General features: G+C 37.6%; 102 protein-coding genes, 2 pseudogenes, 1 riboswitch and 1 other annotated feature (2 of these 106 running past the window's edge). Of the genes and pseudogenes, 16 read left to right on the top strand and 88 right to left on the bottom strand.

Features of this window, described 5'->3' with window-relative positions; translation table 11 throughout:
* From ACSVDH_RS09210 to ACSVDH_RS09185, 6 genes are all read right to left on the bottom strand, one after another.
* Positions 1–366 carry the 5' portion of a TetR/AcrR family transcriptional regulator gene (locus tag ACSVDH_RS09210; RefSeq protein ID WP_439249190.1) on the bottom strand. It extends 141 nt beyond the left edge of the window, so the window shows 366 of its 507 coding nt (coding positions 1–366); its start codon is at positions 364–366; its stop codon lies beyond the left edge, outside the window.
* Positions 367–472: 106 nt separating this feature from the next.
* The gene (locus tag ACSVDH_RS09205; protein WP_439249189.1) at positions 473–622 is read right to left on the bottom strand and encodes a hypothetical protein; all 150 of its coding nucleotides are present in this window, start codon (positions 620–622) and stop codon (positions 473–475) included.
* A 112-nt stretch (positions 623–734) separates the two neighbouring features.
* Positions 735–2,015 (bottom strand): S8 family peptidase, encoded by a 1,281-nt coding sequence (locus tag ACSVDH_RS09200; protein WP_439249188.1) that lies wholly within the window; start codon positions 2,013–2,015, stop codon positions 735–737.
* 134 nt (positions 2,016–2,149) lie between these two features.
* The gene (locus ACSVDH_RS09195; protein WP_439249187.1) at positions 2,150–2,704 is read right to left on the bottom strand and encodes a GNAT family N-acetyltransferase; all 555 of its coding nucleotides are present in this window, start codon (positions 2,702–2,704) and stop codon (positions 2,150–2,152) included.
* A 173-nt stretch (positions 2,705–2,877) separates the two neighbouring features.
* Positions 2,878–3,369, bottom strand: a complete 492-nt coding sequence (locus ACSVDH_RS09190) for a PCYCGC motif-containing (lipo)protein (protein ID WP_439249186.1) — start codon at positions 3,367–3,369, stop codon at positions 2,878–2,880.
* A gap of 46 nt (positions 3,370–3,415) precedes the next feature.
* Positions 3,416–3,613 carry a hypothetical protein gene (locus ACSVDH_RS09185; RefSeq protein WP_439249185.1) on the bottom strand — a complete coding sequence of 66 codons (198 nt, stop codon included), beginning with the start codon at positions 3,611–3,613 and terminating at the stop codon, positions 3,416–3,418.
* Positions 3,614–3,827: 214 nt separating this feature from the next.
* On the opposite strand from ACSVDH_RS09185, the gene ACSVDH_RS09180 reads away from it, so the two are divergent.
* Both ACSVDH_RS09180 and ACSVDH_RS09175 read left to right on the top strand, forming a co-directional pair.
* A complete protein-coding gene (locus ACSVDH_RS09180) occupies positions 3,828–4,019 on the top strand; it encodes a hypothetical protein (protein ID WP_299089131.1) in 192 nt (63 codons plus the stop codon).
* Between the two features lie 403 nt (positions 4,020–4,422).
* Entirely contained in the window at positions 4,423–5,361 is a 939-nt protein-coding gene (locus tag ACSVDH_RS09175; RefSeq protein ID WP_439249184.1) for a magnesium transporter CorA family protein, read from the top strand.
* A 45-nt stretch (positions 5,362–5,406) separates the two neighbouring features.
* On the opposite strand, the gene corA is transcribed toward ACSVDH_RS09175, so the two are convergent.
* Positions 5,407–6,357, bottom strand: a complete 951-nt coding sequence (corA, locus tag ACSVDH_RS09170) for a magnesium/cobalt transporter CorA (RefSeq protein WP_439249183.1) — start codon at positions 6,355–6,357, stop codon at positions 5,407–5,409.
* A gap of 207 nt (positions 6,358–6,564) precedes the next feature.
* Between corA and ACSVDH_RS09165 the strand changes: the two genes are divergently transcribed.
* Positions 6,565–7,500 (top strand): 3'-5' exonuclease, encoded by a 936-nt coding sequence (locus tag ACSVDH_RS09165; RefSeq protein WP_439249182.1) that lies wholly within the window; start codon positions 6,565–6,567, stop codon positions 7,498–7,500.
* Positions 7,501–7,588: 88 nt separating this feature from the next.
* Here the strand turns inward: ACSVDH_RS09165 and hxlB are convergent, their stop codons facing one another.
* The 19 genes from hxlB to ACSVDH_RS09070 form a co-directional block, all read right to left on the bottom strand.
* Positions 7,589–8,137, bottom strand: coding sequence for a 6-phospho-3-hexuloisomerase (hxlB, locus tag ACSVDH_RS09160; protein WP_439249181.1), 549 nt, complete (start codon positions 8,135–8,137; stop codon positions 7,589–7,591).
* Positions 8,134–8,766 carry a 3-hexulose-6-phosphate synthase gene (gene hxlA, locus ACSVDH_RS09155; RefSeq protein ID WP_439249180.1) on the bottom strand — a complete coding sequence of 211 codons (633 nt, stop codon included), beginning with the start codon at positions 8,764–8,766 and terminating at the stop codon, positions 8,134–8,136. Before hxlA ends, hxlB begins: the two co-directional genes overlap by 4 nt.
* Before the next feature lie 234 nt (positions 8,767–9,000).
* Complete coding sequence (locus ACSVDH_RS09150) at positions 9,001–9,636, bottom strand: FMN-dependent NADH-azoreductase (RefSeq protein WP_299089120.1); 636 nt, start codon at positions 9,634–9,636, stop codon at positions 9,001–9,003.
* Between the two features lie 193 nt (positions 9,637–9,829).
* Positions 9,830–9,976, bottom strand: a complete 147-nt coding sequence (locus tag ACSVDH_RS09145; protein ID WP_299089118.1) for a hypothetical protein — start codon at positions 9,974–9,976, stop codon at positions 9,830–9,832.
* A 303-nt stretch (positions 9,977–10,279) separates the two neighbouring features.
* Positions 10,280–11,290 carry a LacI family DNA-binding transcriptional regulator gene (locus tag ACSVDH_RS09140; RefSeq protein ID WP_439249179.1) on the bottom strand — a complete coding sequence of 337 codons (1,011 nt, stop codon included), beginning with the start codon at positions 11,288–11,290 and terminating at the stop codon, positions 10,280–10,282.
* 126 nt (positions 11,291–11,416) lie between these two features.
* Positions 11,417–12,700 carry an MFS transporter gene (locus tag ACSVDH_RS09135; protein WP_439249178.1) on the bottom strand — a complete coding sequence of 428 codons (1,284 nt, stop codon included), beginning with the start codon at positions 12,698–12,700 and terminating at the stop codon, positions 11,417–11,419.
* Position 12,701: 1 nt separating this feature from the next.
* Positions 12,702–13,661 (bottom strand): sugar kinase, encoded by a 960-nt coding sequence (locus ACSVDH_RS09130; RefSeq protein ID WP_439249177.1) that lies wholly within the window; start codon positions 13,659–13,661, stop codon positions 12,702–12,704.
* Positions 13,658–14,428, bottom strand: coding sequence for a sugar phosphate isomerase/epimerase family protein (locus ACSVDH_RS09125; RefSeq protein WP_439249176.1), 771 nt, complete (start codon positions 14,426–14,428; stop codon positions 13,658–13,660). Before ACSVDH_RS09125 ends, ACSVDH_RS09130 begins: the two co-directional genes overlap by 4 nt.
* A gap of 162 nt (positions 14,429–14,590) precedes the next feature.
* Entirely contained in the window at positions 14,591–15,337 is a 747-nt protein-coding gene (locus ACSVDH_RS09120) for a T7SS effector LXG polymorphic toxin (RefSeq protein ID WP_439249175.1), read from the bottom strand.
* 306 nt (positions 15,338–15,643) lie between these two features.
* Positions 15,644–16,948 carry a peptidase gene (locus tag ACSVDH_RS09115; RefSeq protein ID WP_439249779.1) on the bottom strand — a complete coding sequence of 435 codons (1,305 nt, stop codon included), beginning with the start codon at positions 16,946–16,948 and terminating at the stop codon, positions 15,644–15,646.
* Between the two features lie 52 nt (positions 16,949–17,000).
* Complete coding sequence (locus ACSVDH_RS09110; protein ID WP_299089106.1) at positions 17,001–17,663, bottom strand: 3-oxoacid CoA-transferase subunit B; 663 nt, start codon at positions 17,661–17,663, stop codon at positions 17,001–17,003.
* Between the two features lie 40 nt (positions 17,664–17,703).
* Entirely contained in the window at positions 17,704–18,402 is a 699-nt protein-coding gene (locus ACSVDH_RS09105) for a CoA transferase subunit A (RefSeq protein ID WP_439249174.1), read from the bottom strand.
* A 12-nt stretch (positions 18,403–18,414) separates the two neighbouring features.
* Positions 18,415–19,755 carry an aspartate aminotransferase family protein gene (locus ACSVDH_RS09100; protein ID WP_439249173.1) on the bottom strand — a complete coding sequence of 447 codons (1,341 nt, stop codon included), beginning with the start codon at positions 19,753–19,755 and terminating at the stop codon, positions 18,415–18,417.
* A gap of 48 nt (positions 19,756–19,803) precedes the next feature.
* Positions 19,804–20,076 (bottom strand): YokU family protein, encoded by a 273-nt coding sequence (locus ACSVDH_RS09095; RefSeq protein ID WP_439249172.1) that lies wholly within the window; start codon positions 20,074–20,076, stop codon positions 19,804–19,806.
* A gap of 24 nt (positions 20,077–20,100) precedes the next feature.
* A complete protein-coding gene (gene kamA, locus ACSVDH_RS09090; protein ID WP_439249171.1) occupies positions 20,101–21,498 on the bottom strand; it encodes a lysine 2,3-aminomutase in 1,398 nt (465 codons plus the stop codon).
* A gap of 239 nt (positions 21,499–21,737) precedes the next feature.
* Complete coding sequence (gene ablB / locus ACSVDH_RS09085) at positions 21,738–22,589, bottom strand: putative beta-lysine N-acetyltransferase (RefSeq protein WP_439249170.1); 852 nt, start codon at positions 22,587–22,589, stop codon at positions 21,738–21,740.
* Positions 22,590–22,602: 13 nt separating this feature from the next.
* Positions 22,603–24,003 (bottom strand): sigma-54 interaction domain-containing protein, encoded by a 1,401-nt coding sequence (locus ACSVDH_RS09080; protein ID WP_439249169.1) that lies wholly within the window; start codon positions 24,001–24,003, stop codon positions 22,603–22,605.
* Between the two features lie 226 nt (positions 24,004–24,229).
* Positions 24,230–27,964, bottom strand: a complete 3,735-nt coding sequence (locus ACSVDH_RS09075) for a DUF6359 domain-containing protein (RefSeq protein WP_439249168.1) — start codon at positions 27,962–27,964, stop codon at positions 24,230–24,232.
* A gap of 338 nt (positions 27,965–28,302) precedes the next feature.
* Entirely contained in the window at positions 28,303–29,508 is a 1,206-nt protein-coding gene (locus ACSVDH_RS09070) for an MFS transporter (RefSeq protein WP_439249167.1), read from the bottom strand.
* 229 nt (positions 29,509–29,737) lie between these two features.
* Here ACSVDH_RS09070 and ACSVDH_RS09065 point away from each other — a divergent pair, with 229 nt between their 5' ends.
* Complete coding sequence (locus tag ACSVDH_RS09065) at positions 29,738–30,793, top strand: SLAC1 family transporter (RefSeq protein WP_439249166.1); 1,056 nt, start codon at positions 29,738–29,740, stop codon at positions 30,791–30,793.
* Between the two features lie 77 nt (positions 30,794–30,870).
* On the opposite strand, the gene ACSVDH_RS09060 is transcribed toward ACSVDH_RS09065, so the two are convergent.
* From ACSVDH_RS09060 to ACSVDH_RS08975, 18 genes are all read right to left on the bottom strand, one after another.
* A complete protein-coding gene (locus ACSVDH_RS09060; RefSeq protein ID WP_439249165.1) occupies positions 30,871–31,107 on the bottom strand; it encodes a hypothetical protein in 237 nt (78 codons plus the stop codon).
* 119 nt (positions 31,108–31,226) lie between these two features.
* A complete protein-coding gene (locus tag ACSVDH_RS09055) occupies positions 31,227–32,093 on the bottom strand; it encodes a cation diffusion facilitator family transporter (RefSeq protein WP_299089085.1) in 867 nt (288 codons plus the stop codon).
* Positions 32,094–32,298: 205 nt separating this feature from the next.
* A complete protein-coding gene (locus ACSVDH_RS09050) occupies positions 32,299–33,330 on the bottom strand; it encodes a phosphotransferase (RefSeq protein ID WP_518617861.1) in 1,032 nt (343 codons plus the stop codon).
* A gap of 470 nt (positions 33,331–33,800) precedes the next feature.
* Positions 33,801–34,460, bottom strand: a complete 660-nt coding sequence (thiE, locus tag ACSVDH_RS09045; protein WP_439253588.1) for a thiamine phosphate synthase — start codon at positions 34,458–34,460, stop codon at positions 33,801–33,803.
* A gap of 14 nt (positions 34,461–34,474) precedes the next feature.
* Positions 34,475–35,290 carry a bifunctional hydroxymethylpyrimidine kinase/phosphomethylpyrimidine kinase gene (thiD, locus tag ACSVDH_RS09040; protein ID WP_439253586.1) on the bottom strand — a complete coding sequence of 272 codons (816 nt, stop codon included), beginning with the start codon at positions 35,288–35,290 and terminating at the stop codon, positions 34,475–34,477.
* 24 nt (positions 35,291–35,314) lie between these two features.
* On the bottom strand, positions 35,315–36,121 hold the full coding sequence (gene thiM / locus ACSVDH_RS09035) for a hydroxyethylthiazole kinase (RefSeq protein ID WP_299089074.1): 807 nt from the start codon (positions 36,119–36,121) through the stop codon (positions 35,315–35,317).
* A gap of 73 nt (positions 36,122–36,194) precedes the next feature.
* Positions 36,195–36,304: riboswitch (TPP riboswitch) on the bottom strand.
* A 78-nt stretch (positions 36,305–36,382) separates the two neighbouring features.
* Positions 36,383–37,357 (bottom strand): agmatinase family protein, encoded by a 975-nt coding sequence (locus ACSVDH_RS09030; RefSeq protein WP_439253584.1) that lies wholly within the window; start codon positions 37,355–37,357, stop codon positions 36,383–36,385.
* A gap of 4 nt (positions 37,358–37,361) precedes the next feature.
* A complete protein-coding gene (hutI, locus tag ACSVDH_RS09025; RefSeq protein WP_439253583.1) occupies positions 37,362–38,618 on the bottom strand; it encodes an imidazolonepropionase in 1,257 nt (418 codons plus the stop codon).
* Positions 38,615–40,294, bottom strand: coding sequence for a urocanate hydratase (gene hutU, locus ACSVDH_RS09020; RefSeq protein ID WP_439253582.1), 1,680 nt, complete (start codon positions 40,292–40,294; stop codon positions 38,615–38,617). The genes hutI and hutU overlap by 4 nt, the downstream gene beginning before the upstream one ends.
* 205 nt (positions 40,295–40,499) lie before the next feature.
* Positions 40,500–41,126 (bottom strand): arylformamidase, encoded by a 627-nt coding sequence (gene kynB, locus ACSVDH_RS09015; protein ID WP_439253581.1) that lies wholly within the window; start codon positions 41,124–41,126, stop codon positions 40,500–40,502.
* A gap of 20 nt (positions 41,127–41,146) precedes the next feature.
* A complete protein-coding gene (gene kynA, locus ACSVDH_RS09010) occupies positions 41,147–42,001 on the bottom strand; it encodes a tryptophan 2,3-dioxygenase (protein ID WP_299089064.1) in 855 nt (284 codons plus the stop codon).
* Between the two features lie 103 nt (positions 42,002–42,104).
* Complete coding sequence (gene kynU / locus ACSVDH_RS09005) at positions 42,105–43,391, bottom strand: kynureninase (RefSeq protein ID WP_439253579.1); 1,287 nt, start codon at positions 43,389–43,391, stop codon at positions 42,105–42,107.
* Between the two features lie 233 nt (positions 43,392–43,624).
* Positions 43,625–44,935 carry a Na+/H+ antiporter family protein gene (locus ACSVDH_RS09000; protein ID WP_439253577.1) on the bottom strand — a complete coding sequence of 437 codons (1,311 nt, stop codon included), beginning with the start codon at positions 44,933–44,935 and terminating at the stop codon, positions 43,625–43,627.
* A 122-nt stretch (positions 44,936–45,057) separates the two neighbouring features.
* Positions 45,058–46,584, bottom strand: coding sequence for a histidine ammonia-lyase (gene hutH / locus ACSVDH_RS08995; RefSeq protein ID WP_439253575.1), 1,527 nt, complete (start codon positions 46,582–46,584; stop codon positions 45,058–45,060).
* A 123-nt stretch (positions 46,585–46,707) separates the two neighbouring features.
* Entirely contained in the window at positions 46,708–47,151 is a 444-nt protein-coding gene (gene hutP, locus ACSVDH_RS08990) for a histidine utilization transcription antiterminator HutP (protein ID WP_439253574.1), read from the bottom strand.
* A gap of 317 nt (positions 47,152–47,468) precedes the next feature.
* A complete protein-coding gene (locus ACSVDH_RS08985; protein ID WP_439253573.1) occupies positions 47,469–48,941 on the bottom strand; it encodes a helix-turn-helix domain-containing protein in 1,473 nt (490 codons plus the stop codon).
* A 23-nt stretch (positions 48,942–48,964) separates the two neighbouring features.
* Positions 48,965–49,741 (bottom strand): ABC transporter ATP-binding protein, encoded by a 777-nt coding sequence (locus tag ACSVDH_RS08980; RefSeq protein ID WP_439253593.1) that lies wholly within the window; start codon positions 49,739–49,741, stop codon positions 48,965–48,967.
* Positions 49,742–49,864: 123 nt separating this feature from the next.
* Complete coding sequence (locus tag ACSVDH_RS08975) at positions 49,865–50,200, bottom strand: hypothetical protein (RefSeq protein ID WP_439253572.1); 336 nt, start codon at positions 50,198–50,200, stop codon at positions 49,865–49,867.
* A 351-nt stretch (positions 50,201–50,551) separates the two neighbouring features.
* Positions 50,552–50,762, top strand: a binding site (T-box leader).
* A 46-nt stretch (positions 50,763–50,808) separates the two neighbouring features.
* On the opposite strand from ACSVDH_RS08975, the gene argS reads away from it, so the two are divergent.
* The 6 genes from argS (at position 50,809) to ACSVDH_RS08945 (ending at position 56,453) form a co-directional block, all read left to right on the top strand.
* Positions 50,809–52,497, top strand: coding sequence for an arginine--tRNA ligase (gene argS / locus ACSVDH_RS08970; RefSeq protein ID WP_439253571.1), 1,689 nt, complete (start codon positions 50,809–50,811; stop codon positions 52,495–52,497).
* A 108-nt stretch (positions 52,498–52,605) separates the two neighbouring features.
* Entirely contained in the window at positions 52,606–52,893 is a 288-nt protein-coding gene (locus ACSVDH_RS08965; RefSeq protein WP_299089048.1) for a hypothetical protein, read from the top strand.
* Positions 52,894–53,223: 330 nt separating this feature from the next.
* Complete coding sequence (locus ACSVDH_RS08960) at positions 53,224–53,508, top strand: CD3324 family protein (RefSeq protein WP_299089046.1); 285 nt, start codon at positions 53,224–53,226, stop codon at positions 53,506–53,508.
* 120 nt (positions 53,509–53,628) lie between these two features.
* Positions 53,629–54,267: a FusB/FusC family EF-G-binding protein gene (locus ACSVDH_RS08955; protein ID WP_439253570.1), complete on the top strand. Its 639-nt coding sequence runs from the start codon at positions 53,629–53,631 to the stop codon at positions 54,265–54,267.
* Positions 54,268–54,479: 212 nt separating this feature from the next.
* Complete coding sequence (gene gvpU / locus ACSVDH_RS08950; RefSeq protein ID WP_439253568.1) at positions 54,480–54,893, top strand: gas vesicle accessory protein GvpU; 414 nt, start codon at positions 54,480–54,482, stop codon at positions 54,891–54,893.
* Between the two features lie 171 nt (positions 54,894–55,064).
* On the top strand, positions 55,065–56,453 hold the full coding sequence (locus ACSVDH_RS08945; protein ID WP_439253567.1) for an amino acid permease: 1,389 nt from the start codon (positions 55,065–55,067) through the stop codon (positions 56,451–56,453).
* Positions 56,454–56,540: 87 nt separating this feature from the next.
* On the opposite strand, the gene ACSVDH_RS08940 is transcribed toward ACSVDH_RS08945, so the two are convergent.
* From ACSVDH_RS08940 to ACSVDH_RS08875, 14 genes are all read right to left on the bottom strand, one after another.
* A complete protein-coding gene (locus ACSVDH_RS08940) occupies positions 56,541–57,704 on the bottom strand; it encodes a stage II sporulation protein P (protein ID WP_439253566.1) in 1,164 nt (387 codons plus the stop codon).
* A 103-nt stretch (positions 57,705–57,807) separates the two neighbouring features.
* Entirely contained in the window at positions 57,808–58,356 is a 549-nt protein-coding gene (locus ACSVDH_RS08935; protein ID WP_439253564.1) for a GNAT family N-acetyltransferase, read from the bottom strand.
* Positions 58,357–58,589: 233 nt separating this feature from the next.
* Entirely contained in the window at positions 58,590–59,237 is a 648-nt protein-coding gene (locus ACSVDH_RS08930; protein ID WP_439253563.1) for a GntR family transcriptional regulator, read from the bottom strand.
* A 251-nt stretch (positions 59,238–59,488) separates the two neighbouring features.
* Positions 59,489–60,238: a tyrosine-protein phosphatase gene (locus tag ACSVDH_RS08925; RefSeq protein WP_439253562.1), complete on the bottom strand. Its 750-nt coding sequence runs from the start codon at positions 60,236–60,238 to the stop codon at positions 59,489–59,491.
* Positions 60,239–60,256: 18 nt separating this feature from the next.
* On the bottom strand, positions 60,257–61,051 hold the full coding sequence (locus tag ACSVDH_RS08920) for a PhnE/PtxC family ABC transporter permease (protein WP_439253561.1): 795 nt from the start codon (positions 61,049–61,051) through the stop codon (positions 60,257–60,259).
* A gap of 25 nt (positions 61,052–61,076) precedes the next feature.
* Positions 61,077–61,877, bottom strand: coding sequence for a phosphonate ABC transporter, permease protein PhnE (gene phnE / locus ACSVDH_RS08915; protein ID WP_439253559.1), 801 nt, complete (start codon positions 61,875–61,877; stop codon positions 61,077–61,079).
* On the bottom strand, positions 61,867–62,685 hold the full coding sequence (gene phnC / locus ACSVDH_RS08910; protein WP_439253557.1) for a phosphonate ABC transporter ATP-binding protein: 819 nt from the start codon (positions 62,683–62,685) through the stop codon (positions 61,867–61,869). The genes phnE and phnC overlap by 11 nt, the downstream gene beginning before the upstream one ends.
* The gene (locus ACSVDH_RS08905) at positions 62,682–63,617 is read right to left on the bottom strand and encodes a phosphate/phosphite/phosphonate ABC transporter substrate-binding protein (protein WP_439253556.1); all 936 of its coding nucleotides are present in this window, start codon (positions 63,615–63,617) and stop codon (positions 62,682–62,684) included. Before ACSVDH_RS08905 ends, phnC begins: the two co-directional genes overlap by 4 nt.
* 468 nt (positions 63,618–64,085) lie before the next feature.
* Complete coding sequence (gene map, locus ACSVDH_RS08900; protein WP_439253554.1) at positions 64,086–64,826, bottom strand: type I methionyl aminopeptidase; 741 nt, start codon at positions 64,824–64,826, stop codon at positions 64,086–64,088.
* A gap of 186 nt (positions 64,827–65,012) precedes the next feature.
* Positions 65,013–65,243: a hypothetical protein gene (locus ACSVDH_RS08895; RefSeq protein WP_299089032.1), complete on the bottom strand. Its 231-nt coding sequence runs from the start codon at positions 65,241–65,243 to the stop codon at positions 65,013–65,015.
* A gap of 94 nt (positions 65,244–65,337) precedes the next feature.
* Positions 65,338–65,871, bottom strand: coding sequence for a DinB family protein (locus ACSVDH_RS08890; protein ID WP_299089031.1), 534 nt, complete (start codon positions 65,869–65,871; stop codon positions 65,338–65,340).
* A 356-nt stretch (positions 65,872–66,227) separates the two neighbouring features.
* Entirely contained in the window at positions 66,228–66,485 is a 258-nt protein-coding gene (locus tag ACSVDH_RS08885) for a GlsB/YeaQ/YmgE family stress response membrane protein (protein ID WP_299089030.1), read from the bottom strand.
* Positions 66,486–66,593: 108 nt separating this feature from the next.
* Entirely contained in the window at positions 66,594–67,265 is a 672-nt protein-coding gene (locus tag ACSVDH_RS08880; protein WP_439253553.1) for a TrkA C-terminal domain-containing protein, read from the bottom strand.
* A gap of 73 nt (positions 67,266–67,338) precedes the next feature.
* On the bottom strand, positions 67,339–67,599 hold the full coding sequence (locus ACSVDH_RS08875; protein WP_439253591.1) for a YbyB family protein: 261 nt from the start codon (positions 67,597–67,599) through the stop codon (positions 67,339–67,341).
* A gap of 189 nt (positions 67,600–67,788) precedes the next feature.
* Here ACSVDH_RS08875 and ACSVDH_RS08870 point away from each other — a divergent pair, with 189 nt between their 5' ends.
* On the top strand, positions 67,789–68,718 hold the full coding sequence (locus ACSVDH_RS08870; protein ID WP_439253552.1) for a magnesium transporter CorA family protein: 930 nt from the start codon (positions 67,789–67,791) through the stop codon (positions 68,716–68,718).
* Between the two features lie 67 nt (positions 68,719–68,785).
* Here ACSVDH_RS08870 and ACSVDH_RS08865 read toward each other — a convergent pair whose 3' ends face one another.
* The 10 genes and pseudogenes from ACSVDH_RS08865 to uxaC form a co-directional block, all read right to left on the bottom strand.
* On the bottom strand, positions 68,786–69,151 hold the full coding sequence (locus ACSVDH_RS08865; RefSeq protein ID WP_439253551.1) for a hypothetical protein: 366 nt from the start codon (positions 69,149–69,151) through the stop codon (positions 68,786–68,788).
* Between the two features lie 87 nt (positions 69,152–69,238).
* Positions 69,239–69,745, bottom strand: a complete 507-nt coding sequence (locus ACSVDH_RS08860; protein ID WP_439253549.1) for a DinB family protein — start codon at positions 69,743–69,745, stop codon at positions 69,239–69,241.
* Between the two features lie 253 nt (positions 69,746–69,998).
* Positions 69,999–70,400, bottom strand: a complete 402-nt coding sequence (locus tag ACSVDH_RS08855; RefSeq protein ID WP_439253547.1) for a hypothetical protein — start codon at positions 70,398–70,400, stop codon at positions 69,999–70,001.
* Between the two features lie 222 nt (positions 70,401–70,622).
* Positions 70,623–71,996: pseudogene (gene larC / locus ACSVDH_RS08850) on the bottom strand (nickel pincer cofactor biosynthesis protein LarC).
* Positions 71,997–72,037: 41 nt separating this feature from the next.
* On the bottom strand, positions 72,038–72,796 hold the full coding sequence (larB, locus tag ACSVDH_RS08845; protein ID WP_439253546.1) for a nickel pincer cofactor biosynthesis protein LarB: 759 nt from the start codon (positions 72,794–72,796) through the stop codon (positions 72,038–72,040).
* Positions 72,797–72,848: 52 nt separating this feature from the next.
* Positions 72,849–74,321 (bottom strand): gluconokinase, encoded by a 1,473-nt coding sequence (locus ACSVDH_RS08840; RefSeq protein ID WP_439253544.1) that lies wholly within the window; start codon positions 74,319–74,321, stop codon positions 72,849–72,851.
* An 86-nt stretch (positions 74,322–74,407) separates the two neighbouring features.
* Entirely contained in the window at positions 74,408–75,208 is an 801-nt protein-coding gene (gene larE / locus ACSVDH_RS08835; RefSeq protein ID WP_439253543.1) for an ATP-dependent sacrificial sulfur transferase LarE, read from the bottom strand.
* Positions 75,209–75,279: 71 nt separating this feature from the next.
* A complete protein-coding gene (locus ACSVDH_RS08830) occupies positions 75,280–76,050 on the bottom strand; it encodes an SDR family oxidoreductase (RefSeq protein WP_439253542.1) in 771 nt (256 codons plus the stop codon).
* A gap of 54 nt (positions 76,051–76,104) precedes the next feature.
* Complete coding sequence (locus ACSVDH_RS08825) at positions 76,105–77,373, bottom strand: nickel pincer cofactor-dependent isomerase, group 22 (protein WP_439253540.1); 1,269 nt, start codon at positions 77,371–77,373, stop codon at positions 76,105–76,107.
* A 27-nt stretch (positions 77,374–77,400) separates the two neighbouring features.
* On the bottom strand, positions 77,401–78,804 hold the full coding sequence (uxaC, locus tag ACSVDH_RS08820) for a glucuronate isomerase (RefSeq protein ID WP_439253538.1): 1,404 nt from the start codon (positions 78,802–78,804) through the stop codon (positions 77,401–77,403).
* A gap of 272 nt (positions 78,805–79,076) precedes the next feature.
* On the opposite strand from uxaC, the gene ACSVDH_RS08815 reads away from it, so the two are divergent.
* On the top strand, positions 79,077–80,240 hold the full coding sequence (locus ACSVDH_RS08815; RefSeq protein ID WP_439253537.1) for an ROK family protein: 1,164 nt from the start codon (positions 79,077–79,079) through the stop codon (positions 80,238–80,240).
* Between the two features lie 60 nt (positions 80,241–80,300).
* On the opposite strand, the pseudogene ACSVDH_RS08810 reads toward ACSVDH_RS08815, so the two are convergent.
* A pseudogene (locus ACSVDH_RS08810) lies at positions 80,301–81,655 on the bottom strand (IS3 family transposase).
* 215 nt (positions 81,656–81,870) lie between these two features.
* Between ACSVDH_RS08810 and ACSVDH_RS08805 the strand changes: the two are divergent.
* Positions 81,871–82,170, top strand: coding sequence for an HPr family phosphocarrier protein (locus ACSVDH_RS08805; RefSeq protein ID WP_439252351.1), 300 nt, complete (start codon positions 81,871–81,873; stop codon positions 82,168–82,170).
* A 264-nt stretch (positions 82,171–82,434) separates the two neighbouring features.
* On the opposite strand, the gene ACSVDH_RS08800 is transcribed toward ACSVDH_RS08805, so the two are convergent.
* The 11 genes from ACSVDH_RS08800 to ACSVDH_RS08750 all read right to left on the bottom strand — a co-directional run bounded on the left by ACSVDH_RS08800 (position 82,435) and on the right by ACSVDH_RS08750 (position 95,517).
* Positions 82,435–84,813: a glycoside hydrolase family 31 protein gene (locus tag ACSVDH_RS08800; protein ID WP_439252356.1), complete on the bottom strand. Its 2,379-nt coding sequence runs from the start codon at positions 84,811–84,813 to the stop codon at positions 82,435–82,437.
* A gap of 89 nt (positions 84,814–84,902) precedes the next feature.
* Positions 84,903–86,204 (bottom strand): TRAP transporter large permease, encoded by a 1,302-nt coding sequence (locus ACSVDH_RS08795; protein WP_439252350.1) that lies wholly within the window; start codon positions 86,202–86,204, stop codon positions 84,903–84,905.
* A 21-nt stretch (positions 86,205–86,225) separates the two neighbouring features.
* Complete coding sequence (locus tag ACSVDH_RS08790) at positions 86,226–86,705, bottom strand: TRAP transporter small permease (protein ID WP_439252349.1); 480 nt, start codon at positions 86,703–86,705, stop codon at positions 86,226–86,228.
* A gap of 154 nt (positions 86,706–86,859) precedes the next feature.
* Complete coding sequence (locus tag ACSVDH_RS08785) at positions 86,860–87,885, bottom strand: TRAP transporter substrate-binding protein (protein ID WP_439252348.1); 1,026 nt, start codon at positions 87,883–87,885, stop codon at positions 86,860–86,862.
* A gap of 577 nt (positions 87,886–88,462) precedes the next feature.
* A complete protein-coding gene (locus ACSVDH_RS08780; RefSeq protein ID WP_439252347.1) occupies positions 88,463–89,392 on the bottom strand; it encodes an FkbM family methyltransferase in 930 nt (309 codons plus the stop codon).
* A gap of 202 nt (positions 89,393–89,594) precedes the next feature.
* Positions 89,595–90,329 (bottom strand): response regulator transcription factor, encoded by a 735-nt coding sequence (locus ACSVDH_RS08775; RefSeq protein ID WP_439252346.1) that lies wholly within the window; start codon positions 90,327–90,329, stop codon positions 89,595–89,597.
* On the bottom strand, positions 90,304–92,154 hold the full coding sequence (locus ACSVDH_RS08770) for a sensor histidine kinase (protein ID WP_439252345.1): 1,851 nt from the start codon (positions 92,152–92,154) through the stop codon (positions 90,304–90,306). The genes ACSVDH_RS08775 and ACSVDH_RS08770 overlap by 26 nt, the downstream gene beginning before the upstream one ends.
* A 90-nt stretch (positions 92,155–92,244) precedes the next feature.
* On the bottom strand, positions 92,245–93,267 hold the full coding sequence (locus ACSVDH_RS08765) for a TRAP transporter substrate-binding protein (protein WP_439252344.1): 1,023 nt from the start codon (positions 93,265–93,267) through the stop codon (positions 92,245–92,247).
* Between the two features lie 52 nt (positions 93,268–93,319).
* A complete protein-coding gene (locus ACSVDH_RS08760; protein ID WP_439252343.1) occupies positions 93,320–94,615 on the bottom strand; it encodes a TRAP transporter large permease in 1,296 nt (431 codons plus the stop codon).
* Positions 94,605–95,114, bottom strand: a complete 510-nt coding sequence (locus tag ACSVDH_RS08755; RefSeq protein WP_439252342.1) for a TRAP transporter small permease — start codon at positions 95,112–95,114, stop codon at positions 94,605–94,607. The genes ACSVDH_RS08760 and ACSVDH_RS08755 overlap by 11 nt, the downstream gene beginning before the upstream one ends.
* Before the next feature lie 202 nt (positions 95,115–95,316).
* A complete protein-coding gene (locus ACSVDH_RS08750) occupies positions 95,317–95,517 on the bottom strand; it encodes a cold-shock protein (protein ID WP_046510818.1) in 201 nt (66 codons plus the stop codon).
* Positions 95,518–95,783: 266 nt separating this feature from the next.
* Here ACSVDH_RS08750 and ACSVDH_RS08745 point away from each other — a divergent pair, with 266 nt between their 5' ends.
* Both ACSVDH_RS08745 and ACSVDH_RS08740 read left to right on the top strand, forming a co-directional pair.
* A complete protein-coding gene (locus tag ACSVDH_RS08745) occupies positions 95,784–96,575 on the top strand; it encodes an HAD family hydrolase (protein WP_299089001.1) in 792 nt (263 codons plus the stop codon).
* 192 nt (positions 96,576–96,767) lie between these two features.
* A complete protein-coding gene (locus ACSVDH_RS08740) occupies positions 96,768–97,877 on the top strand; it encodes a GerAB/ArcD/ProY family transporter (protein WP_439252341.1) in 1,110 nt (369 codons plus the stop codon).
* 67 nt (positions 97,878–97,944) lie between these two features.
* Here ACSVDH_RS08740 and ACSVDH_RS08735 read toward each other — a convergent pair whose 3' ends face one another.
* From ACSVDH_RS08735 to ACSVDH_RS08700, 8 genes are all read right to left on the bottom strand, one after another.
* On the bottom strand, positions 97,945–99,561 hold the full coding sequence (locus ACSVDH_RS08735) for a glycoside hydrolase (protein ID WP_439252340.1): 1,617 nt from the start codon (positions 99,559–99,561) through the stop codon (positions 97,945–97,947).
* A gap of 190 nt (positions 99,562–99,751) precedes the next feature.
* Complete coding sequence (locus ACSVDH_RS08730; RefSeq protein ID WP_439252339.1) at positions 99,752–100,744, bottom strand: glycoside hydrolase family 43 protein; 993 nt, start codon at positions 100,742–100,744, stop codon at positions 99,752–99,754.
* Positions 100,744–103,119, bottom strand: coding sequence for a glycoside hydrolase family 2 TIM barrel-domain containing protein (locus ACSVDH_RS08725; RefSeq protein ID WP_439252338.1), 2,376 nt, complete (start codon positions 103,117–103,119; stop codon positions 100,744–100,746). Before ACSVDH_RS08725 ends, ACSVDH_RS08730 begins: the two co-directional genes overlap by 1 nt.
* Before the next feature lie 112 nt (positions 103,120–103,231).
* Positions 103,232–104,812 (bottom strand): extracellular solute-binding protein, encoded by a 1,581-nt coding sequence (locus tag ACSVDH_RS08720; protein WP_439252337.1) that lies wholly within the window; start codon positions 104,810–104,812, stop codon positions 103,232–103,234.
* Between the two features lie 73 nt (positions 104,813–104,885).
* Complete coding sequence (locus ACSVDH_RS08715; protein WP_299088992.1) at positions 104,886–105,788, bottom strand: carbohydrate ABC transporter permease; 903 nt, start codon at positions 105,786–105,788, stop codon at positions 104,886–104,888.
* Positions 105,789–105,803: 15 nt separating this feature from the next.
* Positions 105,804–106,700, bottom strand: a complete 897-nt coding sequence (locus tag ACSVDH_RS08710) for an ABC transporter permease (protein WP_439252355.1) — start codon at positions 106,698–106,700, stop codon at positions 105,804–105,806.
* A 606-nt stretch (positions 106,701–107,306) separates the two neighbouring features.
* Complete coding sequence (gene lacZ / locus ACSVDH_RS08705; RefSeq protein ID WP_439252336.1) at positions 107,307–110,450, bottom strand: beta-galactosidase, LacZ type; 3,144 nt, start codon at positions 110,448–110,450, stop codon at positions 107,307–107,309.
* A 166-nt stretch (positions 110,451–110,616) separates the two neighbouring features.
* Entirely contained in the window at positions 110,617–111,651 is a 1,035-nt protein-coding gene (locus tag ACSVDH_RS08700; RefSeq protein WP_439252335.1) for a LacI family DNA-binding transcriptional regulator, read from the bottom strand.
* A gap of 510 nt (positions 111,652–112,161) precedes the next feature.
* On the opposite strand from ACSVDH_RS08700, the gene ACSVDH_RS08695 reads away from it, so the two are divergent.
* Positions 112,162–115,343, top strand: the 5' portion of a protein-coding gene (locus tag ACSVDH_RS08695) for a family 43 glycosylhydrolase (RefSeq protein ID WP_439252334.1). It continues 289 nt past the right edge of the window; 3,182 of the gene's 3,471 nt are visible here — the first part of the coding sequence; its start codon is at positions 112,162–112,164; its stop codon lies beyond the right edge, outside the window.

Genomic DNA, 115,343 nt, shown 5'->3' with positions numbered 1-115,343 from the left:
GGTGTGAAATAAGCTGCGTACATGTTCCCTTATACCTGCCTCTGATATCGCATGAGCTTGCATGACCATTAAAATTTCATCACGGTGGGTTTGAATAATTTGCGTAAAAGCATGCCCCATCGTTTTAACTAGTTGATCAGCTGGTGCATTAACATCTGCAAATGTGTCATAAATCCGACTAAACGCACGATCAATCACAGCCATAAATAGTTCTTCCTTATTAGCAAAGAAATGAAAAACATACGGCTGAGTAACTCCTGCAGCCTTTGCCACCATTGCAGTAGTTGCCTTATAATATCCATATTCTGCGAAAACCCCAACAGCATTATCAATGATTCGTTCTTTTTTATCTTCCTTGACAGCCAACATTACCATCCTTTTTCTTTCTATTTATTTATTTATTGATTGATAAATAAATTATATTGCAAGGAGAATACGTTGTCAAGGCTAATTTGTTAAATATAGAATCAAGTTACACATCCTGTTGTTCGGCAATTATTTCATCTCGTTCTCCTCCATCAGCCAGTTCTTCTGAAAATTCATGAACAGTTTCTTGCATGGTTGAGCTATTTGTTGGAGACAGGTTATCTCTTTTATTACTTCCTTTTTTCTTTTTATCCAATTCATTCAACCCCTTTTTTCATTAGTATTGATCAAAACAAAGGAGTACATTCATTAAAATGAAAAACGGCAACATCTTTAAAAATGTTACCGTTTTCTCCACTTTAAACTGTTTATAACAATTTTGCGGCATTTAAATAGCCATGACCTTGTATATTAGGTGGTTGTCCCAAATCTTCACATGCACCTATTAGTCTTTGTTTCACTTGGTCAGGAGTTAATGTTGGTTCTTTTTGAAGAAGTTGTGCAGCAACACCCGCACAAATAGGTGTGGCCATTGAAGTACCTGATAGTGAGAAGTAGTTTGTATCGACACGTGCTCCAGAATTTGTCTTATCAATAAAAGATCGTGGTGAACGTAATGAAATAATGTTGACTCCAGGTGTTAATAAATCAGGTTTTACCAAACCATCAATTGTTGGTCCGCGACTAGAGAAGTCTGCTGCCACATCATCAGTACGATCAATGGAGTTATGGTCGTTTGCAGCTCCTACTGTAATTACTTTAGGGCTTATTCCCGGGCTTGCTATTGTACCTTGGGAAGGCCCTGAGTTACCAGCAGCGACACATACAACCAAGCCATTATCCCATGCTTTTTCAACAGCTTTTACTACCGGATCATCAGCAGCAGGCTGTGTAGCAGTTGACCCTAATGATAATGAAAGAATATTGATCTTTAATTGGGTTTTATTTTGAATACACCAATCAATTCCAGCAATGACGGTTGAAAGGGAGCCTGAACCCATTTTATCAAGAACCTTAACTCCTACGATGTTTGCCTCAGGTGCAGGAGCTTTATATTTGCCGCCTGATAAGAATCCATTGCCCGCAGCATCTCCGGCACAATGGGTCCCATGACCATTATCATCATAAGGAGCTGTTCGGTTATTAATAAAATCCTTAAAACCAGTGATTCTTCCTTCTAAATCTTGGTGGGGATACACCCCTGTATCGATGACAGCGATCGTTACATCATTTCCAGTTAAACCTGTTTGTTGCAGTTGATCTGAGTGGATAGATGGAGTAGCTGTATCAAGAAGTGTTGTTACTTTTTTATCATAGTAGATTTTCTTGATATGAAGGCAGTTATCTAGTAAATGCTCTATCTTCTCAAGTGAAAGCTTGGCAGAACAACTAGACATTGAAGGGAACTGATGAAGGGAGCGGCATTTCGTGTTTTTTACATCATTAATACCATGATCAAACGCATCCTGCTCAAACTCAATAATTACCGGCAGACTTTTGGCCTTTTTCTTCATTGTCTCATAGGGACGCTGTAAGAAGCATGGGATTTTTCGAAAGGGACGGTAAAATTGAACGAGCTCTTGACGCATATCACGATCAAGCTTTCCGCCTGCACGGCGGACGAGTTGAATCATGGATAAACCTAGCATAACATTCATCCTCTCTTAATAGATTGTTCTCTTTATCGTACGCAGAACATTAAGAGAGCGAATAATTAATTCGTATAGCAACTAACAAAAAAGGCGGAAATCTACTAGATTAATAGATTAGCCTTGATTCTTTTCTATTTTTTGATTGCATGGTTTGTATTTTCTTTGTTAAACCACTCAGCCTCAAGAATGCTCATTTCCCATTGACTCCAATATTCATCACCTATTTTTCTTGCATCTCTAAGTAAGCCTTCTTTTTTAAATCCCGCTTTTTCATAGCAAGCAATCGCAGCTGTATTAAAATCAAACACACCAAGACTAACCCGGTGCAAATGAAGGTCATCAAATGCCACTTTAAGGATTTCAGTCATCATTTGTTGCCCGATGCCTTGTCCCCTAGCCTGTTGATCACCTATTAACACCTTCCCTACTCTTGCAGATCTATTCTTCCTATCAACCTGACCTAAAGAAATATGGCCAATCACAGCTGATGTTTTATCATTCACGACCTTGTATACGAATGTATTGGCATGTTCTCCGTTTGCATTCTTTATGTATGTTTCTAACTGGCTTTCTGTTAAAGGGTAATTAAAAACAGGACCTCCCCATTGGAGTAAAAACTCTGGTGAATCGATCCAGGATATAAGCTGGTTAAAATCGGAACGTTCGAAAAAACTAAGTTTGATCAATTTACTTGCTCCTTCCCTTTTAGGTAAAAATAGCATAAAAAAAAGATAGAGTACAAGAAATATTATAAATGTTGAAGATGAAAATGGTAAAGAAAAGCAATTTTCTATAGAGGCTTGGTCAATTATGAGGAAAATTTAGGAGCTGCCTTAAAGGTTAAGACAGCTCCTTAACTTTACACTTCTGGAGTTGGAGTAGGCTTTGCATAGCCCTCTTTGTACATTTTCTCTATTTTAGAGCGAATTTCTTTTATGCTTTTTCCCTCTTGATAATCTATGATTGATTGGGCAGCAATTTCAAGACAAACCCCACATTTTGTTCCATGATCATCCCAGACAATTGCTCCATTATCCTTGTTCTCATAAACAAAGCAATCATAGTTATTTTTATGATTTGCAGATTCACCACAGCCGCAATAGCATGGAATTTTTTCTAGCAGTTCTCTATTTTTTGCTGCTGATAAATAGAGAATTTGCATATCCTCTGGTTTATCTTTTAAAAATTGAGGCATATCATCACTATTTTTCGTTTCCTCACGAATATCATGGATGACATGTTCTTCATGTGTTGTATGCTCGTTCTTTTTTTCAACAACATCAGCTTTTCCAGAGCACGCCGTTATCATGATCGTTACAATTAGACTAATAAATAAAAGTTTGAAATTCATTTTGCCACTCCTTATTGCGAATCATAGCCGATTCCATACACATTTATTAATTAGGTTTCTTATCACTGCCATTAACATCCTGTTTCATAAGAATAAAAGTTAATACACCTGATAAAAGTGCCCCTCCAAGTGCAATGAAAACACGTACATAAATTGATATAGTTGAAAAATCCTTTTCAAGCAACCACATTGCCATGATCAAAACAGCAATCATAGTTGGAATAACGATTCTAATGCGATTCATAACGCCACATCCTTTGACCAAGCTTCTCTCCAACTATTTTAGCATAACATGCTTTTAATTTTTTCTCGTTTCCATTAATTTTTCATGTTTATTAATTTTTTTAGCAATTTGTAAATGTGCAGTTTACGGTGAATTTTTTTTAAAAAAGACTAGAAATAATTTTAAACCTTGTTATAATGCAAATAGTACAATACATTATCTAAAGGTGGGCATTATGGGGAATACATGCAGGTATGTTGTCAATGCGGTTGGAAAAGGTGGAGAAACATACTATACCCAATTTAATAATAAAAAAGAATTAAAAAGTTGGATTACAGACAACGAAGAGAAACTAATCATGGATGAATTAAAAATTGTCGATAAGGAGCTTCATCCATTTTTTAAATGGCTCTTCTCTAAAAAATGACCAAAAAGATGCTATTCAGTTTCGAATGGCGTCTTTTTTACTTACAGACAGATAAAAGAAATCAAATGGCACAGAAATGAATTAGGTTAATTAGTAAAAGATGAAGGCTGTCTCTTGTTGGATCATGCAATGAGACAGCCATTTCCATGATTCATAGATAAAAAACTTCAAGTTTACAATCATGAGCAGTCGGAGTATGATATGTAAGGGATTCTTCTTATTATACAGGAAAAGGAGTTGAAATTTTATGAGTAGTCAATGCTGTAATGAACCAGAGCCCGGGTCGACAAATGAGGAAGTCATGAACGAACCAATCCTCTTAAGGGTGAATACTGATAAAAATTCAACTCCTTATGTATGACAGGGCCATTTTTGACTTCCTCTAAAAATTGAGGAGGTTTGTATGATTAAAATTTACTTAACAAATGAACAAGGAGTTCATCAAGAAACAAATGAAATTTGCAATGGATGCTGGGTAAATCTCGTATCGCCTACCGAACAGGAAATCAGTGAGGTGGCCAATAAATTGCGGATTCCTTTGGACTTTTTAAAAGATCCTTTAGACGAGGAGGAACGGTCCAGAATTGAAAAAGACGACGACAATATACTTATTATCGTCAATATTCCATTGGTGTCACAGGACGAAAATGAGATCCCTATATATGACACGATTCCATTAGGTATGATTATCACGAAACATTGTTTTATTACCGTCTGTTTAAAAGACAATCCGATTTTTCATTTGTTTGAACAAAATAAAGTAAAACAATTTTTCACATACAAAAAAACGAGGTTTTCATTGCAAATCCTCTATCTGATGGCAACTTCCTTTTTAAAGTATCTTAAGCAAATCAGTAAAAAGACAGATACGATTGAGAATGAACTTCATCAATCGATGAAGAATAAAGAGCTTTTTTCCTTATTAAATTTGCAAAAAAGCTTGGTTTATTTTACAACTTCACTAAAGTCAAACAATATAGTAATGCAGAAAATGCTTAAAAGCAATTATTTGAAAATGTATGAGGATGATCAAGAATTACTTGAGGATGTTATTGTTGAGAATCAGCAGGCTATTGAAATGGCAGAAACCCACACGACCATTTTAAGCGGGATGATGGATGCATTTGCATCGGTCATTTCTAATAATGTCAATATTGTTATGAAGTTTTTGACATCGATTACGATTATCATGGCATTGCCTACCATGGTGGCAAGCTTTTACGGAATGAATGTGCCGATTCCATTTCAAAACTACCCATACTCCTTTTTTGTAGCGATTATCATTTCTTTTATTTTATCAAGCATTACTGCGGTAATTTTTTGGAAGAAGCGTTTTTTTTAAAGAGAGTTATAATAGGATGACACCTCATGAGGCGTCATCCTATTTTTAATTAAACCAGCCTTTCTTTTTAAACCAAAAGAACATCCCAATGCCAATGCCAAGCATGATAAACAATATGACGAAATAGCCTATATCCCATCTTAATTCAGGCATATTTTCAAAGTTCATACCGTACACCCCTGCAATAAACGTAAGCGGCATGAAGATCGTTGTAATGACCGTTAACACTCTCATAATGCGATTGGTTTGATGTGAGTTTAATGAAAGATAGCTATCCCTAATATCATTTGTTAGTTCACGGTTTGCTTCAATCATTTCCGTTAACTTTAACAGGTGATCATAAATATCTGCGAAATACTCTTGCTTTAGCTTGATACCTTTTAACCGATGTGAATTAAGCATCCGATAAAGTAAATCCCTCATCGGTATTACAGTATGCCTAAGCTTGAGCAAATAGTGCCTGGTGTCAAACAATTGTTCAAGAAGCTGCTCCATCGATTTTTCTGCCGTATTGTTTTCAATTTGATCCAATGCTTCTTCTAATTGATAGACGATCGGAAAATAATTATCAACCAGCTTATCAATAATATGATAAAGGACGAGGATTTGATCCCATTTGCTTACCTTTTTTGCAGCTTTTAATCGTTCCCAAACTTCATAGACCGGCTTGGATTCTTGATGGTGAAACGAAACAATATAATTTTCCCCTAGAAAAAAGTTAATCTCTTCTTTCTCAACCTCATACGGATTTAAACTATGTGTGACAAAGAAGCAATAATCCTCATAGTAATCCAATTTTGGTCTTTGCAGCTTGTGAATACAGTCTTCAATTGCTAACGGATGAAAATGTAAAGAACGATCCAGCTCTCCGATTTCTTCATCAGTCGGTTTATTAAAATCAATCCAAAACCATTTAATATGCTCTTGATCCAGTTCATCTAGCGGACAATTTATGATTAATTCCAGATTATGACTTACTGCTATACAATTTATCACTGCTATCTCCCATATAAGCTTTTTCTATTATCATAAAACATTAAGTGGACAACTTTCAAATTTGGTCATATATTTGGGTTGTTTAAGCTCATCTTGCTTAAGTTTTCAATAATAGATCCCAATCAAAAGAAATCAGAACCAGTAATTGGAACTTTCCCTTCTCCCATTTCCCTATTATAATAACCTGTTGGGGAGGATGAAGATATAATGGCAGAAATAAAGCAATATGTCTTTTTTGATTTTGAAATGCTTTGTTCTAATTCCGGTATGGCTTTTGAAATTATGGAAGCTATCCGTTTAGGGGCTGTGAAATATGATCTTGAAACTGAAGAAATCCGTTATTTTGATCGTATGATTAAACCAAAAAATCAGGAACCGCTATCGGAATTTTGCAAAGCATTAACAGGAATCGAAGATGCAGACTTGGCTCATGCCGACAATTTTAAACTAGTCTTTGCCGATTTTCTTGACTGGGTTGGCGGCTTGAAAAAATCCCGTTATTTTTCTTGGTCACCCAGTGATTTATCTCGCTTGAAAATCGATGCAGATAAACACAACGTCCCTCTTCGTACTATCACTAAGATTGAAAAACGGTATATCGATTTTCAGGAAATTTTTAAAAAGAGAGTTGCTAAGCAAAATGTTTCTGTTGAAGATGCTTTAGCTTTTTATGGATTACAATTTATCGGGGAAAAGCATCATCCAATGTATGATGCTTATAATACACTGAGGATTTATTTAAGCTTTTTAAACGAGCCGGTCCAGTCAGACTTAATCATGCTGAAGCAATTTATCTTTGAAGAAGAGTTCCTCCATGATGTCGATCTTATCAATAAAAAACTAGGGGAGCGTTTAAGACAAGATGCCAAATTGCTAACCGAACAGGTTCGTGAAGTTTATCAAATAAGAGATGCAAAAAAAATGATAAAACCGATAAGAAGAATCATTGAAAAATATGAAAATGTGCTAATTAATCGTTCCGGATTGTTTTCAAAAGAGAATATTCTATATGCTGAGTGTTTGGTGGCCTTTTATCATCAAATGCTGCGATCATACAATGAGCATATCACTTATTCTTCGAAAATCATTATTTTTGATGAATATTTGCTCAAGCCAATAAAAGAGCTTTCTAATATTCGATAAGGTGAGCCTTCCATCATCAGGTTTATTCTGCTCGTAAATTTGTGTTAAACAGTAGGAGACTGTCTCAGGGAGAACAGTCTCCTTATTTTTACTCTAAATTGCTATGAAGGAGAAACGCCTCATTGTGGCCATGCTTTTTTAAGTTAGAATAGAGTAAGCAAATGCTATCAAACACAATGTGGACTGATTGATCAAATAAAGAACCGAGAGGCTGTATAGACTGTCTCTCCCCTTCAACCCGATATTTTGTGGCTGCTGGTATATGAAGCACATTTGTTGAATGAAGGGCAAGCGGTGACTCGAGGGCTGTTGTAACAGCAACAACATGACAATTTAGCTCACTCGCTTTTTCTGCAGTGGAAACAACACTCTTTGTTTTCCCTGAGCCTGAAACGGCAACAAGAAGATCTCCCTCAGCAATAGAAGGGGTAATCGTTTCCCCTACAGCATAAACAGTTGCTCCTAAATGCATTAGTCTCATGGCAAATGATTTTCCCATAAAGCCTGAACGACCCTCACCAATTACAAATATTCTGTTTGCATCGGCTAATTTTACGGCAATGCTTTGCAGGCTTTCATCACTTATTTGAGTTATAACACCTTGAATTTCTGAAAGAATGCTTTCTACTGTTTTCATCGTTGCTCCCTCCATTGATTGATCTTTTTCATAAACATTTCTGCAGCCAATCGTTGATTTTGCGCCTTCGTAATGGCTGAACCAATAATCACAACATCAGGCTTTATCTCTTGAAATTGATCAAACGACTCTAAATTTATTCCCCCTGCGACCGCCAGCATTCCAATCCAGTCATACATATGGCTAATATTAATTGCTGATTTTCCAGACATCTCCTGCTCATCTTTACTGACATGTGCACAAAAGATGGCTTGTTTGTATTTAAGCAATTCTTTTTTTTGTTCATCATTTGTATTCAGTAAGTCAATCATTACCTTCTTGCCCATTTTTTCAGCCGTTTCAACACAGGCTTTGATCGTCGCATTTGGAGACACTCCCATTACGGTGGCTACATCTGCCCCAGCACGAAAGCACATTTCAAATTCGTACAATGCATTATCGATTGTCTTTATATCTGCAACAATCATCTTATGAGGAAAAGCGTTTTTTATCCTTTTTACACTTTCCATACCGTATTCTTTGATTAAAGAAGTTCCCACTTCAATCCAATCTACAAATTCCTCTGAAGCCTTTGCAAGATCAATCGCTTCATCAATCGAATACCGATCTAACGCTAGTTGAATATACATATTTACTCCTCTAAAGCTTTATTACCTTATTTACTAAACCGATTTATGAAACTATTATAAAGCAAATGAAAGGGCTTTACAATAAGAAATGTGAAAGTCACTATACTTGCTTAAGGAAGTCGTTGTTATTCTCACTTTGGAATGTCGATATCTTTCGGCCGAGCGCTGATCGTAAGCCCTCCTTTATCCAATAACACAAAAAAGAGCCAACCATCAAAGTTGACTCTCAGATCTTTAAAACGTATGAGCTGCATCTTTTGCACGTGCAATTGCATTTTCTTTAATTTCTTGAGCCTTTTCAGGCATTGCGTTATGACCTTCAACAAATATTCCTTCAAAGGATGGCACACCATAGAATTGCATCATAATATTCAGGTAGCGGTGCCCCATTTCCATTTCAGCTGCTGGTCCTTCTGAATAAATGCCTCCGCGCGCTTGAATATGTAAGGCTTTTTTATCAGTTAATAAACCGATTGGACCTTCTGCCGTATACTTAAATGTTTTTCCTGCTACAGAAACAGCATCAAGATATGCTTTCATAACTGGCGGGAAGGAAAAATTCCACAAAGGAGTTACAAATACATATTTATCTGCGGAAATGAATTGTTCACATAGTTCTGAAAGACGTCCAACCTTTGCTTTTTCTTCATTTGACAGCTCCTCAAATCCTTTTCCAGTTTGAAGTTTGCCCCAACCGCTGAAAACATCGACATCAATTTGAGGAATATTTTCCTTGTATAGGTCTAGATTGACAATTTCATGGTCTGGATTTACTTCTTTATAAGTGTCAATAAAAGCCTTCCCTACTGCCATACTGTAAGATTGTGTATCATCATGTGGATGAGCTGTAATATACAATACTTTTGTCATGTATCTACCTTTCCTTTCAAATAAATTAACGATCATATTTTTTACAAAAAATGATGGTTTATTCAATATGAACTGAATTAATATTATTTTAATTCAAAGTAATTTTATAAAAGATTATATTTCCAAGCAAATTTTTTGCCTAAAAACAATCGAAAAAAAGACTTGCCCGTGCATGACAAATCCTTTTTGCAAATTATTGATTATTTTCAATCACGTAAGGGTTGCTGCTAATCATCTTTCTCATTTCATCAGTCAATTTAACGGGCTCATAAGAGGTTAAGTCACTTGAGGTTTCTCCATTTTGAACACTGCCATCGTAATGCAACGGTTTTTCTTCCATAGTCAATCACCTCCATCAAAAAGCTAGGGATAGAACTACATATTTACTATTTACTGAAATAAGCAAACCTATTCCCCTCACATTGGAAAAATCTAGTTCATTAGATATAATGCACTAAATAAAAAACAAGAATAAAAACCTATATATCACTATTAGTGATTATATTTTATTATATTAAAAATAAGTATTTTGTCGCATTATGTAATATCCAAAATTTATTTATAAAAACTCTCTTTTTACCACTAAAAAAGCAGTGCGATTCCAATATGGAATCCACTGCTTAACAGTTTTTCAATTATTTAATTATAGAAAGTTTCCTGGACCCTTTGTCGATTCTCTTACATACAGTTCACAAGAATATACAGTATTTTTGTAGGTTACTTCTTCTTTATTAATCAGCTTTAATAACAGCTCTGCTGCTTTTTTCCCCATATCGTAAGCAGGCTGGCTGATGGTAGTAACTGTGGGGCTAACCAGGTTCGCAAAAGGGATATTATCAAACACAATTAAACCGAGCTGTTTCCCAATTTTGATATCGTTTTCTTTCGCAAATTTAAGTACTTCCAAAAACACTAAGTCATTTGCTGCAACAAGGGCAGTTGGAGGTTCTTCTAATGAAAACAATTTTTCGAGCTCCTCTGCCATCAAATGTATGGGAGTACTTATCATATATTCTTCCAATACAGGCATATTGTTATTTTTTAATGCTTCCATATAGCCTTGCTTCCGTTCATGTCTTGTAGAGATCGTCAATTCTTCTGTAGCAATGGCTATTTTTGTGTATTGCTTCTTAATTAAGTGCTCTACCGCGTGCTTGGTTGCTTCCTTATTATTTACAACAACAGTTGGAACAATTAAGTCTTTGACTTTTCTGTCCATAAATACTACTGGATAGGCAGCATTTATCATTTCTTGATAGAGCTCTATATTTTGACCAGTTGGAAAAATGATTAACCCATCCACTTGTTTGGCACGAAGCATTTCGATATATTTTCGTTCTTTTTCAGGGTCATTATCTGCGTTGCATATAATTGCATTCATGTCATAATTATTAAAGTAATCCTCCAAAGCCCTGCAAACTTCAGTTGAAAAACGGTGCATAATATTGGCGACAATAATTCCAATCATCGATGTCCGCTTTTGCTTTAGGCTTCTTGCCACATAATTTGGCTGGTAACCAAGCTCTTTGATCGCATCCCTTATTTTATATCTTGTTTCCTCACTCATATATTCATATCGTTTATTTAAAAATTGTGAAACCGTGCTTTTTGAAACTCCTGCACGTTTCGCCACATCCGCCATCGTTATAGCCATGAAATCGTCCTCTTTTTGCATTTTTATTCTTTTATTTTACCTATTAATAGTGAAATAAGCTAGAAAAACAGAAAAAAGGATACCCGTAGCTTTTTGGGCATCCTTTACTGTAACTTTTTTAGTTTATTATGAAGCAACCATCTTACCGCTTTTCACATCTTGAGGCTTTTTTGCGGCATTTACCGCCCAAATTGTTAATAGGGCTGATAGGAATAGCGATCCTGCCATAAAGATATACGATGCGCTAAAACTTCCAGTTGCTCCATTTAAATACCCGACGAAGTAAGAACCAGCAAACGAACCAAGAGCCCCCATGCTGTTGATTAAGGCCATTGCCCCACCTGCTACATTCCGAGGCAGTATTTCCGGAATAATCGCAAAGAATGGACCATATGGAGCATACATTGCACCGCCAGCTATGATCAACAAGACGAATGATAACCAGAAGTTGCTTGTTCCGACTAAGTATGAGCCATAGAAAGCCAGTGCTCCAATTAGTAGAAATGGCCAAACAAACGCTTTCCTGTTTTGCAATTTATCTGAGAAGTGAGAAACCGTTAACATGAGAATAATCGACAAAATATAAGGGACAGATGATAGCCAGCCTGTTTCAACGATATCCATATTTGGGGCAGCCTTAATGATGGATGGCAGCCACATAACAAAACCATATACACCTACACTCCATAGTGCATACTGAGCACATAATAGAATAACTGCTTTCGACTTAAATGCCTCTGCATAATTTTTAACCGGTTTCAATCCTTGCTGTTCTTTCTCAAGCTCTTCTTGAAGCAAGGCTTTTTCACGTTCTGTAAGCCATTTTGCTTCTTTTGGCTCATCATTGACAACTCTCCACCAAATAAACGCCCAAATGACTGCTGGAAGACCTTCAATAATAAACATCCATCTCCAGCCATACGCTTCCAACAGATAGCCGGAAAGAATTGACATCCATAATACAGTTGCAGGATTACCTAGAATTAAAAAGGTATTAGCACGAGAACGCTCCGCTTTTGTAAACCAGTGGCTAAGGAATACAAGCATTGCTGGCATAACTGCGCTTTCAACAACACCTAGTGTAAACCTTATGACAACTAGCCAACCGACATGGCTAACGAGACCTGTCGCAGTTGCTAATCCACCCCATAAAATTAATGACCAAAAAACAAGCTTTTTCGCACTTTTATTTTCCGCATAATGTGCTCCAGGAATTTGGAAAAAGAAGTACCCTAGGAAAAACAAGGAGCCTAATAATGAGGAGATGGCCGGCGTAATTTGTAAATCCTCGGCCATACCTGCTGCCGCACCAAAGCCATAGTTTGCCCGATCTAAGTAAGCAAGACTGTACGTAATAAAAACAACAGGGATTAAACGAAGCCATCTTTGTTTTGCTAATTTGTTTTCCATTTTACTTCACTCCTTGTAAATGGTTTTTCATATATTGCTCTAACTGATGAGTGGTTGGATAACCGTCATTGTCCCCAGGGGATTGCACAGCCAATGCGCCAATGGCATTCCCTCTCCTTACAGCTTCCGAAATTGACATATTGTTTAATAATCCGCTGATCACCCCTACTGCAAACCCGTCGCCGGCGCCAACCGTATCAATGACATGGTCAACTTTATATCCATTTATTCTTCCTTCATCGTTTATGGTTTTATAATAAGCCCCTTCTTCACCCAGCTTTATGATAACTAACTTGACGCCTTTATCTAAGTAATATGCGGCAATATCTTCAGGAGCTTTGTAACCTGTTAAGATTACACCTTCTGCTAGTCCTGGAAGAAAGGTGTCAGTTTGAAAGGCAATTTCATTCGTTTCTCTCACCATTTCCTGTGCTGATTGCCATAGTGACGGACGTAAATTAGGATCAAAGGATACAGTCCGATTATTGCTTTTCATTAAGGTAAGTGCATGCTTCGCAAACTCTCGCGTACTGCTGGATAATGCAAGCGGAATTCCCGTCATATGCAAATGAATAGCTTTTAAAAAATAAGCTTCCTGAAGGTCATTTACACCCATTTGACTTGCTGCAGAGCCTTTACGAAAATATTGGACTTCAGGATCTCCTTCCGAAACCTTTGACTTTACTTGAAAACCTGTAGGATAATTTTCATCGATAATAACATGGTCAATATTAACATGCTCTTCTTTTAACCGTTGAATAATAAATTTCCCAAATGAATCATTACCTACCTTGCTGGCCCAGCCTGAACGAAGACCTAATCTGGCAAGGCCAATCGCAACGTTTGTTTCCGCACCGGCAAGACCGCGTGTATAATGATTCACTTCATGAAGCGGACCTTGCTCATCTGCGATAAACATGGCCATTGCTTCACCGAATGTGATGACATCGAATTGATTCATATAATTCCCTCGCTTTCTTCAAGAACTGCTTCTTGAACCAACTTAATAAAATCCTTCATTTTTGAAACTGGATCGATCGGAAACTCCAATGCCTTTGGCAAATGATGGGGAAAAAGTCTCACTATTTTTCGCCATTCTGCGTCACTTGTATCCATAAGCGGCAGCGTCACAAGGGAACCTCCACGATTCTCAACATGTTTGAGATGCAAGTAACCGACATATGGTGATAATTGCTCAAGAGCTTTTTGAATCGATTGTTCAGTGTAATACCAATTTCCGCTATCAAATGTCATTTTCACTGGCACTTCATAATTCGAAGCGTTTTCAAAAAAGACTCTCAAGCATTCAACATTACCACCATGCTTCGTTTGATCATTCTCAACAAATAGTTGAATAGATTCTTTTTTTAGTAGATCCTTTAATTCACTTACGTTCGAATGTTCCTGGTGATAATGTCCTAATGAGACTTTTAGCCATTGTGCTCCAAGAAGCTTCGCCTCCTCAATTGTCCTTTGAAGAAGCAGGTTATTTAACGTATGGTCAACTCCCCATACTTCAATAGGAGCGGAGAAAACGGTAAATAATTGTTCATTTTCTATTTCTCTTTTTACTAGCTCGAGAGCTATATCCCCCTCCAAAAATAATTCTCTTCGAATCTCAATGCCAAATGCACCGGATAAAGCAATGTCTTTAACAAATGCAGCTTGGCCTTTCTCCAATACTTCATTTCTATTAAAAGCATTTAATGGAACGATTACATTATTCATGGATAATTCCTTTCAGTTTATTTATAAATCGGTTTAGTAAATCGGTTTATTGATAGTATAAAATAGATGTAAGCGCTTTTCAATACCTTTTTCCTTTTTATTTTTAAATAAATTGAAAAAACCTTAAAAAGCATTAGCTTATTAAGGTTTCATCGGAATTATTTATGTTTCTTTTTTGGATTTCAATTGATTCCTAAAATTGTTCTGTTCCTCTTTATAGGAGAGATACTCCTTTGCTTGTTGTTCTGTATCTTTTTTTAATTGAAATACATTGCTTGCATTATAGGCTTCAGCGTTGAAACGAATAGGAGAGAGTTGCACCCCTTGACTTGTAGCCTGTTTGAGATGTCGAAAAAGTGAAATTACATATTCCTCGTCCTTATTTATCGACTTGTATTCAGCCATCAGTTCACGATCCAGGTGATCTAATGCAGCTAGTGTGTCTCTACGTTGCTTTTCAGCACGATCCTGACTTTCTTCAAAACGGCTGTTTGAGAAAGCATCTATATCAATTAAGTCCTCTATCTTTTTTAGGATCTTTGTTAATTCAAAATATTGGTTTAAGACAATTTCTTCAGAGAGATTTGCAGCGTTAGGCAAATCATTTTCAAGAAAAGGAACATGGATGATCGTGTTTCCTGCTAAATCCAGGTCTTCTATCATTCCTTCAATACCGCAAAAAAAAGCAATCCGTTTATTGATAAGAAGCACCCATGCTTCTATTACATCGATTTGAGCTTGATAAAACCCTTTAACTGCCTCAGCGCCTTCACCTTTAAAATGCTCTCCCAAATTCACAACATTCCAGCATTGCTTTTTTACTTGTTCAAGATTACCGAGAAGTTCCTGGTACTGCTTGGCCCTTACTTCCATTGCTTCGATTAATTTTTTTGCTTCAAAAACCCTCACAAGTACCTTTCCCTTCTATATTTTTACTACACTTTACACTTTTTAGGTAATTAAAATTTAACTAGGTTTAGGTAATATTATACAGAGGCATTTCCATTCAACAAATGGACCATTTTTCCTTAAATCCTTTACCTGATAAGTACTATTTTCATCTCTTGAAAGTAGGAAAAAGGTATGTCACAAAATATCTACATGATTTGAAGGGGAATTTTTAGAAACCAGTGATGGGACTTTATGGTATCATTAAAGGATCGATTATTTTTGTCATTTTTCGAAAGATGGATGGAGTGTCTATCAGCTATTTTATTATGATTCCATGTTTTTAACTTGGGACAATGTTCTGCAAGATTCAGGAGAAGTTCCACACCAGTCCACAATCGTTAACGCAATAATTTCAGCGGCTTCAAACATCTTATCAATCTCAATATACTCATTTGGAAAATGAGCTTTTTCTGTAACCCCTGGGCCAAATACGATGGTTGGTGTCGCTCCCACCTTTGTTAGTAATCCCCCGTCTGTCCCCCATGGAGAGGCTTCGATCACAGGCTCATGTCCCACTACCTCACGAAAGCTTGCTGATAAATATTTTACTAATTCATGCTCGATATCAATTGAACCTGGAACCCACCTAGCACCAAACCATTCAATTGTAACTGGATGCTCTGAAAACCAAGAATCAATTTCCTTAAGTTCGTTCATCCAGCATTCCAGCTCATGTTTAGCTGCCTCCATTGTTTCTTCTGGTGAAATTCCCATCCGTCCTTCTAGTTTAACAAGATCAGCGACAGAAGAAGGCCAATCTCCCCCCTCAATTTTCCCTATATTAATGGGTATGGGGATCGGGATTTTACTGTAAAGAGGGTCAGTAATCCGTTCATTTCTCCGTTTTTCCAGCTGTTTAATATGTTCAACAACAAAAAGGGCTTTTTCAATTGCGCTAACTCCCTCATAGCGTGTTCCTCCATGTGCTGAGCGGCCTTTCACCTGGATTCTAAACCACATGGATCCCTGCTGCTTCGGGAAGATTTTCATGTTTGTCGGTTCAGGGATAATTGCTGCATCTGCCTTATATCCTCGTAGAATAGCAGCTAATGTACCCAAGCCGCCGCTTTCCTCCTCAATGACACTTTGAAAAATCACATCCCCTTTCAAAGGAATTCCAAGTGCACGCAGAGCGGATAAAGCTAACAAAAGTGAGACATTACCGCCTTTCATATCTGTTGCACCTCGTCCATATATTCTTCCATTGCTGATTTCACCGCCAAAGGGATCATATTCCCATTGCTGCGGATCTCCTTCAGGAACAATATCTATATGACCATTTAAAATAAGGGATCGTCCTCCCCCGGTGCCTTTAAGCAAACCTACAACATTTGGACTGCCTTTAAATTCATTTCGCGGCGAGGCAAAATAGGGATGCTTAATTACCTCATCCCCATCAGGCTCCCAAACATCCACCTTTAAACCTATTTTATACAAGGCTTTCATAACAATTTTTTGCGCTTGGTCCTCATTTCCTTGCGTGCTGGCTGCTCTCACTAACTTTTGCAAAAGCTTGATTCCATGTTCTCGATTAGCTATTAACCATTTATTTATATGGGATTGCAGCATCTTCCGTTCCTCACTCAACCAACTCATCCCCCTTTATCTGTCCCATATCCTTTTATTTCACCACGTTGAGGTTTTCAGAAATATTTAAAGCAGCGCCAGTTTTTTGAGCGACTTCCTCGGCAGTAAAAGGATCCATAACTTCTTTTAGAAGGAGACCTTGATTGGTCACTTCTATGACAGCCATATCGGTAATAATCATGCTGACACATTCCTTTGCAGTTAACGGCAATGTACATGCCTGCAAAATTTTCGGTTCTCCTTTTTTATTACAATGATTCATTAAGACAATGACTTTTTTCGCTTTTTTAGCCAGCTCCATAGCTCCGCCAATTCCCGGTACCCTTTTTCCAGGTACAATCCAGTTTGCTAAATCACCCTTTTCACTAACTTCAAGACCGCCAAGAATTGTAACATCCAAGTAACCAGAACGGATCATTCCAAAAGCCGTTGCACTGTCAAAATAAGACGCTCCAGGGTTTATGGTGACAGGAAAGCCTCCAGCATTACATAATGTTGGATCCTCTTCTCCTTTTTCAGGTGATTTCCCCATGCCGAGAATACCATTTTCCGCTTGAAACATGACATGTACATCTTCAGGGAGATGGTTGGGTACTAAAGAAGGAATCCCTATTCCCAGATTGACGATCATCCCATTTTGAATTTCCTTTGCTGCTCGTTTGGCGATTCGGTTTCTGATCTCCTTATCCATGCTCAACTTTAATCCCCCCTAAAAGCCCATTGGTCTTGATCATACGCTACTCCCAAGCCCACTTCCAATCCACTCCATTACTTTGAACAACAAGATCTACGTAAATCCCTGGCGTCACTATTATTTCCGGGTCAAGTTCACCCATCTCAACGATTTCTTCCACCTCTGCAATGGTAAATCTGCCGGCCATGGCAACTAACGGATTCGTATTTCTGGCACTTGTTTCATAAATAAGATTGCCAAAGGTATCTGCCTTTTTGGCATTTACAATGGCAATATCTGCTGTCAGTGCGGTTTCCAGCAGAAATTCCTTGCCATTAACGGTTACTTTTTGCTTACCTTTCTCCACCATGCTATCAAGACCCACATCGGTTAAGATCCCGCCAAGACCAACTCCACCAGCACGAATTCGTTCCGCTAACGTACCTTGCGGGGAAAATTCAACTGCTAATTTTCCTTCCATCATTAATTGTCCTGCGATTGGATTTGAGCCGATATGGGATACGATTAATTTTGTAGCTCTGCCTTGGCTTACAAGCCGGCCAATCCCGATATCAGGAAATCCGGTATCATTACCGATTAATGTTAAATCCGTTATCCCTTTTTCGAGAATTCCATTGATTAATGATGGCGGATTACCGATACCCCCAAAACCGCCAAACATGAGAGTACATCCATTATGAATATGTGATAATGCTTCTTCAAGGGTGCCTATTTTGCTGATTGATTTTTTTGGAGCCGTCACTGTCCTTTCCCCCTAACAATCTAATTCTCTTTGAATCTCTATGACCGTTTCTTTAAAAAGATGTACTAGCTGATCAATTTCTTGTTTTGTTATGATAAACGGCGGAGAAATAATGACTGCATCACCATGAACTCCCTCTTCACCAGCAGATGCCGGATAAATAAGCAAACCCTTCTCGCGTGCTCTGTCAACAACTCGGCTTGTAACTGTTTCAGATTGGCTGAATGGTTCCTTGGTCATTCGGTTGGACACAAACTCGACACCAATCATCAGCCCTTTTCCGCGAACATTCCCAATCATATTTAGATCTCCGGCTATTTCCTCTAGTTTTTGCAGCAAATAGCCGCCGTTATCATTCACCTTATCTAGCAGTCTATGTTTTTCAATATAATTTAATACTGCTAAAGCAACAGCTGCAGATTGCGGATTGGCACTATAGGTATGGCCGCTCATAATCGAACCCGAGCCTTGTAAAATCGGTGTCATCACCTTCTCACTTGCAAGGGCTGCTGCCATCGCGGTATAGCCTGCACTCATTCCTTTGCCAAGGGCAATAATATCCGGCTTAATCTCCCAATGATCCATCCCGAACATTTTTCCTGTACGCCCAATCCCAGTCATTACTTCATCAGCAATAAATAGAATATTATAATGTTTACAAATTTTTGAGATTTGTTGATAGTAGCCTTCTGGAGGAACGATAACCCCGCCAGCTGCTCCTACGATCGGCTCAGCGATAAAGGCAGCGATATGCTCGGCTCCAATCCGCTTAATTGCTGTTTCTAAATTATTGGCACAGCTTAACTGGCACTCAGGAAAAGTCTTTTTAAATGGACATCGATAACAGTATGGAGCCGCTGCACTTGGAAAGTCTTCCAGCAGCGGTACAAACCGTTCTCTCCGCTTCACATGACCAGACATTGATAACGCACCAATGGTGATGCCATGATAGCTAATAAACCGTGATAGGATTTTTGTTTTTCTGTAGTCTCCTTGCTCCTGCCAATGTTGGATCGCCATCTTCATCGCTGTTTCTGTTGCCTCTGATCCGCTATTGACGAAAAATGACCAGTAGTCCTCGCCTGCATCTACAAGCTCATTTAGTTTTTGTGCCAGCATCTCTGCCGGCTCTGAGGTAAACTGTGAGCGATACACAAAAGATACCTTTTTTGCTTGATTATTCATGGCTTCAATAATTTCCGGGACCCGATGGCCGATGCTTGCTGTTACAGCACCTGAGGAGCCGTCAATATATTTTTTACCTGTGTCATCATATAAATAAATGCCATCACCATGGGTGGCTGTTGGATAAGCATCTTTCATCATCGGTTTAATTAGCAACGAACGTTTCATCCAAGTCACCGAATCCTTTCATTTTAAGTGCAGGACTATGTCACATAATTAAAATCGAAAATAATTTCTTTTTAAAAATTTCGGCTGCGCCATTAACGCCTCGTATGAGATTTCCTTGCCAATCTTTGTTGTATCAATTAATAGCAGCTGATCCTCCAGCTGTTGAATTGTCTCTTCTGTCTGATATTCCATTCCACATGACGAACATTTCATCCCTGGTGTTTCTGTTATTTCAATCGCGCGTGTGCCGTCTGGCAATTCCCAATAAACGGTACAAGTAATTTCATTTGCATCCGATTGCTCACACCATTCACATTTCATTTCCAAACCTCCTTACAAGCTCATTCATTCCTTGCTTTTTTCTTTTTTTAATTGTGCCTGATATTTTTTCTCTTTCAGCTCATCACGCTTTTCCCGCTTTTCTTTTAAAGTTGAATAGGTCGGGCTTTGTTTGAAGCTTTCTCTACGGTCGTAACGCTCAAGTGTATCTGGTACCAGATTCAACTTTTCATCGTTTAATAAACCGCTGATTCCTAATTTAGACGGCTTTAGGTCATGAGCTTGATAAATGGATTGAAAATAATCATCCGCCCGTCCCGCAACATAGTTTTCTGGCTCAGGATAGGTGGTAATAACCCCTTCAAAATTACGAAGCACGGTCTTTGCAGGACTTTGTGATATCAAATAGTTCGGCTGTAAGGTAATTTTCCCGCCTCCCCCAGGTGCGTCAACCACAAAGGCTGGCACAGCATAGCCGCTTGTATGTCCACGTAACCCTTCGATGATCTCAAGACCTTTGGAAATCGGTGCACGGAAATGGCTGATCCCTTCTGAGAGGTCACACTGATAAATATAGTAAGGGCGGACCCTGATTTTTACTAAATCATGCATAAGTTTTTTCATGATCGGAACACTATCATTGATCCCTGCTAAAATAACGGCCTGATTTCCTACAGGAACTCCTGCATCAACAAGCATTTCACAAGCCCGTTTTGATTCCTCTGTGATTTCAATGGAAGTGTTAAAGTGTGTATTCAACCAAACAGGGTGATATTTTTTTAGGATGTTGCAAAGATTTTCTGTAATACGTTGCGGAAAAACAACTGGTGCTCTTGTGCCGATCCGGATAATTTCAACGTGAGGAATCTCACGCAGATTTTTTAGAATATATTCAAGAATATTGTCATTAATTAAAAGTCCGTCACCGCCCGAGAGCAGCACATCTCGAACCTCTGGTGTATTTCGGATATAGTCAATGGCTCCATCTAATTGCTTTTTAGGGACGCCCATCCCAATCTGACCTGAGAAGCGTCTCCGCGTACAATATCGGCAATACATTGAGCACTGATTTGTAACCAGAAATAACACACGGTCAGGATAGCGGTGCGTCAAGCCGGCAACGGGTGAATCCTCATCTTCTTCAAGCGGATCCTCTAAATCATATTTTGTTTTGTACATTTCTTTTCCAATTGGAACAGACTGCATCCGAATTGGACATCTAACATCGGTGGGATTCATTAATGCTGCATAATAGGGAGTAATATTTAGCGGAATTGTTTTTGTAGAAATCCTCACCCCTTCCTCTTCTTCGGGTGTGAGGTTAATAACCTTTTTTAAATCATCCAATGTGCGAATAGTATTAGTAAGCTGCCAGATCCAATCATTCCATTTTTCTTCAGGTACATCCTTCCACAATTCAATGTCTTTCCAATGACGCTGCGGTTTATATAAATCATGTAGCATGATCATTCCTCCTTCTTTGCTGTACATCATTTATCTTGCAAGTTTCATGCCAACAGAAATGAAGGAAAAAAGATCAGAGGGGAGAATGCAGCAAATACTTTTTTTACAATTAGCTTTATTAGCCAGATATAGAAACCTAATTTCAATGCTGGATTTTCGGCATAGCGTAAAAATGAATCTGCCATTCTATTGCCTAAAAATCGGCACCATGCTTAAAAACCGGCAGATCATATGTCATCTCACTTTTTTGATAAATCCTTTACCCATACATTCATATCCTCTAATTTGTCAAATATATAGCAGTTGTTTGTTAATCTTCCGTTGTATTGATAGCCAAGCTGAAAAAAAGCAGCATTCATGCCAAAGGAAAGGGCACGGGCAATCGAGAATGCACAAAATATCCCGCTCTTCTTTAGTTCATCCTCGAGCTGAATAAGGAGTTTTTTCATCAATCCATATTTTCTATGTTCCGGCAATGTCGCACAGTCAGTAAGCTCAGCATGGTAAAAGGTATTGTTAACATCTGCAGAAGCAGCACTTACAAGCTGTTTGTTACATTCAACAACATAAAAAATAGTGCCTGACCTGATCATTTTTTTTACATAATCCGAGTCATTCATAGGTGTCGGATAAACAGCAAATACGATCCTATATAATTCTGCAAGTTTCTCTGCATCCTGCTCGTCTGCTTTACGGAAGTGATATCGCTCAGGGATGATTGCTGCTTCCTTCGTGGTTTTTTTCTGGATTTCCTGAAGAACCGTATCCTCTTCGATCCAATATTTACTAGTTCTTCGTTCGATATCTTTATAGCAGGTCATAATATAACTGTCTGTTCCATTAAAATAGCCCTTTATAATTGCCTCTAATTCAAACCCTGTTGATAGCAATTTTTGCCAATGCTCCGGTCTTGCAAAAAAAATCACTTTTGTAAACGAGCTTTTGTTTACTAGTTGATCGAGTTCTTGCAGAATCATTGACATATTTCCCTGGTATTGATCGACACGAAGGCGCTCATTAAAATAATCAAGATAAATCTGTAGTGTATAATGAATGGTTTTTTTGGTTATCGTTTCGTATGGTGGATTCATCCTTATCTTCCTTTCATGTTGTCGATTCAACTACTATCTTATATTTTTTCATTTTATATTGCAGCGTTTGTCTGGGAACTTCTAATATAACTGAGGCTTTGAGGATATTCCCCTTTGTTTGTGCTAATGCCTCTTGAATTAACTCTGCTTCTACCTTTTCTACCGTTTCTTTTAATGGTGATAGATTGATTTTTTCTTCTGAAGATATTTCTTTTAAAAAATCAGGTAAGTCCTTCATTGTAAGGTTATCACCTTCAGCCATATTCATCGCATACTCAATTGTATGCTCTAATTCACGAACATTCCCTTGCCAAGAATGTTTTTCAAGTTTTGCTTGGACTAGCTCATCGATATGGATGACCAGTTTATTAAATAAATAATTATATTTTTTAATAAAATGATTGACTAATAAAGGAATATCTCCTTCTCGCTCTCGTAATGGAGGAAGCTCAAGAAAAAAAACATTTAAGCGAAAAAATAAATCAGAGCGCAGCAGTTTCTTTTCCATACAGCGGTATGGATGTTCATTCATGGCAACGATAATTCTGACATCCACGATATATGACTCTGTACCACCAACTCTGCGGATTACGCCATCCTCCAGAACGCGTAAAAGTTTTGCTTGGAAATCTAAGGGCATCGTATGAATTTCATCAAGAAAAAGCGTTCCTCCATGAGCAAGTTCGAACAACCCGGCACGGTCAACAGCACCAGTAAAACTTCCCTTTGTGGTACCAAATAAAATACTCTCTAATAATGATTCAGGCAAAGATGAACAGTTTTGCGCGATAAATGGGCCTGATTTACGTGAAGAGGCATTATGAATAGATTGAACAAGCAACTCCTTTCCTGTTCCTGTTTCTCCATAAACCATCACAGGTGAGGAGCTAAAGGCAGCCCTTTTCCCTTTGCTGATCACCTTTTTCATTGAATCACAGTTTGTGATGAGGTCATCCCAATTGTATTTAGCGCCAGATGAGGATGACGGTTTTGTTTTTTTGTTATTCATTTTTTGCTGAAGCTCAAGCAGTTTTTCAGAAAGCTGTTTGACTTTTGTTAAATCCTTAGCAATCTCAACCGCTCCTGCAATCCGATTTCCAACTTTTATTGGAATCGTTGTATTGACTGTATCAATCAGTTGGCCCTTGCTATTTTTATAGGTTTGGGATTGCTGGTAGATTGGTTTTCCTGTTTCAATCACCTTCAAAAGGGTGCTCGTTTGCCTTGTTAATGATGGAAATACGTCAAGAACATGCTTCCCCAGCACCTCATCAATCTCAACGCCGTCATGCTTTGCCGCTACCTTATTATAATAGATCGTAATCCCTTCTGAATTAACGGCATGAATCGCTTCATCAATACTGCCCAAAATCGCTTCTAGCATCTGTTTTGTTTCAAAAGATTCTAAAAACATTGTAAGCCCACCTCGTTTTCAAGCACGACTGTTTCATTTCCGAAAATGGCTCTATATTTATTGTTATTAAGTCTTGTTCTTAACTATTCTTTCAGAGATAAAAGTACATCTTATCACACATAATCCACTATAGTATGATGTCTAATCTTGCTTGATTTTTCGTGCATATTTTGATGGTTAAAGACAAAAAGCTGCCAGAGAATCCTAGCAGCTTTTGCTCTTCGTTTCAATTATTTATTAATCCAATTAAGAATTCGTCAATTAGGCTGATTAATTCTTGCTTTTCTTGTTCTGTCACCTGTGTATTCGGCAATTGACTAATCTTCTTTTTTACATCCTGAAGTTTATTTCTGGCGAGTTTTGTATTTGTGTCAAGATATCCTTCTGCTCTTTCAAGATGATTTTGGAAGGATCGCTTAAGACCATTATTTAAGCTGGATTCTAGAATGGCATTTTTCACATCCTGAATGGTTGTATCTTTAATTGTAAAGGTAACTATTTTAACTTCTTCCAGGTTATGAACTCTATCTTTTGCCCGGTATGATAATGTGTATTCTCCTTCATCCTTCACAGTAAAAGGCTGTTCATATTTTGTCCATTCGCCATCATTAAGTTTATACTCAATATAATCCAGCCCTACACCTGTTTCTAGTGCGGAAAGGGAAACAGTTGCTTCTTTTGAGTATTCACCATTTGCTTTATCAGGTTGTGATAATGTATGTGAAGTGACAGGTGCTGTATAGTCCTCGGAAATTCGTCCTTCTGCCGTATAATTAATCTCTCCCGCAAGACTTTTTACAAAATCAACAGTTGCTTGTAAGTCTTCCGGACCTTGAACCGGATTTTCTCCAAGTTTGCCTAGAAGATATTTATCACTACTATGAGGATACATATAATTATTTACTGTAACCGTATAGGTTTGCTCCTCATCTATTTTCGAACCGTCTGGTAAAAACATATTAATCACTTCACCATAGGTTCCCTTTGTACTATCCCATGTATAACTAAATCCAGCTATACTAACATCAGGACCATAACTACTAAATTGACTGTTAAGAATGGCACGCAGATCAGCACCCGTTACTTCAAGCTTGACCAACGTGTTTCCGAACGGTTGAATATTAAATAATTCATTCCATGTAATATCGCCTGCATTTAAATCGTCGCGGATTCCTCCGCCATTCATTAAAGCAAAATCGCTATCCATTGCAGCAGCCATTCCATCTGCGATTAAGTTTCCTAATGCGTTATCACCAATTAATCCTTTTTGCGTGTAGCCTCCAGCCATTTCTGAACCTGCTGTTCCAACGATCTCATTCAGCTTTGGTCCCACTTCTTCTAGATATTTATCTAAAATTGATTTTACTTCTGCATCTGGGCTGGTTCCTCCTTGTACGACATCCACAATTTCAGCTGATTTTTTTACAATATCCCCTGAAATGCGGTCAATTTCCAAATCAATATCAGAAAATGCCTTTCCATATTCCCATGCTTGAACAATTAACTTATTATCTACAACTGCATTTAATTTCACATGATTGTGAGCAGCAAAAATAACGTCAACAGCATCATTTACTTTAGTTGCAATGTTGGCAATGTCGCCAGTCGCAGTTTCACCTGATTGGTTACCAGGTACGTGGGCGAGAATAACGATTGCTTCAACTCCTTGTGCCTGAAGCTCTGGGACGTACTTGTTAATTGCTTCTGCTTCATCAGTAAAACGGATATGTTCATTACCTTTTGAAATAATCATGTTTGGTGTTTCAATTGTTGCCACACCGATAAAGCCAATCTTTGCACCGCCAACCTCTTTAATCGCATAAGGGTCTAATACTAATTGACTTGAATCTTTATACTCTACATTTGCGGCAACCATAGGAAAATCAATTCCATCGTAGTTCGCTGTCCCATTTGCATGGTCCCCGCCATTGATGAGCCGTAGCATTTCGTTAACACCTTCGTCAAACTCGTGGTTCCCGACTGTCCCTACGTCAAAACCGATCGACTCCATCATTTCTACTGTCGGCTCATCTTGTAATAGGGCAGAAACAGGTGAGCTTCCTCCTACCATATCGCCAGCATGGACAATCAGCGTGTTCGGATTTGTTGCTTCTCGCTGACGCAAGTATGCTGCAAGGTAATCGATGCGTCCATAATTAACGCCGCTGACGGTTCCAGTTACATCTACTTTTCCGTGAAGATCATTGACACCTAATAATTGAACGCTGATGTTGTCATTTTCTTCATTTCCATTAGTTGCAATATAGCCATTGTCTTCCGCTTCTTGTGCACTAGCAAAGAAAATCCGTTTTTCAACAGGAACCTCTTCCCACTCTTCTGGAGTTACATAGATTTTTGTTTCTGAATTCCCTACAAATCTAGTAAATCCTTTCTCTTCATCTCGTGCACGAAAGGCAAAAGGCAATTCCATTAAGGGATCGGCCGGATCCCAAATTCCTAATCCTGCATCCTTTGCTTCCTTAACAGCAGCCTGAAACAGATTGTAATCCGCTTCATCGCCTACAGGCCAGATAAAGTAGGTTGAAGCAAATCCCTTTTTCACCATTTCTAAATTCGTGTTTAATTGATCACTTTTACGAATGACTTGTGCCAATAAACGGCCATAATCATCTGTTGCTTCCTCGCCAACTTTAACAATGACCTCATCACCAGGCTTCAACAGCTCATTTAAATAAGCCTTTGCTCTATTTCCATGATCCAACTGATTTTGATCAGCCTCATTTTGTGGTGTATGGTATGTTTCTGGTGTATCAATGTTTACATAACGAACCTTTGTTGTCCCCAATACAGGTGTTTGTAAATGGATCGTATCGCCATCTACTACACTTGCCACAGTTGAGGTATATTCTCCAGCTGATTGTGGTGCTTCCAGCTGTGGATCCAGTAATTGAATATCCTCCACTTTACGAGGTAATAGTTGATAGGAATCATATTGACTCAATACTCCGGTAAATTCATACCACTTTCCAGTCTTAACTGAAGAGATCGCATTTGTCGCTTCCATAATGCGAATAGTTGTGCTATTAAAGTTTTCATCTATAACCGACACATTGTATCCGCCACCAGCTGGTGAACTAGGAACACTTTGAACAAAGCCTTTTACTTTAACGAGCTGGCCTTCTTTAGCTTCTGCACTACTAGCATTTGTTACATCTAGTAATGTCAATTCTTTCGGTTGCGGCAATTGATTATTTTCTGATATCACTTCAATTCCATTTGCTTTTGGGGTCAATTCAGTTAAACCACGATAAGATGTAATCGTACCAGTCACTTTAATTTGCTGACCTTCCTTTAAATCAGGAAAACGATCAGCAGACATTGCAAATAGATTAATTCCTGCTGATTCATCCTGGATAAATGTTGACAATCTTCCGCCGCCAATCGCAGAGTTGTCAGCGGTTACTGTTCCAACAACCGTTACCTCTTGTCCTGATTTAGAGCGGGCTTCAGAGATCGAAATCTCACCTGGTGTTACAGGATCGGGATCTGTCGGGCCTGTACCATCTAAGAATTCAATTACCGATGGATCTTTGACACCTGGCTTCGAAAAATATGCTTCCAGGTTACCAGTAACTCTAACTTTTTTTCCGATAATGGCAGGATTTGTTTGCAGTCCAAATGACGGTCGAAACGAAGAAGATAATTGGACGGGCATAATTTTTGTTGCATCCTTTTGAGAAGGGGAATCTGCAATTGCAAAATTATTATCATTAGTAAATGGTGCTTCAAAATCATAATTAGCGGTACCGATCGTATGTCCTACGATATATCCTTCTACAGTCGCACTTTCTCCGCTATTTTTTTTTGCAATCGCTTCATCTACTGTGAGTGCAGTTTCTTCCGCTCTTGCTCCTGTTGTAAAATTTGATAGAATACCTGGAAAAACCAATGAAAAAATCATGACAAATAAAACGACTCTACTAACAAGTTTTTGCCCCATACTTCTCCTCCTTACTATTTTGTCACACTATTTAAAACTTACAATAATAGTATTTAGATATTGTAAATATAATGTAAAAATTTCATAGATTGGCAGTCAGACAGCAAAAAACGAGTCGAATTTACTAGAAATTCGAATTTAACGCCTTCGCACTTCAACAATAATAGACATAGATTCCTTATTCATTATTAGCTATTAAAGCCTATATTTATTTTTCTAAAGAATCTTAGAAATTATTGATAATCTACTAAAACTTATTCTTTAAATAGTTTGCTTATAAACATGACCAAAAGGAGGATAATCATCTTGATCATCCTCCTTTTCTTGTTAAGCTTTTATTAAACAGCAACCGTTGATTGATTTTTCTTAACCTGTCTTTGTTTACGAAAATCGATCAATGTCATTAAAATAACAAGAATAAAGCAAATGCTTGAAAGCTGGAAAACAGTTCCTAAACCGACAAATGCTGATACCGCTCCTAAAATTATGGCACTTAATCCGAGCCCTAAATCAATCGATGAATAAAACATCCCATTGGCAATCCCGCGCTGCTCAGGCTTTGTTTTTGATAATACCCATGCTTGAAGAGCGGGCATCATTGAGCCATAGCCTATTCCAAATAAACACCCGGCAAGAATGAGCATTCCAACAGAATATGTATAGGATAAAACCCATAGACCCGCGATTGTTAATAAGGCACAAACCACAATCAATGACCATGGTCCTCTTGAATCAAACCATTTTCCTGAAATTGGACGAACAATGGTTGCCATTACAGCATTACAGAAATAATAGAGAAAAATTTGATCAATTTCCCGTTCTTCCCCAAAAATGACGATGAATGTAACAATCGCTCCATAGCCAAAGGTTGAAAGAATCGTTACAACTGCAGGATACCAGCTATCCTTATCGATTAAAGATTTAAAGAAAGAAAATTCCTTTGGATTAAAGTGCTTTTCCTGGACAGCTTTTGGAGTATGATACTTACCCAACGCTAAAGTGACGATGGCAATCAGTCCCAATATGACTGAACCAATAATCAAGGTTCCAAAACCAAAGTTTTGATATAAAAAGATTCCTAGACTTGGTGCAACGATCATTCCAATGGTAACTGATAAGCCAAAGTAGCCCATCCCCTCACCAATCCGCTTTTGCGGTACCAGTTCAACAGCCACTGTTCCATTAACTGTTGTTGAGACTCCCCATGCAAACCCGTGAATAAATCGGACGGCAAGGAAAAGCAAGATGACCGAAGTATACGTATAACTGATGGTTAGAAGCAATAAAATAACAGCCCCGACAACAACAAGCCATTTTCGGCTAGAGGATTCCAGCATAAAACCAATAAATGGCCGGACGATAATGGCAGCAATGGCGAATAGCGATGTGACCAGTCCAATTTGCACATCAGATGCACCAAGCGCTTTTGCTTGCGGCGGCATGGTAGGCATTAACATCATAAAACTCATAAATAAAAAGAGATTCCCGATGATGAGTAAAAGAAATGATTTTGTCCATAGAGCAGGAGCTTCCTTATTTTCCATGTTTATTCCTCCCTTCTCCCGTTGTTTCACAATTATACAATAAGCAGTAACCTCTCAGGGACCTTTTTATATGTATTCCACAAAAAAGCTTTTATACCTGCTTAATAGTTGACTTAGTTAACAGTTATAAATGATCTCTTTCATGATGCTTCATTCACAATAATAAGTGTATTGTGTTAAGATAACGATTAGGTTCATTTTTAAAATAAATAAGGAGTGCAACAGGATTATGAAACAAATGAAGTCTCCTAAGCATTTACTGTTTTCACATATCGAGGCGTCTTCAGGCTCCATTATCATGGCAATCGGTATCTTTTTGGTCGGGGCCATTCAGCAATTTTCCGTTCTTAACAAAACTTTGGGCAATTATTGTACTTATTTGATCATTTTAATATGGTTTCTTTTACTGGTTACTTTTTTTCGCTCTATACTCAAACCTGATTATCGACATTCTCTCATGGAAAACCCTATAACGTTTTTTGGTGCTGGAACATGGATTGCCTCAACATCTGTTATCGGCAATTTGGCCATTCACCGTTTTCCAGGCAGTCTGCATAGTGTCGAAATGATATTTTTACTTAATCTTATTATGTGGAGCGTCTTCATAGCCATCAGTATACACCAGTTCAGACGGATAATTATTAATGGGTGTATTTCTCATACACATGGTGTTTTATTGCTGTCTACAGTTAGTACACAATCAATGGCTAGTTTAATGAGTAATCTCCATAGTCAAATCATCCCTAATGTCCTTATTGATACATTTATTTTCATTGGTATTGCTTTTTACCTTTTTTGTTTCTTATTATTGTTCAAGCGATTTTTTGATAACTACACAAATATTCATGAATGGAAAAATACAGATTGCATCATCCACGGAGCGGTTTCGATCACAGGGCTGTCAATGACAGTTTCCGGCCATTTTAGCGTGTCTATCCTAACATTTGTCTGGTATACTGCCTTTACTCTATTTTTAATTGTAGAAAGTTTTGAATTAATCCGAGGATTTATGAGAATTAAAACATATGGAGTAGTAAAAGGAATATTTACGTACCATCAATCACAATGGAGCAGAAACTTCACCTTTGGGATGTTCTATTTATTCACGAAGAGGTTTCTAGATAACTATTCTTCCTTCCATTACCCTTTTGTTTTTCAACATCAACTCATCACCCCTCTTGGCTGGGTTGTGCTTATTCTTTTAGTCATCCAGGTATCACTCTTTACCTATTCAAAATTGGAGATCATGCAAAACCAAGATGTCTCCACCACCTCACATATGTAAACGAGCAATCCACTATTTTCGGATTGCTCTTCGACCTTTATTATAGAACACCACAACCGTTCGTAATGGCCAGTATTTTATTGGGGATGATTTTGATAGATCATTGCTGCGGCTTGTGCTTCTTGAAGTTTTTGCTGAGCAATTTGGACATCTTGTTGTGCTTTCGCAACCTGCTGCTGGGCTTGTTTTAACTGATGTATTTCAGTTTGTACCAGTTGCTGCGCTTGTAATAATTGTTGATTTTTCATTTGCAGCTGCTGATGTGCTTTTTGAACGTTCTGCTGTGCTTGCAGTAAATTGTTTTGTTGTTCCATACATGCTAGCCTCCGATAAATGAAAATATTTTCTAATCCATATCGTGCGCATTTGTTAAAAATTTATGCCAGTTATGTGTAGACTGACTTAACACAAGTTTTCCCCATCAATAATATAGTTAATTCGGCTCAACATGAACATGCACATCATAAACCCCATGCTCAACTTTAAGGGCTTCTTCAACCTCGGTAGAAATATCATGTGCATCACGAATCCCAAGGTTGGAGTTGACTAGAATGACAACATCGACGACAGAATTATTCCCATAGTTCCTGGCTTTAATGTCCTTTACTCCCTTTACCCCAAACTGAGATAAAACGGTCTCTTTGTAAGCCTCCATTTTTTCAGTATCATATCCATCTGTTAAATGATGTGAAGCATCTCTAAATATATCCCATGCCGTTTTACAAATAAGCAATCCTACAATAAAAGCAGTTAACGGATCCAACCATGGCAAGGCAAATTGTGAACCGATAATCCCTATAACGGTTCCGATACTAACCCAAGCATCTGACAGATTATCTTTTGCTGCTGCCATTAGGCCTTGGCTATTGATTTTCCTGCCTAAATTTCGATTATATCGATAAACAAAAAACATAACGATGGCACAAAAAATACCGGTCCACGCAGAAATTAAGTCGGGTGCTTCCTGCTTGCTCGCAAATACAGATTGAACCGCGCCGAATAAAACTTGTATACCAACAACAATCATGATAAAAGAAGCAACCATGGAAGCAACTGTTTCAGCCTTCCAATGTCCATATGGATGGTCTTTATCAGCCGGTTTTTGTGATACTCTAAGACCGATTAAGACGGCAACTGAAGCGATGATATCTGTGGCATTGTTTAAACCATCTGCCTTAAGAGCCTCTGAATTTGCTATGTATCCAATAAGTAATTTAAGCGAGGATAAGCAGATATAAGCAATGATGCTAATGATAACTCCTCGTTCTCCTAATTTTAAGTCGTTATATTTTTGTTCCATCCATTTCTAGCCTCCACAATTCAATTCCTTGAACATCATAACAATTAATAATCGTGTGAGTCTAGAGCAACCTTGTTTCTCTATTCTATACTAGTATTGCTCAGGCAAAAGAGTTTCCTCAAGTAAAATCTCTTATAATTGTACAAATTCACTCTCTCCTGTCTGTTAGTCTGATTCATCCCTTCCGTATTTATTAATGCTTTAACTAAAATAAATCTTGGTAGGTGGTTAGATTGATAAGCGAGTATAAATTATGCAAGGTATATTCCGGATCCCATGGTTCACCTTGAAAACCTTGATCCAAATAAAACAATATTTCAATCATTCTAACTGAACGAATAAAAGGAATCAGAAGCTGCAGCTCATTTGCTGAAACAGGACCTCCAGCGTTTTTATACACTTGAACAAAATCTATTGCCCATTCCCGATTCAGAGTATTTTGCTTTTTATCCTTGCAAAATTCCCAGGTCGCTCGTGCTAGTTCATAAACCAGCCAATCTGGTCTGCATTCATCCCAATCTATTACCGCAGAAATTTGATCATTTATACATAATATATTACCTCGGTAATAGTCACCATGTGTTGGAGCAAAGAGTAATTCAGGATTTGTATTGGATAACTGAACAATCCATTGTGAGATTTCTTCCTTTTGTCGTTCTATTTCTTTGCGCATCGTAATCAACTTAGTTATATTCTCATGCTGGGATGGATGATCATTATGTGATGTGAAAAGGAGGTGTGCATGCTTCTCCAACTGACGTTTAAGCTTTTCCCAATTCCACATATGATTATGATTCCAATTGAGGTGTCTAACGGAGGTGTGTCCTGGATTTTGTTTTTCGCTCGGAAATCGTTGGGCTGCCACATGTAATTTTGCCAGCATTTCTGCGGCTGCATTTCTCGTTGCTTTCGTTTTTTCCGGAATTGCTCCCTCCATAAAAGGATATAAGGACATGATTCTGCCTTCATGAAAAAAGAATGTTGTCGTGTCGTGGAGCTTTATTGGGGCGGGAATTTCCTTGATCTGTTTATTCATATAGTTCAGTAACATATGCTCATACATTAGGCCTTCTTTTTTCGTTGAACGGTGGCTTATTCGCAACACGAACATTTCATTTTTTGTTTTCATTTTAAATACATCATTCCAATACCCGCCCTCTAAGCGCTGGAAGTCGAGGATCTCATCAATCCCATAGCTGCTTTTGATTATATTTATTAGCTTTGTAGATAATTCCATAATAGCACCCCACCTTTATTATTGGATCAAACCTCTTTATCCCATACTTCTACTTAAGTTTTCTATTTCCTTCATAAGGAATGAGTAAGCGCCTTGATCAGCCTAGGGCAAATAAGACGCTCATGAATAGAAGGCGTTCTTTGCCTTCAATTCATGAGTGGCTAGACCCAAGAGGTGCTAGGCGCTGGAGCTAGACACAAAAACTAGGTTAAAATTTTATTTATTAAACTTTAAAAAAAGCGCAAGGCGCTAAGCATTCGGCGACAAGCAAAAGGCGAACAGGAATAGAAGGTGTTCTTTACCTTCTATTCCTGTTTGACTAGACCCTAGAGCCGATGGCGCCTGGAGCTAGATTCGAAACGCAAGCTATGTTAAGAAAATATATAAATTCTGATATTATTATAAAAATGAGGACATCTCCAAAGGGTTAATCCTTTTGGAGATGTCCTCCTCTTTATAATTATTAGTTTCTATAAAAGCTGTTCAACAATTGATCTAAGCTCGCTAGCACGTTCTGTTGGATTTTCTGCAAGACTAATTGCTGAAATGACGGAAATACCGTTGCCCCCGCTTTCGATCACTGGTGCTGCATTTTCGGACGTAATCCCGCCAATTCCAACGATTGGCAAATCAATGCCTTTTTTACGAACTTCCTTAATAATTGCTGTTCCCTGTGCTGTTTTTGCATCCTCTTTTGTTTTTGTCGAGTAGATTGGTCCAATTCCTGCATAATCTGCTCCATCTGCGATCGCCTTTTCAACCTCATCTAGATTATGAGCGGATACACCTAAAATTTTATTTCCGATCTTCTGTCTTACTTCCTCCGCTGATGCATCATCTTGTCCAATATGAACCCCGTCAGCGTTAATGGCAAGGGCCAGCTCAATATCATCGTTTACGATAAAAGGGATTGAATAGTTTTTACATATAGCTTGTAATTGTTTAGCAAGTTCAACTTTTTCAGCACCTGTGAAAGCACCTGTTCCTTTTTCTCTAAACTGAAATAATGTTATTCCCCCTTTGATCGCTTGATCAAGTACAACTTGTGGGTCTATTTTACAGTTATTACTGCCCATAATAAAATATAATCGCAATAACTCATTCATTTCTCTTCTTGAAATTCTGTCCAAACCGAATCTCCCCTTTATTGTCGAATCTTTGCTTGCTGCCGTTGTTGGTAAGCCCAGTGATTGGTTGGGCCATGGCCATTACCAATTTCTAAGTCATCCTCAATTGCAGCTTGAATAAAGTTTTTTGCTGTTTGAACGGCTTGTTCAACCGTATTCCCTTTTGCAAGTTCTGCCGTAACGGCTGCAGCAAATGTACAGCCTGTACCATGGGTATTCTTCGTTGCAATTCGCTTACCTTTATAATAAGTAAACTCTTCGCCATTATATAAGATATCGACTAATTCTTCCCCCTCATCATGACCGCCCTTGATCACAACATACTTTGCACCAAATTGATACAAGCGTTTGGCTGCTTCCAACCGGTCATCCATTGTTCGAATCGACATATCGGCCAAAACTTCTGCTTCAGGAATATTTGGAGTGATAACCATCGCTAAAGGTAAAAGATATTGTTTAAGTGCAGCTACTGCCTCATTTTGTAATAAAGGTGCTCCACCTTTAGCAATCATGACTGGATCGACCACAACATGTTCCCATTGAAACTTTTTTACTGCCTCAGCAACAGCCTTGATGATTTCACCGCTAAATAACATCCCTGTTTTTACTGCATTTGTTCCTAAGTCATTCCCAATCGCTTCTATTTGATTAACAACTGCTTCAACAGATAATGGATAGACCCCATGCACGCCAAGTGTATTTTGTGCAGTAACCGCAGTAATGGCTGACATGCCAAATACATTTAATTCTTGAAAGGTTTTTAGATCGGCCTGAATACCGGCACCCCCGCCGCTATCTGATCCGGCAATTGTCAAAGCTTTTTTTATAGCCATTTTCATTCTCTCCTTTATCTTATCTTACAGTTTTTCGATTTTAGCAAACTGATTGACATCTTCTGGTGAAACATTTGCCAATTGATTCAAAAATTCAATTTGAAAGCTTCCAGGTCCGGCTTGAACCGTTTTTTCAGCTGCTAATTCAGCAGCAACTCCATATGTCGTAAGTGCTGCAACCGCTGCCTGGAGCAAGTCTTTTTCCACTGCAGCAAATGCCCCAACGACTGAGCTTAACAAACAACCGGCTCCTGTCACTTTGGTTAGCAAAGGATGACCATTATAGACAACAAAGGTATGTTGGCCATCTGTTATGACATCTTCTTTACCAGTTATAATGACTAAAGTATTTAATTTTTGCGCTGCGATTTGCGCCAAATCAATTGTATTGCCGGAACCTTGTCCAGCATCAACACCTTTAATGGTCCATGCTTCCCCAATAACATTTGCAATTTCTGCAGCATTTCCTCGTAAAATTGATATCTCTAATTCTTTAACGATTCGCCGAGCTGTTTCTGTTCGATAGGCAGTAGCTCCTGCACCGACTGGATCAAAGATAACTGGTACATCATGAAGATTTGCTGACTTCCCAGCAATCACCATCGCTTCAATTTCATCATGTGTCAATGTTCCAATATTTAAAACTAAAGCACCTGCTAGTTTTGCCATTTCGGCAACTTCTTCCTTTGCATAGGCCATAACAGGTGATGCACCTAATGCTAACAAACCATTTGCGGTAAAATTTGTTACAACCACATTCGTAATATTATGAACTAGTGGATTTTGCTGTTTAAGTTTTTCAAATGTATTAATTATTTGCTCAACCTTCATCTTTCTTTTCCTTTCTGCTATTCGGTCATTTTTCTGCAAAATAAAAAGAACACAATGCCGCGCAAAGTGCTCTTAGATACCTAATGACATTCCCTACGCTGGCATTATCCAACAGGTTTAAACGGTCAGCAACGGAATAGTTGCAATCTCAGCCAGCTTCCACCAGCCCCCGAAAATATAAGTTTATTGGTAGTTTACTGAATCTAGCAAGAAAAAACAAGGGTTGATTTAAATAGTATGACAAATTGGCAGGTTCATTCTTTATTTAGACTGCAGTATTAAGCCCGTAATAAATTGCAGCCATGCATATACTCCAACCTTCACTGTTTCAGAAACATGCGAATCTTTGCTTGGGTCTAAACAAACAAAATCGATATGTTTGACGCAAGGATGTTTGCCGATTTCTAATAAGCTATTAAAAAGTTCACTCGCAGACATTCCTCCTGGTGTTGACGCCGGCACGCCAGGGGCAACAGAAATATCCAGCACATCCATATCAACTGTTACATAAATTCGGTCAGCTTTTCCTGATAACTCGTCTAATGCTCTCTTTATTGTTTTTATTAAACCATGCCCTCGTGCTTGGTTCAGAGTTATCATTTGTATACCATGTTCATTTGCATAATCAATTAACGGCTTTGCATTAAAATAGCCATGCAAGCCGATATTGATAACATGCTCACCTAAGATGTGGTGACCATCAATTAGTTGACGGATCGGTGTTCCATTTGCTGGTCCTAATTCATTTGGGTCCCTAACATCAAGATGGGTATCAAGCTGGAGCACTCCAATCGTGTCTTCGGGAAATGCCTCTTTAATGCCGCGAACAGCGCAGGCTGTTGTTGAATGATCACCGCCAATCATGCATGTTCGTGTGTTTGGATAGTGTTCGGCAAGAAATGCAGTTGACCTTTGGATGCGCTGATGTGATAAAAGAATATCTGTTGTATGCATCATTACATCTCCCGCATCAGCAACACGAAAGGAATTCAGATCAACATTTTCATCTAAATTATAGGTTGCAAAACTTTTCCACATCATGCGAAATTCTGTTGGATATAAAGAAGCTCCTGATACACTAATTGAAGACCGGGAAATCGGTGCACCGTACAAGATCAAATCAAAAGGTTGGTTATGTTCGCTAAGAGGTCTAACCCAATGATGAACATATGTCGGCATTTCATTCCCCGATACATTCCACACCCATTCAGGCTGCTTTAAAAAATGTTCACTCAAGCTGCTACACCACCTTTACACCTTTTTTCCACACTGAATTGACATGGTTGACACCAAATAAATATTGCAATTCCTGATAATTTTTCACATTCCATAATACGAGATCTGCCTGTTTACCAACCTCAAGTGAACCGACTTTATCCTGGCGGTTAATCGCACATGCCGCATTAAAAGTAGCTGCTGTTAATGCCTCGGCAGGTGTGAGACGCATCGAGATACAAGCTAAATTCATTACTAGAGGCATAGATGTTGTTGGCGATGATCCCGGGTTACAATCTGTTGAAATGGCCACAGCCACACCCGCATCAATCATTTTTCTTCCCGCCGCTGCTGCTTCTCGTAAATAAAGGGCGGTTGCCGGGAGCAAGCAAGCAATTGTTCCTGATTGAGCCATTGCTTGAATGCCTGCCTCTGAGGCTTTCAATAAATGTTCAGCAGATATGGCTCCTATTTTCGCTGCTAATTCGGCTCCACCATAAGACTCGATTTCATCGGCATGGATTTTCGGGATAAATCCAAATCGTTTCCCTGCTTCCAGCACTCGTTCTGATTGTTCAGGGGTAAACACACCCTTTTCACAAAAAACATCTTGAAATTCTGCCAATTTTTCCTCTGCAATCACAGGCAGCATGTCATGTATCAAATGATCAACGTACTCATTTTCACGGCCTTTAAATTCTGGAGGAACAGCATGGGCCCCCATAAATGTAGGCACGATTTCGATCACATGCTGTTCTTGCAGCTTTTTCATGACTCGAAGCTGCATAAGCTCTGTTTCTAAGTTCATTCCATAGCCGCTTTTTCCTTCAATCGTCGTCACACCATGTGCGAGAAAGGAATCAAGCCGACCAATTGTTTGTTCTATTAACTGTTCTTCAGTAGCTTCCCTTGTCATGCGGGTGGTTGCATGAATTCCCCCACCCGCGTTCATAATCTCCATATAAGCAGCACCTTCAAGCCGCTTTTCAAATTCACGTTCCCGGCTTCCCCCGTAGACAACATGTGTATGAGGATCCACAAGTCCAGGAGTAACCAAATGGCCTGTAGCATCGACAACTTCTGCTTCATCAAGTTTGTCAGAAAACAATTCCTTTAATTTTTTGGTTGTTCCAACAGCTTGTATCAATCCATCTTCAATCCATAAGCTACCATCCTCAATTAAACCGAGCTCAGACATAGCTTCTTTTGAACGCGGTCCTTTTACATTAGAAGCTAATGTCGCCAGTTGAGCAGCGTGTTTAATCCAAATTGGCCTACTCATTCTTGAACATCCCCTTTATCAAGCATTGGCATCTTAATCCCTTTTTCACGTGCTGTTTTTTTAGCCAGCTCATATCCGGCATCAGCATGACGGACTACTCCCATACCTGGATCCGTTGTCAGTACTCGTTCAATACGAGCTTCCGCTTCTTTCGTGCCATCTGCCACAATGACAACACCAGCGTGGAGAGAGTAGCCCATTCCAACACCGCCACCATGATGCACAGAAACCCATGTAGCACCGCCAACAGCATTTACCATGGCATTTAAAATCGGCCAGTCCGCCACAGCATCTGATCCATCCTTCATTGCCTCTGTTTCACGATTAGGTGATGCAACAGAGCCTGAATCCAAGTGATCGCGTCCAATCACAATCGGCGCTTTTAATTCACCGCTTGCAACCATGTCATTCAATATCTTACCAAAGCGGGCACGTTCACCATATCCTAGCCAGCATATGCGGGAAGGCAATCCTTGAAATTGAATCTTATGTTGGGCCATTCGAATCCAGTTGCATAAATGCTCGTTATCACTGAATTCACGTAAAATCGCTTGATCCGTTTTATAAATATCTTCTGGATCTCCTGATAAAGCTACCCAGCGAAATGGTCCTTTTCCTTCGCAAAATTGCGGGCGAATATAAGCTGGAACGAAACCAGGGAAGGCAAATGCATTTTCGACCCCTTCATCTTTTGCAACCTGACGAATATTATTTCCATAATCAAATGTGATGGCTCCCTTTTCCATCATGATAAGCATTGCTTCAACATGTTTTGCCATCGATGCTTTTGAGCGTTTTATATACTCATTAGGATCATTGTTTCGCAAGTATTCTGCATCTTCAAGCGACATACCTGATGGTATATAGCCATTAAGTGGATCATGTGCAGATGTTTGGTCTGTTAAAGCATCTGGAATAAAGTTTCGTGCAATCATTTCTGGAAGAAGATCTGAAGCATTCCCTAATAAACCTATTGATAATGCTTTCCCTAGCTGTTTCGCTTCAGTAGCCAATTGAATAGCTTCATCCAACGTGTGCGCTTTAACATCTGTGTAGCGTGTTTGAATTCGACGATCAATTTTCGTCTCGTCCACTTCAATGGCGATGCAAACACCGCCATTCATCGTGACAGCAAGGGGCTGCGCACCTCCCATTCCACCAAGGCCGGCCGTTACAGTGATCGTGCCTTTTAGTGTACCGTTGAAATGCTGTTTCGCCAGTTCAGCAAACGTTTCATACGTCCCTTGGACAATTCCTTGAGAACCAATATAAATCCAGCTTCCTGCCGTCATTTGGCCGTACATCATCAGGCTCTTTTTATCAAGTTCATGGAAGGTTTCCCAATTAGCAAAGGCCGGAACCAGATTGGAATTTGCAATAAGAACACGCGGGGCATCCTTGTGAGTCTTAAAAACTACTACTGGTTTCCCTGATTGAACAAGCAATGTTTCATCATTTTCTAGTTCCTTTACTGATTTAACAATGGCATCAAACGCATCCCAATTTCGTGCCGCTTTTCCAATTCCCCCATATACAACAAGCTCCTCTGGTTTTTCAGCAACATCAGGATCTAAATTATTCATCAGCATACGCAGCACAGCCTCTTGCTGCCAGCCTTTTGTATTTAATTCTGTACCTCTTAAACGGATAATCTTGTTATTTGTTATCGCTCTCATTTATTTCTCCTCCTCTTTGTTGTTACTTTCATTTTATAATGAGTAATCTCAAAAGTAATTTATAATTTATTGATTATTTTATAAATAATTTTAATATATTTTATTAACTCATATTTTTTATAAATAGTTTCATAAAGATTTTCAACATGAATAAAAAATGATAGTAAAAGCGACCTTGTCAGTCGCTTATTTTTATTTGGATAAATTAGGTTATTTTTTTAAGGACCGCACGTACCGGGCTTCCATCCCCTTCAACAAGCGGCAGTGGTAGAGCCGCCATTTCATAATCACCTGGTAGCACATTTGCTAAAACAAGCCCCTCCAATATATGAATGCCATGGGCAGCAAGTTGATGATGGGCTGATAACTCTTTACTATCTAAAGGGTCAGCTGATGGCAAATCAAGACCAAGAAGTCGAATACCGACTTCGGAAAGGTACTTAGATAACTCCGGCTGGATATAAGGAATCGTTTGCGGAAATTTCTGCCGATCCTTCCAGGCATCGGTACGAATTAACAGACGAACGACACCATTAAGATCTAAACTAGATAATTCTTTTACTCCGATACAACTTATATTAGGGAGGTGAATGACCTTCGCTTTTCCAATATAGATATTTACATCCAAGTCAATCACTTTTTTCCCCTCATTATCAAAATGAAAAGGAGCATCAATATGCGTGCCGGTGTGTGTACTCATATTGATTTGGCCAACATTCACTGATCCACTTTCTTCAATATTCGTAATCAATTTATTAGAGAAAGGTGTGTCACCTGGCCAAACTGGCACCTTTTCATCCAAAGGTTGTGAAATATCAATCCATTTATTCATATCTTTTCCTCCATCTCATCTTACAGTTTCGTTCTTACACTCCATAGTTCTGGGAAGAACTGTTGATCCAGCACTCTTTTTAAATACGTTACGCCAGATGAACCGCCAGTACCTTTTTTATGGCCAATGATTCTTTCTACCGTACTCATATGATGAAAGCGCCAGGTTTGCTGTTGATAGCCAATATCCACCAGTTTTTCAGCAAGCTCATATAAATCCCAATAATGATCAACATTGCGATAAACGGTCAACCAAGCCGCTTCCACGCTGTCATTCGGTTCATAACTTAGTGAGAAATTCCTTTCGATTACATTTTTATCGACAGGTAATCCATTCGCAGCAAGTGCTTGAATGGCGATGTCATAAATACTTGGCTTCTGTAGAGCCTGCTGCATGTTCTCAAATAGGTCTGTCTGATGTTGATAGACTGATAATGTATGAACATTCTTATTACCAAGCGCAAATTCAATCAATCGATTTTGATAAGATTGAAATCCAGAAGAGCTCCCCAATTGATCTCTAAATTCCATATATTCTGCAGGAGTCAGAGTGGAAAGAACGCTCCATGATTGAATCAACTGCTGCTGAATTCTCGAAACACGTGACAGCATTTTAAATGACGGTTCCAACTCATTTTTGCTGATGCACTGAATAGCAGCTGATAACTCATGCAAAATAAGCTTCATCCAAAGCTCACTCGTCTGATGGATTATTATAAACAGCATTTCATCATGATGATCAGAGCATCTATGTTGGCTTGATAAGATGTGATCAAGCTTCAGATAATCTCCGTAAGACATCGCATGCTGGAAATCCGTTCGAATCCCTTTTTCCAACTCTTTTCCACTGTTTGGCTCATTATTTTGGTCGTTCATTTTAAATTCCCCCTCTGTCATACCTATGCTCTGATCACCTTCCAAATCTTAAATACTACCATTCTTTCGTTATTTTTTCCTGTGTCTTCGTAAGAACATCCCTTTATGAAATTATTTCACGCTTTTTCGCATATTTTTTATATTGGTTTTCTGACATGATCTTCTTAAGAATTTGCACCACTTTCCAAACATCCTCGTATGAACTATAAAGAGCAACAGGCGCTAGCCGTATAATATTTGGGGATCTGAAATCCGGTATGACACCGTTATCTTTCAAAGCTTTGCAAATGCGGGCAGCTTCAGGATGTTCAAGACTCACATGACCGCCGCGACGCTCATCTTCTCTAGGATTTCCAATGAAAAAGCCCCCGTCTGCTAATTCGTATTCAATTAAATCCATTAAATATTGATTGATGCTCAGCGACTTTTCGCGAATCGTTTCAATCCCTGCCTCAGCAAAAAGCTCTAAGCAACCAATTAATGGGGCAAGACTTAATATATGTGGTGTTCCAATCTGATACGCTCCTGCCGATTCAGCTGGAGTGAAAAGATGTTCCATATCAAATTGCTTATCTTTTCTCGACCCGAACCATCCTGCGAGTCCAGGACTTGTTCCAAAGTGTTTTTTATTAACATATAAACCGCCAACAGCACCTGGTCCGCCATTTACATGTTTATAATGACACCAGTAAGCAAAATCAACTCCCCATTCACTAAACGAATGCGGAATGGCACCGACTGAATGACATGCGTCAAATCCAATGATAATATCTCTTTTATGCGCCTCTGCTGTTAACCGTTTCATATCAACGATTTGACTGCTCCGATAAAGCACGGTAGGCATAATCATGACCGCAATTTCCTCTGTCATCGCATCGATTATTTCATTTTCTTCTAAAAAACGGCCATCTCGGCTCTTTACACGAATAAGATGAGTTTCAGTATCATATCCACGAATGCGAAGCTGACTTTGAAGCGCATATAGGTCAGAAGGAAACGTTAGTACATCGGCTAAAATTTTTGTACGCTTTCCTTTAGGCTTATAGAAAGTCGCGATTAATTGATGAAGGTTTACAGTTGTGGAGCCAGTAACAATCACTTCTTCAGGGGAAGCGCCTACTAATGGTGCACACATTTCGCCTAATTTCTCTGATAAGTAAAACCAGGGGTGTTTTCCTTGTAACCAACCATCGATTCCGAGCTCCTTCCAATCATCTATACATTCAAGCAGTGTACGTTCAGCTCTTTTTGAAAGAAGGCCCAATGAATTCCCATCCATATAAATGATGTCAGGCTTTAAATAAAACTCCTTACGATAGCGTTGAAGGCTATCTTGTTTATCTAAGTGTTTTGCAAAATCTACTAAAGGTTGAAAGTTATTTGAAGGCATGATAATCCCCCTTTTTTATTTTTTGGTGAATTCATGAAAAGCTTACTAAGGAATATGTGATGATGTATTAAGGATATAACCTATTCATTGCTGTTACGAATGACATAATTTGGGGTATAAAATGATCAAAAAGGAGATAGCTATTATGATATTTATGGAGAAACATATTGTTTTATAATCATTGAAAAACCAGGTAGGCAGTTCATTACACTTACATACCTGGCTTGTATTTTTTAAAGCACCATTGCGGCAATAATGCCAAAGATGAAGAGAGGAATATTAAAATGCAAAAAAGTTGGTACACATGTATCCCAAATATGATGATGTTTTCCATCTGCGTTTAACCCTGACGTTGGGCCAAGTGTGCTATCTGAAGCTGGTGAGCCAGCATCCCCAAGTGCACCAGCAGTTCCAATTAATGCGGCAGTCGCCATTGGAGAAAATCCGACTGTTGCACAAATCGGAACGAACAGGGCAGCAATAATTGGGATTGTCCCAAATGAAGAGCCAGTACCCATAGTAATAAGTAAGCCAATTAGAAGCATCACGACGGCAATAATAAATTTATTATCACCCAAAACTCCGGTTGAGTATTTCACAAGCTCATCAATCGCACCAGTTTCCTTTAAAATTGTCGCATATCCTGAAGCAATTAACATGACAAATGCTATCATTCCCATCATTTTAATCCCTTCATTAACAACCATTTCTCCTTTTTTAAATGGGACAACCGTTAACAGAAACATGAGAATAATCCCAGTTATGCCTCCCAAAACAAGGGAGCTGGAAACTAACTGGACGATCAAAGCACATATAATAGAGACAATTGTAAAGAAATGACGTTTCGTAAATGTTAGTCCGTTCTCTATTGATGCTGCTGCCTCATTGATAACCCCTTGATTCCTTTCAGGGATTTCACGAGCCTTGCCATAAGAGATAAAAATCGCAATCAATAGTCCTACAATCATGCCAAGACCTGGTATTAACATCGCGCTTGCAACAGATGAAAGGGGGATGTCCATACCGCTTGCTTTCATTTCATCGGCAATAATTCCATGAAATATTAACCCAAAACCGGCAGGAATCATGATATAAGGCGCCTCCACTCCAAACGTTAATGCCGTGGCGACACCTCTGCGATCGATCTTCATCGCATCGAATAGATGGAGCAAAGGAGGTATTAAGATTGGAATAAACGCAATGTGGATCGGAACAATATTTTGGGATAAGCAAGAAACTCCGGCAATTGTCAACAACAAGATGGTTCGCTTCCCTTTTAAAACGCTTACAAGACTTTTTACAAGAAATCCTGTAATACCCGAATAACCAATCATAACAGCAAATATACCAAGCATAACATAACTTAATGCTGTATTCGCCTGTCCTCCCATGCCAGAGATCAGCATATTCGTCGCTTCCACTAATGACAGGCCTTCCATCAAACCAGCTACACCGGCTGCAATTAAAATCGCAAACATGACATTTACACCAAGAAGACTCAATGCAGACATTACTATGACTGAAACTACTACTGCATTTAACATCTGATCATCCTTTCTACCCTTTCGAATGCCTTACATTTTTAGTTCAATCTATATAGAAAGGGAACAGGCCTTCATCTCAACTAATTAACTACAAATGGTGCTGTTCCCTTAAAATTGAATACTTAATTTTGTGTATGAGTCTTCTTTTCTCCTAAATAATCAAAGTGGAAAACTCCCTCTTTCAACCATTCGTTCATTGCTTCAATATCCTTTGAAAAAACTCGATCTTCACTAATAAATGGAATGATCTTTCTGCCATTTTCTAAAAATGCCTTTGTTGCTGTCGCCATTTTATCGATGCCGCGTATTTCAGCTGCCTGCATCCCGCAAATAGCTTCAATCGCCATTACTCTGCGTGTATTTGTTATGACTTGATAAGCATGCCGTGAACCGATTGTCCCCATGCTGACATGATCCTCTTGGTTGGCTGAGGAAGGAATGGAATCAACACTTGCGGGATGTGCCAATGTTTTGTTTTCCGAAACGAGTGAGGCTGCAACGTACTGCATAATCATGGCTCCTGATTGCAGACCAGGCTCTGGGCTTAAAAATGGCGGCAAATCATTTAACTGCGGATTTACTAAGCGTTCAATTCTTCGTTCTGAAATATTGGCCAGCTCTGCCATTGCAATGGCTAAAAAGTCCATAGCAAGGGCAATTGGCTGCCCGTGGAAATTTCCCCCTGATAAAACCTTTTCACCATTTTCAAAGATTAATGGATTATCTGTTGCCGCATTCATTTCGATCTCCAATTTTTCTTTCACATAATTTAACGTTTGCCATGTTGCTCCATGTACTTGCGGGATACAGCGGATTGAATAGCCATCTTGGACGCGTAATTCTCCCTGTTTTGTCGTTAGTTGACTATCACTAAGCAGTCCGCGAATTCGTTCTGCAACTTCTACTTGCTCTTTATAGCCCCTTGCTAGATGGATATCCTCATCAAAGGCATCAATAATTCCACGAAGTCCTTCAATTGTCAATGAGGCAATTAATTCTGTTTGGTAAGCTAGTTTTTCAGCTTCCATATAGGCTATTGCCCCCATTGCTGTCATTGCCTGTGTTCCATTGATAAGGGCTAATCCCTCTTTTGCTGTTAATGTGATGGGGAAAATTGACTCTTTCGTTAAAGCTTCAATCGCAGGTACTCGCTTTCCTTTATAGAAAACCTCACCTTCGCCAATTAAAACGAGGGCAAGATGGGAAAGCGGCGCTAAATCACCGCTTGCTCCAAGTGAACCTTGCTGAGGAATGACAGGATGGATCCCTGTATTTAATAAGTCTAACAACCGTTCAATCACAACAGGCCGGACACCGGAAAATCCTTTCAGCAAGGCGTTGGCACGAAGCAGGATCATTGCTCGTGAAACGACCTCTGGAAACGGTTCGCCAATTCCGCAAGCATGGGAACGAATGAGATTTAGCTGCAACGACTCCACATCATCCTTGCCAATAAGAACATCACTAAATTTTCCAAAACCTGTTGTAATCCCATAGACGATTCTTCCTTCTGCGACAATTTTATCCACCGCTTTTCGGCTTTCTTGCACTTTTCTCATGCTTTCTTCCGAATACACAACCTTTTCACCATCAAAAAGAACTTTCTTTAGTTCAGAAAATGTAAGTGTTTGACCCGTTAATGTAACCATCATTCTTTCTCCCTTCAAAATCCTTTAGTTAAGTAAAGAGGCAATAGAAAAGGGGGCTATATCAATGAAATCAAATATGATTTCAAGATATAGCCCCCTATTTACTAAAATACTATGGGCAAATTATATATGATTAATGCCTAAACCAATGGTTTCATGCTCAGATCCCTTAACAGGCGCACCAATTGTACCATATAAGGAAACAGCAATCCAATCTCCCTCTTGCTCATTATCATACGGGTTCCCCCGCAAAATGGCAAAAGATAAGCCAACCGTTCTAAGTACTGACCCTATTTGAACTTGGCCTCTAGTTACACCATGAAGCGCCTCAATTATTGCATGGTATAATGCATGTGATTCACGATAAACATCAGACTGGATAATCTCATTTTTCTTTGCTGCTGTTTCAATTGCAGCAACTACTTTATGTGCATCCATCGACCCGACTTTCCCTATACAACCCTTCCAATTCGACTGCTCGAGTTTTGCCAGCTGTTCAGTTGAATCGTCAGATAGTAAAAGAAGAATGGCGTGCCGACCGATACGACGATCTTTACTCAGTGCCATATAAACAACTCTTTCTCACTTACTATTTATCTAAAATACTCTAATAGCTAATAACTAGTTTCATTGTAAGCGCTTGAAAATTGAGTGTCAACCATATTTTTCATAAAGCGAGACTTCCATTAGTGGGATGTTCTTTATCCCACTGATGGTTAGCGAGACTTATCGGAATATTTACGGGCAGTTCCCTCCACTTGATTTCTTTGCTTTACTTGAATCTTAAAGTGGGGATTACTGACCGTTAAGATTGGGATTAAGCGCCATATCTTCCACTATAATATGAAAAAGACACGGCATTTGTTATACTTGCAGGAAAATAGTTACTCTATTCCTGAACGATAGGCAAATGGTGTGCACCCTTCAAGCTGTTTGAATTTCGTATTAAAATACGTTTGATGTGTATAGCCTGTTAACCGTGAAATTTCCTCTATCGAAAGTTCAGTATCCTGCAAAAGCCGTTTTGCTTCCCGAATCCGCATTTGATGCAGTGTATCTCGAAACGATTGTCCAGATTCTGCAGCAAAGCGACGGCTAAGCGTGCTTTTATTGATCCTGAGTGCTTGAGCACATGCAGCCAAATTCCACTGAGCATCCCAAAAATTTGCTTCCATCATGTCTTTTACCTTTTCGACAAGTGTCTCTGTGCCCTTCTGGTGACTGTCATTCCTTGCTGCAAGCAGATGGGTGACAAATGTAAGCAGTTCAGAAACAATTTGATATATGACCGGATTTCGGATAATTTGCTGAAAGACAGTGTGGTAGGCGATTTCCCAGTCTGCTTCATTTGTCTTATATGCCTTCATATACCTGCGGATTTGCGCCAAAACACTTGTCAATCTGATTCGTACCATGTCAGGGCTTGGATACGGTTTTTTATAGGTGAAAAATTCATGTTCTACCCATTCGCGAATCGCTTTAGTATCTCTTTTTTCAAGCATTTCAATCCACTGACGCTGTTCGAGCGGTGTCAGAAAAGGATCCATATCCCGCCATCCTGCTCGTTCATCTCCCGCCAAAATAATGTCATACCCTTCAAAGAACACTTGCTCTGTTAATTCCTTTGTTTGTCGATAGATTTCCTTTAATGTGCTTTTTCCTGCAGGTGAATTCAATACAAGGGCAAGGGGTTCCTCCATTTGTTCCTTCCAGCTTGCAAGAAATGCTCGACACTGTTCCTTTAGATGTGATTGCTCCTCTGTTTCATGAATCCCTAATATAAATTGAGATAAGGCAAAAAACCGATACTTTCCAGTAAAAGGGAACTCTTGCAGTGTTTCATATACATAAGGCAATGCATGCCCATTTGGGGTGATAAATGCCGACATGATAACCGATTGCGGATGGAGTTTGTCAGTCAAGAAAAAATCAGCATAATCGATATCGATATGATCGTTCTCCTCCTCATTACTGCCAGCCGGAATTTGCTTACGATTTCGAATTTGAAAACGTAATTGCTGAACTTGTTTAATTAAATCTCCAGGGGAAAACGGCCTAAACAAAATATCCTCCGCATGCAGGCTCAGGCCGCGATAGGCAACCTGAAACACTCTCTCCGAAGAGATCCCTAACCAGCGGATTTGTTTAGTTTGCAGCACTTCTTTTAAAGGGTCATCTTTCCAAGCCCATTTATCCATATCTATGATGACAAAGTCTGGCTTTTCATACTTAATAACATTGGAAAGTTCTTTTATTTCTTCAAATGACGTCAACTGAATTCCTGTGACATGTGATTGTATGATCCAACGTATCCCTTGTGCTTCAAGTCCATCTTTGGCTACCAGATAAATCTTCATCCCTGCAACTCCTAAAGCTTTTTTTACAGTTTTCTCCTTAAACTAGCACGTCCATTCTCCCAATTTACGAAAACGTCAAGTTCAAAAAGCTGCGAGAGTTTTTCTTCTGAAATCATCTCATCTGTACGTCCCGAATCGAACACCTCACCTTTTTTCAACAAAAGCGTATGGGAGAAAATGGGGAGAATTTCTTCTACATGGTGTGTGACATATAGGAATGTCGGGGCATTTTCGCGTTTATTGATCGTCTCCAATGCTGCCAACAGCTGCTCACGAGCAAGAAAATCCAAGCCAGTTGTCGCCTCATCCAAGATTAATAGCTCAGGGTCTGCCATTAATGCTCTGGCAATTAGTACCCGCTGTCTCTCACCTTGTGAAAGAGTTTCATAAGCTCTATCAGCATAGGACAAACAATGAAGTTCCTCCAGCAGTCCAATTGCTTTTTGTCTCATTTCATCTGTAGGTTCCTCATATAAACCAATGGAAGCGAATGCTCCACTTAAAACAATTTGATATGCCGTATCTGACGGATAGAGCTTTTGCTGTAAATTTGAAGACACCAAACCAATTTTTTGCCGCAGTTTTTCTGCTAAATAGTCTCTACCAAACACTTTTCCTAAAACGGTAACACTACCTGTTGTAGGGAAATAGTATGCACAAAGCATGTTTAATAGCGCTGTCTTTCCCGCACCATTCAACCCATAAAGCACCCAGTTTTCTTGTTTATGTATCTTCCAATTTATTTCTCTTAACAGCCAGTGTCCGTTTCTCTTTAACGAAACGTTAGATAGTTCTATTATTGCTGACACCTTTGCCTCCTCCTTTTCTTGTATGTCTAAATAAATGGCAAGCAATATTGAATGCCTATGAATCAATAAATCTAGATTTTATTCTCATATGCAGTCAATCTATTAATGATTAACCTAAATATCCAAAGCACTTCCAATTGCCATCATGATAATAAACCCATATACAAGTATAACTCCCAAGCCATACAGAAATAAATGATCCTTTTTAAAGACTCTAATTAATTCTAGAAATGAAATAACAAAACGCGTAACAAACAATAATCCAAATATACAAAAAAATGCCATTCCTACAGTCATAGGAATCTCGGTTATTAATCTCATACCATCCGGCTCATTATTTGAGGCTACTCCAATCCCTACCCCAATATAAATCAACAAAAATGATGTTAAGACCAATGTACAAAAAAACACGAAATAACGATGTACCGTTGGGGCTAAAGATGAATCCACAGACACCACCCATTAAAAAAAATACTTAATACATAACCTGCACGAAATGATAGGATGAGACCATGCAAAGATCATATCGGTTTCATTGTTTTTTACATAAGAGTTCTTTCCAAATGTCATCATGATAACATCTGTTTGGTTACTCTTTTTCTTTTTCTTCTTACTCATTTTAAACATTCCCATCTATCCATAAAATACATAAGAAAATACTACTATAAATACCATTTTATTACCATAAATCTCTGGTAATGAATTTAGATAATGGGCAAGAGATGTCTAATTCTTCTCCTCATTATGAAAATTGCCCATTGCTTTCTTTCCGTAAATTCTTTATAATCGCTAAAAAGATCATTTCGTTCGATGACGAAGAGAGTAATTTTACAGAAAATCCAAAGCGAGTTAGGGATGGTGGGAGCCTAATGGATGATGTAAAATGAAGCGCACTTCTGAGAAGCTGCTCCGAAATTATAGTAGGTCCAGCCGGGGAACACCTCGATATCAAGGAAAAGAAGGTTCTTAATGAACAATAAGAGTGGTACCGCGGGCAAATCTCGTCTCTAGTTTAGAGACGGGATTTTTTTATTTTCAAAAGAAAGGTGATAAAGAAGATGGATTTACTAAACATATATGCTGAAGAATTAACGAAAAGCTTAAACGGCATTCTCTCTCTTGAAAATATTTTAGAATTAATTGAAAAACCTAGATATTCTACTCAAGGTGATATCGCATTCCCTTGCTTCACGTTGGCAAAGACCTTAAAGAAAACGCCAAACCAGATTGCTGTTGAAATTGCAACTCGCATCAATCATCCAATGTTTGAAAAAGTAGTGGCAGATGGACCTTATGTTAATGGATTTTTTCATAAAAAACTCGTCAGCAATGAAGTGATTACTTCGATTCTTGACCAAGGGAAACACTATGGTTCATCCGACATTGGAAATGGCAAAAACATAACAATAGACTTTTCATCTCCTAATATTGCAAAGCCCTTTTCAATGGGGCATTTACGTTCAACTGTAATTGGAAACTCACTTGCCCATATTTTTGAAAAATGTGGGTATAATGCAATTCGAATTAACCATTTAGGGGATTGGGGCACCCAGTTTGGAAAATTGATTGTCGCTTATAAGCTATGGGGAAATGAGGAGCAAGTAAAGCAAAACCCAATAAAGGAATTGCTGAGCCTTTATGTAAAATTTCATGAAGAAGCCCAACAACAAAAACATCTTGAAGAAGAAGCGAGAATCTGGTTTAAAAAACTTGAAGATGGTGATGCGGAACCAACCAAGCTTTGGGAATGGTTTAGATCAGAGTCTCTCCAAGAGTTTTCAAAAATCTATAAGTTATTAGGGATTACCTTTGATTCCTACCATGGTGAAGCATTTTATAACGATAAAATGGAGAAAACTCTCCGACTACTCAATGATCAAAAGCTGCTTTCAACCTCTGATGGTGCAGAAGTCGTCCATTTAGATGAGTATGAATTACCGCCATGTTTACTAAAAAAATCAGATGGGGCTACCCTTTATGCAACAAGGGATTTAACAGCAGCATTATATAGACAAGAAACCTACCATTTCAAAAAAGGAATCTATGTTGTCGGTCATGAACAAAGCCTGCACTTTAAACAAGTATTTCTTGTTCTTAAGAAAATGGGATATAACTGGGCAAACGATTTAGTCCACGTTCCATTCGGCTTCATTTTAAAGGATGGCAAGAAAATGTCGACGAGAAAAGGCAAGGTTGTCCTTTTGGAGGATGTCATCAGTGAAGCCGTTTCTTTAGCAAAAGAAAACATTGAAGTGAAGAATCCAGGCTTACAAAATAAAGATGAGGTAGCGAAGCAAGTTGCAATTGGAGCTTTAATTTTTCATGACTTAAAAAATGAGCGCTTAAATAATATTGAATTTTCACTAAAAGATATGCTGAAATTTGAAGGCGAAACCGGACCATATGTGCAATATACACATGCCAGAGCTTGTTCCATTTTAAGAAAAGCTGGGGGAGCAAAAGATAGTCAAGCTGAAGGGTTAGATGAAGAGGAAAGCTGGGAATTAGTAAAGATGCTGATGGACTTCCCTGCTGTCATTAAAAAAAGCATGACTTTATATGAACCATCACAAATCGCCAAATACTTGATTGATCTCTCACAAGAATTCAATAAATACTATGGCATTGTGAAGATATTAGCTGATGATGAACAAAAGGCGCAACGTATCGCTTTAGTCAAATCTGTTACAACCGTCTTGTGTGAAGGTTTAAGATTGCTTGGGATCACTGCTCCTGAAGAAATGTAGTCTTTTATCACAAGAAAAGTACTGATGTTTTTCAATTTCAATTAAAGAACTAATAAATTCCTCCACTGTGGTCAAACTAATCAAAAGCCAGATCACGGAGGTGTTCCTATGTTAAGCAATGATGAGGAATATACAGATTTTTCAAATGTTGAAACCCAAAGAAACTTCTTAACAGCTGAAGAATTCCCGGAAGGTTCTTTCGGCTCACCAATTGGTAAGAATAAAAAGGTAGAAAATAAAAATACACCATGGCAGCATGGACAACAATTTTATAGCGCTTTTACTTATGAAAACCGCATTTTGCACGAGGATATGCCAAGGCAATTTCCGAATGCACATCCGCCACACGATGAAAAAAGTATAAATACTGAAGAACCATATAATGACTCTCGTTAAACTTTAGGCAATCATCTCTGGTTGCCTAAAGTTTGTTTTGCCTAGAATTAAGCACAAGCAAAAATAAAATAGTGTTTATTTTTTTTACTAATTATAGGAAAATAGATATTGTAAGTGAATAAAACGATTTAAAGAGGTGACTTTCAAATGGTGAACATGAAACCTTCACCTATGACTTTAACACCCCATGCAAAGCCTGGTATTAGGAAGGCGATTCTTTGCATGGGACGGTCTAATTACTAAATATCGCCCATAATAATCGACTGCTTGACTAATATTTCGGCTTTGCACTTATTTTTTGATTTATAAAAAATAAGGGGCTGAGCGGAAATGAAATATGTAAATGCAAGTCGCGTATTACCTGAAGAATTGATCAAAGAAATCCAAAAGTATGTACAAGGAGAAACTGTTTATATTCCTAAACCAAAAAGGAATCATCAAAAATGGGGATCAAACTCAGGTAGCAGACAATTAATAGATGACCGAAATGCTAAAATAAAAAAATCTTTCAAAAACGGAAATGAGATTGACCAATTAGCCGATGAATTTTTTCTCTCGATTGAAACGATAAAAAAAATAGTCTACTCAAAAACATTTGAAAGCACTGATTCATAAACAGTGCTTTTTTATATGGCTATTTTATTTCTAAATTGTTTTTTACCTATAATTTTGCAGACTAAGATTTTAAAGTAAAAGGAGATATAATGTTGAAATTTTGTAGGAGGAGTGATAACGATGGAACCCTTTATCAAAAGTTATCAATTTCATTTTATCAAGAAACAAACACAGATTCTTTTAAATGGACATTCAAGCACAAAAGATCCAGGGGTTTTAAGTGCTCTTAAATTAATTGCAATCGAAAAAGTATATGAATTATTTCCTGACTTAAATAAGGAGCAAGAACAATTACTCTATTTCATTCAGACCATAAAAGAAAAACAACAAGCAGAAACGTTTTTACATGGATTAAAGCCTTATGTTATTCCTTTTAAAGAAATAAGTGATAAATCCTTGAAAAATTTATTTCCAAAGGTAAAAAAGCTAAAGCTCCCAAATCTTGAAAAAATTGATTTTACAGAAATCTCCTATTTAGGCTGGACAGATCAAGCTTCGGAAAGAAAATATCTTGTTTTTGTTAAAGAAAATAAACTAATTGGAATAAAAGGGACATTTAAAAACAGCCATAAGAAAGGAATTTGTTCATTATGTAATTCCCATGGACAAATAGGTATGTTTATTACTGAATCTAAGCCTTCCGTAAAGGGAACCTACATTAATAAGGGACAATATATATGTCAAGACAGCATGGAATGCAACCAAAAACTAATCAACAATGAGAAATTAACTGATTTTATTGAGCACATGAATCATTAAGCAGTAGATCAAATCTGTTTTTTGTTGATCAAGTACCTATTGCGCCATTAATCCTTCATACATACCTTAAGTAAACAACAAATCCAATTAACGATATCCCTGAAATGATCGAAATAACTTTTATCAGAATACTTCGAAGAAAAGATCTTGAGGTTTAATTTATCTATTAAGGGCATGATATACATACGTATTTCATTTGTGAGGTGGATGTTATGGCCAATAAGGAACAACAAACTGGCACTGATGATGCCATTATTCTTATGTTCTTAGATTTGGTTGAAGAAGATGGAATCGAAGTAGAAGTAACTCTAAGTGTCCAAGGGGCGATTATTTCAGGGACATTAATTGGAGCAAGCGCCTACTATGAAGGCGTAACAGAAGCTTCCAAACACCTTCAGGACAGTACAATGTCAAAAATCATTTCAAAAAAATTCGGTGATTTAAAAGAAGCTTACGCCAAACAAAAACAAGAAGAGGCAGAAAAAGAGCAAAAGGGAAGTTTAAAAACCTTCATTCACTTAAAACATGCCAAGTATCACAGTAAACCAACTCAATTACCTAATGGCTCCTGGTGGAGAGGTAGAATTTCATCAATAGATGGCTTTTCTTTCGATTTACTTAACTAAAAACACCATCAGGCAATAAAATCCCCTTCAAAACCGTTTGGGGGTTTTATTTTTAATAGAGTATCAGCATGTATGTTTCAGAAATGTATGTATCCTATGTATTACATGATGATACATTTTCACTGCTTACACATTGAACAATAAAAACTAGGGGTGTAGAGGAGGTAAGAGATGAGTAATGTAAGTTGCAGTAACCCTGGTGGCGCAAACAATAAATCACATACAAGTTCTAAAGAAGGAAATTTAAAATGGTGGCAGTTATCGTTGATTGGGATTGGCTGCACAATTGGTACCGGATATTTTCTTGGCTCGAGTATAGGTGTAGAAATAACTGGACCCTCTATTGTTATTTCATTTCTCTTAGCAGCGCTTGGAACATATATTGTTTTTAATGTTTTGGCGAAGATGACGGCTGAAGACCCTCAAGAAGGATCATTTTGTTATTATGCCGGCAAGGCTTTTGGAAAGTGGGCGGAATTCAGCTGCGGCTGGAATTATTGGTGTTCTAATATTCTTATTATGGGTAGTCAACTAACTGCACTTGCTATCCTTTCACGGTTTTGGTTCCCCCATATTCCGTTATGGATCTTTGCAGCAGGCTATGCCATTCTTTCAATTTTGGTGGTGATTTCAGGAACAAAAGGGTTTGATAAAATTGAAAATTTACTAGCAATTATCAAGTTCTCAGCCATTGTGATGTTTATTATTTTAGCTATTGCAGTGCTATTTGGATGGATAAATGGCGAAAATGCAAATCCGCCCGGGCTGCCAGATTCGGGAAATGAACTATTTGCGGGAGGATTTAAAGGCTTTTGGGCTTCGCTTATTTATGCCTTTTATGCATACGGAGGAATTGAAGTCATCGGAATTATGGCGATGCAGCTTAAAAAGAAAGAGGATGCCCCTAAATCAGGGTCTGTTATGCTCTTTGTTTTAGCCTTTGTTTATATTGCATCATTGGGATTAGCGACTACAATGGTTTCTATTGATGCCTTTCATGAAAAGGAAAGTCCTTTTGTGACGGCATTAGCAGACTATCACCTTGCATTTTTTCCGCATATTTTCAATGGTGCTATCATTATTGCAGGATTTTCAACAATGACAGCCTCTCTTTATGGGGTAACAAATTTACTCGTTACTTTAGCAAAAGATGGAGACGCACCCTCTTTCTTTGCAAAACAGCTTAAGAAATTTAATAGCCTGCCCCTGCCTTCTTTGGGACTTGCGACTGTTGGTTTGCTTGCATCCATTATTACAGCCCTGTTACTGCCAGGGAAAATTTACGAGTATATTACCACCGCAGCTGGAATTTTATTATTGTATAACTGGTTTTTTATTATTATTTCTGCCCTTCGCAATTTACAAATGAAAATTTGGAATAAACTCTTTGCTTATGTAGGGTTGGCTTTAATTATTGCTGCCATTAGCGGAACATTATTAGAAAAAGCCATTAGGCCAGGCTTCTTTGTTAGTATTTTATTTGTCGCAGTTATTGCCTTAGTTTGCTTAAAAATGAAAAAAGGGTGGAAAAAGCCTGTGAATAAAATTCGATATTATTAGGTTTCCTATAGAATGGTCAATCTTATTATTTGGTTGACCATTTTTTATATAAGTCTTAGCTTTAAAAGTAAAAATGATGATGAGAAATCATTCCCCATCACCATTTACCTCTTTTGCTTCATTTTGCTCCCAATAGTAATCAGCGAGAATATCTGAAAAGACATCGATTGTTCTTTCCAGCTCTTCTAAGTTATTATCCACACCGCCAACTTCCAAAAGCATGGCATTATTGGAAACATCCTGATTGTAAACTCCATTTCCATCACTTTTAGACTTAAGAAACACACCGCGGCTAATCCCAGGGTATTTTGCCTCAAGTCTTTGATGAAACGTTTTCGCTACATCGAGATTTTCTAGATAATTTTCGTGTTCCTTTCCAACGACAAAATAAACCCTAGCATAATTTTTTCCATTGATTGTTTTTGTCGTGATGTGTCTTCGAGCGGAATCGCGATGAATATCAATAAAATAATCTAAATTCGCATTCTTCGCAGCAGCAGCTTCCTCAACAATCTCACCTGATACAGTATAAGCTCTGGTAGATTTCCAGCCTTTCTTATGCAACTCCTGTGTCATATTGGTTTTATCATGGATAACGCCAATTCCTCGTTTCATCAGGTTTTCAGCTAATCGGCTTCCAAGACCAATCACATTTACCCTTTCGTCAGAGCTTATCGCCTCATTGGAGTTATTTGCATCCTTTAATAATGGCAAAAACGATTCCCAGCTGTGGCTTTGATAAATAAAAACAGTTTTATGCTCAGGATTAGCAACAGGCTTTTGATCTGTTTCTGAGTTTTGTCGTTCCCTAAGCTTTTCCTCCGCCACTTGTCTTTCCTTCAGTAAAACCTCAGTCGGCGGCGGTGACTCGTAGGGAAGATTACTAAGATTCGTCCCTTCCCCTGCTATAGCAATTTCTGTTTCATACAATTTCAATCCAGGCAATTCATTTCCTAAATACGTTCTTACATCTGTTGGTTTTACCCTTGTTGCTAATTGGATGGCTAATGCTGAAAGATTTGCTGTGGTAAATAAGGGGTTATCGGGATTTTGATAAAAGTACTGATTTTCAGCCTGGAGAAAATGAACAAATAGTTGCTCTGTGCTAAAATCACCAATCGTCCTTTGAATATTTTTAGAATCAACTCTCACATTAAACGTTATAATAAGGCCGATTAAACAAAAAACAAAAATCACGGTCAAAGCGGGAACATAGAAAAGCTTAAATAAGAAGAGATCCTTTGTTTTCACAGCACACCCCCTTTTATTCTTCATTTATGTATATGAAAAGAAGAAGGGGGTATAACAAGATTTATCTCATTTATATTTCTATTCATCTTTGCTTTATAGATAATTAAATTGTATCATCCTCATTTATAATGGCCAGTACTTGATGGTCTTCCCATTTTCCGTTGATTTTAACATTTTTCCTAGCAACGCCTTCCTTGTGAAACCCTGCTTTCTCTAAAACTCTGATGGAGCCAATATTATGCGGCATTACACCAGCTTCAATTCTATGTAGCTTTAATTGATTAAATGCAAAATCAACGATTAAACGAACCGCTTCTGTCATATATCCCTTTCCATTATGGTTGCGGTCTAAAAAATAACCGACATAACAGCTCTGCAAAGCCCCTCTCAACACTTCTGAAAGCATAATGGAACCAATATGTTCTTTTGATTCTTTTAAAAATATTCCGAAAAAATAATATTGATCAAGCTCCTGCAGTTCTTTATTTTTCTTAATTCTCGCCAGCTGACCTTCTAATGTATAAAAAGATTCCTCTCGGCGTGCAGCAAACTTTTGAAAAAATTCCCTATTGTTCAGCTCAAGCTGCAAGGAGGCCTTAGCATCATCAGGTTCTAATGTTCTGACAAATATATTTTCGCTGCTAAATTTCATTTCGCATTTCCTCCTAATTGAATTTTTGTTAGTTCAAGGCATATAACAATATATTTAAAAATCAGCAAAGCTATTTAGAGACATGCTTTGATACCTTTATAATCACTTGTTTTTTTTAGTTTAAAATCAACCGTGTTTGCTTCATAATGAACTATAGAACCATAGTTGATTCATTCAGATAGTCTTAGAGGAGGATATAAGCCCCTATCAAACTTTTTCGAGTCAAAAACGGCTTAAAATGCTGTTGACATTATGATTCTTTCTCGGTTTTTTAAGAATGTTTCTTTACAAATCTGCTTAATGCTGGAGTAATTCTGAGAACAAATTGCTTCATAGATTAACTTATTTAATTGATTTGCAGAGTAATGCTTTTGGTTTGGGGTTAATTTCCAATTAACCATAGCCATTCTCACAAATTTATCTTTCAACGAATCCATGAATTCTAGCATTGTTTTATTGTTTGCAGATGAAATCATACACCGAGTAAAAAGAAGATGGTATTGAATATACTTATAATAGTCATCATTCTTTTCTGCATCAAGTTGCAGGTCTAAATACATTTTTAATTTATCAAGATCGAAGCTGTGGCCCCTTGCCTCTACCTCATCAACAGAAAACTCTTGCAAAAAAAAGATTACTTGCGAAATGTCCAGCAATTCTTTCATAGAAATCTCTTTCACAATAATTCCACGGTTTTTAATAGATGTGACAAATCCCTCTGACTCTAAACGGGAGATTGCGCCTCTAATAGGGGTACGGCTCATATTTAGTTCTTTTGCTAATACATTTTCCGATAGAAGCAGACCTGGCATATAATTAGCAGTAATTAAATTTTCACGGATTGTCGTATAAGCTATGTCAACAAGTGAGTTTTTGGTCATTTTTACAATTCCTTTCAATCAGAATTACACACACTAATTCTAAATTACCCTACAGTTATCCGCAAGAACAATTGCCCTTACATCGCAGGTTAATGGAAAGTAACTATCCTCTATTATATTTACCTCACAATTGGTCTATCATATATTAAATTGCTGAAACATCATAAGAATAGTGTTCTTCTTCATTTCCAACATAGAGAGAACAAAAAAAGAAGTGCTATAACACTTCTCCTTCTACCTTATAAATATCTCTATAATGCAACAGTTTCACCTACATTTAAAAAACGTCCCTTCACTCGCTCAATCACATCCTGCCCCACACCTTTTGCCAGCAAATAGTGTCCAACACTTTGATAAGTATGAAGGATGTACTCATAGGCTCTTATAATATAGTCTCGATTTGAATACATGTACTCCTTTGGAATATTTCCATTCGGATTTTCGTTCTGTTGAATAGACTCCAAATTCGTGTAGGTTACTTCATAATTTGAGACAATATCTTTCTTTTCCACTCCTGCCAAGCCTAACAGCAGCATCGCTAAGATCCCTGTACGATCTTTTCCGGCCGCGCAATGAAAGACGATGCAGCCTTCTTCCGCTTGGTCAATTACATCAAAAATTCTCTTTACCGAATCGTTGTTTTGCTCCAATAAATCTATATAAAAATCTCCCATTGAAATCTCATACGAAGATAGAGTAATATCTGAAACCAGTTCGGTAATAAACGGGATGTTATGATATTTACAAAAATCCTCTTCTCCAAGTGGGTTTTTATGAGTTTCGATTTCATCTACTCCCCGCAGATCAATGACGGTTTTCACCCCGTACTCTTTTAAAAAGATGATGTCTTCTCGAGTGAGCTTGCTCATATCACTTGACCTTAAAAAGGAGTGCCACTTAGTTTGTTGCCCATATTCAGTACTGTATCCACCTAGCTCCCGACAGTTTTCTACACTATTAATCGGCAAGCGTACCCAATTTAATTTTGCATTTTTCATCATCTTAGTATCCTCCTACAATCAACTGTTCCTAAATTTAATATTATTTTTAATCTTCGTCATCACCAGTTCAAGCACAACCATGAGTAAACAAATCATAATGACAATTGTCGTTGTTTGTGCATAATTATACGTATTTATCGCTTGTGTCAATAAAAGACCAATCCCGCCGACCCCGATGATTCCTAAACCAATGGATTCAGAAACATTGGATTCAAAGCAAACGGTTATCCAAGCCACAAAAGCGGTAATACAAAGCGGAATCAATCCGTGATAAACAATTTTAAACCAAGAAGCCCCTGTTGACTTCATCGCTTCAATAATCTCGCCGCCCGTCTCTTCTATACTCCCTGTAAAAGTTTTGACAAGGTAGCCGACAGCAGAGACCAAAATGGCAACAAAGCCTGACACATTACCAAAACCTAGACTCGCGATCACCATTAATCCCCATACCAATGAAGGGACGGAACGAATGATGGCGAAAAACCCTTTTATAAAAATCGCTAAATATCGATTCGGTGCAATATTTGATGCTGCTAAAAAACTTAAAAACATGGCTAAAAAAACAGCCACAACCAATGTTAACAAAGCCAATGCTAAACTGGTCACAATATTCAAAAGAGCATCAGGTACAATTGAAAAATCCACAGCCATCATTCGACTTAAGACGTCGGGAACATTTTCTAACCGTTCATAAAATTTTTGTATATCTAAGTTGATAAGCTTCACAGCTGCAATAAACACCGCACCCAATATAAGAACAAGAAGAATCGACTTGCCAACACTTCCTTTTGACGTGACTCGAATGTGCTCCATTATGTCTTCAATCTCCTTACTTTCATTAAACGAAACGTTTACGAATCGAATTAGTTACTAACTCTGTTAATAAAATAATCGCGACGACTACGGCAATAATCGTAATCGCTTCTCCGTATTTGAACAAATTAATATTTGTATCAATTAAGACGCCTATACCTCCTGCCCCAACAAGACCTAAAACAGCAGACGCTCTGACATTAATTTCAAAAGCAAATAACGTCCAATTAATCCACGCTGGAACAAACTGAGGGATGACTCCATGAAACAAGATTTGAAAATAAGAGGAACCATTCGCCCGTAACGCCTCAAGCTTGTCTCCAGAAATTTCATCGATCGACTCTGCATAACTTTTACTTAAAAATCCGATGGTTACAAGAATCAACGCCAAAACGCCAACAATTCCGCCTATACCGAAAATATAAACCAATAATGCTCCCCAAATAATAAAAGGGATATTCCGTAATATTGATACAAAACCGCGGGTAATCACCCGCAATGATTTAAACTTATTCGTATTTTCCGAGATTAAAATCCCGAAAATAAACGCAATAATCGTAGAAATATAGGTTGAGATGATCGCATAACCGAGCGTATCGACCACTGCTGGTATATATTGTTCTAAATTCTCCGCATTTGGAGGAAAGAACTTTTCAAAGAAAAACATAACAAAGCTTGGTAAGCCCATGAGCATCTCTATAAAGGAAATCTCTAAATAAAAAACGGAAAAAATCAACACGGCAAAGATGGCAGCAACAACGGCAATAGTTTTTTTAGGATCTCTTTGATCGAGTGGGATCTTATGAATGGTTTTGTTATTCATCATTTTGTCCCACCGCCAATTGCATTGACTGCGTTCCGCTTTCTTCCTGAAGCGTCATTTGCGATTCTTTTCCTTCATAGATATCTCGAATCATTTCATCCGTTAAATGGGATGGTGCTCCATCAAAAACAACCGACCCTTTTTTGATCCCGATAATTCGTGTAGCATACTTTTTTGCGTAGTCCACTTGATGGAGATTCACAATACAGGTTAATTTCTTTTCTTGAGAAATCGTATGAAGCTGCTGCATCACTATATTGGCAGAAAGCGGATCTAGCGATGCGATCGGCTCGTCCGCAAGCAGAAGCTTTGGTCTCTGCAAGATTGCTCGACAAATTCCAACCCGCTGCATCTGTCCTCCAGAAAGCTCATCAGCTCGTTTATAAATTTGGTCTTGAAGACCCACTTTTTTCAGCAGTTCAACAGCCTCTTGCTTATCTTTATGAGAATAGAGTCCAAGCAAACTCTTGTATAAAGGAATGCTGCTTAATTGCCCATGGAGAACATTTTTAATGACATTCGTTCTTCCAACCAAGTTATAATGCTGGAATATCATTCCAATTTTTGATCTTTCTTTCCTCAACTTCCGCCCATTCAGCTTTTCCAGATGCTGTCCATCAAATATAATTTCCCCTTCGGACGGATTCACAAGGCGATTGATACATCGGATAAAGGTTGACTTTCCAGCACCAGACGTACCGATGACAACGATAAATTCACCTGGGTAGAAATCTAAAGAAATGCCATTCAAAGCACGAGTATCTTTACCATAGACCTTCACTAAATTTTTTATTGTTAATAATGGGTTCATTTTGCTTCTTCCTCTAAAGCATTAATGGCATCAAGCATTTCAATTGTAGGATCATAATAATTTTGTTCAGTCGCTGCAAAACGTGCCTTTGGATCATTATGGACGGCTTCAAAATATTTCTCATCTTCAAATGATACGAACGCATCTCTTAAGGCCTTTTTAAAATCTTCTGGTAAATTCTCGCGAATAATATAAGAAGCATCAGGGATATCATCTGTACGTCCGATAATTTTAAATTCATCTTCCTTAATCGTTCCTGCCTCAATCATACTATCCAGCTGACCAATAGCCACTGCCGCTGCATCAAAGTCACCCATCTTTACACCCATGACACTATTTGCGTGGGATTCGGAAAAAGTAACATTTTCAAAAAAGTAGCCAGACTGCTCGATTAAATCAGGATCCAGGTCAAACTCTTGAACTAGGGTTCCCTTTGGATAAAGATAGCCTGAGGAAGAAGCAGCATTTACAAACGCAAAGTTCTTTCCTTTTAAATCCTCCATCTTGTTGATTTCTTCATTATCCTTTTTTGTAATAAAAGCAGTATAATATTCATAACCCTCTACTTGAGGAGTAACTAATATTTCTGCCCCAGCTTTTTTGTCTGCTTGGTAATAGCTCATTGGACTAGCAAGCATAATATCTAAATTCCCGCTTGCTAGAGCTTCAATTCCAACAGCGTAGCTGCCGCCTTCAAACTCTTTCACTTCAATTCCTAATTCTTCAGAAAGGTGATCTCTCAATGCTGTATGCATAGAAGCAGCATTTGGATTGTTTTCATTTGGCATTTGCACCAAGGTAAGTTCTTCCGGCCACCCCTTGTTTGCTGAATTAGCTGAAGCAGAGGATGATGAATTCGCTCCATTCCCACACGCTGCCAAAGTGGATACAAGTCCTAATGTTAGAAAGAATTTTGATAATTTTTTCATCATTTTGTATGTCTCCTTCATAGAGTTAATTAAAATAATTAAATGAATAACTTGCTTGGTACTTTGGTTGAACTAAAAATTTTAAAACATCATTCATTGAACCATTAGCAACCCTACTAATTCCTTCTCACCTAATTAAAAAAGATTGGATTTCATTTCACCTCACGTAGTATTCAACTTGTATACAACTAATAATATAAAGATAGAATGTTAAGAGAGTTTTTTTCAGACGTAAAGATTAGGTAAATAATTGTAAAGAGAAAAAAGTTTCTTCCTAATGAAACGCTCTACAACGAATTGAAATTTAAATTAATATTTATCATACACGTCAACAAGTAACACATTATTACTGACAATTTTAATGCATCAGAATTCTCATTCAGTGATAAAACAAAAGGGTTTTAAATCAGGTATTAACATGGAAAAAAGACTCATTCTTCTTTGAACGAGTCTTTTTTCATGTAGATTTACTTACTGTGTTAATATAATCGGGCCATTTTTTGTAAGAATAATCGTATGCTCTACTTGAGCGACATAGCTTTCTTTCGTAGCATAAGTCCAGCCGTCTTCTTTTTGAAATACTTCCTCTTCCAGGTTCGAGATAAATGGCTCAAATGCGATAACCATACCTTCCTTTAGCAGCTCATCATCAAAGGTTTCATTATAATTATAAATATGATCAGGTGCTTCATGGATTGTACTGCCCACACCATGTCCTGTCAGGTTTTTGATTACTGTTAGTCCATGCTGTTTAGCCGTTTGGAAAACAGCTTTACCTATTCTGCTTTTTTTGGAGCCAGGTTTGGCATTTTTGAGACCTGCTTCAAATGCTAGTTGTGCTACTTCACATACTTTCTTGCTGATTTCTTCCCCTTCTCCTACGACAAAGGAAATACCTGTATCTGCAAAATAACCGTTCTTTGAACCAGAAACATCTATATTGACAAGATCCCCTTCTTTAATTACCCGTTTTCCAGGAATGCCATGTGCCACTTCATCGTTGACGCTAATGCATGTATAACCTGGAAAATTGTATTCCCCTTTAGGAGCAGAAATAGCACCGGACTTTTCGAAAAGCTTTCCGGCAATTTCATCAAGCTCCTTCGTAGTAATACCAGGAACTGTTCTTTGCACTAATTCATCTCTAATGCTGGCAACAATTTTGCCTATTTCTTTCAAACCGCTAAAATCTTCTTCTGTTTTTGCAATCATTGTTTCCTACCTCATTCTTCAAAAATATATATTAATTGTACCTTTCTTCTAAGATCAATCCAAGCAATGAATACTTCACAAAAAAATAAGAGAAAGAAAGGGATTCATTTCAGAGTGTGAACAGACGAAATCAAAGCGTGAATCCTCTAAGAATCCACGCCTAAAAAATCATAAGTCGTTAATAGACTAAATTTTATTTTTTACCTCTTCTCTTAGTGATTCTAATATATTTTCTGATAAGTTCGCAGGTAATGAAGTTCCGTTTTTAAAAATCCAGGAGTTTAGGATTTCAAGATCTGACTTCTTAAACGTAATACTGTGAACATCATTGTTCAGGGTAAAATCTACTGTTACCGTTTCTTCTCCATCAAACTTGTCATCAATAATCATGTCTGTTATATAGTACGGCTTCAACATGCTTTCTCCTTTATCATTCTTTTATTATGTTTAGAATGAACCATCTATCAATGTTTATTCACATTAAAGGTAATAATAAAGAAAAGACATTATTCTATAGAGGAAAACTAGAAGATCCGATATATAATTCCTTTATGATCTTACGGTGGTGGAGTTCATGACCGGCAAGAATATATACGAGGGCACGGACAGTAACCTCAGAGTTTAAAGCGATCCCTTTTCTTACCCAATCCTTTGATTGTAAGCTCTTTAGTAAATACAAAGTTGCTTTTCGAGAAGCAGCAAAATGGGCTAAAAGATCTTCTATCGACTGTTTATCAAACTCTGCATGTTGTATGTAAACATCCTTATCATACCTAGGTAGGGGAACCGGTTCACCTCTTGCAGTACAAAGAAGGGTGTATGTTAAAATCCGTTCTGTATCGATCAAGTGACCAATCAATTCTTTAATGCTCCATTTTTCAGGAGAGTATCGAAATAACCCTTGTGAATCTGTCAGTTCGCTTAGCAAGATGTCAGTTTCCTTATGTTGCTGCTCTAATTGCTGGACGATATCCCCGTTTGGAACAAGTTCTAAGTATTTTTCAAAATAAGCATCATATTCACTTACTATTGGCCTTTCTTTCATATTATCATTCCTATCATGAGAAAATTTTTTTGACCATATGTGATTTATTTAGGTTGCTTTAGCCCAAACAACTGTCTCAAAATCAAAGGACCACCCTTCTCGAAATCTAGGATCCTGATACCTGAAAGATTCGCGAACTAACTATGTAGAAAATTCCCTTCATCAACACTCCCTCCTTTTAATAAGAATTCTCATAAACTATGTTACTATCAAATGGAAAATTTCTCATTAAAAAAGCATAAAAATAAAGGCTGTCTCAAGAAGGATTTGAACCTCTCAAAACAGCCTTCATTGTATGTTCCCTATTAATTAGTTCCAATAGAAAAAATATCTCTTCTCCATCATCATTCATTTATTTATGAAGCATGTTTTCGCATGCTTTTCATAATAAAGCTTACGATGAATACCAATATAATGGCACCGATTAACGCTGGAATGATGTAAAATCCGCCAGCTTCAGGCCCCCATTGACCGAGGATGAATGATCCGAGCCATGCTCCAATAAATCCTGCTACAATATTTCCAATCACACCGCCTGGAACATCACGTCCTGCAATCAATCCTGCTAACCAGCCGATAATACCTCCAATAATTAATGCCCAAAGAAATCCCATTTTTAACACTCCTTTTATTGAGTTTTTTATTAATGTTGTTTGATCTTTATTTACCCCTCCATAGAAAACCTAAACTATTATTCTCCTATTTTTTATCATCATCAAATATCATTGAATCTCTTTTTCTAAGGCCTCCTCAATGTCAGGTTTATGTCCAAAGAAATAAAGCCGGTCTCCTGATTGAAACTGCTCCTCTGCTATGTTTTTCCGAATTCTAACATCCCCTCTTTTAATCATTAAAATAACAAAATCAGAGGATTCGTGATCTTCCATGATTTGATTAACCGTGTTATTGATAAGCGGAGAATCTGCCTTAATCTGGTATTCTACTATTTGACCATCTATATCTTTTAACGTCACTTCTCTTATTGGCAAAGGAAATGATGATTCCTCTTTCTCCTCTTTATGTTCAAGTTTATTTACCAGGTATTTTTGCAAAACTGGCAGTTTTAAAATACTTAAAACAATTATTAATGACACGGCGATATAAATAATGGAACTTGTTCTTAAATCATCCTCGAATAAACTGCTAACCGAAGAAATAATAACTGCCAAAGAAAAGGCGCCAAATAAAATAAGGAAAACACCAAGCTTTCTACGAAATGGATGGGATAGGATAAATTCGGATTCACCTGTGGTATAACCTGTCCCTGTCATCATGGAAATGACTTGGAACCTTGACACTTTCTTTTTTAGACCTGTTAATTGAAATAAAATAACATGGATTTCAATGACTGTCATAATAATCGCAAAATAAATGAGTAAAAATAATAGAGTCAACCTGTTCACCTCTTTTTGCTCTTAACATAAAAATAGTTGGGGCATTAAGAGCCCCAACCAAATTATTAAACCTTTACTGCTTCTTCTCATCGTAAAATTTCACCGAGTACATTGCACCCTCACTCACCATCTTGTTATCTTCAATATCTTGCGGGTCTGGATGTCCTCCCTTTTCAACAGGTAGGTTATCACACTTGTCAATTGCTGAAGGTTTTATCTTCCTCTTCAATTCTCTAAATGTATTTTCCAATTTAATTCTATTTGGTTTTGATGATACCCATAGGACAAGAGAAGTTCCCATTCCAACAGCAACAATTGATTTCATACCTAGCATTCTTTTCATTACTACCACTCCTCTTTTAATTGAATTTTTTTCAGAAAAAGCTGTAATTACTTGTCCTATATACCCTTTTAAAAAGGTTTCAAACATTTCAATTAAAATAAAAGGTTTCAAAGCTATCAAATACGGGCATTGTTTTGGTAAATCACATAAAAAATTTATTAAATAAGTAGGGATTTAGCGATGAATAAGTGGAAATGGTATCAATATAATAAAAATGAATTAGAAAAAATAAAGCAATCTGAACATAAAAATGAAATCCTCTCACAAAAGCCCTGGCTAGATAAAATAAAGATGAATGATACAAATTACTTGGAGATTAGCCACGGCGAGAATGGTGCTTTTACCCTTAAAGGTTCTCTCGTTTATGACCAAAATTTTCATGATGAAAGAGAATATAAAATATTTCAATTTTTTTTAACACAGGATAAGCTTGTAACAGTTGATTTAGATTTGTCATTATTTAAACATGCTAACATCGAACAAATGCTGCGAAAAATAGCAAAAGCGGATAAACCAATTGATGGGTTTTTATTTATTCTTTTGGAACTATTGGCAGAATTTTTAATAAAAATTGATGACTTTGAAAATAAGTTAAGGGAACTCATTTGGAAAATTCATAAAAAAAATAAAACGAGTATTTTAGAAGATATTTATAAACGCCGCCATGACTTGCTTGTTTGGAGCAACTTGCTTATCCCTTTAAAGGAGCTAATCATGGGAATCGAAGAGGCATGTCATGAGATATTGAATGATAATAAAACCTATGCTCTTACAGCTAAACGAATAAAAAGAGCTCTGTATTTAATCGATGAATATGAGCATGAAATTCATTCAATCATAACATTGGAAGAAGTAATCTCCACCCACCGCGGAAATGAGATTATGAAAACCTTAACGGTTATGACAGCTATTTTTACTCCTGCCATGGCATGGGGGGCAATTTGGGGGATGAACTTTAAATTCATGCCTGAACTGGAATGGAAGTATGGATACTTCATTTCGATCATCATCATTGCATTATCCATGATTGCTGTATATATCTACCTTAAAATGAAAGGATGGACAGGAGATCTGTTAAAGGGGAAGAAAAAAGGGAAATTTTTTAAATAAATAGAAGGGCTGACTATAGATCAGCCCTGATTAGCATGCTAAAAAGCATCCCTATTCGTATTATTTGTTATACCACTTCGTGTAAATGCCTGCGAATCTCAGCAGCTGTTTTCGTTGGGTTATCCATCGCAAACACGACATACCGATATTTCGAATGACCTTCAAGTGTGATAATGACCACTGGTTCTTTACGTTCAAACGAAAGAAAATACCATTCATCTCCATAATTAAAGCTGCCTTCATAAATATTCAATGGAGCAATGGAGGTTCCTGGCGCTCTAATCATCCATTTAGGAGCTTCAAAATCACTTACTAAAACCTCTTTAATTGTTGAATATGGCATGGTTACTTTCCTTCTGATAGCGAAAAATCTTGTTATTCCTGTCAGTTTTAATGTTAGCTCTTGTTGACCAAAATAGATTTCTCTTCCCACCATTTCCCTCCTCTCATTTTCCATCTATATCAAGAGTAGTTCTTTTAATTGTACAGCTAGAATAATAAATAATATTTGAAGGCTTTACTACATCTGGGGTGCTTCCATCCCCATAAGGGCCCATTCTTCTTTTGAAGGACCGTATAGACCCGGTACATTTAATCCTGCTTGCCTCATGAGAACTGTCATTTGTCCGCGATGATGTGTTTGATGCTGAAGCAAAAACAATAACAGTGTTCCTTTTGTCATTTTCATTTGTCCATAAAAGTCAATAACATCATTCAAACTTTCATCCATCCATTGCGTTTTGATGGCTTCGACAAATGCGGCACTTGCTTGTTGATAGCTTTCCGCTATATATGATGCGGAACTTGGTACCGGAAAGTCCTTTGCAGGGGCTTCAAATGTTAAATCAGACTGAGATGATATAATTTTAATCGCTGAAACCGTGTGCCAGGCAAGCCGGCCTAATTCCCAGTTATCCGGAGTTATTTGTTGTTTTAGTGAATCATCTGTAAGGTTATTTAATACCTTCTGAGTCTGTGCAGCTTCATAATCCCATGATTGCAGAAATCGCTCTTTCGTTTGGAACATTTTAATCATCCTCCTTTATTTTCAATCATTAATCTATTCTTTAATCGCTTCCTATTTCCTTCCAAATAGGAAACATTTACTTCGCTGAAATGATAACTCTGCTATCCTGCAATTTTACCTTTATCAATAAACTCAGTCCTAAAAAAAGAAAAAGCCCTGCAGCTAGCAGGACTTCTTACCAGCAGTACCGGACTTCTGTTATGTAGATAAGAAAGGTTATTTTGTCCATAAAGATCCGGTAAGTCTCGCTTTATTATTCATCCTCTGGTTGACTTCCTTCTTTTTTTCTAAAGTAGTTTAGGAAGTTCGTTTTATCTTCAAGCTCTCTTTCTAAGTAGCCGAGATAAGCAAATAGTAAGCTTATATCTTTTGATAATTCCCCATCCTGATGGATATATTTCTCTCGAATTTTCTTTACTTCTCTTTTGACAATCCATCTATCATCTTTGTCATCTTTTTCAACAATATCAAAATACTCAACCTGTGTGTCAGGAATCAGCTCAATCCCCATAAACCGTTTCGCCGCATTTTTATTAATCATATACACAAATTTTTCCGATTCCAGCTCTGATAGTGCATCCGGATGTATTTTAATTGATTTTGGAATTACATCCTGATTGACAATAAACTCTTTTAATTGATCGACAACCTTCATTTCCTTGCCCCCATTCAATAGATCGATTCAACATTACTTATAGTACAACCTATTCAATAGGAACAGAAAAAAGTACCTTGCTATGTTCTTATTCTTTTTATAAAAAGCACTTATTAATTGGCTGTTTCGTAAGCTTTGTTGCCATATACTCAGTAGTAAGAAGCGTTCCGAATTCTATCTACTTTTTCAATGTTGAATGTGGGCACTGACTTTTAGCTGCCCTTAAAGATCGAACTGCTTCCATACTTGTTCATACACTTTTTTTAAAGGAACATTATGAAGCTTTGCAATTTGTTTACAATCTTCATATTCTGGTGCGCGTTGGATAACTTGTCCGTTAAAGATACCTTCTTTAACTGTCACCGTTCCCCATTTTGTTGGTACTTTTCTAAATATTCGTTCTACCCGGTGAACTGTTAAAGGGTAATAACGGATACCAAGTGTTGTTGTTTCCTTAAACAGAATTTCTTTCATTATGTTTATCTTTTCACGGGAACAGAGTAACTGCAGTAAAATTCCCGGTCTATTTTTTTTCATATAAATAGGTGTATAAAATACATCATTTGCACCGGATTCAAATAACAAATCCATGACATAGCCAAGCCATTCTCCTGGAGTATCATCAAGATTTACTTCCATTTTTATCATTTGATCATCAATATGTTCATCATTTGGAGGAGGTTGTGAAACCATCTTGCAAACACCTCTCATTCTGTATAGTAGGAAAAAGCCATTATCAGTATGGTGACAATGGCCGACTTCCTTTTATTACTCTTCACCAATAATGACACGAAGCACATTTGGCCGGTCTTTAAACGTTTTTGTTCCTGCACCGTATCCAATTGAGTTTACCTTTATTGAAGGAAGAGTACAAAATTCTTCTGCAAGTACTGCTGCAATTGCGGCACCTGTTGGTGTTGTTAGCTCAAAATTTACCTCACTTTGTGCAATTGGAATTCCCTTTAACATTTCTAATGTCGCAGGCGCTGGAACTGGATAAATTCCATGATCAATATGGATTTTTCCTGTGCCAACCGGAATAGAAGATGATTTCACCTTTTGAATTCCGAATTGATGAATTAAGATGGCCGTTCCAACGATGTCAATAATCGAATCAACTGCCCCTACCTCATGAAAATGTACATTTTCTAATGGCAAGCCATGAATATGACCTTCCGCCTCACCAATCTTCTTAAAGATTTGTAATGCTGTCTCTTTTACCTCATTCGATAATCCTGATGACTCAATCATTTTTACAATATCACGGTATGAACGGTGGTGATGATCATGTCCATGATGGTGGTCATGGCCGTGATGGTGATCATGCTCATGATGGTCGTCATGACCATGATGGTGGTCATGTCCATGATGGTGGTCATGGTCATGTTGGTGGTCATGGTCATGTTGGTGGTGATGGTCATGAGCTTGGTGTAGGTTCTCATCTGTTAACAACACATCAAATTTCGTGCTTGTAATGCCGTTCTTAACAATTTTCTTCCAATGCAACTCATATTCATCTTCAATGTTTAACTTCTTTAATTCCTCTACTAATACATTGGGATCTGCACCGGCATCAATGAGAGCACCAATAACCATGTCCCCACTTATTCCTGAAAAGCAATCAAAATATAGTACCTTCATTTTTCAATAGCCCCTTTTTGCGCTAATTGGTATATTAATACAGCGTTATATGCAGCTCCAAAACCATTATCAATATTAACGACACTAATACCAGATGCACATGAATTTAACATCGTTAACAATGCAGACAGTCCATTGAAATTTGCACCGTAGCCAACACTTGTCGGAACAGCTAAGACGGGATGGGAAACCAGTCCGCCGACAACGCTTGGCAGGGCACCTTCCATTCCTGCTACTACAACAGAAACAGTGGCTTGTTGGATTTCTTCAATATGATCAAAGAGTCGATGAATTCCAGCAACACCTACGTCGTAAAATCGGCGAACCTCACATCCCAAAGCTTCCGCTGTAACAGCTGCTTCCTCGGCAACCCTTAAATCAGAAGTTCCAGCACAAACAATTGCTATATAGCCGTTTGTTGATTTTTTAAGCTTACCCATTTTCCTCCAATAGAGAATTTGTGCTGTTTCCTTATAAATAAAATCTGGATATTCACTTATAATAAATTCAGCCTTATCTTTTGAAATACGTGTGACTAGCACATCATGTTCTTTTGATCTTATCGCTTTAATAATAGAAAGAATCTGTTGTACTGTTTTCCCTTCCCCGTAGATCACTTCTGGGAACCCTTGACGGTTTTTTCGGTGATGATCAACCTTCGCAAAGCCTAAATTTTCATAAGTAGCTAATTGCTCCTTTGCTTCAGCAACACTTAATGTACCGTTTTGGACTTGCTTTAATATCTCTTCCATCATATTTACCACTCACCTTAATAACTAAAGATCTTCCTTTATACCGTTTAACCAATTAAAAGTATTTCGCAATATCTCTAGATAAATTCTCATATTTTGAATAAAGTGCTGTATAAATTTCATGGTTCTTCATATTTGGACGAATAGGCTCTCCCATTGGTATATTCTTTTTAATTTCCTCAAAAGAATTGACCTTTCCTATTCCGATTAGTGCTGTCCATGCAGCTCCCCAGGCTGCACTATGATGACTTTCTGAAATGTAAACTTCTTTTCCAAACATATCCGCTAACATTTGCAACCATAATGGAGATCTGGACAATCCGCCATTCACATAAATTTTTTCCGGTTTACCAGCTAATTCTTCTAACGCTTGTCCAATTTGATATAGATTAAAGGTAATACCCTCTAACACAGCACGAACAAAATGTTCTTTTTTATGGGTAATAGTCATCCCATAAAAATTTCCTTTTGCCTCTTGATTCCATAAAGGTGCCCTTTCACCATTTATATAAGGGAGAAAAAGCATTCCTTCGGCACCGGGTGCAACATCTTCCGCAATGGCCGTGAATTCATCGAAACTGCCTTGATCGTTCAGGAGTTCTTTCAACCATTGCAAGGCAATACCGCCATTATTTGTCGGCCCCCCTATGATGGAAAAATCTTCAGTAAATGCATAGCAAAAGGTTTCATGTCTGTCAGTAATTTGAAAGCCTTTTGTAAATTGTCTAATGGCACCACTAGTTCCAGCAGTTATTGCAACTTCACCTGGAGAAATAGCGCCAATTCCTAGATTAGCAAATTGACCGTCAGCTGCCCCAATTACAAATGGCATTTCATTTGAAATTCCCATTTTTTCAGCAACATCTTCTTTTATCCTTGTTAATAGCTCTGTTGGCGGCACAACTTTTGAAAGCTGTCCTTTTTTTATTCCTGCAAGAGCGATGATTTCCTCATCCCATTGAAATGTTTTTGCGTTAAATAAGCCTGTTGCCGCTGCCATTGAATAATCGATTACTCTTTGATCAAACCATTTTAAAAGGATGAATTCCTTTATAGATAAGAAAAATGTTGCTTTTAAATAAGGATCATACTCTGTTTCTTTCATCCATAATAACTTTGATAATGGAGACATAGGATGATTTGGCAACCCAGTTTTTGAGTAGATTTCGATTCCATTTGTATCCTTTAATTTTTCTGCTTGTTCACTGCTTCTCCCATCAGACCAAATAAGCGCCTGTGATAATGGTTCCCCATTTTCATCCACACAAATAAGTGAGTGCATGGCGGAAGAAAACCCAATCGCTAAAGCTTCACTTTTCTGTATATTTGCTTGCTCTAATGCATCTCTAACAGCTTGGACAGCCTTTTGTTCAATTTCAGCTGGATTTTGCTCCACCCATCCCCTTTTCGGGTAATAAGTTGTGATTGGTATATCTGCTTCTGAAATTACTTTTCCATTTAACTGAAAAACAACAGCTTTAACACTCGTTGTTCCTAAATCTAGCCCAATAACATATTCTTGTGACACGATTTCATCTTCCTTTTCAAATAAGTATTCATAACAGCAAACGTTTACACAGAAAAAGCCTTGGAGAAATCCCAAAGCCTTTTCTATTAAGAAAGAACCTTATTCATACTACCACTCTTATATCCTATTAAATCTAACGTGATATATTTATATCCGTACTTTGTAAGTTCTTTAGAAATGGATTCATGATTTTCTAATACGATTTTCATATCATTTGGTTCTACTTCAATTCTCGCGATCTCTTGGTGGGTTCTGACACGAACTTGCCGAATTTGAAGTGATTTTATATAAGCTTCTGCTTTTTCCACTTTAGACAGCTTTTCAATGGTAATTTTCTCACCGTAAGCAATTCGTGAAGATAAACAAGCAAAGGAAGGCTTATTCCATGTTGGCAAATCAAATTCACGGGACAACTCCCTAATTTCAGCTTTAAATAAATTGGCTTCTTGAAGTGGTCCGCGAATCCCCTTCTCCTTAGCCGCCTTCATTCCAGGCCGAAATTCATTTAGGTCATCAGCAATGACGCCGTATACCACATTTTTGAATCCTTCTTTTTCCATCAAAGGCAGTAAATGCTCGAACAAGCTGCTTTTACAAAAGTAACAGCGATTTTTATCGTTCTCTGTATAGCCTGGAATTGCCAATTCAGATGTTTCAATCACTTGATGATTGACCCCAATCCTTCTGGCTAATTCTTTTGCCTCTTGAAGCTCACTGGAGGGGTATGTTTCAGAATCGGCGGTAACTGCTAATACTCGGCTTTTTCCAAGGGTATCTACTGCCGCTTTTAATAAGAAAGTACTATCCACCCCGCCAGAAAATGCAACAACAACCGAGTCCATTTCTTGGAGAATCGACACTAGTTTTTGATATTTCTCATGTATCATGGTCTTCTCCTTTCTTACATCTATTATTGTCATTACTCATCGTTTATACATCCATATTCAATTCGATAGAATCAGATCGTCATACTGCCAAAACCGCCGTCAACACGGATGAGAGCCCCGGTTACAAAGCTTGAAGCCTTTTCTGAAGACAGCCAAACAGCTGCTCCTTGTAGTTCATCCGGGCTGCCGAAACGTTTCATCGGTGTATGGTTCATAATCGATTCAATTCTTTCTTCACTTAAGATTTTTCGGTTTTGTTCCGCTGGGAAAAAGCCAGGAATAATTGCATTAACCCGAATACCATGTGGAGCTAATTCACGTGCTAAATACTGTGTCATGCTATTCACTCCAGCTTTTGATACGGAATACGTAAATACTTTTGATAGAGGAGTTGTTGAAGAAACAGACGATATATTAATTATACTGCCTTTTCTTTCCTGCTCAATCATTTTCTTTGAGAAAATTTGGCAGGAGACCATCATTCCTTTTAAGTTTACATCCATGATGTCATCCCATTCATCCTCACCTAGCTCAAAAAAAGGTGTGGTACTGTTTTTACCAGGTGCATTTAAGAGAATATCAAATCCTCCTGACCACTTTTCAATTTGGTCAGCAGCATTCTCTAATGATTCCCTTTTGCTGACATCAGCTTGAAACGCTTTTGCTGTTCCTCCTGCTTCTTCAATTTCCTGAACAACTTGAATTGCTTTTTCAAGATTTCGGCCGACGATAGCTATTTTTGCCCCGTGAGCAGCCATCCCTTTTGCAATGGATGATCCTAATACACTATTTCCTCCGATGGCCACAGCTGTTTTTCCAGTTAAATCAAATAAGCTACTCAAATTTTATTCCCCTCTTTCTTCTTTAATTCAAATATTCAGACAGACTGATCAAATTCAAAATAAATTCCCATTTTCATCAAATGATAGATCATATAGGTCTGAGACTTGCTCCAATTCCGGATGTTTTGCAATATGATCAAGCAAGCTTTCAGACACTTCAATTTCCGCTATATCTAATGTATTTTTAATACGCACCATTTTAACCTTCGTAAAATCTAAAATATTGCAGGTTTTAATTGCAGCTTTTATGGCATCCCGATCATTCGCTAAGGTTGTTGCAATTTTAGTTGGTGCACATACAGTCGACGTTAAACCGTTTGCATAGGTAACTTCCCTGTCCATCTTGTCAACAAGGCGTTGTGTCGTAAAATCGGCTGTTCCCACACCATTTGCATTACCTTCTGATTGGGGAGTGAGATCAAGAACGATCATTTTATTGACATCTGGACCGCCTTTAGCATATGGGGTTGGGTACCGTCCGGTAATATTTGGATCCATGCCGTCACCACTTATGTTTTTGCCAATTTCATCGATCACAAGCACATCAAGCTGATCAAAGAAAAGCTTAGGCAATAATTGTTTTGCTAGTGCTTGCAGGCCAGGTTCTTTTTCTTCAATTTCTTCTGCCGCAAGGACTTCAATTTCTGCCACTTTATCAAATGCATTTTCAAGGGTTGCAACTCCAAATAAAATCGGTGTTTTTTCCATCATCATTTTTGCCATTGCTGGTACATTTTCAGCCATATATTTAAAGCCTAATTGATGTGTTGCTTCAGCACCTTTTTGTTTGCCTAAACCAATGCTGATCATCTTCATGATCCCGCTTTCAACAGGTCCGCGAAATGCAGTATGAGGCTTAATTCGATTAATGACAATGATTCCATCTGCCTGAGAAGCATATTTATCAATATAAACCGGTAGTCCATTCGGTAATTCTCCTAGCTTAATCACTTCCATGGATGAGCGAATTTCAGCCTTCACGCTTTCTTCTGTTACCCCGAGATGTGCTAATACTTCACGCTGTCCTTCAGCTGTAGCTCCACCATGGCTTCCCATACTAGGCACAATAAACGGCACAGCACCTAAATCTTTTAAGAATTGCACTGTTATTGCGGTGATTTCAACAAGGCGATCGATACCACGGCTGCCAACAGCAATAGCAATTTCCATACCTGGCTTCACCTTTTGTTTGATTACATCTCGCTCCAATTTTTCTTTTAATGCTTGTTCAAGATTTTCAATTTTCGTATTATCAAAATGCTGTTTAACTTTTGCCATCTTTGGTATTGGAATATCCTTTAATAAATCTTGAATAATGCCCATTTATTATGCCCTCCAATTCTTTCTTCCTTAACGCTCAGTAAAATACTTTTTCGCATTCGTAAATCCTATATTTTGAATCATTTTTTCAAGAATTGATTCGTCATTTGGTACTTTACCACTTTCTACCCATTCTCCAATTATATTGCATACGATTCTTCTAAAATAATCATGGCGTACATAGGAAAGCAGGCTGCGAGAATCCGTTGTCATTCCAATAAAATGACTAAGAATTCCTAAGTTTGCTAAATCCGTCATTTGTTTAACCATTCCATCCAATTGATCATTGAACCACCAACCAGAACCAAATTGAACTTTTCCCGGAATGCCTTCCTCAAAGAAATTGCCAATCATTGTTCCTATTACGTAGTTGTCTCGTGGATTTAAGTTATATAAGACGGTTCTTGGGAGAGATCTACTGCTATCTAAAGCATCTAGGAAGCGTGATAAGCCTTCAGCCAAGAGGGCATCCCCAATTGAATCAAAACCGCCATCAGCTCCGATTAAGTTTTGCATGTGGGTGTTATTATTTCTTAATGCACCCATATGCAATTGCATAACCCATTGCTTTTTGGCATACAACTTTCCTAATTCAACCAAAAGAAGTGAGCGATAACCAATAATCTCATCATTTGTTAGTTCTTCCCCTTTTAAACGTTTGACGAAGATTTTTTCTGCATCTTCATTTGTTATTTCTCTAAAAATCATTTTTGGAATATCATGATCTGAAGCACGACAGCCAAGCTCTGTAAAATAATCAACTCGCTGGCGTAAGGCTTCGAGTAATGTATTAAAAGAATTGATCGTGATATTTGACACTTGTTCAAGGTCTTTAATCCAATTTAAAAATGTTGACTTTTCTATAAAAAGAGCGCCATCTGGACGGAAGGTTGGGGCAACCTCGACAGTAAATGTTGGATCATTTTTGATTAATTGATGGTATTCAAGGGTAGATGTTGGATCATCTGTCGTTCCAACAAATTGAACATTTGATTTTTCTATAAATCGTCGCGGCTTGAAATCTGGTGTACTCAATTTTTCATTACATTCTTCCCATATTTCACGAGCTGTTTCTGAGGACAGTAATTTATCAATTCCAAAAAACATTTTCAGTTCCATATGTGTCCAATGATATAAAGGGTTTCCAAATAAATGCGGAACTGTTTCTGCCCATGCTTCAAATTTTTCCCAATCACTGGAATCTCCTGTTATGAACGCTTCACTAACTCCATGAAGCCTCATGGCGCGCCATTTATAGTGATCTCCTGCAAGCCATAGCTGTGTCATGTTTTCAAATGATTTGTTTTCATATATTTCTTGGGGACTTAAATGACAATGATAGTCGTAAATCGGTAAATCTTTCATTACGTTATGGTAAAGCTTTTCTGCAGTTGAATTCGTTAATAAAAAATCATCATTTAAAAACGTTTTCATCTTTATCCTCCAAACCCTAGTATGCTTCTAGAAATTTCACATTTGTAATTTCTCACAATATTTATTTTTTATGTTATACTTTATTAATTAGTTTACAAAACAAATTAATATGTTACTTGTAGAATATCATTTCTACTATTACTCGTCAATATTTTGACTATCATTCCTCTCCATCAAATAATGATTGATTTTCATGTAAAGTGGCAGAATGTATAATAATTTATTGTTGTAGTTCTTAATTTTTATCTCTATATATTAGAAGGGTGATTTATATGGCAATTGGTGATGCAGCTTATATAAAAAAAATTAATAGAAGTTTAATTATAAGTAAAATAATTGAAGAAGGATTGATTTCTAGAGCAGATTTATCAAAAATCACAAAATTAACAAGAGCGACGATTTCAGTTCAAGTAGCTGATTTATTAGATGAGGAATTAATTGTTGAATCTCAGCAAGAACATAATCATGTTGGAAGAAAGCCCATCATGCTTTCTCTCAACCGAAAAGCTGGATATGCATTAGGAATCGACTTAGACTATAAACAAATTACATTTACCCTATCTGACTTAGGCGGAACCCCTGTAAATACTGATGTAATTGAGTTAAAAAACTCAAATTATGAGGAGATACTTGAATTAATAGTAGATCATATAAAAAAATATGATGATCAATGTTCAGATAGTCGTTATGGACTTGTAGGTGTCGTTATCGGAATTCATGGTATTATCTCAAAAAATGAAATCATCAATTTTATTCCACAGCACAAATGGAAAAACAAGAACTTAAAAGAAGATCTAGAAAAAGAACTCAACATAAACATTCATATTGAAAACAATGCAAACTTATGCTCATTTGCAGAGAGAGTATATAAACATCACCAAAGCGGGAATTTGATAAGTCTAAGTATGTACTCTGGTATTGGATTAGGGGTTTTAATTAATGGAGAGCTCCTTAAAGGATATCATGGTTATGCTGGTGAAATGGGCCATATGATTATTGTTCCTAACGGCAAACCATGTAATTGCGGAAATTTAGGTTGTTGGGAATTATATGCTTCAGAAGCTAGCTTTTTTACACAATTAGATGAATTGCATCAACAGAAAAATCTAACATATCAAGATCTGCAGAAGCTTATTAAAGATAAAGATCAATTAACCTGTGATCTTTTAGAGCAATACATTAAATATTTGGCAATTGGATTAAATAATATTATTAATTTATTAAATCCAGAAACACTCGTTCTAAATTGTGAATTACTAAAACTTTATCCAAATGCGATTCATAAAATTAAAGCCAATCTGACTTCTTCCGTAAGCTACTATAAAGAATTATTCATTTCTGATCTAGGTAAACAAGCGGCAGTAATGGGTGCCTGTGCATTTGCCATTAAGGAATTTTTAGAAGTTCCGGAAATAAGTTTAGCCATTGAAAGTTAAAACTAAAAACCCCTACTCTTATTTTGAAGTGACCCCTAAAAGTTAGACACGGTTATTTCATTAGGCAACTTGGGTAAAATGAGTTCGGTATTGCACCGGACTCATTTTTAATTTTGCCTTTATTCGCTTTGTATTGTAGTAATCGATGTATTTTTCTAATTCTATTTTAAAATGCTCTACACTCTCAAATTCTCTTATGTAGAGGAACTCAGATTTCATAATTCCAAAGAAGTTCTCCATAACAGAGTTGTCGTAACAGTTTCCTTTACGAGACATACTTTGGACTATCCCTCTGGATTCAAGTGCGTGACGATATTTCTTCATTTGATAATGCCAGCCTTGATCGGAATGCAGAAGTAGCTGGTGGATATCAGGTAAACGTTCGAAAGCCTTCTCCAACATATTTGAAACAAGAGAATAGGTTGGTCTAGAACCAATTGTGTACGTGATTATCTCCCCATTAAATAAATCTAAGACAGGCGAAAAATAAAGTTTCTCACCGAATATCTTAAATTCTGTAATGTCTGTTACCCACTTTTCATTTGGGGTATTTGCCGTAAAATGGCGGTCTAAAATATTTGGCGCTATTTTACCGACCGAACCTTTATAAGATTTGTATTTTTTCATTCGTACGATACACTTTAACCCTAGTTCTTTCATAATCCGTTGAACCTTCTTGTGATTCACTTTTTGCCCACGATTCGCAAGTTCATCACGAATACGGCGATAGCCATAACGCCCTTCATGTTCTTCATAAATTGCCTTTATTTCCACTTTTAGATCAGCATCTGGATCTAGACGATTCATACGTTCCACTAAATCATAGTAAGTGCTACGTGGAATGCCAGCGAGTTTTACGAGTGCTTTCACCGGATATTTATGCCTTAATTCATAGACTACTTGCGCTTTGTCTTGTTTGGTGATTTTTTCTTGTTTTGAACTAAGGCATTCAACTTTTTTAAATACTCGTTTTCCATTTCAAGTTGTTTAATACGTGATTCCAGTGCCTCGACAGACCCTTCAAGTGGTGTGGATTTAGTTTGTTTTTTCGTATCTTTTTTCATGGATGGACGCCCCTTTATCTTTGATTGAAGGGCATCTAATCCTTGTGTTTCAAATTGCTTTTTCCAAACAAGTATTGTGGATGGAGCAGCTATATTAAAGATAGCCGCTGTTTCCATTATGGACGTACCGTGTTCAATCATATAATTTAGTACGTCTAGTTTAAACTGTTGGGTGTAATTTGTATATAATTTTACGAATACTTCTACACCATTGTATTCATATTGTTTGACCTATTTAAGAATTGCTTTATTATCAGTTCCCAAAGATTTAGCTAATTCATATGAACTCTCATTTCCATTTAAATAACGTTGAACTGCTTGTAATTTATCTTCTGCAGAAAATTTAGCCATAAAAAACTGCACCTCCAACTGTTAGATGGTGACTAACAATTGGGGTGCAGTTCATTTTTGAGTAAGGGTTTTTGGTTTATAAAAATTGGCTTGTAAAGATGAAATAACTATATTTCTAATTGGTAAAGTTTATTTTAATGGTATTTTCGCAGCACAAATAGGTAATGGTATAATTAATCTAATCATCAACCTTTTATTGAGGAGGAATTTAAAAAATGGATATTAATAAAAGAGCTTCAGATGCAACCAAATTAGGTAGAGCTATACAATCTGGTTCAATTAATGTTAAAGATATGGCTTCTATTGTAAACACTGCAAACAAATTTAAATCAAGTATTGTTTTACATATAGAAAACAAAATAATTGATGTAAAAAGTTTTCTTGGACTAAGTGTATCCTTAATGTCTAATTCCTCTCATTATAAATTAGAAATTCATGGTGATGACGAAGAAGAAGCAAAAAAAGAAATGAAAAGTGCTTTTAACGAATATGGAATTAATGTTGAAATTAATTAAATCTATCTCTTACGTTTAAAATGGAAAGGAGTTATTTCTCCTTTCCATTTTTCAACACTTTCAATACTACTCAATGAGGTCCTTCTTTTTTCTAGACGATTTAAATAGCCATAGAGAATTTTCCATGCCCAATGATGATACAGCTTTAACTCCTTGAGGATAGGTAATTTAACAACTGCTATTTTACACAAAAAGCCGGTCTGTAAGTTCGACCGGCCTTTCCTTCTACCAATGTGTCCCATTTGAAAGCTAAAATCAATTACCTTATCTAGCTATACTTTCTACTGGTACTTCAAAAGCATTTTTTCGATTCGGATTTCTTTCTGCTCCATTGATGAAAATCTTGCGTGTTTCAGAGGATGGGAAATACAATCTAATTTGACTATAAGGGAGATTATATTCCCCTTCTTTCGCTATTGTGACCTCGATTTTATTTTCTGTCGTTTTCATAGAAACCTGGATAGTGGAATAATGACCTTTTTCGAATTCAAATGATACGCCATCATCCTCGAACAGGCTGAAGTTGCTTTCCCCTTCCTCATTGTGAGGGAAGAACATAAACCCTCTTTCATCCTTTGATTTCGTTTCAAAGGTGATCTCAGCATCATTAATTGGAAGAATAGATCCGCCTTTTACCAATAAAGGGGTATAGTCAAGCGGAGCTGGGATTGTGACAGTTGTTCCACCCTCATACCTTTTTTCCGTATGGAAATCATACCAGCCAGCATCATGTTTTGGAAGATATACTTCACGTTCATATGTTCCTTTCTTTACAACAGAAGCAACGAGCAAACTATCTCCTAGCATAAAATCATCATTTTCCTCAAACGTATTTGGATCAGACTCAAAATCATAGAAAGTCGGCTTGATAATTGGCTCATTATCTTTATGCGCTTGAAAAAGCAATTGATAAATATACGGCGTAAACTTGTTCCTAAACTTAATGAGATTTCTGATGTATTTAATTGCTTCAGGATACATCCACGGCACGTTTACCGTCCCGTCATCATTCCAGGAATGGATGGTAAACCGAGGATAGAAAATGCCGTTTTGCACCCAGCGAATAAACAGCTCCGGTTCCGGTGCAGGACCTGAAAAACCTCCTACATCATGACCAAAATTGAAAATTCCGGATAAGCTTAGTCCAATTCCAGTACGGATATTATATTTTAAAGTTTTCCAGCTCGTACGGTTATCACCCGTCCATGTCTGCACATAACGCTGCATACCTGGACATCCTGATCTAGAAATCAGATACGGCCTCTTCTCAGGAGCAAACTCTTTTTGGGCTTCATAAGAGGCTTTCATCATAAGCAGCGGCTGCAGCGGACGAATTAAACCGATCGGTAATTCTTCCCCAAATCCATGCGCTACAGCGTGACGGTCCCAAATCTCATATTCATTATTATCATTCCAGGTAGATTCAATTCCATATGAAAGCAGCTGCTGTTGTACATTGGATTTCCACCACTCAATGGTTTTTGGATTTGTAAAGTCAACATAAGCACCTAGATCATCCCAAAATTGCGCAATTTCCGGACCTTCTTTATCTCTAGAAAGCACAAACATGTTTTCGTCCTTCAACTCTTGGAATTTAGGGTGATCCAATAATAAACATGGCTTAATATTGGCACACAGTTTCAATCCCTTTTCTTCAAAATCTGCTGCCATTTTCTTAGGGTCTGGAACCTTGGAATAATTCCAATTGAACACATATCGTTTATCCCCAATGGATGTGTATCCAGACGAAAGCTGGAAGGAGTCACAAGGAATATCATACTCTTCACAATCACGCAAAAATTGTAGAAGTTGCTCCTGAGCATTAGGGGCATCCGTATAGGTCATCGTTGATCCAGAATAGCCAATGCTCCATTTCGGAGGCAGAATGGTCTCTCCTGTCAGCCAGGCATATTTTTTAACCACATCATTTACCTTTGGTCCAAGAATCACATAGTAGTCCAGATCTCCGCACTCGGCATGATAGTACCGATAGTATCCATGATAATTGTCCATTTCAGATCCCATTTCAAAAATCGATGTCGCCAAATTATCGTAAAAAAGACCATAGGATAATTCTGTCTTTTTGTTCCTTGTAATATAAAAAGGAACATGCTTATATAGCGGATCGGTTGTTTCCGCATCATATCCCATCGGATCGACATTCATCATACGGAAACGTCTGCCGTGCTTGTCAACATTCCCTGTTTTTTCGCCAAGGCCGAAGTATTGTTCATCCAAAGAACGTTCCAGATAGTGAAAAACCCCTTCGCCTAAGCTGTTGTTGAAATTATAGCTTTGGGTTTTTCGATCATTGGCAAAAGCCGTCCATCCTGTTTCCGTTTTAGCATACCACTCAATTTTAAAACCGTTCAAATGAATAACAGCTTTCAGCTTTGAAGTCGCTACATTAATTTGTTCATCTTCAGATACCACCTCAAATTTTGGCAAAGAAAATGGCGTAAGATCGAAACGGTCTCTTCCTTCAAAGGGAATATCATCCATTCCAGGCGCGACGAGCCATGTTTTATTTAATTCCAATTTATTGTCATTCAAGAAAACGACTCGGAAGATATCTTCTTCGAGAACGTACAGCTTAACCTGGATATTTCCATCATTCAATTTAAACAACAGCCCGTGATCCATTTCGGAGCAAAATTCAAAACGATAATCGGGTTTAATCAAGAAAGGCACCTCCAGCAATAATAATTAAAAAACAGTACGAGTCATGCCAGCTACATGACTCCAAATAGTTTTGGAACAAACAGAGTAATAGCTGGAACATATGTTATGAGCAGTAAGGTAACAATTAAACCTGCCATGAAAATCAATAACGGTCTTGTTACTGCCTCTATACTGACCCCTCCAACACTACAACCGACAAACAAGCTGCTTCCTGATGGGGGACTCACAATTCCGATACAGAGGTTAAAAACCAAAACAATTCCAAAATGCACTGGATCCATACCTATTTGCGTCACAATCGGCAAAAAGATAGGGGTAAAAATCAGGATTGCCGGTGTAATATCCATAACGGTGCCGACTAATAGCAATACGACATTCATAATCAATAAAATGACGATAGGGTTGTCTGAAATGGATAATACAGCCTCACTGATTGCAGCAGGTATACCGCTATACGCCATTACCCAGGACATGATCGATGAAGCCCCGACCAGAAATAGCACAATACCTGTCATGACAACCGTTTCACCCAAAATCTTGGGAACATCAGACCACTTTAACGTTTTATAAATAATAGAAAGAATGACGGAATATAAAACAGCGACTGCAGAACCTTCTGTTGCAGTAAAGACTCCAGCCACAATGCCCCCGATAACGATCACGATAAGCAGTAGACTTGGAATGGCATCGATGATAATTTTTGTGCTCTCGGAAAAGCTGGGCCTTTGTGCAACTGGATACTTCTCTTTTTTAGCGATATAGTAGGCAATAGCCATTACCGATAGCCCCATTAGGATTCCCGGAACATAACCCGCTATAAATAATGCGGCAATCGAAGTTCCTCCGCTGACCATTGAGTAAATAATTAATGCGCCGCTCGGAGGAATCAATAGACCTGCAGGAGAAGATGCAATGTTTACAGCTGCAGAATACGCTTTGTTATACCCTTCTTTTTCCTGAAGCGGTGCCATGACACCGCCAATGGCAGCTGCCGCAGCTACAGCAGAGCCTGAAATCGATCCAAACAACATGTTCCCTACAACATTCGTATGAGCAAGGGATCCAGGAAGTCTTCCCCCCATCAACTTCGCAAGGTTGATGAGACGCAAGGCAATTCCCCCGTTATTCATAATAATTCCAGATAAAATGAAAAAGATGACGGCCAATAGGGAAAAACTATCAATTCCGGTCACCAGTTTTTGAGCTGCCGTAAAAATGGCAACGTCAAACGGTACAATCATTATAGCGGCAATAAAGGATGATATCCCAGTGGCAACAGAAATCGGTACACCCATTGCCATTAAAACAATAAAGCTTATTACCATTATTAAACCTGCTTCAATCGCACCCATGAATAACTCCTCCTTTCATCTCTACAAGATTTCTTTCTTCTTTTTCAACCAATCAGGCATATTTAATAGTTGATAAATGATAATTATCACTCCGGAAATAGGCACAATGGAATAAATTACTCCTACTGGAATCTGCAGAATCGGCGTCAATTGTGCCATAGTCGTAGTGACAATGCTTAACCCGCCTTTGATCATAACTGCCCCGGCAAAGCCAATAATGAACAAATCATTAACCATTCTAAGGGCTTTTTGATTGTTCCCTTTTAATTTATCTAATATTGCGGTAATTGCTAAATGCTGATTTGTGCCGAAAGCATAACTTGCTCCTAACATAGTGGTCCATATGAGTCCGAATCGAAGTAGCTCCTCTGTAACCGTGCTTGGATCACCCAATACATATCTACTAAAGACTTGCCAGATTGCACCGATTACCATGATTATGGTTAATACGCTCCCTACAAACATAATCAGCTTATCTAAGAAACTTCGTATGGTTTTCATAACCCTCCACTCCTTCCTTTAAATCGGTGTCGTTCACAATCGTTCTCTTACATGCTCATTATCTTGTTACTTTTGATCAAAAAGTAAAGGCCAAGCAAATGTTTTCGCCGCCTGTCATTTCCACTCTCAAGGCGGAGCTTGACCTTTTCCCATTTTATTTTAGAGCTTCAAAAGCATCGATAAGTTCTTTGATTTTTGGATCCTTCTTGCTATATTCATCTAGCATAGGCTTAAGCTTCTCAATGAATGGCGCTTTATCGACTTCAGTGAATTTGACTCCCATCTTCTTCGATTCTGTTATTGCCTCATCGATCGCTTTATTCCATAGGTCTATTTGGTATTCTGTAGAAGATTGTGCTGCGTCAGTTAGGATTTTCTGCTGTTCTTCAGATAGACTGTCCCATGTAGCAGAACTCATAACAAGAATATCCGGAATCATTGTATGTTCATTGATAGAGAACTCTTTCGCGACTTCCCCATGTTTTCCAGTTGTTAATGCGGTTTCATTGCTTTCCGCACCATCAATAACCCCCGCTTGTAATGCCGTATATACCTCTCCATACGCCATTGGTGTTGGGTTCCCACCTAATATATTCACCATTTCTATTGCTGTCGGTGAATCCTGAACACGAATCTTTAACCCCTTTAAATCATCCGGAGTTTTTATCGCCTTGTCTTTCGTATAGAAGCTTCTTGCCCCGGAATCATAATAGGTCAAGCCTACAAATCCTTGATCCTTGTTTGCAGCGTAAAGCTTTTGAACCGCTTCTGATTCCATGGATTTATAAAAATGATCCTTGCTTACGAACAAATATGGTAAGCTGAAAGCGGCATATTCAGGAGCAAAGCTCTCTAGGGCAGCTGCACTCACTTTGGTCATATCCACAGCTCCGCCTTTCAGCTGCTCTAATACCTCCTTTTCCCCTCCAAGTACACCATTAGCAAAAATTTGAACTTTCATTTGCCCATCAGAATTTTCTTCCACCTTCTTGGAGAAATCAGCAAGGGCTTTGTGAACCGGATGGTCTTCACTCATGTTATGGGCGAGCTTAAAAGTTTTCGCCTTTACATCTGTTTCGTTTCCGCCTTCATCAGCTGCATTGTTTCCAGCATTGCCACATCCAGCTAAAAGTCCAGCGATTAAAATTCCGGACGTTATAAAAGATAATAATTTTTTCATTTTGATTAACCCCCATTTTCTGCTTATTTTATTTTTCCTAAATACGAGTAATATAATCCTTCGCTTTTCTATACTTTCCCATTATAAAATCCAACTTATACTTGCATTCCAAAGAACAATTAAAAACTTTGTTCCAATTTATTCTTCAGTAGAATATGTCATCTTTGTTCCCCTTTCTATTTGAAAGCCTTTTAACAATATGACAAAAAAAGAGACCACAACAGAAAAACCTGAACAAAATAACAGGCTAATCCGTGTGATCTCCATTTCTCCGTCACATATTATTAACTTACTTATTATAATAATAGTTTTTGAAAGCGGCGTCAATTAGTTTTTTGTGAAGTAATTTTTTTAATAGTTTTCAAACATATCCCAAAGCTCTTTTTGGAATCCTTGGCCTAGCTAGGGTTTTCTATATTATAAAAAAGCAATTAAACCAAAAAACATGGCAAAACATACTCATGCTTTACCATGTTTTTTTGTATATTATGCATTAATGCTATAGTTCTAATAGATCTACTACCTCAGTACCAACAATTAGAATAATAGTGAATACTTTTATTGAAACTTCCCTTTTCTATACAAGGTCAAGCGCATCGATCATTTTTTCATCTGTTGCCAATATAAAATCAGTATGAATATATGGGGATCCAAACATATTCTGCAAATCTCTATAAGTAACATGCTTTGCTTTTACTAAAGTATCGTTTTCTTTATAAATATAAATCGTAAAATACTGAAGTAGAAACGTCAAAAACTCATCTACATTCATTCCTAATTTTTCAATATACTCACTATTAAATTCAATAAATCCAAATGCAGTTCCACTCATTTCAAATAAATCGATCATTCCTTTTAAGACGGATGCCTCATACCCTTCCACATCGACTTTAAATAAGAGCGTATCATATGACAGCTCCTCCCTGCATAAAGAATTGATCGTAATTGATTTTACTGATTCTTTTTCAATCATGTTATGGGAAGGCATATAAGAGGCAGAAGATGTCCCTGACCAATGCTTATCTACATAAAACAGTTTTTCTTCATCATCTTTATCTGATGCAAGAGCATTGATAATCTTTATTTGTGCTTTATTAGGATGAACATCTCTCGATTTGTTTATGTATTTCACTAAATGGCGATTCGCTTCAATTCCATAAATCCTTGTATTAATCGGATATGTCGTTGAAAAAATGCATTCACCATAGTTCACTCCAACATCGATAATTAAATCTGGTGCATATGCAGCTACCGCTCTCCTCCAAAATGTTGTCAGCCTTTTCTGTGTCATTCCATTGCTGATCAGCAATGCTCTGCCCCGGTTTTCCTCTGAGTTCACAAAAAGGATATGTGAAGAAGGCAATATGATTTTATTCGGAATTTTATTAATGTTTAACGTTTTGTATTTGAACAAAATCCCTAAATCAATTATTAACTTCCAAGTTTTTGGGTATTGCTCCCACATTTTCATCAGGAAAGGCTTTCGAACGGATGCTTTGGTTATCACGATGTTACCTCCTACTATTGGGCATTTAAGAAATCTATTTATTCTTAAGATTTCTTAAAAAGAAACGAAAGTCCTTTTAACAGATTTGCATTTAACAAAACGTTTACAAATACTTAATATATTTAACTTAGTATTCTGTCTATATAGTTTTTTAGCGAAAAAGTAGAGCATCAGCTTGCTCAGCTTTTTGGTTAGTTTATGATTAATCGCTTGTTTTACGATAATCAGATGGAGACCTTCCTGTTATTCGTTTAAAATTGTTGCTGAAATAGGCTAAGTCAGAATAACCAATCCGATCTGCAATCTCAGATATCCGCAGGGAAGTGAATAATAATAAGCGTTTCGCTTCCTCAATCCGCAGCTCTGTTAAATAATCAACAAACTTTTTGTTAAGCTGCTGCTTAAATAGTTGACTGAGGTAGCTTGGATTCATATGAACCCGCTCTGCTGCTTCTTTAAGGGTTATTTCATTAAGTGGTGTATTGTTTAAATAATGCAAAACCTGATCGATTGTTGAAGTTGGAAGATCTTCGTACATCATGTCCTCTCTTTTCTCCTCTTCACCTTTTCGCTTATCTAACCACTTTTCTAAACAAAGTTTTAGATCATTTTCCTCTATCGGTTTTAAAAGATAATCAGTTACTCCGCTCCGGATTGCATGTTGGACAAATTGGAATTCATCATGAACACTAATAATGATCGTATCCTGGTCTTTTTTAAATTGTCGTAATTCCTTAATAAACGTAAGTCCATCCATTACAGGCATACTAACATCTGTAAAAATCAAATCTATTTCATTTTGCTTCGTCCAATCGAGAGCCTCCAGCCCATTCTCACATTCATGTGAGATGTGAAACGGGAGATTCAATTGATTAATGGTCCATTTAAGAGTTGTACGAACCCATTTTTCATCATCTACCAGTAAGATGCTGAACATTTGACTCCTCCTCTAACTCAACAATTGGCATGCGAATCTTTACTGCTGTACCTCTTCCATTAAAGGTATCCAGCTGTATCCCATATTCTGATCCAAAAGATTTAACAATCCTTTGGTGAACATTAATAATTCCAATACTTGTTCCGCCATTTGTTATTTCTCTATGTTCAAGATTAAAAAGAATGTTACGAAGTTCTTCTTCAGAGATGCCGACACCTGTGTCCCTCACTTCAATCATGAAAGAAGATTCAGAATCTTTATAAACGATTATGGAGATCTTGATCATAGTAGAAGCTGACCGTATCCCATGCAAAAAACAGTTTTCCAAAATCGGCTGCAAAGTAAATTTGAGTACGGTTAAGTTCTTCGCCCACTGTGGTATATCACTTTCGTATTCAAAGCGATTGCCAAAACGAAATTTCTGGATTTGTAAGTACATTTCACTAAATTTTAATTCCTCTTGTAATGTAACCGTTGGTGAAGCATTTCGCAAATTATAGCGCAGCAGCTTCCCAAGTGAAGAGGACATGGTTGCAATATGTTCCTGATTTTCTTCAAGAGCCATTCCCCTTATTGTTTCCAATGAATTATATAAAAAGTGAGGATTGATTTGCGACTGTAAAACCTGCAACTCAATTTCTTTTTGTCGCAATGACATTTCCGTTTCTCTTAATTTAGCAAAATACACTTCCTCAAACAGGTCTGATAATTTTTGCACCATGTTATTAAAACCTTTAGATAATTGCCCAATTTCATCGTTTGTTTCAATTTTTACCCGTGAATCAAGCTTACCCACCTCAACCTCTTTCATAAAAAAATGAAGCCGCTTGATTGGCCTCAAAAGCCCTTTCGCAAATGCAAATCCTAATACATAGGCAACAATTAATGAAATAACAATCGTCCAAAAAATAGTTCGCCGGATCAGGATCGTCCCTTTTGTCACATCTTTATAAGGATTTGCTGTAAAAAAAGTCCATCCAAGATCGTTCGAAACCGTATACGTAACAAAATCTTTCCGATCATTTTTCAGCAGGATAGACCCGCTTGTTTCAGAGGGCAAATGAAGTAATTCTCTCAATTTTACTTTTTCACCAAGAATAGCTGAATTAGGATGATAAACATAATGACCTTTTGAATCTAGAATAAAAAAATACCCATTATTGCCTGGAGTGACCTTATCAGAAAATTCCCGTATCCTTCGAAAATTAATATCGATAATTAGCATGCCCACAGGTTGTAATGTTTTCGGGTTATATAATCGTCTAATAAGAGAGATCACTGGTTCTTCCTTATCTTTTAATGAAAGAGTCCGGCTAACGAGAATTGCTAAACCATTATGAGGAACTGAGGAATACCAATATTCATTCTTTATTTTATAAGCAGGATAATAATTTCTATTTCCTAGTAAATCAATGAACCTGGCTTGGTTATCCAGATAGACCGTAATATTTGATATATCTGGTCTTGAATAGTGTGCATCTTTTAAAACCTTATGGACCGCTTCCCTGATTTCGCCATTTTCATCCTCTTCCTGTGACTGTAATGTGCTAAACTTACTGATATCAGGCGAGTTAACAATCTTAAGACTTGTTAAATCAAAATCTCTTATATAATACTCAATCCTAGCTTCTACTTGTTCAATTACTTGCAGATTATAATGCGTTGCCTCCTCTTTCAGCTCGACGGAAGAGATATAATAAGAAATGAGGCCTACAGTAACAATTGGGAGTATAACGATAAAACTAGAGAATAGAAAAAGCTTTGTCATAAAAGAATAATTTTTATATTGTAAGCTTGTACTAAGAAAGCTAGATAACTTTTTCATCCCTCTTTTAGTTCCTCCCCTCCATCTTTAACAAACAATTAAATAAGCAAATCCAGGCCATAAAGACCTGGAGATCACCTGTTACCTATTTTAACGTGCTTCGTCTATCGCATCCATAATTTCTTTGAATTCGCTTCCATATTGCTCAACTACAGGCTTAACCGCTTCTTTCCATGGCGTAAGATCGTCAACTTCAGTAATGGTTACACCTGCATCACGCAATTTTTGTTCCGATTCCTTCTCCCATTTATCCCAAGCTTCTCTTTGTGTTTTTACAGAATCAAGAGCAGCCTGTTTAATAATTTTTTGGTCTTCTGTAGATAACTTATCCCATGCAGCTTTACTTATTAAGAGAACCTCTGGCGTTCGCTGATGTGTATCCAAAATCATATGCTTTGCTGGCTGGTAATGATTTGAGGACACAAAACTCGGATAATTATTTTCCGCACCATCAATTACTCCTGTCTCAAGTGCACTAAATACCTCCCCATACGGCATCGGAGTTGCACTAGCACCTAAAGCTGATACAAGGTCTATATTCACTTTACTTTGCTGCACGCGAATTTTTTGCCCTTTCATATCTTCTAAACTTTTAATTGGTTTGGTAGAATAAAAGCTTCGTGCACCAGAACTATAATAGGCAAGACCTTTCATTCTGGAATCTTCAAGATTATCCAACATTTGATTCCCTGTTTCTCCTTCGAGGAAATTCCAGAGATGTTCATCAGAGTCAAAAACATAAGGCAGACCAAGCACAGAGAATTCCTTATTAAACTCAGCCAAAGGACTTGCATTTACTCGGGTAAATTCAATGGCCCCTAATTGGACCTGTTCAATAACCGCTTTTTCTTCCCCTAATTGTGCAGATGGAAACACCTCAATTTTGATTCTGCCATCTGTTCGTTCATTTACTAGCTCAGCAAATTTCATATCCCCGATAACAGTTGGATAGTCAGGTGGATGTGTGTCCGCCAATCGAAAGGTATATGTTGCTTTGTTTCCTGTTTCAGCATTCCCTCCTGCAGATGAACCTGATTGACTTGAACATCCAGCTAAAATTGAACTTGCAAGAAATAGACTTGCCATAACACCCCAGACAAATTTTTTCTTCATCATACACACCCCTTATAATAGTTTGATTGTTTTTTATTGCGTGGTCAAATCCTTATTTAGCCAAGAAATTCGGCAACCACATCACAACCTCTGGAATATACGTGATAATTAACAATACAACTAACATCGCATAGAAAAATGGCAACATCGCTTTTGTTCCACTTTGAATCGATACTTTACCAATGGCACAACCAACAAATAGGACGGTTCCAACCGGCGGTGTTAAAAGTCCTAATCCAGCATTGAGGATAAGAATAATTCCAAAATGAATAGGATCCATCCCAAAGCTTGTCACAACAGGAAGCAGGATTGGTGTCATGATTAAAATCATCGGTGCCATATCCATTGGTGCCCCAAGCAATAAAAGTAAAATATTTATGATTAATAGAATGATAAGTGGATTATCAGAAATAGTCAGAAACAGTTCCGTTACCATTCCAGGGATTTGCAAATAAGCTAATATCCAGCCAAATGCTGCTGACGCAGAGATGAGAAAGAACACCATTGATACGGTTCGCATGGTTCTTTTTAAAATCGTCCAAATTCTAGTTATTTTCACTTCACGATAAACAACAAAAGCCAAAATGAAAGAATACAAGCATGCTAGAGCTCCAGATTCTGTTGCGGTAAACCAGCCTGAAATAATGCCGCCTAAAATAATGAACGCAGGTGTTAGTGAGAGAATCCCATGAAAAATGATGCCTGCGCGTTTCTCTTTTGGAACAGGCTCTCCTTTTTGATAGCCCCGTTTTCTTGCAATGATATAGCCTGTAACGAGTAGGGAGGCTAATAGAATCAGTCCAGGTACTATGCCGGCCATAAACAAGCTTGCGATTGAAATGCCTCCTGCGGCAAGAGAATATAAAACGAGATTATGACTTGGAGGTACAACAACACCTTGAATCGCAGAAGATATGGTAACACCAACAGAATAATCTGCATCATAGCCTTGTTTCTTCATCATCGGAATCATGACCGAGCCAACAGAAGAAGCGTCTGCAACCGCAGAGCCCGAAATATTCCCAAAAAACATACATGCTACACTATTAACCATTGCGAGACCGCCTCTTACCCTGCCGACACATAGGTTTGCAAAGTTAACCAGCCTGAGTGCCAGTCCCCCTTCACTCATAATATGACCAGTTAAAATAAAGAAAGGAATAGCCAATAAGGAAAATGAATTGACCCCTTGAAACATTTGTTGTCCGACAACAGGAAGAGGGACATCTAAATAGAGAATCGTTAAAAGCGATGAAGCAATAAGGGTCAGGGCAATCGGAAAACGCAAGAGCACTAATCCAACAAAGCTGGCAATCAGAATCGTAATGGCCATATAATCAGTCGGCATGTTCATTTCCCTCCTCTATATTATGATGCCTTTTCGTATTAATAGAAAAAAATTGTAATAATGAGTATGCACAGATCATGATACCGGTAATCGGCATGATGAGATACTGGATACCTGTAGGGAGTTTTGTTGCAGGCAAAGTGGATTTTAACATAAGGATAGTAAAATCCCAGCCTTGAACAAGTAGAAATAACCCAAATGCAAAAATACTCGCATGTATAACTTTATCGAGAATAGTATTTACTCTCTTTGAAAAAAAGTTTGTAATAGCATCAATCCCTAAATGAATATTTTCGCGAAAACCAATTGCAATAGCCATAAAGGCAAACCAACTTAACAATAGCAAGGTAACTTCTTCAGACCAGAAAAAAACATAATTTAAGAATTTTCTTGTCATTACCTGGGTGGTTACAATGATAACTAATCCAAGAAGTGACAAAAGGGCAATATTTTCAAAGAGTGAATCAATGATCAGCCCCGTCTTTTTAATAAAATTCATAAGCATCCTCCTAACGGAAAGCGTTTTCAATAATCTAATTTTACGAATGAATCGAATTTTATTGAATGTGTTTTCTTTAGGAGAATTTGTGTTTTTTTTAGGTGATATTTGCATTCCCTACGATTAATCTGTTTTTCTTCAAAAAAGAAAACCACACAAAAACAGACCCAAATCGGGTCTGTATGTATGGTTTCTATCGGTTTTATATTTTTTGAACGTTCGCAGCTTGAGGCCCTCTGTTACCTTGCTCAATATCAAATGTAACCTCTTGACCTTCATCTAAGCTTTTGTAACCTTCTCCTTGAATTGAAGAGAAATGAACGAATACATCATCTCCACCCTCAACCTCGATAAATCCAAAACCTTTTTCAGAATTAAACCATTTTACTCTTCCTTGTGCCATTAACAATTTCCTCCTAAATCAATCAAAACACGTTTGATCATCATTTCGCTATATAGTATTACCTTATTGAAAAATATTAAACCAAAATTATTAACTTTTTTTATAAATCCTTTTTTCATGGGGAGTAAAACCTTCTTTGATCACTATTTCGCCCTCTTTGTAAATAAAACATTGCTGCTTATCTGAAAATAATAAACAGGACATTTCCACTAAAATCTGATCTATGTTAAAATTTACATAAAAATAAAGAAAATTTGGAGAAGAAAATGACAAACTATAAGATTTTATTTCTTGACATTGATGGAACGATTTTAAGACCTGATGACACAATCGAAGAATCAACGAAGAAAGCAGTTGCGGAGGTAAAGCAAAAAGGTGTAGATGTATTTCTTGCTACCGGAAGACCTTTGCATGAAATTGCTCATATTGCTGAAGAATTAAAGATTGAATCCTTTATTGGCTATAACGGTGCATACGCAATTCATAAAGGTGAGGATATTTTTAAGTCGCCAATGAAAGCTGAAACGGTTAGAAGCTTTGTAGAAATTGCAAAATACAATGGCCATGAACTGGTTTTATACACACATGAGAAGAATATTTTCTCAGATTTAGAAAGCTCTGTCGTAAAGGATTTTATTCATTCTTTCCATTTGCAAAACAATGAAGGTTACTCAGTAGATGTGATCCATTCTATACTTGGGATTACGCTGATTAATTTAAGTGAAAACGAGCCTGCTTTATATGAAAAGGATGACCCTTCCATTCATTTATCACAGGTAAATGTTGATGGGCTTCGCCATTGCTATGATGTAATCAGAGATAATGTTAATAAGGGTATTGCGGTTCAACATATTCTTGAACTCCTTGATATTCCTAAAGAATCTGCCATCGCTTTTGGAGATGGAATGAATGACAAGGAAATGTTAAGCGTTGTTGGAGAGGGCTTTGCAATGGGAAATGCGCACCCTGATCTTTTCCAATATGCTAAACATAAAACAACAAAAGTAACGGATTCAGGTATATTCAACGGATTGAAATCACTAGGGCTTATTGATTAGCATATCGGTAAAATGTAAATAAGAGCAAAGCAATTTACGGGCTTAATCATCGTGCAATTCAAATTGGAATTTGCACTTTTTTTATTTATTATTCCTCCCCTGTATATCTTTTCCTAGGTCACCCATACTAATAAAATGAAAAATTAGACTGCAAGGTCATAGCATTCACTTTTCTATTTATAGGGTGATCAAATGGATGTAACAAAAATAAGCGCTCTCCAGTTATTTTATGTCATCGTTAGTTTTCAAATAGGGAATACATTAGTTTATGGCTTAGGCGGAGGAGCAAAGCAAGACGCTTGGTTGGTCATCGTATTGGCCACATTATGCGGAATTATTTGGATGTTTGTCTATACAAAATTATCATCCTATTATCCAAATGATACCCTGTTACAGATGATCCCAAAAATAATTGGAAAGTTTTTATCCTATCCAATTATTTTGATTTACATCGTGTATTTTACCTATCTAGCTTCAAGAGCTTGCCGGGATTTCGCCGAACTTATCGCTGCAACAATTTTAGTTGAAACTCCGCTCATCTTTGTGATTGGAAGTTTTATGGTCTTAATGATTTATTGTTTGCGGGGTGGAGTTGAAACATTTGGCAGAATGGGAGAAGCAGTTTTTCCGATTTATACTTTTTCCATGTTTGTTATTTGGATTCTTTTATTTACTGTTAAGCCATTTACTTTTAATAACTTAATACCTATATTAGGGAATGGCATACAACCTATTTTAAAAGAGGTATTTCCAACTGTCTTAACATTCCCGTTTGGTGAAGCAGTGATTATCATGATGTTCTTTCCATTTTTAAATAACAAGCGTTATGTAAAACGGGTAGGAATGGCCGTCATCCTCACTACTGGTTTACTGATGACACTGGATTTAATTATTGTGCTATCGGTTTTAGGTCCAGAAATATATAGCAGAGATTTTTTCCCGCTACTTACCGCAACACGTATGGTTTCCATCGCGGATTTTCTGGAACGATTTGATGCATTGGTTATCTTAATGATGGTAGCTGGAGTATTTTTTAAGGTAGGGGGTTGGACATTCGGAGCTGCAATTGGAATTGCACATCTATTTAAATTAAAACAAACCAAATCAGTCTTCCTCGGCTTGGGACTGATTATTACGCCTTGGTCTGTCGTAAATTCACCAAATCAAGTTACCTATAATAAATTCGGCTTGGAATTCATCACATTATATGCACATATACCTTTGCAAATCGTATTCCCGATGTTCTTGCTTTGTATTGCGTTTGTTCGTAAAAAGGTTGGGACTATAAGAGGGGGGATTTAAATTTTATCCCTCCTCCTTTTTCATTTCAAGTTAGTTTTTCTAAGTATAAAGGTTGAACTGCTCATTTTTATTGAGCAACTAACGTCACGACTGATCTAGGAGGGATTTTAACTGCTTTTTTAGCAGGGACTAGATTCTTTTCCTCTAAATCAGCGTTTTCTGATGTAATAAATGGTTTAAATTGAATCGCTTGCTTTTTCCCTGGAAGATTGTCTACATTAACTTGCACAGATTTTTCTTCATTACTATAATTGACAAACACTACCGATAATTGATCATCCTCTTCATGATAATAAGCAGATCCCATTAGTTCCTCTTGATCATTCGCCCCTTGTAAATCAACCCGGTAGGCGTCAGGTCTAACAAAGCGACTGTAGTTTCCTAATGTCCAGAGTAATTTTGACTCAATGATCGTCTCTTTATCACCAGGATTAATATAATCCGTATAAATCAAACCATCCTTATAATCGTATCTTGACAAGGCCAACCACCATTGCCAGGCTGAAGCTTGAGTTTCTACCATATCAAAGTGAATTAATCTGGCAACATCAAGGGCTGTCTTCATTGTCAAATCTCGTCCAGGTCCATTGCTTCCCAAAATACAATATTCAGACATCCAAAATTTCACATCTTGTCCATATTGATTTAAATTTTCACGTACATATTTTCTTAAAGGAACAAGACGGTTTGCACCTGAAAAATGATCTGACCAATATGCATGTGCACTAATCTTGTTTCCAATGATTTCATTCATTACAGGATCCCCTAATAATTCTTTGATGTATTCACGATATTTTCCAGGGTAACTGCCATTGGCATTGCCACTGTTATATACACTGTTATTGCCGGTAAATTTTGCATACATTTCATCATCTAGCAAAGATGTATACTCTACCGCTTCAGTAGCGTCAATTTCTGTATCAAGTCCTCTATTCTTAAGTTCCTTATGCAAAGCTAAGATCACTTTTTTAATATCTTCAATGTTATACCGATTCCCTTCTTGTCCCGCATAATCCCAGCTCCATGTTGGTTCATTAATAGGACTAATATATTGGAAAGGTAATTTTTCTTCTTCAAAATGCTCTAATACATCTGCTAAAAATACAGCAAAATCATCGATAGAATCTTCTTTTAAATTTGTGCTCCCTACAGAAGGATCAGGCTGACCATGTCCATTTTTTGTCATCCATACAGGCGGACTGTTGACAAACGCAATAAATTCTTCGACACCACGTTCCTTTGCTGCTTTTAGAAACCATTGCTGTCCAGCTTGATTGGACCAATCATATGGTTTATTTTCACCTGATTTAAAACTCTCGGTTCTTCTCCATGGATCTGTAATAATTTCCTTGTCTGTTTCTTCACTTCCAGCACCAATATTAAAACGCCACATAGATAAGCCAATTCCTTTTTCTTTTGAAAATAAGAGGTCGGCAACCTTTTTCTTATTTTCCTCTGACCATTCAGACCCTATTTTATCAAAGGACCAAGCACCAGATGCTCCGAATCCATCAATTTCTTGATACTTATTTTCTACATCAATATTGATTTCCTGAGTATTTTCATCTTTTTTCGTAGACATATTGTTTTCCTTTGCTTTAATATCTGTTGGAACAAATGTTAACATAAGTAAGAATATCGATAATTTACAGAACCAAGAAACTGCCTTTTTATTTTGAAACATCTTCTACCTCCATTACTTGATGGCACTATAATAATCTCCTATACATCTCACGAATGATTGGATACTTTTTCTTTTTCCTACACTTATGAAATTCGGACACAATAACTAGTGCTTGGATAATTCATTACCTTGTACGATAGGCATCACCTCCTTTATAGATAATGGACCATCCCCTTTGCAGAATGTTTATTTATCCATGCAGATCAACTCTAGGTTTAATAACCTTAAAGCGATCTTCCGTTTCCTCTACATCATAAATTTTTGCTCGAGATTCAGGTGTACTGAATGGATGGTGCAAAATAAGTCTCCAGGCACCTTCAAATGTTTTAAACAGCATGCCATGTCCACTATCACCTTCAACTAACGGATCCAGTTGTTCCCATGGACCCTCCAGCTTACCAGATCTTGATCTGGCCATTGTTTGGACATATCCTTCATTGTTATAGCTTGACCAGAGCATAACAAGGTGACCACCTTTTGTTCGGTATAACTGACACCCATCAGATACATAAACGGAAGGCTTTATATTTGGCTTTCGTTCAGCATTGATCCATGGGGCATCTGAAGCTTTAAAAAGATGTTGTGGTTCACCATCTGCTGCAGACAAATCTCGCTTTAGCGGAATGGCCTCAAACGTACCATCTATTACTTGAATCCATTCATGGCAATAGACCATCCATGGCTTTCCGCTTTCATCCTCATATAAGGTTCCGTCAAGTGTCATAAAGTTTCCAGGTGGCACCGGTCCATCTTTTTTTACTAATTCAAATGGACCCTCTGGCGAATCAGATACGGCAATGCTTGTCCCGCGAAGATGATTCGTTTTCCAAACCTCTGGTGGTTCTGCAAGGATGGCATCCCTATTATGAAGAGTTACAAATAAATAATAGCTACCATGGTATTCGTGAACCTCTGGTGCCCAAGTGCCATGCTGCGGGTGTGCCCAAATTCCATCAGGAACCTCGAAAACAACATAAGGGCCTTCCCACTCTAGTAAATCTTTGCTTTTATAAACTAGCACTCCATTTCTTTCTATATCTGTTAATTCTGGAATTCCAGTAGTATATAAATAGTACGTATTGGTTTCTTTATGCGACAAGACAAACGGGTCATGCGCAGGAATATCTCTAAGCCGATGCCCCTTACTTGGATTAAATGGATCAGACGCCTTGTTATACGGCATTATGCCTCACCAACCTTTATGACGACAGATGAACTTTCTAAATCAACTGAAGATGTCTTTATTATAATGGTCCCAGGTTGATCAGCAGCCCTTACATAAATTAATAGCTTCCCGTTATAAGCCTTTCTGCAGGTTGCTTTATAGTCCTGATGGCTAGCAGGGTTACTGCATTCCATTCCAATAATTTCACCAGGTCCCTCAATCTCGCAATCTATTAGATTATTTGCGTCATAGACGAGGTTATTATCCACGTCAAGAATATTTACTTCTACGTGTGCAACATCCTGTTTGTCTGCTTTAAGGGTTGTTGTATCCGAATGCAGCTGTATTTTTGCAGGTTCACCCGCTGTCTTTAATTCATGCGTACAACAAACGGTTCCATTCCTTTTACCGACCGCCTTTAACGTACCCTTAGAGTATGGAATATCCCAATAGATTGTTCCACCTGGGAAATTTTCCCGTTTTTTGATACCGAAAGATTTACCGTTTAACAATAAGTCCACTTCAGGGCAATTTGTACAACAAGCTACCCTTACTGTTTCTCCTTCATTTCCTTTCCAATCGCAGACAACTTCATGATCCCAATAAATTTGATCAGGATGTTCTTCCTTAAGAGAAGTTAAACCTATATGGACCATATCTTTATCAGACCAATGACTTTGTTTAAAAAAGTATAAAGGCTTTTTAAATCCAGCAAGATCAAGCATTCCAGGTGTTGCATGACGAATAGGCCAACCACGGGCTTCTCCCAAATAGTCAATCCCAGTCCAGATAAATTGACCTGATATAAAGTGATTTTGTTCTACTGCCATCCATGCATCGTGATGCCTTCCATTTTCACTTCCGTAAATCACTCTATTTGGGTATTTTTCATGGTCTTTTAGATAACGATACTCTTGATAGTTATAACCAACCACGTCAAGAGCATCTGGAAAATCCGTTTCATTTGACATGATGACACTTGCTAAAGCTGCTGTAACAGGTCGGGTTGGATCATATTGCTTTACAACCTTTGCCAGCCTTTTTGCAATATCCCCCATTCCCTTTGCTTCAGGTTTGTCAACATTGTAACGATCTTTTAATACTGGATGTGAATAAGGATCATTTGGATAATCAATTTCATTGCCAATACTCCAGAAAACGATCGACGGATGGTTTCGGTCTCTTAAAATCATATCCCTCAAATCAACCTCTGCCCACTCAATAAAGTCGGAAGCATATCCATCCAGTGATGGTTCGCCGATATTCCATCCCTCAACCCACTTGTTCTTAGGATGTTCCCACTCATCAAATGCTTCATCTTGGACTAAAAATCCATAAAAATCGCACATATCAAGTAACTCTGCTGCAGGAGGGTTATGGCTCATTCGAATCGCATTTACACCAGCTTCTTTTAATCGTTGCAGACGTCTATGCCAGACCTTTTCAGGAACAGCTGCTCCAAGACACCCTGCGTCATGATGGATACATACACCCTTCAATTGCAAATTCTTCCCATTAAGGAAAAATCCCGACTCCGCATCGAAATGAAAAGATCGAACACCAAGCGGAGTAGTCTCGGCATCTATCACTTCACCATCTTTTATTACTTTCGTTTCCACACTGTATAAATACGGATTTTCTGGTGCCCAAAGATTTGGCTGTACTAGAAATATAGAATGAGAAAAATCTTGCTCACCATATGCTGGAATTGTCTCCACAGAAGAACAAGCTGCTATTTCTTTTCCGACTGCATCTATAATCTGATGTCTAATTTGGCATGTAGTTTCGTTTTGATTTTCATTTTTAACACTGGTTTGAATTTGGATTTCTGCTTCTGATGTTGAGATGTTCGGAGTTGTCACAAATATTCCATACGGCTTGATATACATTTGATCAGTCAAGTGGATAAATACATTTCGGTAAATACCAGATCCAGGATACCAACGGGAATCAGCAAAATCGGAGTGATCTACTTTTACCGCAATAACATTTTCTTGTGATTCGAAGTTAACATATGGGGTTAAATCATAATGAAATGAACTGTATCCATAAGGTCTTTTACCAAGAAATTGTTCATTAATCCAGACTTCACTATTTTTATAAATTCCATCAAATTGAATAAATATTTTCTTTCCTTTTAAGCTTTCAGGTACTTTAAATTTCTTTCGATACCAGCCAATTCCACCTGGCAAATATCCTGTTGAACTTGCATATTCCTTTTTAAAGGGTCCTTCAATACTCCAATCATGCGGCAAGTCCAATGTTCGCCAATCTGAATCATCAAATTGTTTTTTAAATGCGTCAGAATTATCACCTTTGAAAAATTTCCAATCAAAGTTAAACGTTCTCCTCTTAACAGCCAGATCCCATTCTTGTGTCAGTACATTTTTCATATTCACATACTCCCCTTATTTATTCATGAAACGATGGTCATATAATGTAGTGATAGAAAGAGGGCTATCAAGCATGTATGATAGCCCTCTTTCCCATACCTTTAACCTCAAATTAATTGCCTTCTACAAGCTTTTTATATTCATCCATTTGTTTTTGGATTTCTTTTAAAACCTTTTCATAACCTGCTGCTTCTAATCTCTTACGGAAATCTTCAACAGCTTTTTCCGGATCTCCAGCTTTTCCGAATGCAATCGCAGGTACCATTTGTGCAGTCACTTGCGAAAGAGCAGCAACTTCAGCTTCTACAGGTGTACTATCAAAAACAAATCGGCCATATGGGAACGGCTTCTTAATTTTATCGTACTCTGCGTAAATCTCAGTAATTCCTTCCCATTTGTCAGCACTCGGGATTTCGAACTTGTCAACACGGCCACCCCAGAAGTTTGAAGAGAATGAATGTTTTGTTTCATCATAACCTTCAGGACGAACACGTTTGCCGTCAACAATTTCATATTGTACGCCTTCAATACCATAGTTGAATAATTTGTAAATTTCTTCATCGTTTCGAATTAAATCGTATACCATGAGGGCACGCTCAGGGTTTTTACTATGAGCTCCTACAGCTGTAGCACCGTGAGTAACGGACATTGCAGTTAAGTTGTCACGTGTATCAGACCAAGCAAACATATCAATTTCTGATCCTGGTTGTTTCATGTCCATTTGCACACGCAAGCCTGAGAATGTTTCTGTATGATGCTGGTCAGCACCAGTTTTTCCTGCTTGAAATAAAGCCCTGGTGTCACCTTTATAGTTCAATACGTCAGAACGCCAGTAGCCTTTATCTGCCCAATCCTTCATAAGCTTAGCATAGTCGACAAAAAGGTCTTCGAACACTGGGCTCATAACTGTATACGGATCATCATGAGATTTACCCCAATAAATTGGAAATACTCCAGTAGCGATTGGAAGTTCAATTGCATCTGAATAAGATTGTGTATATCCCCATGCTGTCGTAACGTTTGTTCCTGGTGTATCCCAAGGAATAACTCCTGGTTTATTATCGACAATGCCTTGAAAGTATTTACCCATTGTTTCAAAATCTTCAATAGGCTCAGTAATTCCAAATTCTTTTGCCCAATCTGTGCGATAGAAAAAGCCGTGGTTAACCCATTGAGTAAAAGAGTCCTCAGGAATCATGACAATTTTGCCATCATATTTTGTTTGCTCCCAATTCTCATCAGAAACTTCTTCCCATGTTTTAGGTGCATATGTTGGCAATAGATCTGTAATATCCTTGAATGCGCCCTTTTGTGCATTTCCCCATGCATCTAACCAGTCAGTTGCAGTGATGATTAAATCAACTGGTTCACCAGAAGCTAGAGTTAAATTATACTTTGTCATATAGTCCGCCCATTCGATCCACTTTATTTCAAGATGAGCGTTAACTTTTTCTTTTAATTTCGCATTTACTTGTTCCATTACTTTTTCTAACTGTCCATTTGTCGGTTTATCTCCCAACGCCAGCATCGTAATGGTTACAAATTCAGATGTATCAATTTCCCCATTTTCGTTTACCTTTGTACTTGGCTCTGATTTTTCTGAACTTGTTTGGCTGGATCCATTACAAGCTACAAGACTAAAGGTCAACAGCATGACCATGAATAGAACTAAGCCCTTTCTCATCTTCAACATTTCATTTCCTCCCCTTTATCTTTTTTCATTCTAAAACTCTATGAAACAAGGAAGATTCCTTAATCATATTCCATTACCCCTTAACTGCACCAATTGTAATCCCTTGAATAAAGTACCGTTGTACAAACGGGTAAAAAAGGATAACTGGTCCAGTAGCCACAATTGCTGTTGCCATTTTCATGGTTTCCAATGGTATTTCTTGTGGTGCTACGTTGGAAGCTGCCGCAGAGTTCCTTATGAAATCGGCACTCGTAATCACGTTATAAAGAAACAACTGCAAAGGCCTATATTCCATATTAGGTGAAAGGAAAAGCATCGCATTATACCATTCATTCCAATACCCCAAAGCAATGAAAAGTCCGATTGTCGCCAAAGCTGGAGTAGACATTGGCAGAATTAACCTTAAGAAGATTGTGAAATCACCGGCACCATCCATCTTTGCTGATTCCGTAATTTCATGCGGAATCGACTTTGTAAACGCCTTCATCATAATGATTAGAAACGGACTCAATAATCCTGGCAGCAGTACTGCTAAATAATTATCTTTAAGGTGCAGATACTGAGTGACTAAGAGATAAAACGGTACAAGTCCACCTGAAAAAAGGGTTGTAAAGTAGATATAAAAGGATATTTTGTTACGATACAAGAAATCCGAGCGTTGCAAAGCATAACCTGTCATCGCGATTATAAACAAACCTACTGCTGTCCCGACAAGTGTAATGACCATCGTTACGGCATATGACCCAATGATCAGTCTTGGATTTCGAAAAACAATTTCATATGCAAATGTCGAAAATTCCTTCGGCCATAAAGCAAATCCGCTTTCCATAATTGCCTTTTCAGACGAAAAGGATGATGATACGATCAAAATAAAGGGAAAAAGACAACATAGAGCAAAAAGACCAATAAAACCATATCCAATAATTCGAACCATAATGGTAGAAAAATCTATATTTCGTCTTGCTGTACTTTCCATAAATACATCCCTCCTTTAAAACAATGAGTTTTCTGGTGAAACCTTTTTTACAATCCAGTTAGCAATAATGACGATAAGGAAGCCAAAAATGGATTGATATAAGCTTACAGCACTTCCTAATGAAAAATTAAAATTCGTCATCAATGTTCGGAATACGTAGGTCTCAATAATATCTGTGGTTGGATAAAGCATTGTATTATTAGCACCAACTAAGTTATAAAACAAACCGAAATTTCCTTTTAATACTCCCCCTAAAGAGAATAGTAATAAAATGATAAAGGTTGGTTTAAGCCAAGGAATAATGATATATCTAATACGCTGGAAAGCATTTGCCCCATCGATTTCTGCTGCTTCTAATATGGATTTATCAAGACCCATGATTGCAGCAAAATAAACGATCGATCCATAACCTGTGGATTGCCATAGGAAAGTAATGACAATGATATAAGGCCAAATCGCCGGGTTCGAATAAGTTTGTACTGGATCTAAGCCGACCATTTTCAAAAATGAGTTAAGTACACCATAATCGTAACTAAGTATGTTATAAGCTAAAAGTCCAACTAGAACTGCGGAAATAAAGTGCGGAAGAAACATAATGGTTTGTGAAATCTTTTTGAACCATTTACTTGTCAGTTCGTTAAGCATGATGGCTACAGCTATTTGCAGGAAATTCCCCAAAACAATGAAAGCTAAATTATAAGCAATCGTATTAAAGGTTAACTTCCACAGATCACCTGTCATAATCAAAAAGCGAAAATTATCAAGTCCAACGAAAGCGCTATCAAATATACCAAGGGAATAATCATAGTTTACAAATGCAAGATAAAGCCCCGGCATTGGCAAATACGCAAAGATAGCAAAGAAAATAATCGCAGGCAAACACATAAGAAGAAGGGTTCGGTTCTTCCACATTCTTTTAAATGCAGACTCTTTCGTTTGTTTTTTAACGATAGATGTCTGTGATTGAACAGTGACGGTTTTCATATAAATCCCCCCTAAACAACATAATCTTCAAGCAGAAAGCAGCAACCGACTTTACAAAATACAGCGATGAGATGATATCTTGCAGATTACTAATCTATTGACATGCTCCATAAGTATAAAAAGTCTTTACCAAACTAAGACTTTTTAATTTGTAAAGATAGATGGTTTAGACTAATATAAGCTAGCAAGGAAATGAAATGGGTTTCAAAAATTCACTTACCAAACATTTATCTTATTATTAAGCCTTATTCAAAATATTTAAGATGAAACGGGTTTCATTTATAAACTGAATTATGTTAAACAACTAATCAAAAGATCCCAGATCCCTTAATTTGAAAGCGGTTACCATATCTTCATTATATTCGGGCTTTTATGAAAAGTAAATACTAATATTCCAAAAATTACGTTTATTTTAAAAATTCGTACTGTTCGAAAAATAATTGGTATCATATCTGGAACTGAAACAATCGAAAAATAGCGGTTCCCTTGGAAAAAAATATATAATCCAAGGAAACACACCATCTAGACATGGTGCTACATATCCTTCCTATTAACTCCCTTTAGCTTAAAGGCATATGTGTAACACTGATTCGCAAAAAGCGTGAATTCAGGATGTGTTTTTTGTCCCCAGCTATCATCTCCACCTACACCCATTTGTTTATAATTAATCCGTACTACCGTCTTAGTGCTTTCCGGTAATTTATAGACATGATCATGTTCTTCAAGCTCGAATGGGGTATAAGGTAACGCATTTACCTCAACTGTAGGGCATCCGGATATCTTTAATCCTACCCCTTCATGATTGGAAAGTAATGCCCATCTTACATCTGTTTTATTGCCGCATTCTTGAGGTCTTAAGTATGGCACGTATTGATCTATTACTTTACCACTATATAATCCAATTTTTGCACCTTTCTTTTTATCCCAATAATTTTCATAAGGTCCTTTTCCATACCAAGTGATGGTGTCAAACGCTCCATCTAATGTTGTCATCATTCCAACCTCAGGAATCTCTGGAAGATCCTCCCCAGGTTCTAGCTCATAATCTACTGTTATTTCGCCATCACCCGTTATGGTATAAATAATTTTGCAAGATGATTTTGTTGTAGGCAAACGGTATTCGGTCGTAACAATTGTTGTCGAACTACTTTTCGTATCAACTAAAAACGATGTAAGAATTTTATCCATTCCCGCTTCTCTCCATACGGAGCAGCGGTCATGCAATTTATTCCCACGGTCATTATCTGTCATCGCACGCCAAAAATTTAGACCTAATTCATTTTCAAGTAGAGGAACACCATTGAAACTATATGACTTCAGAGCTCCATTGTTTTTATTAAATACAATATTAAAGCCGGAACCAATTATCGTTACATCATTTTCTTCTCGTAATACTTTTGTTTCAGGTAAATTGACAGTAGTACTTTCTAATGTTGCATTTACAGTAGGAATCACAAATTGTTCAAAAGCAACTTCATGCCCCTTTTGAGCCCAAATTGTATTACTTTTTAACTGCAGGCTCACAGTTAAAATAAATTCATCTGATTGTTTACAGCGTTCAGGAAGAGAGTAACCTAATTTAATTGTTTTCGTGGAGCATGGTTCTACCTCAATCTCTGAAGTTCCCCTTTGGATTAATACACCATTTTCTTCAAGCTGCCAAACTAATTCGAACTCTTGCAAGTCTGTAAACAGATAGTTATTTACCAAATCAACTTGGCCCTCTGCGATATTATTCGCTGTAAAACGAACATTCTGATAGCACTTTTTCACCTCGATAATCTTTGGGGAAATCGAACCATCTGCAAAAATGAGACCATTCCCTGAAAAATTTCCATCATGAGGGGATTCGCCAAAGTCCCCGCCATAAGCTAGGTAAGGTGCACCATCCTTCGTCTTTGTTTCTAAAGCTTGATCCTTCCAGTCCCAAATAAATCCACCCTGAATAATAGGGTATTTTTCAAATAAATCGGTATACTTAAAAAGATTGCCGCAAGAATTTCCCATCGCATGGCTATACTCGCATAGAATATACGGTTTCGCCTTTTCCGCGTTCTTAGCTTCTTCAGCATATTTCTTTACCCCATCAGGATTTATATACATAGTGCTTTCGATATCTGAAGCTGCTTCTGATTTTCGGTAATGGAAAATGCCTTCATAGTGAATAATTCTCGTAGGGTCATTCTTCTTTAAAAAATCGTGCATTTTTAGAAAATTATCCCCGCCAAACGATTCATTTCCAAGCGACCAAATAATAATCGAAGGATGGTTTTTATCTCGTTGAAACATTGAATTACATCGATCAAGAACGTTTTCCTGCCATTCAACCTTGCTTCCTGGTACTGTATCGCCTTCATCTTTTTGCCCATACTTCCATGTCCCGTGAGTTTCAAGATTTGTTTCATCAATGACATATAAACCATATTGATCACATAATTCGTACCACAACGGATGATTCGGATAATGAGATGTACGGACGGCATTAATATTATGTTGTTTCATTAGTTTAATATCATGAATCATATCATCATAATCAATTGCTCTTCCTTTATCTGATGCAAACTCGTGACGATTTACACCTTTGAAGACAATTCGTCTGCCATTGATTTTCATGAGGCCGTCTTTTATTTCAAATGTTCTGAATCCAACCTTACAGCTTTCAGTTTCTTTGATGATTCCGCTTTCATTTTTCAAAATGAAAACAAGTGTATATAGATATGGTGTTTCTGCACTCCATTTAAAAGGATTTTCTATTTTGGTTGAAGCATAGATCGAAATAAGGCATTGATTCTTCATGTCCACCCTTATTTGGAGTGATTCCTTTAAAACAGGATTCTTTTCTTGGTCATAGAGCATTGCTTCAATTGAATAACCATTAACTTCTTGTTCAAAGACATTTTTAATTTTTGCTTCGATTTTTAATGTCGCATCCTTATAATCTTGATCCAGCTCCGTAGTCACAAAGAAATCATTAATGTGAACCTCAGGAGTTGAATACAAATAGACATCTCGAAAAATTCCGCTCATCCGCCAAAAATCCTGGTCCTCTAACCAGCTCGCATCACACCAACGATAGACCTCTACTGCTAGCTTGTTCTCTCCATCAATTAAGTATGGTGTTAAATCAAACTCTGCTGGAGTAAACGTATCTTCACTATATCCAACAAATTCTCCATTCACCCACATATAAAATGCTGACTCTACTCCTTGAAAGCTAATATAAATCGGCTGTCCATTCCAATCCTCTGGAATCGTAAAGTTCCGAATATACTGCCCAACAGGATTATAGTTAATTGGTGCAAAAGGCGGCTTGATATCTTCTTTTCCTTCCCAAGGATATCTTAGGTTTGTATATTGAGGATAATCATAACCTTGCAATTGCCAGTGTGAAGGCACCTTGATTTCATCCCACTCACTGGCATCATAATCCAGCTTATAAAAAGCTTGATTTCTTATTTCAGGATTTTCATAAAATGCGAATTTCCAGCTTCCATTTAACGACTGATAGAAATCAGATGAAGTTCGGTCACCTTTTAACGCCTCCTCAACTGTCTTGTATGGCATTAATGTCGCATGAGCATCCAATCGATTTAACTGAAAAATCTCAGGGTTATTATTCCACTCTGGATATCCATTTTCGGGTGGAGTGTACCTATATTTCTTCAGCTGTTTGAGCATAAAAATACCTCTTTTCCATAAATTGAACTAATTATGAAACCCGTTTCATAAAAATTTAACGAAAAACAATGTACATTCATTTTTAATAGATTATATTCCCAAACAAAGAAACCCCTTTCATTTTTATGGTACTCCATTTTTTAGAAAGAGGCAATATTATATTTGATTATTCTGAAAATAATTTGCAAGAATCCCTTAAGACGAGTGATGTTGGAACAATTGTTTCTTTTTCTGCTTCTTTCTCATTAATTAAATCTACTAATACATTGATAGCTGTTTGACCCAGCTGATCATAATTCTGGCTTACAGTCGTTATTCCTGGAGGGAAATGCTCTGCCAAATAAATATCATCAAACCCAACAACTGAAACATCATCTGGAACCTTTAAGCCAAATTTGGTAAGTACTTTTATTACTCCGATCGCTACAAAATCATTGGCACAGATAACCGCTGTAGGCCTTTCTTTTAAGTAAAGTAATTGTGCAGCAACTTCTTCACCTGATTCAATACTAAACCCTGTACCAAAAATCCAATCTCTGTTAATAGTTAAACCTTTATTTTTCATCACTTTACCAAAAGTATTCCTTTTCAAGTCAGTTGAACTTACTCCTTCTTTTCCGCCAAGAAAACCAATCTTTTTATGATTTAGATTGACTAATAATTCAACAAGCTTTTCAATCCCCGACTCTTCGTCCGTTCTCACAATATGTGCATCTACCCCAGCCATTTGACCATTAACAAAAACAACAGGAATTCTTTCCATCACTGTTTTCATTTCTTCAGCATATTCGTGATCGGTATCAGTATCGTTAATTCTACCACCCAGATAGATAATCCCATCAACCTGTTTTTCTACTAAACTTTGCAAGTATTTAGACTCATTTTCAGAGTTGTTCATCGTATTGCACAAAAAGGATGTATACCCTAATTCCAATGCATGTGCTTCACTTTTTTGTACCAATGTTGAAAAAAATGGATGATTTATGTCTGGTAAAATAAACCCAATCGTTTTCGATTGCTTATGGAATAGGCTTCTTGCTAAACTATTAGGTCTAAAATTATATTTTTCAATCACATCAACGATTTTCCGCATGGTCTGTGGCCGTACTTTTGCATTTCCGGTTAAGACTCTCGATACTGTAGCTGGAGATACATTAGCTTCTTTAGCAATATCATATATTGTTATATTTTCCTTTTTCATCAGTTTCCTCCATCGCTAATGATGTCTTTGTATTCTAGAAGGTCATTGAAAAAAACTCAAGTCACCTGTTTAAAATACTATCATAATCATTCGTCATTACCTGTCGTTTTCCCTACCTTTTGTTCAATAAAATAAAGTAGCCATCACCTGCTACCATTCAATCCGAAGTAATTCTTTCTTCAAATCTCACACAAAGCAACTGTATCATATTTTTCTTTTTTCGGCTTGGTTTTAAGCTTAATAAACAAGGAAGAATATAAAATTTACTAAAACATCATCTTATAAAAAATGATTATTTTCATTTTAACTTTTTATTGACAGAATAAAAAATACACAGTATATTGAAACCGGTTGCAGTTTCGAAATATTCAGAATTTTGAATTGCCCCCTCCCTCTTTTAAAGACCCTTTTACCCCAAGATCTACACAACAGAAAAAACGAAACACATTACATCACGAACTGCTTCCTAGAACTCTTTCACCAATTCATTATTTTTTAGGAGGAATGACCTTGCCTAAGACAAGAAAAGTAGTTTCACTCATGCTGGTCATCTTAATGGCCGTATCTTCTTTCTTTATTACACCATCCTTTGCAGCTGAGACAAATAGCGGAGATCCAACAGCCTTTTCAGAACAAGAACTAAAAGAAAATGACTACATTCTTTATTTTGTAAATGCAGGTGACCCTACCCCTGAAACTGTTGAAGGAGCAGATAAAATGGGGCTCTTTTCTAGTAATACGGAGCAAATATATGGCACTGATCCAATAACTGGGAAAAAGTGGGGCTTAGTCACCACAACTACAAGCACAAGTGTTAATGATACAGGAAATAAATATGGGACATTACGCTATTACAATGGACCTCAAACACGTGACAAGGCAATTCAATATAAGTTTGAATTACCTGATGGAGAGTACGATCTTACCTTAGGCTTTAAGAATCCTTGGAGCGGCCGAAGCGTTAATATTCTGGGTGAAGGAAATAATCTATCAAATGGAGATTTTGATATTGGCAGTTATTCAGCTGAAAAAGAAGTTACGTATCAGCAAGTGAAGATAACTGATGGGGAACTTGATGTTTTGATTAAAGGACCGGCATCAGCTAATCTAACGGTTCATAATGATCCATTGGTTAACTACATCATTATTAGAAAATATGTTGTCATTCCTCTTTCTGATTTGGAAACGAAAATTGAAGCTGCAAAAACAGAAGCGGAAAAGACAGATACCTATACAAAGTATACCTTGGAAGCACTAGGTAATGCGATTGAAGAAGCTGAAACTTTTGTACGTTCTATCAAAGAAAATAACCTTGATATTAAATCAAAAGAAGTCCAAACAAAAATAAGAGAGGCGTTAGCAAACTTGGAAGAAGCCATAAGCGGACTTGCATTAGATATTCCAAATGAATCCTTTAAGCCGGGACAAGAATGGCGAGATACGAATGGTGCCATCATTCAAGCACATGGCGGCGGAATCATGTACGATGAAAATACGAAAAAATATTATTGGTATGGTGAAGATAAAACAAATGGTTATCTTCCAGCAAGGGGTGTAAGAGTTTATTCATCTACAGATCTTTATAACTGGAAGGATGAGGGGCTTGCACTAACGGCTATTGAATCAATGGAACAATTCGAAACCGATCCGCTTATTTCAAAGCTATATGAAGGACGAACTGATAAAGCTGATATCTTGAATGACATCGGTACAGATAGGGTAATTGAAAGACCTAAAGTAATCTACAACGAAAAAACGAAGAAATATGTCATGTGGATGCACACAGATGGCCCTTCTGAAACATCGAATGCGATGTATGCGAAAGCTGAAGCAGGCTATGCGTTAAGTGACTCTCCTACCGGACCTTTTGTTTATCAAGAAAGCAACCGTATGGATAGAGCTCCAGAGGATGCAGAATATAATGGACAGCCAGATCAGCCAGGTATGGCACGTGATATGAACCTGTTTAAGGATGATGACGGGACGGCTTATCTGATCTATTCCAGTGAAGAAAACATGACGATTTATATTTCTAAATTAAACGAAGAATATACAGACGTTGTCGGCTGGCATAAGGATGGCAATGAAGAACGGGATGAAACCTATAAAGCTGTTTATGGCGAAGATTATATTCGAGTTTTTCCTGGTGCACAACGCGAAGCTCCTGCGATGTTTAAATATGATGGAAAATACTATATGATAACATCTGGTGCAACCGGTTGGGATCCTAACCCTGCTCGATATACAGTTGCCGATAATATATTTGGAGAATGGAAGCCGCTGCGCAATCCAGCTGTAGGAGAGAAAGCATCGACAACCTTTGATTCACAAAGCACGAATGTCATACCTGTTGATCCGGAAAACGGAAAGTTCATTTTCATGGGTGACAGATGGAACAAAAATGACTTAAGTAATTCAAGATATGTTTGGCTGCTAATTGAATTTGGCCAGGACGATGAAATTATTTTGCAATGGTATGATGAATGGAAGCTGGATCTGTTAGACAGAATGGGGAAAGTTACCATCAATACGGATCTTCTTGAAAAGGTTGCAATAGATCAAATACCTAATTTGCCAAATGTTATTAATGTTACAAATACACAAGGAAAACAAATGGATACACCAGTAAAATGGACCATCAAACCAGAAGCGTTTTCAAAACCGGGTACGGTTACAGTTGAGGGGCTCTTACCTGAATTAGCGAACAAGGTGATACGAACAAAAATTCTCGTTATTCCAGACAATGTTCGATTCTTCGTTCATGCAGGAGGAGCAGCAACAAGCGATTATAAGCTTTGGTCCTCTTATATGCAAAAAACACTTATAAATAAAGACACCATCGACCAACAATATGCTCCTGAAAAAGGATTGACATGGGGATATGTTGGTGATCGGACAAGACCAGCCGGCAGTGAGGGCGGGGATTTATTCTCAGCATTACGCTACCTATTAAGGGACTCTGGAGATGATCTGACTTATAATTTTAACCTGAAAAACGGAAACTATACTGTTTATACCGGGCTTTATGACCCTTGGTATTCATCAACAAGAGGCAGCAGAAAAGCGAATATCTTGCTTAATGGAGCTACAAAAACAAGCGGTTATGTCTTTACTGATTCCTATGATGTACTTGAATACGAACACGTGAAAATTACCGATGGAAAGCTTGGTCTAACTGTTCGAAGAGTACCTGGTTCACCTGACCCTCAGATTAGCTGGATCATGATTGTCGAAGAAGATACAACCGCACCGGCTGGTGACTTTACAATTAATTCGGGGGCAGAGTACACAAATAAACAAACTGTCACTCTCTCCCTTACTGCTGAAGATGATTTAAGCGGAGTTGATCAGGTTCGTCTCTCTTCTGACGGGGAGAATTGGAGTGATTGGGAAGCTTTTGATTCAACGAAAGAGTTTGTTTTACCAGCTGGTGATGGGCAGAAAACTGTTACTATGCAATTAAAAGACAAAGCTGGCAATATAAGCACAACCTTGCAAAAACAAATCACATTAGATACAACCGGGCCAGTCATTAAGTTTACAGGAAATGAGGAAAACTATACCATCGATTCACAAATCGCTATTTCCTGTCAAGCTGTTGATGAATTGTCGGGAATCAAACATTTTGATTGCCCAGGTGCAAATGGTGCTGCGTACAGCTTTAAACTCGGAGAAAATAAAATCTCGGCTAC

Source organism: Metabacillus sp. Hm71, from assembly GCF_051842955.2.
In the GTDB taxonomy this organism is placed as follows: Bacteria; Bacillota; Bacilli; order Bacillales; family Bacillaceae; genus Metabacillus.
This window is presented reverse-complemented; position numbering and strand designations above follow the sequence as displayed.

What these genes read in the sequence shown, in the direction of transcription:
- ACSVDH_RS09200 (WP_439249188.1), bottom strand. Translation starts at nt 2,015, where the DNA reads ATGCTAGGTTTATCCATGATTCAACTCGTCCGCCGTGCAGGCGGAAAG.
- ACSVDH_RS09190 (WP_439249186.1), bottom strand. Translation starts at nt 3,369, where the DNA reads ATGAATTTCAAACTTTTATTTATTAGTCTAATTGTAACGATCATGATA.
- ACSVDH_RS09185 (WP_439249185.1), bottom strand. Translation starts at nt 3,613, where the DNA reads ATGAATCGCATTAGAATCGTTATTCCAACTATGATTGCTGTTTTGATC.
- ACSVDH_RS09180 (WP_299089131.1), top strand. Translation starts at nt 3,828, where the DNA reads ATGGGGAATACATGCAGGTATGTTGTCAATGCGGTTGGAAAAGGTGGA.
- ACSVDH_RS09175 (WP_439249184.1), top strand. Translation starts at nt 4,423, where the DNA reads ATGATTAAAATTTACTTAACAAATGAACAAGGAGTTCATCAAGAAACA.
- ACSVDH_RS09165 (WP_439249182.1), top strand. Translation starts at nt 6,565, where the DNA reads ATGGCAGAAATAAAGCAATATGTCTTTTTTGATTTTGAAATGCTTTGT.
- hxlB (WP_439249181.1), bottom strand. Translation starts at nt 8,137, where the DNA reads ATGAAAACAGTAGAAAGCATTCTTTCAGAAATTCAAGGTGTTATAACT.
- hxlA (WP_439249180.1), bottom strand. Translation starts at nt 8,766, where the DNA reads ATGTATATTCAACTAGCGTTAGATCGGTATTCGATTGATGAAGCGATT.
- ACSVDH_RS09150 (WP_299089120.1), bottom strand. Translation starts at nt 9,636, where the DNA reads ATGACAAAAGTATTGTATATTACAGCTCATCCACATGATGATACACAA.
- ACSVDH_RS09145 (WP_299089118.1), bottom strand. Translation starts at nt 9,976, where the DNA reads ATGGAAGAAAAACCGTTGCATTACGATGGCAGTGTTCAAAATGGAGAA.
- ACSVDH_RS09140 (WP_439249179.1), bottom strand. Translation starts at nt 11,290, where the DNA reads ATGGCTATAACGATGGCGGATGTGGCGAAACGTGCAGGAGTTTCAAAA.
- ACSVDH_RS09135 (WP_439249178.1), bottom strand. Translation starts at nt 12,700, where the DNA reads ATGGAAAACAAATTAGCAAAACAAAGATGGCTTCGTTTAATCCCTGTT.
- ACSVDH_RS09130 (WP_439249177.1), bottom strand. Translation starts at nt 13,661, where the DNA reads ATGAATCAATTCGATGTCATCACATTCGGTGAAGCAATGGCCATGTTT.
- ACSVDH_RS09125 (WP_439249176.1), bottom strand. Translation starts at nt 14,428, where the DNA reads ATGAATAATGTAATCGTTCCATTAAATGCTTTTAATAGAAATGAAGTA.
- ACSVDH_RS09115 (WP_439249779.1), bottom strand. Translation starts at nt 16,948, where the DNA reads ATGCTGCAATCCCATATAAATAAATGGTTAATAGCTAATCGAGAACAT.
- ACSVDH_RS09100 (WP_439249173.1), bottom strand. Translation starts at nt 19,755, where the DNA reads ATGAAACGTTCGTTGCTAATTAAACCGATGATGAAAGATGCTTATCCA.
- ACSVDH_RS09095 (WP_439249172.1), bottom strand. Translation starts at nt 20,076, where the DNA reads ATGAAATGTGAATGGTGTGAGCAATCGGATGCAAATGAAATTACTTGT.
- kamA (WP_439249171.1), bottom strand. Translation starts at nt 21,498, where the DNA reads ATGCTACATGATTTATATAAACCGCAGCGTCATTGGAAAGACATTGAA.
- ablB (WP_439249170.1), bottom strand. Translation starts at nt 22,589, where the DNA reads ATGAATCCACCATACGAAACGATAACCAAAAAAACCATTCATTATACA.
- ACSVDH_RS09080 (WP_439249169.1), bottom strand. Translation starts at nt 24,003, where the DNA reads ATGTTTTTAGAATCTTTTGAAACAAAACAGATGCTAGAAGCGATTTTG.
- ACSVDH_RS09075 (WP_439249168.1), bottom strand. Translation starts at nt 27,964, where the DNA reads ATGGGGCAAAAACTTGTTAGTAGAGTCGTTTTATTTGTCATGATTTTT.
- ACSVDH_RS09070 (WP_439249167.1), bottom strand. Translation starts at nt 29,508, where the DNA reads ATGGAAAATAAGGAAGCTCCTGCTCTATGGACAAAATCATTTCTTTTA.
- ACSVDH_RS09065 (WP_439249166.1), top strand. Translation starts at nt 29,738, where the DNA reads ATGAAACAAATGAAGTCTCCTAAGCATTTACTGTTTTCACATATCGAG.
- ACSVDH_RS09060 (WP_439249165.1), bottom strand. Translation starts at nt 31,107, where the DNA reads ATGGAACAACAAAACAATTTACTGCAAGCACAGCAGAACGTTCAAAAA.
- ACSVDH_RS09055 (WP_299089085.1), bottom strand. Translation starts at nt 32,093, where the DNA reads ATGGAACAAAAATATAACGACTTAAAATTAGGAGAACGAGGAGTTATC.
- ACSVDH_RS09050 (WP_518617861.1), bottom strand. Translation starts at nt 33,330, where the DNA reads ATGGAATTATCTACAAAGCTAATAAATATAATCAAAAGCAGCTATGGG.
- thiD (WP_439253586.1), bottom strand. Translation starts at nt 35,290, where the DNA reads ATGGCTATAAAAAAAGCTTTGACAATTGCCGGATCAGATAGCGGCGGG.
- thiM (WP_299089074.1), bottom strand. Translation starts at nt 36,121, where the DNA reads ATGAAGGTTGAGCAAATAATTAATACATTTGAAAAACTTAAACAGCAA.
- hutI (WP_439253583.1), bottom strand. Translation starts at nt 38,618, where the DNA reads ATGAGTAGGCCAATTTGGATTAAACACGCTGCTCAACTGGCGACATTA.
- hutU (WP_439253582.1), bottom strand. Translation starts at nt 40,294, where the DNA reads ATGAGAGCGATAACAAATAACAAGATTATCCGTTTAAGAGGTACAGAA.
- kynB (WP_439253581.1), bottom strand. Translation starts at nt 41,126, where the DNA reads ATGAATAAATGGATTGATATTTCACAACCTTTGGATGAAAAGGTGCCA.
- kynA (WP_299089064.1), bottom strand. Translation starts at nt 42,001, where the DNA reads ATGAACGACCAAAATAATGAGCCAAACAGTGGAAAAGAGTTGGAAAAA.
- kynU (WP_439253579.1), bottom strand. Translation starts at nt 43,391, where the DNA reads ATGCCTTCAAATAACTTTCAACCTTTAGTAGATTTTGCAAAACACTTA.
- ACSVDH_RS09000 (WP_439253577.1), bottom strand. Translation starts at nt 44,935, where the DNA reads ATGTTAAATGCAGTAGTAGTTTCAGTCATAGTAATGTCTGCATTGAGT.
- hutH (WP_439253575.1), bottom strand. Translation starts at nt 46,584, where the DNA reads ATGGTTACATTAACGGGTCAAACACTTACATTTTCTGAACTAAAGAAA.
- hutP (WP_439253574.1), bottom strand. Translation starts at nt 47,151, where the DNA reads ATGGCACTGAGTAAAGATCGTCGTATCGGTCGGCACGCCATTCTTCTT.
- ACSVDH_RS08985 (WP_439253573.1), bottom strand. Translation starts at nt 48,941, where the DNA reads ATGAAGATTTATCTGGTAGCCAAAGATGGACTTGAAGCACAAGGGATA.
- argS (WP_439253571.1), top strand. Translation starts at nt 50,809, where the DNA reads ATGGATTTACTAAACATATATGCTGAAGAATTAACGAAAAGCTTAAAC.
- ACSVDH_RS08965 (WP_299089048.1), top strand. Translation starts at nt 52,606, where the DNA reads ATGTTAAGCAATGATGAGGAATATACAGATTTTTCAAATGTTGAAACC.
- ACSVDH_RS08960 (WP_299089046.1), top strand. Translation starts at nt 53,224, where the DNA reads ATGAAATATGTAAATGCAAGTCGCGTATTACCTGAAGAATTGATCAAA.
- ACSVDH_RS08955 (WP_439253570.1), top strand. Translation starts at nt 53,629, where the DNA reads ATGGAACCCTTTATCAAAAGTTATCAATTTCATTTTATCAAGAAACAA.
- gvpU (WP_439253568.1), top strand. Translation starts at nt 54,480, where the DNA reads ATGGCCAATAAGGAACAACAAACTGGCACTGATGATGCCATTATTCTT.
- ACSVDH_RS08945 (WP_439253567.1), top strand. Translation starts at nt 55,065, where the DNA reads ATGAGTAATGTAAGTTGCAGTAACCCTGGTGGCGCAAACAATAAATCA.
- ACSVDH_RS08935 (WP_439253564.1), bottom strand. Translation starts at nt 58,356, where the DNA reads ATGAAATTTAGCAGCGAAAATATATTTGTCAGAACATTAGAACCTGAT.
- ACSVDH_RS08930 (WP_439253563.1), bottom strand. Translation starts at nt 59,237, where the DNA reads ATGACCAAAAACTCACTTGTTGACATAGCTTATACGACAATCCGTGAA.
- ACSVDH_RS08925 (WP_439253562.1), bottom strand. Translation starts at nt 60,238, where the DNA reads ATGATGAAAAATGCAAAATTAAATTGGGTACGCTTGCCGATTAATAGT.
- ACSVDH_RS08920 (WP_439253561.1), bottom strand. Translation starts at nt 61,051, where the DNA reads ATGGAGCACATTCGAGTCACGTCAAAAGGAAGTGTTGGCAAGTCGATT.
- phnE (WP_439253559.1), bottom strand. Translation starts at nt 61,877, where the DNA reads ATGATGAATAACAAAACCATTCATAAGATCCCACTCGATCAAAGAGAT.
- phnC (WP_439253557.1), bottom strand. Translation starts at nt 62,685, where the DNA reads ATGAACCCATTATTAACAATAAAAAATTTAGTGAAGGTCTATGGTAAA.
- ACSVDH_RS08905 (WP_439253556.1), bottom strand. Translation starts at nt 63,617, where the DNA reads ATGATGAAAAAATTATCAAAATTCTTTCTAACATTAGGACTTGTATCC.
- map (WP_439253554.1), bottom strand. Translation starts at nt 64,826, where the DNA reads ATGATTGCAAAAACAGAAGAAGATTTTAGCGGTTTGAAAGAAATAGGC.
- ACSVDH_RS08895 (WP_299089032.1), bottom strand. Translation starts at nt 65,243, where the DNA reads ATGTTGAAGCCGTACTATATAACAGACATGATTATTGATGACAAGTTT.
- ACSVDH_RS08890 (WP_299089031.1), bottom strand. Translation starts at nt 65,871, where the DNA reads ATGAAAGAAAGGCCAATAGTAAGTGAATATGATGCTTATTTTGAAAAA.
- ACSVDH_RS08885 (WP_299089030.1), bottom strand. Translation starts at nt 66,485, where the DNA reads ATGGGATTTCTTTGGGCATTAATTATTGGAGGTATTATCGGCTGGTTA.
- ACSVDH_RS08875 (WP_439253591.1), bottom strand. Translation starts at nt 67,599, where the DNA reads ATGCTAGGTATGAAATCAATTGTTGCTGTTGGAATGGGAACTTCTCTT.
- ACSVDH_RS08870 (WP_439253552.1), top strand. Translation starts at nt 67,789, where the DNA reads ATGAATAAGTGGAAATGGTATCAATATAATAAAAATGAATTAGAAAAA.
- ACSVDH_RS08860 (WP_439253549.1), bottom strand. Translation starts at nt 69,745, where the DNA reads ATGTTCCAAACGAAAGAGCGATTTCTGCAATCATGGGATTATGAAGCT.
- ACSVDH_RS08855 (WP_439253547.1), bottom strand. Translation starts at nt 70,400, where the DNA reads ATGAAGGTTGTCGATCAATTAAAAGAGTTTATTGTCAATCAGGATGTA.
- larB (WP_439253546.1), bottom strand. Translation starts at nt 72,796, where the DNA reads ATGATGGAAGAGATATTAAAGCAAGTCCAAAACGGTACATTAAGTGTT.
- larE (WP_439253543.1), bottom strand. Translation starts at nt 75,208, where the DNA reads ATGATACATGAGAAATATCAAAAACTAGTGTCGATTCTCCAAGAAATG.
- ACSVDH_RS08825 (WP_439253540.1), bottom strand. Translation starts at nt 77,373, where the DNA reads ATGGGCATTATTCAAGATTTATTAAAGGATATTCCAATACCAAAGATG.
- uxaC (WP_439253538.1), bottom strand. Translation starts at nt 78,804, where the DNA reads ATGAAAACGTTTTTAAATGATGATTTTTTATTAACGAATTCAACTGCA.
- ACSVDH_RS08815 (WP_439253537.1), top strand. Translation starts at nt 79,077, where the DNA reads ATGGCAATTGGTGATGCAGCTTATATAAAAAAAATTAATAGAAGTTTA.
- ACSVDH_RS08805 (WP_439252351.1), top strand. Translation starts at nt 81,871, where the DNA reads ATGGATATTAATAAAAGAGCTTCAGATGCAACCAAATTAGGTAGAGCT.
- ACSVDH_RS08800 (WP_439252356.1), bottom strand. Translation starts at nt 84,813, where the DNA reads ATGGATCACGGGCTGTTGTTTAAATTGAATGATGGAAATATCCAGGTT.
- ACSVDH_RS08795 (WP_439252350.1), bottom strand. Translation starts at nt 86,204, where the DNA reads ATGGGTGCGATTGAAGCAGGTTTAATAATGGTAATAAGCTTTATTGTT.
- ACSVDH_RS08790 (WP_439252349.1), bottom strand. Translation starts at nt 86,705, where the DNA reads ATGAAAACCATACGAAGTTTCTTAGATAAGCTGATTATGTTTGTAGGG.
- ACSVDH_RS08785 (WP_439252348.1), bottom strand. Translation starts at nt 87,885, where the DNA reads ATGAAAAAATTATTATCTTTTATAACGTCCGGAATTTTAATCGCTGGA.
- ACSVDH_RS08775 (WP_439252346.1), bottom strand. Translation starts at nt 90,329, where the DNA reads ATGTTCAGCATCTTACTGGTAGATGATGAAAAATGGGTTCGTACAACT.
- ACSVDH_RS08770 (WP_439252345.1), bottom strand. Translation starts at nt 92,154, where the DNA reads ATGAAAAAGTTATCTAGCTTTCTTAGTACAAGCTTACAATATAAAAAT.
- ACSVDH_RS08765 (WP_439252344.1), bottom strand. Translation starts at nt 93,267, where the DNA reads ATGAAGAAAAAATTTGTCTGGGGTGTTATGGCAAGTCTATTTCTTGCA.
- ACSVDH_RS08760 (WP_439252343.1), bottom strand. Translation starts at nt 94,615, where the DNA reads ATGCCGACTGATTATATGGCCATTACGATTCTGATTGCCAGCTTTGTT.
- ACSVDH_RS08755 (WP_439252342.1), bottom strand. Translation starts at nt 95,114, where the DNA reads ATGAATTTTATTAAAAAGACGGGGCTGATCATTGATTCACTCTTTGAA.
- ACSVDH_RS08750 (WP_046510818.1), bottom strand. Translation starts at nt 95,517, where the DNA reads ATGGCACAAGGAAGAGTAAAATGGTTTAATTCTGAAAAAGGTTTTGGA.
- ACSVDH_RS08745 (WP_299089001.1), top strand. Translation starts at nt 95,784, where the DNA reads ATGACAAACTATAAGATTTTATTTCTTGACATTGATGGAACGATTTTA.
- ACSVDH_RS08740 (WP_439252341.1), top strand. Translation starts at nt 96,768, where the DNA reads ATGGATGTAACAAAAATAAGCGCTCTCCAGTTATTTTATGTCATCGTT.
- ACSVDH_RS08735 (WP_439252340.1), bottom strand. Translation starts at nt 99,561, where the DNA reads ATGTTTCAAAATAAAAAGGCAGTTTCTTGGTTCTGTAAATTATCGATA.
- ACSVDH_RS08730 (WP_439252339.1), bottom strand. Translation starts at nt 100,744, where the DNA reads ATGCCGTATAACAAGGCGTCTGATCCATTTAATCCAAGTAAGGGGCAT.
- ACSVDH_RS08725 (WP_439252338.1), bottom strand. Translation starts at nt 103,119, where the DNA reads ATGAAAAATGTACTGACACAAGAATGGGATCTGGCTGTTAAGAGGAGA.
- ACSVDH_RS08720 (WP_439252337.1), bottom strand. Translation starts at nt 104,812, where the DNA reads ATGTTGAAGATGAGAAAGGGCTTAGTTCTATTCATGGTCATGCTGTTG.
- ACSVDH_RS08715 (WP_299088992.1), bottom strand. Translation starts at nt 105,788, where the DNA reads ATGGAAAGTACAGCAAGACGAAATATAGATTTTTCTACCATTATGGTT.
- ACSVDH_RS08710 (WP_439252355.1), bottom strand. Translation starts at nt 106,700, where the DNA reads ATGTGGAAGAACCGAACCCTTCTTCTTATGTGTTTGCCTGCGATTATT.
- lacZ (WP_439252336.1), bottom strand. Translation starts at nt 110,450, where the DNA reads ATGCTCAAACAGCTGAAGAAATATAGGTACACTCCACCCGAAAATGGA.
- ACSVDH_RS08700 (WP_439252335.1), bottom strand. Translation starts at nt 111,651, where the DNA reads ATGAAAAAGGAAAATATAACAATATATGATATTGCTAAAGAAGCTAAT.